Annotated in this window: 100 protein-coding genes, 4 tRNA genes and 1 pseudogene (1 of these 105 only partly in view); 44 read left to right on the top strand and 61 right to left on the bottom strand. The window is 65.6% G+C overall.

Translation table 11 applies throughout. From position 1 onward, the window contains the following. Both QW863_RS07165 and QW863_RS07160 read right to left on the bottom strand, forming a co-directional pair. Window positions 1–348, bottom strand: partial view of a gamma carbonic anhydrase family protein gene (locus tag QW863_RS07165; protein WP_315714687.1) — the 5' portion only. 183 nt of this gene lie to the left of the window's left edge; only the first 348 of its 531 coding nucleotides appear in the window; its start codon is at window positions 346–348; the stop codon falls past the left edge of the window. Window positions 349–431: 83 nt separating this feature from the next. Continuing rightward, a complete protein-coding gene (locus QW863_RS07160; protein ID WP_009027540.1) occupies window positions 432–761 on the bottom strand; it encodes a DUF6949 family protein in 330 nt (109 codons plus the stop codon). A 196-nt stretch (window positions 762–957) separates the two neighbouring features. Between QW863_RS07160 and QW863_RS07155 the strand changes: the two genes are divergently transcribed. Next, complete coding sequence (locus QW863_RS07155; protein ID WP_315714688.1) at window positions 958–1656, top strand: hypothetical protein; 699 nt, start codon at window positions 958–960, stop codon at window positions 1654–1656. 448 nt (window positions 1657–2104) lie between these two features. Here the strand turns inward: QW863_RS07155 and QW863_RS07150 are convergent, their stop codons facing one another. Both QW863_RS07150 and cysE read right to left on the bottom strand, forming a co-directional pair. Further along, a complete protein-coding gene (locus QW863_RS07150) occupies window positions 2105–2317 on the bottom strand; it encodes a DUF3126 family protein (protein WP_006611186.1) in 213 nt (70 codons plus the stop codon). Between the two features lie 266 nt (window positions 2318–2583). Further along, entirely contained in the window at window positions 2584–3414 is an 831-nt protein-coding gene (gene cysE, locus QW863_RS07145) for a serine O-acetyltransferase (RefSeq protein ID WP_315714689.1), read from the bottom strand. A 453-nt stretch (window positions 3415–3867) separates the two neighbouring features. Between cysE and QW863_RS07140 the strand changes: the two genes are divergently transcribed. Next, complete coding sequence (locus tag QW863_RS07140; RefSeq protein ID WP_409977901.1) at window positions 3868–5232, top strand: hypothetical protein; 1365 nt, start codon at window positions 3868–3870, stop codon at window positions 5230–5232. A 121-nt stretch (window positions 5233–5353) separates the two neighbouring features. Here QW863_RS07140 and QW863_RS07135 read toward each other — a convergent pair whose 3' ends face one another. Together QW863_RS07135 and QW863_RS07130 are read right to left on the bottom strand one after the other, a co-directional pair. After that, entirely contained in the window at window positions 5354–6103 is a 750-nt protein-coding gene (locus QW863_RS07135) for an alpha/beta hydrolase (RefSeq protein WP_315714691.1), read from the bottom strand. Window positions 6104–6250: 147 nt separating this feature from the next. After that, window positions 6251–7402, bottom strand: coding sequence for a hypothetical protein (locus QW863_RS07130; RefSeq protein ID WP_409977892.1), 1152 nt, complete (start codon window positions 7400–7402; stop codon window positions 6251–6253). A 292-nt stretch (window positions 7403–7694) separates the two neighbouring features. Here QW863_RS07130 and QW863_RS07125 point away from each other — a divergent pair, with 292 nt between their 5' ends. Further along, complete coding sequence (locus QW863_RS07125; RefSeq protein WP_315714692.1) at window positions 7695–7937, top strand: zinc-finger domain-containing protein; 243 nt, start codon at window positions 7695–7697, stop codon at window positions 7935–7937. Window positions 7938–7947: 10 nt separating this feature from the next. After that, the gene (locus QW863_RS07120) at window positions 7948–9147 is read left to right on the top strand and encodes an FAD-dependent monooxygenase (RefSeq protein WP_315714693.1); all 1200 of its coding nucleotides are present in this window, start codon (window positions 7948–7950) and stop codon (window positions 9145–9147) included. A gap of 16 nt (window positions 9148–9163) precedes the next feature. Here QW863_RS07120 and QW863_RS07115 read toward each other — a convergent pair whose 3' ends face one another. The 4 genes from QW863_RS07115 to QW863_RS07100 form a co-directional block, all read right to left on the bottom strand. Next, on the bottom strand, window positions 9164–9616 hold the full coding sequence (locus QW863_RS07115; RefSeq protein WP_315714694.1) for a hypothetical protein: 453 nt from the start codon (window positions 9614–9616) through the stop codon (window positions 9164–9166). Between the two features lie 568 nt (window positions 9617–10184). Continuing rightward, entirely contained in the window at window positions 10185–10751 is a 567-nt protein-coding gene (locus tag QW863_RS07110) for a hypothetical protein (RefSeq protein WP_315714695.1), read from the bottom strand. Between the two features lie 40 nt (window positions 10752–10791). Then, window positions 10792–11187 carry a hypothetical protein gene (locus QW863_RS07105; RefSeq protein WP_315714696.1) on the bottom strand — a complete coding sequence of 132 codons (396 nt, stop codon included), beginning with the start codon at window positions 11185–11187 and terminating at the stop codon, window positions 10792–10794. Window positions 11188–11709: 522 nt separating this feature from the next. After that, on the bottom strand, window positions 11710–12753 hold the full coding sequence (locus tag QW863_RS07100; RefSeq protein WP_315714978.1) for a transporter: 1044 nt from the start codon (window positions 12751–12753) through the stop codon (window positions 11710–11712). Window positions 12754–13656: 903 nt separating this feature from the next. On the opposite strand from QW863_RS07100, the gene QW863_RS07095 reads away from it, so the two are divergent. The 5 genes from QW863_RS07095 (at window position 13657) to QW863_RS07075 (ending at window position 19423) form a co-directional block, all read left to right on the top strand. Then, on the top strand, window positions 13657–16143 hold the full coding sequence (locus tag QW863_RS07095) for an arylsulfatase (RefSeq protein WP_315714697.1): 2487 nt from the start codon (window positions 13657–13659) through the stop codon (window positions 16141–16143). Window positions 16144–16357: 214 nt separating this feature from the next. After that, window positions 16358–17839 carry a DUF1254 domain-containing protein gene (locus QW863_RS07090; RefSeq protein WP_315714698.1) on the top strand — a complete coding sequence of 494 codons (1482 nt, stop codon included), beginning with the start codon at window positions 16358–16360 and terminating at the stop codon, window positions 17837–17839. A gap of 26 nt (window positions 17840–17865) precedes the next feature. After that, window positions 17866–18318 (top strand): DUF2721 domain-containing protein, encoded by a 453-nt coding sequence (locus tag QW863_RS07085; RefSeq protein WP_315714699.1) that lies wholly within the window; start codon window positions 17866–17868, stop codon window positions 18316–18318. Between the two features lie 107 nt (window positions 18319–18425). Further along, window positions 18426–19358, top strand: a complete 933-nt coding sequence (locus QW863_RS07080) for a hypothetical protein (protein ID WP_315714700.1) — start codon at window positions 18426–18428, stop codon at window positions 19356–19358. After that, window positions 19337–19423: transfer RNA gene (locus tag QW863_RS07075), tRNA-Leu, on the top strand. The genes QW863_RS07080 and QW863_RS07075 overlap by 22 nt, the downstream gene beginning before the upstream one ends. A gap of 36 nt (window positions 19424–19459) precedes the next feature. Here the strand turns inward: QW863_RS07075 and QW863_RS07070 are convergent. The 4 genes from QW863_RS07070 to QW863_RS07055 all read right to left on the bottom strand — a co-directional run bounded on the left by QW863_RS07070 (window position 19460) and on the right by QW863_RS07055 (window position 21949). Further along, window positions 19460–20185: a Crp/Fnr family transcriptional regulator gene (locus tag QW863_RS07070; protein ID WP_315714701.1), complete on the bottom strand. Its 726-nt coding sequence runs from the start codon at window positions 20183–20185 to the stop codon at window positions 19460–19462. 265 nt (window positions 20186–20450) lie between these two features. Next, window positions 20451–21110: a glutathione S-transferase family protein gene (locus QW863_RS07065; protein ID WP_315714702.1), complete on the bottom strand. Its 660-nt coding sequence runs from the start codon at window positions 21108–21110 to the stop codon at window positions 20451–20453. 31 nt (window positions 21111–21141) lie between these two features. After that, entirely contained in the window at window positions 21142–21627 is a 486-nt protein-coding gene (locus QW863_RS07060) for an SRPBCC family protein (RefSeq protein ID WP_315714703.1), read from the bottom strand. After that, window positions 21620–21949 carry a metalloregulator ArsR/SmtB family transcription factor gene (locus QW863_RS07055; RefSeq protein WP_315714704.1) on the bottom strand — a complete coding sequence of 110 codons (330 nt, stop codon included), beginning with the start codon at window positions 21947–21949 and terminating at the stop codon, window positions 21620–21622. The genes QW863_RS07060 and QW863_RS07055 overlap by 8 nt, the downstream gene beginning before the upstream one ends. A 214-nt stretch (window positions 21950–22163) precedes the next feature. Here QW863_RS07055 and QW863_RS07050 point away from each other — a divergent pair, with 214 nt between their 5' ends. Then, window positions 22164–23567: a methyl-accepting chemotaxis protein gene (locus QW863_RS07050; RefSeq protein ID WP_315714705.1), complete on the top strand. Its 1404-nt coding sequence runs from the start codon at window positions 22164–22166 to the stop codon at window positions 23565–23567. A gap of 328 nt (window positions 23568–23895) precedes the next feature. Here QW863_RS07050 and QW863_RS07045 read toward each other — a convergent pair whose 3' ends face one another. After that, entirely contained in the window at window positions 23896–25509 is a 1614-nt protein-coding gene (locus tag QW863_RS07045) for an ABC transporter substrate-binding protein (protein WP_315714706.1), read from the bottom strand. Window positions 25510–25773: 264 nt separating this feature from the next. On the opposite strand from QW863_RS07045, the gene QW863_RS07040 reads away from it, so the two are divergent. Then, window positions 25774–25914: a hypothetical protein gene (locus QW863_RS07040; RefSeq protein ID WP_315714707.1), complete on the top strand. Its 141-nt coding sequence runs from the start codon at window positions 25774–25776 to the stop codon at window positions 25912–25914. Between the two features lie 98 nt (window positions 25915–26012). On the opposite strand, the gene QW863_RS07035 is transcribed toward QW863_RS07040, so the two are convergent. After that, complete coding sequence (locus tag QW863_RS07035) at window positions 26013–27626, bottom strand: ABC transporter substrate-binding protein (protein ID WP_315714708.1); 1614 nt, start codon at window positions 27624–27626, stop codon at window positions 26013–26015. A 269-nt stretch (window positions 27627–27895) separates the two neighbouring features. Here QW863_RS07035 and QW863_RS07030 point away from each other — a divergent pair, with 269 nt between their 5' ends. From QW863_RS07030 to QW863_RS06995, 8 genes are all read left to right on the top strand, one after another. After that, window positions 27896–29026 carry a M20/M25/M40 family metallo-hydrolase gene (locus tag QW863_RS07030; protein ID WP_315714709.1) on the top strand — a complete coding sequence of 377 codons (1131 nt, stop codon included), beginning with the start codon at window positions 27896–27898 and terminating at the stop codon, window positions 29024–29026. Window positions 29027–29433: 407 nt separating this feature from the next. Beyond that, complete coding sequence (locus tag QW863_RS07025) at window positions 29434–30375, top strand: ABC transporter permease (RefSeq protein ID WP_315714710.1); 942 nt, start codon at window positions 29434–29436, stop codon at window positions 30373–30375. A gap of 11 nt (window positions 30376–30386) precedes the next feature. Beyond that, window positions 30387–31277, top strand: a complete 891-nt coding sequence (locus tag QW863_RS07020; RefSeq protein ID WP_315714711.1) for an ABC transporter permease — start codon at window positions 30387–30389, stop codon at window positions 31275–31277. 138 nt (window positions 31278–31415) lie between these two features. Continuing rightward, entirely contained in the window at window positions 31416–33062 is a 1647-nt protein-coding gene (locus tag QW863_RS07015) for an ABC transporter ATP-binding protein (protein ID WP_315714712.1), read from the top strand. Window positions 33063–33357: 295 nt separating this feature from the next. After that, window positions 33358–34857, top strand: coding sequence for a M81 family metallopeptidase (locus tag QW863_RS07010; RefSeq protein ID WP_315714713.1), 1500 nt, complete (start codon window positions 33358–33360; stop codon window positions 34855–34857). Window positions 34858–34877: 20 nt separating this feature from the next. Continuing rightward, complete coding sequence (locus QW863_RS07005) at window positions 34878–36041, top strand: M20 aminoacylase family protein (RefSeq protein ID WP_315714714.1); 1164 nt, start codon at window positions 34878–34880, stop codon at window positions 36039–36041. Window positions 36042–36106: 65 nt separating this feature from the next. Beyond that, a complete protein-coding gene (locus tag QW863_RS07000) occupies window positions 36107–37528 on the top strand; it encodes an amidase (protein WP_315714715.1) in 1422 nt (473 codons plus the stop codon). A 410-nt stretch (window positions 37529–37938) separates the two neighbouring features. Then, window positions 37939–38829: a crotonase/enoyl-CoA hydratase family protein gene (locus QW863_RS06995; RefSeq protein ID WP_315714716.1), complete on the top strand. Its 891-nt coding sequence runs from the start codon at window positions 37939–37941 to the stop codon at window positions 38827–38829. A 195-nt stretch (window positions 38830–39024) separates the two neighbouring features. On the opposite strand, the gene QW863_RS06990 is transcribed toward QW863_RS06995, so the two are convergent. The 4 genes from QW863_RS06990 to QW863_RS06975 form a co-directional block, all read right to left on the bottom strand. After that, window positions 39025–41064 carry a methyl-accepting chemotaxis protein gene (locus QW863_RS06990; protein ID WP_315714717.1) on the bottom strand — a complete coding sequence of 680 codons (2040 nt, stop codon included), beginning with the start codon at window positions 41062–41064 and terminating at the stop codon, window positions 39025–39027. Window positions 41065–41156: 92 nt separating this feature from the next. After that, a complete protein-coding gene (locus tag QW863_RS06985) occupies window positions 41157–42134 on the bottom strand; it encodes an NADPH:quinone oxidoreductase family protein (protein WP_315714718.1) in 978 nt (325 codons plus the stop codon). Then, complete coding sequence (locus QW863_RS06980; protein ID WP_315714719.1) at window positions 42134–42739, bottom strand: 2-hydroxychromene-2-carboxylate isomerase; 606 nt, start codon at window positions 42737–42739, stop codon at window positions 42134–42136. The genes QW863_RS06985 and QW863_RS06980 overlap by 1 nt, the downstream gene beginning before the upstream one ends. A gap of 223 nt (window positions 42740–42962) precedes the next feature. Beyond that, a complete protein-coding gene (locus QW863_RS06975; protein WP_315714720.1) occupies window positions 42963–43667 on the bottom strand; it encodes a glutathione binding-like protein in 705 nt (234 codons plus the stop codon). Between the two features lie 137 nt (window positions 43668–43804). On the opposite strand from QW863_RS06975, the gene QW863_RS06970 reads away from it, so the two are divergent. Together QW863_RS06970 and QW863_RS06965 are read left to right on the top strand one after the other, a co-directional pair. Beyond that, complete coding sequence (locus QW863_RS06970) at window positions 43805–44827, top strand: methionine synthase (RefSeq protein ID WP_315714721.1); 1023 nt, start codon at window positions 43805–43807, stop codon at window positions 44825–44827. A gap of 502 nt (window positions 44828–45329) precedes the next feature. Then, window positions 45330–48536: an autotransporter domain-containing protein gene (locus QW863_RS06965; protein ID WP_315714722.1), complete on the top strand. Its 3207-nt coding sequence runs from the start codon at window positions 45330–45332 to the stop codon at window positions 48534–48536. A gap of 51 nt (window positions 48537–48587) precedes the next feature. Here the strand turns inward: QW863_RS06965 and QW863_RS06960 are convergent, their stop codons facing one another. From QW863_RS06960 to QW863_RS06950, 3 genes are all read right to left on the bottom strand, one after another. Beyond that, window positions 48588–49205 (bottom strand): hypothetical protein, encoded by a 618-nt coding sequence (locus tag QW863_RS06960; protein WP_315714723.1) that lies wholly within the window; start codon window positions 49203–49205, stop codon window positions 48588–48590. A 104-nt stretch (window positions 49206–49309) separates the two neighbouring features. Beyond that, window positions 49310–49831 carry a xanthine phosphoribosyltransferase gene (gpt, locus tag QW863_RS06955; protein ID WP_315714724.1) on the bottom strand — a complete coding sequence of 174 codons (522 nt, stop codon included), beginning with the start codon at window positions 49829–49831 and terminating at the stop codon, window positions 49310–49312. Between the two features lie 38 nt (window positions 49832–49869). Next, on the bottom strand, window positions 49870–50607 hold the full coding sequence (locus tag QW863_RS06950) for a competence/damage-inducible protein A (protein WP_315714725.1): 738 nt from the start codon (window positions 50605–50607) through the stop codon (window positions 49870–49872). Between the two features lie 228 nt (window positions 50608–50835). On the opposite strand from QW863_RS06950, the gene QW863_RS06945 reads away from it, so the two are divergent. From QW863_RS06945 to QW863_RS06925, 5 genes are all read left to right on the top strand, one after another. Next, window positions 50836–52254 carry a circularly permuted type 2 ATP-grasp protein gene (locus QW863_RS06945; RefSeq protein ID WP_315714726.1) on the top strand — a complete coding sequence of 473 codons (1419 nt, stop codon included), beginning with the start codon at window positions 50836–50838 and terminating at the stop codon, window positions 52252–52254. A gap of 89 nt (window positions 52255–52343) precedes the next feature. Next, window positions 52344–53288: an alpha-E domain-containing protein gene (locus QW863_RS06940; protein ID WP_315714727.1), complete on the top strand. Its 945-nt coding sequence runs from the start codon at window positions 52344–52346 to the stop codon at window positions 53286–53288. Window positions 53289–53460: 172 nt separating this feature from the next. Then, window positions 53461–54309 carry a transglutaminase family protein gene (locus QW863_RS06935; protein ID WP_315714728.1) on the top strand — a complete coding sequence of 283 codons (849 nt, stop codon included), beginning with the start codon at window positions 53461–53463 and terminating at the stop codon, window positions 54307–54309. Between the two features lie 234 nt (window positions 54310–54543). Continuing rightward, window positions 54544–55302: a peptidase gene (locus QW863_RS06930; protein ID WP_315714729.1), complete on the top strand. Its 759-nt coding sequence runs from the start codon at window positions 54544–54546 to the stop codon at window positions 55300–55302. Window positions 55303–55336: 34 nt separating this feature from the next. After that, entirely contained in the window at window positions 55337–56092 is a 756-nt protein-coding gene (locus tag QW863_RS06925) for an SDR family oxidoreductase (RefSeq protein ID WP_315714730.1), read from the top strand. 209 nt (window positions 56093–56301) lie between these two features. On the opposite strand, the gene QW863_RS06920 is transcribed toward QW863_RS06925, so the two are convergent. Next, window positions 56302–57528, bottom strand: a complete 1227-nt coding sequence (locus QW863_RS06920; protein WP_315714731.1) for an MFS transporter — start codon at window positions 57526–57528, stop codon at window positions 56302–56304. 117 nt (window positions 57529–57645) lie between these two features. On the opposite strand from QW863_RS06920, the gene QW863_RS06915 reads away from it, so the two are divergent. Continuing rightward, window positions 57646–58896 (top strand): NupC/NupG family nucleoside CNT transporter, encoded by a 1251-nt coding sequence (locus QW863_RS06915; RefSeq protein WP_315767504.1) that lies wholly within the window; start codon window positions 57646–57648, stop codon window positions 58894–58896. Here QW863_RS06915 and QW863_RS06910 read toward each other — a convergent pair. The 3 genes from QW863_RS06910 to QW863_RS06900 all read right to left on the bottom strand — a co-directional run bounded on the left by QW863_RS06910 (window position 58834) and on the right by QW863_RS06900 (window position 62176). Continuing rightward, on the bottom strand, window positions 58834–60918 hold the full coding sequence (locus tag QW863_RS06910) for an acyltransferase family protein (RefSeq protein WP_315767502.1): 2085 nt from the start codon (window positions 60916–60918) through the stop codon (window positions 58834–58836). The two genes, QW863_RS06915 and QW863_RS06910, sit on opposite strands and share 63 nt — an antisense overlap. Window positions 60919–61076: 158 nt before the next feature. Further along, window positions 61077–61682 (bottom strand): cupin, encoded by a 606-nt coding sequence (locus QW863_RS06905; protein WP_315749404.1) that lies wholly within the window; start codon window positions 61680–61682, stop codon window positions 61077–61079. Between the two features lie 209 nt (window positions 61683–61891). After that, on the bottom strand, window positions 61892–62176 hold the full coding sequence (locus QW863_RS06900) for an usg protein (protein ID WP_315714735.1): 285 nt from the start codon (window positions 62174–62176) through the stop codon (window positions 61892–61894). Window positions 62177–62555: 379 nt separating this feature from the next. On the opposite strand from QW863_RS06900, the gene groES reads away from it, so the two are divergent. Next, window positions 62556–62870 carry a co-chaperone GroES gene (gene groES, locus QW863_RS06895; RefSeq protein ID WP_315714736.1) on the top strand — a complete coding sequence of 105 codons (315 nt, stop codon included), beginning with the start codon at window positions 62556–62558 and terminating at the stop codon, window positions 62868–62870. Window positions 62871–62957: 87 nt separating this feature from the next. Then, a complete protein-coding gene (gene groL / locus QW863_RS06890; RefSeq protein WP_315767500.1) occupies window positions 62958–64598 on the top strand; it encodes a chaperonin GroEL in 1641 nt (546 codons plus the stop codon). A gap of 253 nt (window positions 64599–64851) precedes the next feature. Here groL and lepB read toward each other — a convergent pair whose 3' ends face one another. The 9 genes and pseudogenes from lepB to QW863_RS06845 form a co-directional block, all read right to left on the bottom strand. After that, the gene (gene lepB, locus QW863_RS06885) at window positions 64852–65580 is read right to left on the bottom strand and encodes a signal peptidase I (protein ID WP_315767604.1); all 729 of its coding nucleotides are present in this window, start codon (window positions 65578–65580) and stop codon (window positions 64852–64854) included. Window positions 65581–65792: 212 nt separating this feature from the next. Further along, complete coding sequence (locus tag QW863_RS06880) at window positions 65793–67136, bottom strand: RtcB family protein (RefSeq protein ID WP_315767498.1); 1344 nt, start codon at window positions 67134–67136, stop codon at window positions 65793–65795. 318 nt (window positions 67137–67454) lie between these two features. Further along, a pseudogene (locus QW863_RS06875) lies at window positions 67455–67740 on the bottom strand (GIY-YIG nuclease family protein). A 214-nt stretch (window positions 67741–67954) separates the two neighbouring features. Continuing rightward, window positions 67955–69100, bottom strand: coding sequence for a slipin family protein (locus tag QW863_RS06870; protein ID WP_315767496.1), 1146 nt, complete (start codon window positions 69098–69100; stop codon window positions 67955–67957). Window positions 69101–69454: 354 nt separating this feature from the next. After that, window positions 69455–69520, bottom strand: a tRNA-His gene (locus tag QW863_RS06865). 2 nt (window positions 69521–69522) lie between these two features. Next, window positions 69523–69595, bottom strand: a tRNA-Phe gene (locus tag QW863_RS06860). Between the two features lie 300 nt (window positions 69596–69895). Then, window positions 69896–70432 (bottom strand): HNH endonuclease, encoded by a 537-nt coding sequence (locus tag QW863_RS06855; protein ID WP_315714980.1) that lies wholly within the window; start codon window positions 70430–70432, stop codon window positions 69896–69898. Between the two features lie 39 nt (window positions 70433–70471). Continuing rightward, window positions 70472–70546 (bottom strand) — tRNA-Val (locus tag QW863_RS06850). Window position 70547: 1 nt separating this feature from the next. Continuing rightward, a complete protein-coding gene (locus QW863_RS06845) occupies window positions 70548–70724 on the bottom strand; it encodes a hypothetical protein (protein ID WP_315767494.1) in 177 nt (58 codons plus the stop codon). A gap of 905 nt (window positions 70725–71629) precedes the next feature. Between QW863_RS06845 and QW863_RS06840 the strand changes: the two genes are divergently transcribed. Next, window positions 71630–73006: an IS30 family transposase gene (locus QW863_RS06840; protein WP_315712037.1), complete on the top strand. Its 1377-nt coding sequence runs from the start codon at window positions 71630–71632 to the stop codon at window positions 73004–73006. A 545-nt stretch (window positions 73007–73551) separates the two neighbouring features. Here the strand turns inward: QW863_RS06840 and QW863_RS06835 are convergent. After that, complete coding sequence (locus QW863_RS06835) at window positions 73552–74727, bottom strand: tlde1 domain-containing protein (RefSeq protein WP_315714742.1); 1176 nt, start codon at window positions 74725–74727, stop codon at window positions 73552–73554. A gap of 542 nt (window positions 74728–75269) precedes the next feature. Here QW863_RS06835 and QW863_RS06830 point away from each other — a divergent pair. Continuing rightward, window positions 75270–76070 carry an FkbM family methyltransferase gene (locus QW863_RS06830; RefSeq protein ID WP_315714743.1) on the top strand — a complete coding sequence of 267 codons (801 nt, stop codon included), beginning with the start codon at window positions 75270–75272 and terminating at the stop codon, window positions 76068–76070. An 8-nt stretch (window positions 76071–76078) separates the two neighbouring features. On the opposite strand, the gene QW863_RS06825 is transcribed toward QW863_RS06830, so the two are convergent. The 3 genes from QW863_RS06825 to QW863_RS06815 all read right to left on the bottom strand — a co-directional run bounded on the left by QW863_RS06825 (window position 76079) and on the right by QW863_RS06815 (window position 79192). After that, window positions 76079–77596 (bottom strand): glycosyltransferase family 39 protein, encoded by a 1518-nt coding sequence (locus QW863_RS06825; protein ID WP_315714744.1) that lies wholly within the window; start codon window positions 77594–77596, stop codon window positions 76079–76081. Then, window positions 77593–78726, bottom strand: coding sequence for a glycosyltransferase family 2 protein (locus QW863_RS06820; RefSeq protein ID WP_315714745.1), 1134 nt, complete (start codon window positions 78724–78726; stop codon window positions 77593–77595). The genes QW863_RS06825 and QW863_RS06820 overlap by 4 nt, the downstream gene beginning before the upstream one ends. A 265-nt stretch (window positions 78727–78991) precedes the next feature. Next, a complete protein-coding gene (locus QW863_RS06815; RefSeq protein ID WP_315714746.1) occupies window positions 78992–79192 on the bottom strand; it encodes a hypothetical protein in 201 nt (66 codons plus the stop codon). Between the two features lie 158 nt (window positions 79193–79350). On the opposite strand from QW863_RS06815, the gene QW863_RS06810 reads away from it, so the two are divergent. After that, window positions 79351–80175, top strand: coding sequence for a DUF72 domain-containing protein (locus tag QW863_RS06810; RefSeq protein WP_315714748.1), 825 nt, complete (start codon window positions 79351–79353; stop codon window positions 80173–80175). 15 nt (window positions 80176–80190) lie between these two features. Continuing rightward, window positions 80191–80652 carry a DUF488 domain-containing protein gene (locus QW863_RS06805; protein ID WP_315714749.1) on the top strand — a complete coding sequence of 154 codons (462 nt, stop codon included), beginning with the start codon at window positions 80191–80193 and terminating at the stop codon, window positions 80650–80652. 4 nt (window positions 80653–80656) lie between these two features. On the opposite strand, the gene QW863_RS06800 is transcribed toward QW863_RS06805, so the two are convergent. The 18 genes from QW863_RS06800 to QW863_RS06715 all read right to left on the bottom strand — a co-directional run bounded on the left by QW863_RS06800 (window position 80657) and on the right by QW863_RS06715 (window position 98018). Continuing rightward, complete coding sequence (locus tag QW863_RS06800) at window positions 80657–82342, bottom strand: tannase/feruloyl esterase family alpha/beta hydrolase (protein ID WP_315714750.1); 1686 nt, start codon at window positions 82340–82342, stop codon at window positions 80657–80659. 92 nt (window positions 82343–82434) lie between these two features. Beyond that, window positions 82435–83751, bottom strand: a complete 1317-nt coding sequence (locus QW863_RS06795; RefSeq protein WP_315714751.1) for an adenylate/guanylate cyclase domain-containing protein — start codon at window positions 83749–83751, stop codon at window positions 82435–82437. A 39-nt stretch (window positions 83752–83790) separates the two neighbouring features. Further along, window positions 83791–84948 carry an ABC transporter permease gene (locus QW863_RS06790; RefSeq protein ID WP_315714752.1) on the bottom strand — a complete coding sequence of 386 codons (1158 nt, stop codon included), beginning with the start codon at window positions 84946–84948 and terminating at the stop codon, window positions 83791–83793. Further along, window positions 84945–85883 (bottom strand): ABC transporter ATP-binding protein, encoded by a 939-nt coding sequence (locus QW863_RS06785; protein ID WP_315714753.1) that lies wholly within the window; start codon window positions 85881–85883, stop codon window positions 84945–84947. The genes QW863_RS06790 and QW863_RS06785 overlap by 4 nt, the downstream gene beginning before the upstream one ends. Further along, the gene (locus QW863_RS06780) at window positions 85880–86671 is read right to left on the bottom strand and encodes an efflux RND transporter periplasmic adaptor subunit (protein WP_315714754.1); all 792 of its coding nucleotides are present in this window, start codon (window positions 86669–86671) and stop codon (window positions 85880–85882) included. Before QW863_RS06780 ends, QW863_RS06785 begins: the two co-directional genes overlap by 4 nt. Then, entirely contained in the window at window positions 86668–87336 is a 669-nt protein-coding gene (locus tag QW863_RS06775) for a TetR/AcrR family transcriptional regulator (RefSeq protein WP_315714755.1), read from the bottom strand. Before QW863_RS06775 ends, QW863_RS06780 begins: the two co-directional genes overlap by 4 nt. A gap of 116 nt (window positions 87337–87452) precedes the next feature. Then, complete coding sequence (locus QW863_RS06770; protein WP_315714756.1) at window positions 87453–88733, bottom strand: alpha-glucosidase/alpha-galactosidase; 1281 nt, start codon at window positions 88731–88733, stop codon at window positions 87453–87455. A gap of 96 nt (window positions 88734–88829) precedes the next feature. Beyond that, window positions 88830–89855 carry an alcohol dehydrogenase AdhP gene (gene adhP / locus QW863_RS06765; RefSeq protein ID WP_315714757.1) on the bottom strand — a complete coding sequence of 342 codons (1026 nt, stop codon included), beginning with the start codon at window positions 89853–89855 and terminating at the stop codon, window positions 88830–88832. Window positions 89856–89977: 122 nt separating this feature from the next. After that, the gene (locus tag QW863_RS06760) at window positions 89978–90391 is read right to left on the bottom strand and encodes a DUF2000 family protein (protein ID WP_315714758.1); all 414 of its coding nucleotides are present in this window, start codon (window positions 90389–90391) and stop codon (window positions 89978–89980) included. A gap of 124 nt (window positions 90392–90515) precedes the next feature. Beyond that, a complete protein-coding gene (locus tag QW863_RS06755) occupies window positions 90516–90920 on the bottom strand; it encodes a DUF4189 domain-containing protein (protein WP_315714759.1) in 405 nt (134 codons plus the stop codon). Between the two features lie 170 nt (window positions 90921–91090). Beyond that, window positions 91091–92695 (bottom strand): molybdopterin-binding/glycosyltransferase family 2 protein, encoded by a 1605-nt coding sequence (locus tag QW863_RS06750; RefSeq protein ID WP_315714760.1) that lies wholly within the window; start codon window positions 92693–92695, stop codon window positions 91091–91093. Continuing rightward, window positions 92692–93393, bottom strand: a complete 702-nt coding sequence (locus QW863_RS06745) for an XdhC family protein (protein WP_315714761.1) — start codon at window positions 93391–93393, stop codon at window positions 92692–92694. Before QW863_RS06745 ends, QW863_RS06750 begins: the two co-directional genes overlap by 4 nt. A gap of 3 nt (window positions 93394–93396) precedes the next feature. Then, entirely contained in the window at window positions 93397–93720 is a 324-nt protein-coding gene (locus QW863_RS06740; protein WP_231326115.1) for an XdhC family protein, read from the bottom strand. A gap of 13 nt (window positions 93721–93733) precedes the next feature. Beyond that, entirely contained in the window at window positions 93734–94939 is a 1206-nt protein-coding gene (locus QW863_RS06735; RefSeq protein ID WP_315714762.1) for a VWA domain-containing protein, read from the bottom strand. 169 nt (window positions 94940–95108) lie between these two features. Further along, a complete protein-coding gene (locus tag QW863_RS06730) occupies window positions 95109–96017 on the bottom strand; it encodes a MoxR family ATPase (RefSeq protein ID WP_315714763.1) in 909 nt (302 codons plus the stop codon). 31 nt (window positions 96018–96048) lie between these two features. Beyond that, entirely contained in the window at window positions 96049–96906 is an 858-nt protein-coding gene (locus QW863_RS06725) for a xanthine dehydrogenase family protein subunit M (RefSeq protein ID WP_315714764.1), read from the bottom strand. A gap of 48 nt (window positions 96907–96954) precedes the next feature. After that, window positions 96955–97440, bottom strand: a complete 486-nt coding sequence (locus QW863_RS06720) for a (2Fe-2S)-binding protein (RefSeq protein ID WP_172180444.1) — start codon at window positions 97438–97440, stop codon at window positions 96955–96957. 131 nt (window positions 97441–97571) lie between these two features. After that, window positions 97572–98018: a carbon monoxide dehydrogenase subunit G gene (locus tag QW863_RS06715; RefSeq protein WP_315714765.1), complete on the bottom strand. Its 447-nt coding sequence runs from the start codon at window positions 98016–98018 to the stop codon at window positions 97572–97574. A 231-nt stretch (window positions 98019–98249) separates the two neighbouring features. Between QW863_RS06715 and pcaD the strand changes: the two genes are divergently transcribed. Continuing rightward, window positions 98250–99032 carry a 3-oxoadipate enol-lactonase gene (gene pcaD, locus QW863_RS06710; RefSeq protein WP_315714766.1) on the top strand — a complete coding sequence of 261 codons (783 nt, stop codon included), beginning with the start codon at window positions 98250–98252 and terminating at the stop codon, window positions 99030–99032. Window positions 99033–99054: 22 nt separating this feature from the next. On the opposite strand, the gene QW863_RS06705 is transcribed toward pcaD, so the two are convergent. After that, window positions 99055–99600, bottom strand: a complete 546-nt coding sequence (locus QW863_RS06705) for a hypothetical protein (protein WP_315714767.1) — start codon at window positions 99598–99600, stop codon at window positions 99055–99057. A 436-nt stretch (window positions 99601–100036) separates the two neighbouring features. Between QW863_RS06705 and QW863_RS06700 the strand changes: the two genes are divergently transcribed. The 8 genes from QW863_RS06700 (at window position 100037) to QW863_RS06665 (ending at window position 109725) form a co-directional block, all read left to right on the top strand. Next, window positions 100037–101242, top strand: coding sequence for an HlyD family secretion protein (locus QW863_RS06700; RefSeq protein ID WP_315714768.1), 1206 nt, complete (start codon window positions 100037–100039; stop codon window positions 101240–101242). Then, window positions 101242–103212: a glycosyltransferase gene (locus QW863_RS06695; protein WP_315714770.1), complete on the top strand. Its 1971-nt coding sequence runs from the start codon at window positions 101242–101244 to the stop codon at window positions 103210–103212. Before QW863_RS06700 ends, QW863_RS06695 begins: the two co-directional genes overlap by 1 nt. 43 nt (window positions 103213–103255) lie before the next feature. After that, window positions 103256–104335, top strand: coding sequence for a hypothetical protein (locus QW863_RS06690; RefSeq protein WP_315714771.1), 1080 nt, complete (start codon window positions 103256–103258; stop codon window positions 104333–104335). Between the two features lie 297 nt (window positions 104336–104632). Then, window positions 104633–105550 carry an ABC transporter permease subunit gene (locus QW863_RS06685; RefSeq protein ID WP_315714772.1) on the top strand — a complete coding sequence of 306 codons (918 nt, stop codon included), beginning with the start codon at window positions 104633–104635 and terminating at the stop codon, window positions 105548–105550. Between the two features lie 13 nt (window positions 105551–105563). Next, entirely contained in the window at window positions 105564–106892 is a 1329-nt protein-coding gene (gene livM / locus QW863_RS06680; RefSeq protein WP_315714773.1) for a high-affinity branched-chain amino acid ABC transporter permease LivM, read from the top strand. Continuing rightward, window positions 106889–107722, top strand: coding sequence for an ABC transporter ATP-binding protein (locus tag QW863_RS06675; protein WP_315714774.1), 834 nt, complete (start codon window positions 106889–106891; stop codon window positions 107720–107722). Before livM ends, QW863_RS06675 begins: the two co-directional genes overlap by 4 nt. Further along, the gene (locus QW863_RS06670) at window positions 107719–108450 is read left to right on the top strand and encodes an ABC transporter ATP-binding protein (protein WP_315714775.1); all 732 of its coding nucleotides are present in this window, start codon (window positions 107719–107721) and stop codon (window positions 108448–108450) included. The genes QW863_RS06675 and QW863_RS06670 overlap by 4 nt, the downstream gene beginning before the upstream one ends. 156 nt (window positions 108451–108606) lie before the next feature. After that, the gene (locus QW863_RS06665) at window positions 108607–109725 is read left to right on the top strand and encodes a branched-chain amino acid ABC transporter substrate-binding protein (RefSeq protein WP_315714776.1); all 1119 of its coding nucleotides are present in this window, start codon (window positions 108607–108609) and stop codon (window positions 109723–109725) included. A 140-nt stretch (window positions 109726–109865) separates the two neighbouring features. On the opposite strand, the gene QW863_RS06660 is transcribed toward QW863_RS06665, so the two are convergent. Then, window positions 109866–110267: a response regulator gene (locus tag QW863_RS06660; RefSeq protein WP_315714777.1), complete on the bottom strand. Its 402-nt coding sequence runs from the start codon at window positions 110265–110267 to the stop codon at window positions 109866–109868. 237 nt (window positions 110268–110504) lie between these two features. Here QW863_RS06660 and QW863_RS06655 point away from each other — a divergent pair, with 237 nt between their 5' ends. Together QW863_RS06655 and QW863_RS06650 are read left to right on the top strand one after the other, a co-directional pair. Further along, window positions 110505–113279, top strand: a complete 2775-nt coding sequence (locus QW863_RS06655; RefSeq protein ID WP_315714778.1) for a PAS domain S-box protein — start codon at window positions 110505–110507, stop codon at window positions 113277–113279. 199 nt (window positions 113280–113478) lie between these two features. After that, entirely contained in the window at window positions 113479–114477 is a 999-nt protein-coding gene (locus QW863_RS06650) for a P1 family peptidase (protein WP_315714779.1), read from the top strand. A 2-nt stretch (window positions 114478–114479) separates the two neighbouring features. Here the strand turns inward: QW863_RS06650 and QW863_RS06645 are convergent, their stop codons facing one another. Next, entirely contained in the window at window positions 114480–115244 is a 765-nt protein-coding gene (locus QW863_RS06645; RefSeq protein ID WP_315714780.1) for an EF-hand domain-containing protein, read from the bottom strand. Window positions 115245–115343: the final 99 nt, after the last annotated feature.

Here is a 115343-nt window from a genome sequence, read left to right as displayed (position 1 = left end):
GACGCTGCCGCGGCGGATATGCGCGCCATTCATGATGATCGAGCCCATGCCGATCAGGGCATCATCCTCGACGGTGCAGCCGTGCAGGATCACGTTGTGGCCGACGGTGACGTTGCGGCCGACGCGTAGCGGGAAGCCAGGATCGACGTGACAGGTGGCGTTGTCCTGGATGTTGGAGCTCTCGCCGATCTCGATCCAGTCATTGTCGCCGCGGATCACCGCGCCAAACCAGACCGTGACCTCCTTGGCGAGCTTCACCCGGCCGATCACGGTGGCATTGTCGGCGATGTAGTAGTTGCCGTCCGCCGGCAGCTCGGGCGCCTGCCCGTCGAGTTCGTAGATGGCCATCGAGGTCTCCCGTTCGCAGGCGACCTTGGCACAGCCCCCGGAGCGATTTCAAGCAAGCGCCGCTGCGGCGCCCGGCACGGGAACTAGGCCAGCACGCCCGCGGCGCGCAGCGTCATCACCACGAAGGTGCCGCACATCATGCTCCAGAAGCCGGCGATCACGGTCGCCAGCATCACGAACTCGAAGCGACGGCGCTCGATGCGGGCGCCGCGCAGCGTGTTGCGCATGATGATGAAAGGCGCGGCGAACACCAGGAATGGCACCGCGGCGAACCGCCGGGGCGTGACGCCCTCCTGCAGCAGCTCGAATCCCGGCGGACGTTCGGCATAGGCCTGGTAGCCGCTCGCCAAGGCGCCGGCCAAGGCGAAACCGATGAGGAGCGAGAACAGGGAATTGAACGCCTCTGCCGACATCGTACGCACTCACACACTTGCAGAACTGACCGATGCTGGTTTGGCAAAAAGCGACCGCGCCCGCCACATTATCCTTAAGGAAGGGTTAATGGCGGCCGCGGCCGGTGCGCGGCTCCCTGCAGGTAAGTTTCTGCAGAATGCCGCATCGCCATGGCATAGTCGGCGCTGATTCGGTCCTTGAGATCCCCTGCCCGCCATGACGATGTTTTCGGTCCGCAGTGCCCGCCCTTCGAACGGACATGGCCATGCCGTGCCGATCATCCTGGGCTGCGTGCTGGCGGCGGCGGCAATCGCGCTGGTCGCCTACCTGCTCTGGCCGACCTGGCGCGCCGGCACCTTCAAGGGACCCGAGCGCCTGCCGGTCAGCATCGGCGGCACCGTGTTCAACGTGCCGGCGGCCGCCATCCGGGTGAAGATCCAGCGCCATACGGGGCCGCAGGAGCGCGTCGATCTCGGCTTCGAATATCCCTCGCTCACGCCGCCCGAGGCGCCGCATCACGTCAGCGCCGACCAGATCGATCAGGCGCCGCACCCGATCGATCGCATCTTCGTCTCGATATCGGCGCATCACGACGCGATGTCGCCCGAGATGCGACTGAAGACGATCTATCCGCGCTATCTCAATCCGACGGCCGTGCCGGTGCAGGACGGATTGAGCATGCGAAGCTTCCGCGCGGGCACAGCGTACGACATGGAGGATCTGTTCACGGCCGAGCAGCCTTTGCTGGTCGCCCGCTGCACGCGTGATGCCGCCACGCCGGGCATGTGCCTCAGCGAGCGCCGCGTCGAGGGCGCGGATCTCGTGTTTCGCTACCCCCGCAGCTGGCTGTCGCAATGGCAGGACGTGGCGAGCGCGATGGAGCGGCTGACTGCGCAGATGCACGCGGTGAAGTAGGTCGTAGGCAATCGTTGAAATCGTGGCCCGGATGAGCGCAGCCCGCGCACGGACGTCGAATGTGAGAGCTGCCAAACTCTCTCCGATCGTCATTCCGGGGCACGCGAAGCGTGAGCCCGGAATCCATACTCACGAGCGGATGTTGGGGCGACCACATGCGCCACGGCCATCGCGCGTCTCACGCCGTCCTGGGGCTATGGATTCCGGGCTCGCGCTTCGCGCGCCCCGGAATGACGGCGTGGATGGAAGCTGGGCTCATCCGCGGACGGATTGCGTGCTGACAGCGTGTGCGTAAGCACGCTGGAGCCGGTCTGCGGGAGCTGCTCTCTCAACCCGCGCGAGCGCGCCCCTGGGCGCGCCTGCACCACGATTCGTTCTGGCAACGCCGCCATCTTCGCAAGCGTCCCCGCATGCGCTTCGCGCTCATGCGGGCCGCTGCATCCGGCAACTACTCGACCAGATCGTCTTCCAGGATCGCCATCTGGAACTGGAACGAGCGGTCGTCGTCCTCGTCGTCGACGAACAGCACGCCGATGAACTCTTCGCCGATATAGACCTCGGCGGAGTCTTCCTTCTTCGGCCGCGGCACCACACGGATCTTGGGATTGCCGAACACGCGCTTCAGATACGCGTCGAGCTTCCTGACTTCCTGAACGTCCACGGTGATCTCCAATCGACAGCGAGGTTTGCAGATGATGCGGACGTTGCAGCGCGAACGTCCGTGTCCTTATGAGTTCGACATTCCAGCCCATCGATCGAGGCAAGACGAGCCGGCGATGTCGAACGACCTGAAAGGGACGCCGTGGATCTCACATTCACTCCGCCAAGACAAACGGCGGATCGTCAAATCCACGGACGCCAATGTGTTCGCACGAATTTCCCTGGATGAGAAGGTCTTGACTTCGCTGTCGCCGACGCGCTCGCGGCTCAGATCCCGATCGCGTTGATCATCTGATCCATGGTGCGCGACGGCTCCGCACAACCGGCCTCGCCGACGATCTTCGCCGGCACGCCTGCGACGGTGACGTTGTTCGGCACCGGCTTCACGACGACTGAACCGGCGGCAATGCGCGCGCAATGACCGACTTCGATGTTGCCGAGCACCTTGGCGCCGGCGCCGATCAGCACGCCGTGACGAATCTTGGGATGCCGATCCTCGTTCTCCTTGCCTGTGCCGCCGAGCGTCACGCCGTGCAGAATCGAGACGTTGTCCTCGATGATGGCCGTTTCGCCGCAGACGAAGCCGGTGGCGTGATCGAGGAAGATGCCGCGGCCGATGCGCGCCGCCGGATTGATGTCGGTCTGGAACACCGCCGAAGACCGGCTCTGCAGATAGAACGCGAAATCCTTGCGGCTCTTGCGGTACAGCCAATGCGCCAGCCGGTGCGTCTGCAGCGCGTGAAAGCCCTTGAAGTAGAGCAACGGATCGATGAAGCGCGTGGTGGCGGGATCGCGATCGTAGACGGCGACGAGATCGGCGCGAAACGCATGGCCGAGGTCCGGCTCGTCGCGCAGCGCGTCGTCGAAGGTCTGGCGGATCAGGTCGCCCGACAGCGCGGAATGATCGAGACGATCGGCAACCCGGTGCACGACCGAATCCTCGAGACGGCCGTGGTGCAGAACGGTTGAATAGATGAAGGTCGCAAGCTCGGGCTCGCGACGCACGATCTCTTCTGCCTCGTGGCGGATCCGATCCCATATCGGATCAAGCGTCGCCAGCTTGCTGCCCTGCTGCGGATTGGTCTGATGCATAGCCATGGCTGCTTCTCGCAGTTTCAGTGGGCGGGCCTTATAGCACGGCGCATGGAACGATGTCCTCAGCGGGCTGCGCGAGGCCGGGGATCCATTCCAGCCAGCCTGCCTCCCAGAGAACACGGGATTGAGACATTTCCGTTACGCCCCGCCGGTGACGTCCCGGTTGCGCCGCCATGCCATTCGGCACCGCGTCGGCTCAAGGTGGGCAGCAGGAACCCAAAATCAAGACGATCACCGGGGAAGCAATCCGTTCCCGCCCCCTGGAGCACCCTGCGGGAGGGCGGGTGGGGCGGATACCGGTGGCTGCGGCAAAAAGGAACCACCCGGAGGATCGAAGGCCGGCGGCCCCCCGTTCGATCACGGGATCGGCTTTACCATCCATCGCTCTGCGTCTACTAGTGAATATCGCCCTGACCATACTTCGGCCACGGTGCTCCTGATCGGGGGGACACGGGTATCAGTAACACTCAGATCCTGGACGAACGCGCGACCGAGGCCGGATTGGCCTGGCTCCCCGTCATCGTCATCCCGCTCTTCCTGGTCGCGCCGGCGCTGTGGAACGGCTACCCGCTGCTGCAGTGGGACACCGGGGGCTATCTCGCGCGCTGGTACGAAGGCTATCTGGTGCCGAGCCGCTCGACCGTGTTCGGGCTCTATCTGCATTGGGGCGAGGGCTCGAGCTTCTGGCTCAATCTCGGCCTGCAGGCGCTGGCGACGCTGTGGATCCTGCAGCTCACCTTGCGCCTGCTGGGACTGGCCCAACCGCTGCGACTGCTCTGGATCGGCCTGCTGCTGATCCTGACCACCGCCCTGCCCTGGCTCGCCAGCATGCTGCTGACCGACATCTTCGCTGGCCTGTCGGTGCTCGCGCTCTACATCATGGTCACTCAGGCGCGCCGGACCACCGTCCTGGAAAAGTGCGCGCTGTTCGGCTTCGTCGCCTTCGCCTCCGCCACCCACAGCGCTACGCTGGGCGTGCTGTTCGGCCTGTGCTGCGCCGGCTGGATCGCCTATCCCTGGCTGCGCCGGCAGATCGCGCTCTCCGGCCTGGTCCAGGCCAGCATGACGATCGTCGCGGGTGCGGCGATGCTGCTCGCGGCCAACTTTGCCCTGTCCGGCCAGCTCGCGTGGACGCCGGGCGGTACCGGCGTCGCCTTCGGCCGCATGCTCCAGGACGGCATCGTGGCGCAATATCTGAAGGACCATTGCGCCCGCGAGAAGCTGAAGCTCTGCCCCTATCGCAACGAGCTGCCGCCCACCGCCGACGACTTCCTGTGGGGCAACAGCATGTTCAACAAGCTCGGCCGCTTCGAGGGCATGAACGACGAGATGGGCTTCATCGTGAAGCGGTCGCTCGCGGCCTACCCGCTGTGGCAGGCCAGGGCCGCCGCGGTCGCCACCGCCGAGCAGCTGGTGCATGTGGCGACCGGCGAGGGCACCAACGGCTGGCTGCCGCACACCTATGGCATCATCGAGCGCTACGTCCCCTCGCAGGTCAAGAAGATGCGCGCCGCACACCAGCAGCACTGGGAGATCAGTTTCGCCGTCATCAACTGGCTGCACGTGCCGGTCGCGCTGGCCTCGATGCTGGCGGCGGCGGCGATCGCAGCGCACGCGATCTGGCGCCGGCGGCGCGACGACGTGGCCCTGCTCGCCATCACCGTGACCCTGGCGCTGCTCGGCAATGCCGTGATCTGCGGCGTCATCTCCGGCCCGCATGACCGCTACGGCGCCCGGATGGTGTGGATCGCCACCTTCACCGCGCTGATCGCGGCGGCGAGGTGGTTCAGCGGCGAGCGTGTGGACGGCTCCGCCGCATGACGCCCCCGTAGCCCGCATCAGCGACAGCCGGCGCCGCAAGGCGTCGGGATAGCGACATGCGGGGTCTCGCGCGCTGTGCCGGAGACCCCGGGGGGTCGCTGCGCTCGCCCGGGCTACGGCTTCAGCGCCGTGACAGAAAGTCGATCACCCCGGCCTTGTAGACCTTGTCGCCGACCGCGCGCATGTGATCGCGATTGGGGATATCGAGCACTTCGGCACCGGGGATGAGCGCGCCGAGCGCCGGACCGGAGCCCGACACTTCGTCGGCCGTGCCGACCGCGACCAGCACCGGCACGGCGATACGGCGGGCGTCGTCGCGCGAGATCAGGCCGCGCGAGCCGCGCATGCAGGCGGCCAGCGCCAGACGGTCCGAGCGGGTCTGGTCGGCGAAGGCGCGGAAGGTGCGGCCCACGGGATCGGTCACGTTATCGATCGAGGGCGCCTCGAGCGCGGCGGCGACGTTCTCGCCGGGACCGCCGCCTTCGATCATCGCCATGCCGATGCCGCCGAAGATCGCCGAACGCAGCCGCTCTGGCGCGGTCAGCGCGATATGCGCGGCGATGCGGCCGCCGAGCGAGTAGCCCATCACGTCGGCGCTGGCGAGGCCGAGATGATCCATCAGCGCCGTGACGTCGCTCGCCATCTCCGCGATCGAATACAGCGTGGGGTCGTACAGCTTGGCCGAATCGCCATGGCCGCGGTTGTCGAGCGCGATCACCCGGCGGCCATCCTTGCGCAATTCGGAGATCCAGGCCGGATAGACCCAGTTGACGTTCTTGCTCGAGGCAAAGCCATGGACGAGCACGATCGGATCGCCCTCCCCCTCGTCGATGAAGGCAATTTCAACGGCGCCGTTGTGAAAGCTCGGCATCGGTCGCGAATCCCGGAACGCTGGAGTGAAGCTGGTCGGACGAAGTCTAGATCATGATGCGATTCCACGGAATCGCATCATGATCTTATCCCTTTGTTTGAGCATGATCTTTTCGGAAAACCGGCTTCCACTTTTCCGGATCATGCTCTAGCCGCAGGACGCGGTTGCGGCCAGTTCGGGAGCGACGGCCGCGGCCTGCATCCGGCGCAGGCGGCGCCGCCGGCTCCGGTCGAGCCAGGCCTGGGTGGCCCGCTCGGTCATCGCCTTCAGCGATGCGACGAAGCTGAGCAGCGTCATCAGCGCGCCGAACAGCCAGAGCGCGAGATTGAATGCCCCCGCGGTCAGCAGCAGCGCGCCGCGGCCGAGCAGCTTCAGGATCGCCCGCGTCTGCCCGCCCTTGGCCTCCGCCAGGCGGGCCGCGCGGGCGATGTCCTTCGGTCCTTCGGCGAGCTTGAGCGAATCCAGTGCGCCGCGCGTGCCGGCCTTTTCGGTGATGCGGCCGACATCCTTGGCGAGCCGCACCAGCGCGCCGGCCTTCTCGGCGCGGAACGCCGCCCGGATCGCGGTCGCGGTCTGGCCCGGACGAAGCACCGAGCCCGAGGCCACCGCCTGCTGCAACAGCGGCGCATCGACCACCTCGCGCGCGGAGCGTCCCGCCCAGGCGGCGAGCCCCTCGCCGAGCCGGCCAACCTTTCGCGCATCCTTCACCAGCGTCAGCCCGGCCCGCACTGGCGCGGCGGTGCCGGCCGAGGCATAGGTTGCGGCGGTGACGGCAAGACCGGCCGTGGCCAGGCCCAGCACCAGGCGGTCGGTCTCCTCGCCCATCACCAGATGCTTGCCTTCGCGGACCGCGTCGCGGATGTCGCCGAACACGAAGAGATCGCCGGCCACCGTGCCGGACAGGCTCGCGACGTCGTCGGCCTGGCCGGTGACGAGCCCGGTCGCGAACCGCTTGGCAACGCTGGCCGGCGCCTTCTCGGCGGCCACCGCATCGCTCACGCGCTGCACCAGCACCTCGTCGAGCGCGACCTGCTGATCCCGCGCGAGCGCGACGAAGCTCTCCGCGAGATCTGGATCGCCGGCGGCGAGCGCGTCCTCGATATTGCCGATGATCCGCGCCGGATCGTTCTGCAGAACGGACGCGATCTGAAGCTCCGACAGCCTCGCCGGATCGTCCTGCGCCACGACGATGGCTCCGGCCCCATAGGCGTGCGGCCATATCGCAGCGCCGACCGCGGCGCTCACGGCGAGCCCGGCCAGCGCCAGACCGAGTCCCAGCTTGATTCGCTTCGAGATCACGCCGCCTTCACGTTTTCGCGGGAACGATGCGGAGAGACATAGTAATTCCCGTGCCTGGCACAACGGCCCCGACGAAAGAAGGGCTTCTCGGCGGCCCTGAGTTTGTGTCGAATCCACAGGCCACAACATAACGGCGTGCGTTGCACCAAACGCGGGTTCCCAGCACTAGGAATTGGCCTTAAGGCTCAGTATGGTCGCGCCGTTTTCGACGCGCGCGGCCGTGCGACCTCAGTTCCGTCCCGCTCCGTCGTGCTGACCGCATACGCTCCCGTTGCCACGCGAGGTGATACCGATGGCCGATAACATCGTCCCGCATTTCAACAACGATGCCGGAGTCCCCGTCATCGAGATCGGCTCGCATGAGTTCATGTGCGTGGGCGCCAATCCGCCGTTCGATCATCCGCACGTGTTCCTCGATCTCGGCAACGACAAAGAGATCATCTGCCCGTACTGCTCGACGCTGTACCGCTATGCGCCGGACCTCGCCGCCGGCGAGGCGCGGCCGCCGGAATGCGTGCTGAAGGACGTCGCCTGATCGGCGTGTCGTGGCATCGCGTACCGTCTATGTGGCGGGGGCCGGAATTGGCGGCCTGACGGCTGCGCTCGCGCTCGCCACCAAGGGCTTCCGCGTCGTCGTGCTGGAGAAGGCCGAACGGCTCGAGGAGGTCGGCGCCGGCCTGCAGCTCTCGCCCAACGCCAGCCGTATCCTGCTCGATCTCGGCCTGGGGCCGCGGCTGACCGCGCGTGCCGTGGTGCCCGACGCCGTCAGCATCATGAGCGCGCGGGCCGGCGGCGAGATCGCCCGCCTGCCGCTCGGCGAGGCCGCGAGCCAGGCGGCTGGCGCGCCTTATTGGGTGATCCACCGCGCCGATCTGCAGGCGGCGCTGGCCGCGGAGGTGATGGCGCATCCGGACGTCGAACTGCGGCTCGGCTGCCAGTTCGAGGACGTCGCCGCCCACGCTAAGGGCCTGACCGTGGTGCATCGCCGCGGCAATGAGCGCCGCCAGGACGTGGCGCTGGCGCTGATCGGCGCCGACGGCGTGTGGTCGGCGGTCCGGCACCACCTGTTTCCGCAGGTCCGCGCCGAGTTCTCCGGCCTGATCGCCTGGCGTGGCACGCTCGACGCCCGGCAATTGCCACGCGAATTGACGGCAGCGCGGGTGCAGCTCTGGATGGGCCCCGAGGCCCATCTCGTCGCCTATCCGATTTCGGCCGGCCGCCAGGTCAACGTGGTCGCGGTGGTGCCGGGGACCTGGAACCGGCCGGGCTGGAGCACGGAGGGTGATCCGAGCGAGCTCAAGGCGGCGTTCGCGCCGCCGCGCTGGCCCGCGACGGCGCGGCTGCTGCTCAATGCGGTCGACGGCTGGCGCAAATGGGCGCTGTTCGGCGTCCCCGAAGGCATCGAATGGACCGAGGGCAGCGTCGCGCTGCTGGGCGACGCCGCGCACGCCATGCTGCCCTTTGCAGCGCAGGGCGCGGGAATGGCGATCGAGGACGCGGTGGTGCTCGCCAAGTGCCTGAGCGAGGCGCGCCCGGACGGTCCGGGCGCGATCCCGGCTGCGCTGAAACGCTACGCCAAGCTGCGCCGCCCGCGCGTCGGCCAGGTGCAGCGCACCGCACGCAATCAGGGCCGCCTCTATCACATGACCGGACCGCTGGCGCTGGCCCGCGACCTCAGCATCAAGGCGCTCGGCCCGCAGCGCCTGTCGGCGCGGCAGAGCTGGATCTACGACTGGCGGCCGTAGGCGAAGTGGCCCGGTCTCAGTAGACCGAGCCGTCCCGCGGCAGGGTCGACGGCGTACCCGCACCGGAGGCCATCGGCCGCGCGGGACGCGCCGGCTTGACCGGCTTGCCGGATTTCGCAGCAGCCGGCTGCGGCGCCGGGGTCTCCTGGCACTTGTTGCGGCGCCAGGCCTCCTCGGCGAACTGGGTCTGGCCACGGATCGCGATATAGTCGTTGCGATAGGCGACCTCGGCCACCACCGCGCCGCCGGCTCCGGTCTCTGCCTTGGCCATCAGGCCCTGCAGCTCGGCTGCGCGCCCGGCCAGCGCCTTGCGCTCGGCCTCGAGCTGCTTGCAGTCATAGAGCTCATACTTGGCCGGATCCGCGAAGGCGGTCGACACGCTGTCGCTCATGCCGGCGCAGCCCGACAGCAACGATCCCACCCCCAGCAGTCCCGCGGCCAGCGCGACGCGAAGCCGATCGCTGGTCATGCAGCCTCGACCGTGCGGCGGCGTCGAGCCATGGGCTCGATCATGGGCCGATCGGCCGCGGACATCGGCCCGAACGGCGGCAGCATTCGTCTCTGCGATGGTCCTCGGATTCGTCACGCTCACCTCGCCCAACGACCGGCCCGCAAGGGATGCGGATCCGAATCGGATTCTCGTGATGGGTCCGTGCCTTACAACGGCCGCTTCGTCCATGTCTTGCACCACGTGATCCCAGACTTGGCAAAGCGCTTCAACGCGAAGGCATCTCAAAGCAGCTGGTGACGGCCGGATTGAGGCTTTACCAAGGCGCTCGCGCTGGCTTGAGCAGGAGCTTCGTCAGGCACGCCATTGCCGGACGCTTACGGTTTTCACCTTGATCCGGTCCCTTTCATGGTGCGGGCGGTCAATCGGTTTCGACACCATCCCCTCTTATCCCTTGCTGCGGGCGGCGGGACAGGTCGGCCCCGATCTCGCCGCGCCCAAGGGAGCGACGAGGAGGCCGCCCGAGCGAGAGAAACAAGCTTCGGGGCGGGACGGCGGCGCCGGCCACAGAGCGCCGCCGTTGGCGAGATCAGCGATCGGCATCACCGATGCGAATATAGATGCGCGATCCATTGCAGATCTGAGCGTACTGGTTGCCATCGGAACGGCTGACCAATTGGACGATCGGCGCGGGCTGGGCGAATGTGATGGTCCGCGCGCCCTCGCTGATCACCCCAGTCGCATCTGCAACGTCGGCGACTTGCGTCAGCCCGGCGATCGGGCCGGTCAGGATCGTGTGGCTGTACGTGCCCGGCACCGCCTTGAGCAACACCCTCTCATCGGAGGTGATCGTGTAGGTGAACTTGTATGAGGTAACGCCGGTCTCGCCTCCGCCGGTGTCCACCGAGAAGTCCTGGACATCCATCATCCCGGTGCCATCCGCGCGAAGCACCATGACGCCTTCGACGGTGAAGGAAAAGAGCTTCAGCGGGCCGCCCTTTGGCGTGAAGTTCGAATTGAATCCGACAGCGGCCGGATTCCGGATGCACAACGATTTGCCAGCTAACGCATAGGTTCCGCGTAGACTTGCATGATCATTCGCAGACGCGGCCGTGCTTGCCGTCGCAGCGGCGGCCAAAATAAGAAAGCGGTGCATATGGTTTCCTCCCCGATCCGAACAATGGCTCGCCCTTACATCAGCGGTCGTCGTCGCTGAGGCGGGTCATGATGAGAGATCCATTGCAGATCCGGGCAAACTGGGTGCCATTGGAACGACTGACCGTCAGGACGGTCGGCGCGGGCGGAGCGAGGACGATGGCCCGTGCTTCTTCGCCGATGAATCCGCTGGTGTCGGGAACATCGACGACTTGCGTCAACCCGGCGTTCGGTCCGGTCAGGGTCGTGGAGCTGTACGTACCTGGCACCGCCTTGACCGACAGCTTGCCACCGGGGTCGATCGAGTAGGTGATCTGGTACGAGATATCGCTGGTCGTCCCTTCGCCGGCGTCGACCGTGAAGGACCGGTTGTTCACCGTGCCGGTGCCGTCGGCGCGAAACACCATGACGCCGTCGACGGTGGTGGCGAAGAACACGACCGGACCCTTCGGCAAGAAGTTCGAATCGAATCCGATCGACGCCGAGTTCTGGATACAGTCCGATGCGCCCGTCATCGCATAGGTCCCGTGAAGCCGACTGGGGTGATCATGAGCAAACGCCGCCGCGCTTGCAGTGATACCGACGAGGACCAGAATAGAAGAGCGATGCAAAATAGCCTCCCTGATCGAATGATCGCCCTTGCGTGGGCTGGAGGTACCATATGCCGCAAAGATGACGATTAGTCGTTGTTAGTCACAAAGCTGCAAAAATAGCGCCACACCCGCAAGAGTTGAATACTCTGCGGCAATTTCTCATGCGAACAGCTCGACTCCAGCAGGCGCAATCTTCACATCAGTCCCCGCTCCTCGTGCATCCACAACCAGCCGTGCCGGATCCGAGGTCGTGTCACCGGTGGTGGTGTAGCTAGCGGTGGCGCAGCGCGTTCGCCGGGGAGAGCCGGGCAGGTCAGCTGGCGATTGCCGGAGGCGGGAGCTGGGCCGCCACGGCTCATCAAAGCCTTATTTCGTTATCATCCGCCTCGGTGGCGCGGTCGGTGTTGGTGCTGCCGGCGAGATGACAAACGTCACCCAGGCGTTCCAGCCGTCAGGCCGGTTTTCCGCGGCAAATTCCTTGTAGGCCTTGAAGTTGAGGTAGCCTTGCATGTCACCAACCGGGAAGATAAACCCGACCTGCGGGCCGACACCCGCGACCTGCGAGCGGAAGCAGCCGACGCGATCGCCGGAGCCGCTATCGCAGCCAAGTTGCTTGTAGACGTAGCCCACCAGCCCGATCTGGACCTGCTTGCTCAGGAATTGCGAAGCGCCCCAGTCGAAGTGCATGTCGACGCCGCTTTGATACTGCGTGTCAGGATTTGTGAAATTGTAGGTGAAGCCTAGCACGCCGGAGAGCTCATGTCCGCTCTGTGGATTGAAATAGGTGTAGCCGCCGCCCGCATCGATCGTCCCATGCCCGATCCCGATATTGGCGAGGCGCGTGGACTGGTAAGCGCCGACAGGGATGTCACCCATCACATAGGTCATGTAGTTGTTGACGCCCGCGTTCCAGCGCAGTGCGAACTGGGGGATCAAATCGCCGAAGCCAGTGATGGAATCGCTGACGGAATCAAAGCGCGAGAACGGAATTGAGCCGCCCGGTGTTGAAAGCGAGCCCGTCACCAATCCATTGAGCGAGGTTGTATTTGCGCCGTAGATTCCGATCAGGCTTGCAGACGCCTGACCACCGAGAACCGGTGTCGCGAAGACGTAGGTCGCGTTCAGCAGGCCAAGATCGACGTTCGCATTGACGTTTGCGTTCAAGGTAGCTGTCAGATTCGCAGGAATACGGCCGATCTGGATCTCACGAGCGCGCGCCACGTCCCTGCCGGCAGACACTGAGGTATGATAGTAAATTGACGCAGCCGACCAACCGGGCTGCTGAGGCGTGGCGGCAAGGCTACCGAATGTGCCCGGAATCCAAAAGCTGATGCCGCTCTCATCTGCCGAGACAATCGTCGGTACTGATGCAATGGTCGCAAATGCAATAGCGCCAAGCGCCCTCGTCATTCTCATGGCAATCTCCTGCCGAACCACGACCCTCGCTCATAGTGAGTGACGAGCATGATGCTGACAGTATGACAGGCCGTACTGCGCCGGGCGATAGCCGTCACGATGACAGGGAACAATTTGCAACCGGATGTTGCAAGTGGAGCACAGTGTCGCGCTGGTCCGCCGCTTAGCAAAGAATTGCTGTTTGTTCCTAGGGAAATTCACGCGGCTCTCTAAGAGACAGGACAGCCTCGCGCGTGATCATGAGAGAAACCAAGACAAACCTTGTCGCCGTTTGGGAAAGTGCCTTTTGGTTTCTCGTCTTTCAGGAGGCAGTTGCCAGCTACATCCATAGGGCCACGCGGCCTCCGCACAGCCATCTCCCAGGTCAAGACGATTGCCCTACTCGAGACGATCGCTCTTGATCGCAAGCCGATGCTTCGCAGAAAGCTTCTGCCAAGAAACCAACGAAACTGCTGCAACCAAGGTGATCGCGAGCGCGGCGCCGACGACGGGATGATTGAGCTTGTAAGCGAGCATAGCGTATCGCTGTCGATCCAGGAAGACCAGGAAAGCTTGCCCTTGACGGTTCGAGACTCAGAAAATGTTCCCCATTGATTTCGCCCAAGGTCCGTTATTCGACTTGTTCGGTGCAGCACGATGCCGAGCGTGTGCGCGTGTCCTGCTCTTCAATATTTCTTCGATATTTGATGGCTCTTTGCAGATGCCTGACCGGCGTGAGACATCGGCAGGTCCATACAATAGATGAGCGTGCCCCGCTGGTTAGCACAGCCAGGCGATCGCATCTGCCCGTAGGCGCCTTCGCGCGTGGGTTGATCTGCGTCAACGTCGCTCCTTGCGCCGTCCTAGAGGATCACAAGCATCTGCGCGGTTGCGCGCACCTCTTGGGGAGGGCCTGCGATGAATTTTCGTGCGATTGCTTCCATATTGTTTTTGACGTCGGCGATATCCGCCCCCGCGTTTGCACAGCAAGCGCAACCGACTACGCCGCCGCTCGGCTCCCCGGCCGCGACCATCACCATTCCGGGCGACCAGCTTCCACCGCCACCGCCGAAATTCGGCGGCACGATCACGGAGGATGCGAAGACCTCGAAGCCGTGGTGGCCTCCGACGGTCGTGCCGCGTAAAGGTGCGCCGAACGTTCTGCTGATCATGACCGACGATTCCGGTTATGGCGTGCCGAGCACATTCGGCGGGGTGATCCCAACGCCAACGCTCGATCGCATCGCCAAGAATGGCCTGCGCTACACCCAATTCCACTCGACGGCGCTCTGCTCGCCGACGCGAGCGGCTCTGATCACCGGTCGCAACCATCACTCGGTCGGCTTCGGCCAGATCAGTGAACTGGCGACTGGATATCCGGGCTATGACTCGGTCATCGGTCCGGAGAACGCGACTATCGGCCGGATTCTGAGCGACAACGGATATGCCACATCGTGGTTCGGCAAGAACCACAACACGCCGTCCTTCCAATACAGCGCGGCCGGTCCGTTCGACCAATGGCCGAGCGGGATGGGCTTCCAGTACTTCTACGGCTTCATGGGTGGCGAGACCGACCAGTGGACGCCGTACCTGTTCCGCGACCACACCCCCGTTTACCCGTGGGTCGGGAAGAAGGGCTACAACCTGATCACCGACATGGCGGACGACGCGATCCGTTACATGAAGGAACTTGACGCCGCGGCGCCCGAGAAACCGTTCTTCGTCTACTACGTACCTGGCGCGACCCATGACCCGCACCAGCCAACCAAGGAATGGATCGACAAGATCAGCAAGATGCACCTGTTCGACCAGGGCTGGGAGAAGTTGCGAGACCAGATCTTCGCCAACCAGAAGCGATTGGGCGTGATTCCCGCAAACACGCAGCTCACGCCGTGGCCGGACGTCTTGCCGAAGTGGGATTCGCTCTCGGAGGTGAAGAAAAAGATCGTCATTCGCGAGGCCGACGTGTTCGCGGCCTATACCGCCTATGTCGACGATGAGATCGGCCGGGTGATCCAGGCCGTCGAAGACATGGGCAAGCTCGACAACACGCTGATCATCTACATCAACGGCGACAACGGCACGAGTTCGGAAGGCTCGATGATGGGTACGCCAAACTGGCTGACGGTCGCCAATGGCGTGCTCGATTTGCCGGAGGTCGAGTATCTTCGATATTACGAATCCTGGGGTTCGGACCAGACCTATCCGCACATGGCCGTGCCGTGGGCGTGGGCGTTCGACACGCCCTTCAAGTGGACCAAGCAGATCGCGTCGCATTTCGGTGGGACGCGGCAGGGTATGGCTATCTCGTGGCCCGGCCACATCAACGATGTCGGAGGCATTCGCCCCCAGTTTCATCACGTGATCGACATCGTGCCCACAATCCTTGAGGCGGCCGGCATCAAGGCGCCCGACATGGTCGACGGCATCAAGCAGAAGTCCATTGAAGGCGTTAGCATGGCGTACACGTTCGACAAGGCAAATGCCAACGCACCGTCGAAGCGCACGACCCAGTACTTCGAGATGTTCGCCAACCGCGGCATTTACCACGAAGGCTGGTACGCCGCCACCACACCACCCGAGCCGCCGTGGCTTGTCGGCACGAAGGCGCTGCCGCCGGTCGAGCAGTACAAGTGGGAGCTCTACAACCTTGCCGAGGACTTCTCGCAGGCGGACGACCTTGCGGCGACGAATCCCGAGAAGCTCAAGGAACTGCAGGCGGTGTTTGCGGCGGAGGCGAGCAGGTACCAGGTGTTTCCGCTGGATAACTCGGTGCTCCCGCGACTTCTCACGCCGCGGCCGAGTGGGACGGCAGGGCGAACGGAGTTCACCTATGTCGGTGAGAACGCTGACATTCCGATTGCCAATGCTCCCAGCCTCCTGAACAGGGACTACACGATCACAGCCGAGATCACCGTGCCCAGTGGCGGTGCCGAAGGGATGATCGCTACAATGGGCGGGAGGTTCGGTGGCTACGGCCTTTACCTGCTCAAGGGCAAACCGGTCTTCGTCTACAATCTTCTCAATCTCAAACGTTACCGCTGGGAGGGCGGCGTTGGAGCCGATGACTGGCTGGGCCAGGCGCTCAGTCCGGGTAAGCACAAGATCGTCTTCGACTTCAGATACGATGGACCCGGACTCGGCAAAGGCGGCAGCGGTGTCCTTTCGGTTGACGGCCGAGTGCTGTCGCAACAAAAAATGGAACACACGATTCCATTCATGATGGCGATCGATGAATCCATGGACGTTGGGCTCGATACCCGCACCGCGGTCGATGATAGCTATACGCTGCCATTCCGATTCACCGGCAAGATCGACAAACTGACCTACAACATCAAGCCGGAACAGTTGGCTGAGGAAGATCTCAAAGCCATGCAGAAGGCCGCGACCAAAGCAAACGACTAGCCCTGGTCAGCAAAGCAGTGGGGAGCGAAAGCTCCCCACCCTCAGAACCCGAAATGTTCCGGGTCTCGCATCGGGGATAGTCGCTTATATGGACCTGCCATCCGCGTCATCTGGGGTGGCCTCCCTCTTCGACGGCTTGCGACCGAAAGACGGGACGTTCCGAGCTTAGGTCAAACATGGGTCGAGCGGCGCGCTAATGAAAAGGAGATCGCTCATGAATTCTTCTGCTGGACAGGAAGGCATTTCGCTTCATCGCCGCTGCCTGCTCACGACCGCACTCGGTGCCGGGCTGGGCACAGCCTTGTCATCCACAAGAAGCGAGGCGGCCGGCCCGCTGCTGCGCGCACTCGGCGACCTGAAGGGCGATGTCGAGGAAGAACTGGCGTATGTTCTTGCGTTGGAATGCTATGTCTACGGCTTTCCGCTTGTCATGATGGACGCAACCCGAGCGGTGATGACGGCCACGTCGAAGTCCGAACAGTATAAAGCGCCTGTCAACCAGTTCGGCAGGATGCGGACTTATGTCGATCCGGATTTCAAAGACTGCGTCCGCATCAGCGTCAACTCCCTCTGGGCGTTTTCATTCATCGACCTGGACAAGGAGCCGTTCGTCTATTCTCAGCCCGACACTCAGGGGCGATACATCATCATGCAGGCGCTCAACATGTGGACCGACGATTTCGCCTCGGCGGGCAGTCGGACGACCGGAACTGGCGCCGGAAACTTCCTGATCGCCGGCCCCAAATGGAACGGTATTGCGCCCAATGGCATCAAGCAAACGTTCCGATCGACGACGCGCTACGCATCTGTTCTGGTCCAGATCGCATGCGACAGCCCCAAGGAGTTCGTTGCAATCAACAAGCTGCAGGATGAATTGCAACTGACGCCGCTCAGCGCCTGGGGCAAGTCCTACACGCCACCCTCCGATGTGCCGATCGACACCAGTGTCGATACAACGGCGACGCCGTACGATCAGGTGCGGCTCATGACCGGTGAGATGTTCTTCAAGCGCCTCGCCGCTGCGTTGAAGGACAACCCGCCTTACCCTGACGACGCCAAGACTATCGACAAGCTCAAGCGCATCGGGATCGAGGTCGGCAAGGACTTTGAACCGTCCAAGCTCGATCCAGCCGTTCTGCGGGGGATCAACCGGGCGCCGGCCGAGGTCTGGTACAAGCTGGAAACAGGCCCCTACACTGCGCCGACCGTGAACGGCTGGCAGGGCGCGCTGAATATCGGTCGCTTCGGTACCGACTACACCACGCGGGCATTCATCGCCTGGTTTGGATTGGGCGCGCTGACGTCGGACGATGCGGTCTATCCAACCGCCTTTGTCGATGGCGACGGCAACGTGCTGGACGGCGCGGCGAAGTATGTTCTCCATCTGGAGAAGGACGAGATATTCCCCTCCGAAGTTGGGGTCTGGTCGGTCTCGCCCTATCGCGAGAATTTCTATGTTCGGAACGCGATCAACCGCTACGGCATCACTTCGGCGATGCCGATCAAATACAATCCAGACGGCTCGCTCGATATCTACATCCAGGCGCAATCACCAGGCGGCGACAAGGAAACGAATTGGCTTCCGTGTCCGCCGAGCCTGCCATTCAATCTCAGCGTCAGGGTCTATCAGCCCAAGACTGCCCTTAAGGACGGGACGTTCAAGATCCCGCCCGTCCGGCGCGTTCGCGACACCTGAAGAACTTGCAAGGACTGCGCGAGGAGATGGACAGTGTAATCCAGTTGGTGCCGGTAACGCCTTCAATCGACCAACTGGCACGGATCATCGGCAACGTGGCGGCCCCGGCTTTCCTGCTGGGAGCCGTCGCGTCCTTCATCTCGGTTCTTATTTCCCGCATCAACCGTGTGGTCGACCGGGCCCAGTTCCTTCACGGCATCACCGATGATGATGCTTCAAAGGCTTACCTCAAGACGGATATTCCCCGGCTGCGGCACCGGGCTTCGCTCCTGAACAGGTCGCTGTTCTGCTCCATCCTTTCTGCGATCCTCACCGCCCTCATCATCATCGTTGCCTTCATCAGCGCCCTGTTCAATGTTGCCCACGAATATGGCGTGGCGCTGCTATTCATGGCTGCGCTGCTGACGTTCTGCGCTTCTCTCATCGACCTCGCCCGCGAAACCCGAATTGCACTTCACGACAACGACCTGCGCGTGTAAGTCTTCCAGGGCAGTCGAGGGGTGATCGGATGTGACGAAGAGGTCTCGGAAGAACCGCGGGCGTCACAAGCCCGACTCCTGCTCAACGCTCCGCGCCAACATTCCGCTTGCGGACTGCCGCGCTGTTGGCAATCGGGTCGGGTGCGCTGTTTCCTCTGCTTGCAAGCGGGCTGTCCTGGTTCAAGACGCCGGATACCTCGTCTCAGCCGACCAGCGTAGCAGAGCTGAGCTTTGTCGGCAGCCAAGCGTGCAGCGGCTGCCATCAGGCGGAGACAGGGCTATGGCAAAGCTCGCAACATCGCCACGCTATGGATCACGCGAACGACACGTCGGTCCGCGGCGACTTCAACGATACCGCGTTCGAATATGCCGGAACGCGCTCGCGCTCCTTCCGCAAAGACCGGAAATTCTTGGTCGAGAAGGCCCGCAAGGCCGATCCCAACGCTAACCGCGAGTGGGAGCCAGAGGAGTGGCAATTCGCGCGCGAGAACGCTCCGCTCGAGATCAAGATTTGCCTGTTCCTCGCACGTTACAAGACGCGCACGAACGACAAATTCGTGAACCTACCGGTGCTGCCCGAGTTGCAGGCCTTCATGGGCGAGCTGAAGGTGCAGCGGGCGAACAGGCTGATCGCTGTCCGCGACGACGGGACGGTGTGGCCGTCCGAGAAGGAGATGCAGACCCGGGTGAGCCACTGGCTGCGCGACCGGGAGCGCGCCGGCCACAATGGCGCCGGCACCACGCTGCACGGTCCTGCGCGTGTCCTACGCTGCTTGGTGGAGGCGCAACGGCGCCAACACCGGCGAGGTGGCCGATCTGATCGGCGACGAGCCGGAACGCATGGGCGCCCACTATACCCGGCACGTCGAGGCCGAGCAGAACATCATCCGAGCATTCAGCAGGATCAAAGACGGTCAGGACAAGGCGTGAACGGGTTTTGTAACCGAAATGGAAACGCAAGGGTTCGATTGGAAAACATTTGCCGGCCTGGAACGAAAAAGCTATGGAAATCAATAGGGCGGACGTGGCGGAACGGGTAGACGCAAGGGACTTAAAATCCCTCGATGGCAACGTCGTGTGGGTTCGAGTCCCACCGTCCGCACCAGCCCTGTGCACGCCCCGCTCGGCCGCCCTGCCCGGCTCAGTTCAACGCCGCCAGCCGCTCGAGCTCGGCGAGATCGGTGACCTCCAGCCTGCCCTCCGAGATCGTCAGGATCTTGCGATCGCGAAACAGCGCCAGCACGCGGCTGACATGGACCGAGGTCAGGCCGACGGCGTCGGCGATGTGCTGCTGCTTCAAGGGAAACGGATAGCGGTGGTGCTGGACCACACCGTCCACCGCGACGCGCCGCATCAGGCTGAGCAGCAGATGCGCGATCCGACGCTCGGCCGGACGCTGGCCGAGTACGGTGATGAGCTCGTAGGAGGCCCGGCCGTTGTCGCCGAGAGAGCGGAACACCTCCATCATGACCAGCTCGTCGGCGCGGCACTGCTTGCGGACCTCCTCGCCATCCAGCCGGCTGACCTGGACCTGGGTCAATGCCTTGGCCGAGAAGCTCATGCCTTTGGCGAAGATCGCCGCCGGCGAGAAGATGTCGCCCGGCAGCAGGAAGCGCAGGATCTGGCGGCCGCCATCCGACAACTGGATGTAACGGAATGCCCAGCCGCTGCAGAGCACGAGCACATCGTCGCGCGCCTCGCTCTGGCATTTGATCTGCTGGCCGGCCCGGACGGTGAAGAACTGCTGATGGAGCCGCGGCAGGGCCGACTGCTCCCGGCAGGCCTTGAAAAGCGCGGCACAGAATCCGGAATCGACGTGGGTGCAGGAGACGCAGCAGCCGGGGAGATCGGGTTCTGATCGCAGCATCAAGGGGTGCGCGCGCTTGCGTCCAATCCGTCCCGCCGACCCGGCTTCGTCATTCGGTCATCGGGACGCTGTGGCGGTCGATCGGGGGCGGCGGATGCCGAGGCCCTTCGACCTACGTCGCAGCTAAAATGGAACCGGCCCGCCGCGATATAACCTGGATTAATCACGCGGCTGAAAGTCGCGTATCCATGCCGACGGCCGTCGCAGCGCGATCGCTCGCTTGGGCTTTGGATCTCACCCGAAGCATCATTGACGCCGCACGCGCCTACGCCGCCTGCGCTCGCGCCGTCAGCTCCGCCATGGTGGTGGACTTGAAGCTCGGTCGCGCCTCCAGCCGTTCGATCCAGGCGACGAGGTTGGGATGGCCGGCGGTCAGCTCCGCCCATTCCGGCGTCAACGACAGGAAGCTCGCCTGCGGCGCGACCTGCAGATCGGCCAGCGACAGATGATCGCCGACCATGAACGGCTGCTCGCCGAGCAGCCGCGACAACTCGGCGATGACAGTTCTCGCCTGCGGCATCGCGCGTGCGATCGCGACCTCATCGGTGGTCGTGCCGAAGAATTGCGGACCGACGATGCGCTGGAAGAGGATGACGTTGCACACGCCCTGGAACAGGTACCAGTCGCTGATGTTCATCACCTGGTCCATGCGCGCGGCCTGCCTGACATCCGCGGGCGTCAGTGCCGGCTCGGGCAGCACACGATCGAGATAGCGCAGGATCGCCTGGGTCTCGTACAACACGAAGCCGTCATGCGCGAGCACCGGCACGCGCCCGAAGGGATGACGCGCCAGATGCGCCGCGCCCTTGGAGTCGCCCGGCGCCAGCGCCGCGAGCCGATACGGCGCGCCTTTCTCCTCCAGTGCGATCAGCACGCTGCGCCCGAACGGGCTCCCCGGCACGGAATGGACGACGAACTCGGACATCACGATCTCCCCCACGCTGATGATGAACTCCTCACGATGACGCCGGCGGCCGCTCGGCCTCGGCCACGAAGCGCTGCAGCAGCCCCGGCCAGCCGCCGTCGACATCCCGCCGCATCGACGCGCCGGCCTCGCGGCCCATGGTTTCGAACTTGTGGTGCAGCAGCTCGACGCGGGTCACGTCCGGGCCCTCGGCAACGAATTGCACATCGACCTCCGAGCGCATCGCCGCATCCGGCCTCCACTGCGCATCGACCTGCCACAGCATGACGAAGCGACGCGGCGGCTCCCACAGCGTGATGGTCGCGACCGTGGTCGCCGTGCCGTCCTCGGCGATCTCGAGCCAGTGGCCGCCGAGCTTCGGCTCCAGCAGCACCTTCTCGATCGGCTTGCGGCCGACCCCATGCGTATGCGGCCACCAGCGCGTCAGGCCGCGCGTGAACACGTCGAAGGCATGATCGATCGGCGCCCGGACATGGACGAGCTTCCGCACCGGCGCGATCACGACACCCTCACTCATCGATCCCCCCTTTCGTCTGTCGATGCGTGCGCTCCGCCTCGATCTTGAAGGCGAGCAGCGCGTCGTCCCAGAAGCTGTCGAGCCAGTCGCGCAGCTCGGCCAACCCCTCACGGCGCAACGCGTAGATGCGGCGCACGCCTTCGCTGCGTTCCTCGACCAGCCCGGCATCCTTCAGCACCTTCAGATGCTGCGAGACCGCCGGCCGCGACACCGGCATCCCGGCCGCGATCGCATGGACCGGCCGCGGTCCACCGCGCAGCCGTTCGAACACCTCCCGCCGCGTCGGGTCCGCCAGCACATTCAGTGTCGTTCCGTAAGTCATGACTTACTGTGAGCCACTACTTACATAAACGTCAAGGCGGCAGGCCGGAGAACGCGAGAGCCCCGATCCCTGCAGATCTCGCCACCGCCGGTTGCAAGGAGAAACCCGCCATTAACCATAACCGAACCAGGGTGGAACCAACGGTTGCCGGCGTCCGGGCGGGTTGTGCGACGTCGCTCAGGCTGGCCGGGGCTCGCCATCAATGAGAGGCACGATGCTGGGATTCCGCCGAAAGAACGAACCATCGGACGCCCCGCTTGCGTCCGACACCTCCGCACACGACGCCTTCCAGGACGCGCTGGCGCAGTGCCTCGGTGACTGGGCGGACGGCAAGCTCAATCGCGATACCGGAGGCGTCGATGCTGCCGCGCTGCGCGCCCAGCTCAAGCCGCAACTGATCGAGGCCATCCATCGTCTCGGCACCGCGCTCGCGGCCCGCGCGTCCCAGGATCTCGATTCCGTCGTCGACATCTGCATCAACAGCAACGAAGCCTCGATCAGCGCGGCGCGCCTGATCGGCGCCTCCAACAATCAGTCCGAACGCTGTCAGAGTCTCGCTGCCGCATCGGTGGAGATGCAGGCCTCCGTGCACACCATCCGGTCGACGTCGACCGAAGCCGCCGCCGAGGCCGCCGCGACGCGCCAGGCCGTCGAGAACAGCGTGACCGCGGTACAACGGACGTTGCAGACCATGAACGGCATCGCCAGCTCCGTGCGCGACACCTCGGCGAAGATCGCCGATCTCAGCGCCGCCTCCGCCGAGATCGGATCCATCGTCGGCACCATCGACGCGATCGCCAACCAGACCAACCTGCTGGCACTCAATGCCACCATCGAGGCGGCGCGCGCCGGCGAATTCGGCAGGGGCTTCGCGGTGGTCGCCGCGGAGGTCAAGAACCTGTCGCAGCAGACGACCAAGGCGACGGAGGACATCAAGGGTCGTATCGAGCGGCTGCAAGCCGAGATGAGCGGCATCGTCGAGGCCATGGCCGGCGGCGCCAAGGCGGTCGAGGTCGGCATGTCCGAGATGAACGATCTGGCGCAGGCGATCGATCAGGCCGGCACCCGGACCGCGGTGGTCAGCACCAAGATGGACGAGATCTCCGGCATTCTCGCCGAGCAGTCCGCCGCAACCGACGAGGTCGCGCAGGGCATCACCATCATCGCCGATCTCGCGACCGCCAATGCCAACGAGGTGATGTCGCTCGCGGACACCATGGGCAAGACGGACGCGAAGGTCGGCAAGATGCTGGGCGAGATCGCCAAGCTCTCGCTCGACAACCAGGTGGTGAGACTGGCCAAGGCCGACCACGTGATCTGGAAAAAGCGGCTGGTCGACATGTCGGTCGGCCGGCTGCAACTGCGGGCCGACGAGCTCTCCGATCATCACACGTGCCGGCTCGGCAAATGGTACTATGGCGAAGGCGGTCGGCAATTGGCCGGGGATCCGGCATTCCGCAACCTCGAGCGCCCTCACGAGGCGGTGCACCGCCACGGCAAGGAAGCCGCGCGCCTGTTCAGCTCAGGGCGCATCGAGGAAGCGCTCAACGAGATCGGCAGGGTCGAGGTCGCTTCCAGCGAGGTGTTGGCGGCGCTGGACGAGATCAGGGCCTCATAGCTACGAGGCTGCTGCCGACGTCACGTCACTCCATCCTCGCGTCATTCCGGGGCGTGCGCAGCACGAGCCCGGAATCCATAGCCACAGGACAGGGTGTGGTGTGAGATGGCCGTGGCGCTTGTCTTCGCCACATGACGGCGCGTGGATATGGATTCCGGGCTCATCGCTGCGCGATGCCCCGGAATGACGGCGAGAGAGCCGGCCCCGTCGGCAGTCGTGTAGCCCGGATGAGCGATAGCGACATCCGGGTCTCCTCCACAGCGCGTTTGAACCCGGATGTCGCTATCGCTCATCCGGGCTGCGGCTACGGGCCGCGGCCGACATCTCGTCACTCGCTCTTGTCGACGTTCCAGAACACCGGCACGGCCTGCCCTTCCAGGACGCCGGTGATCGATTTGCGCCAGGCGCTCGGCATGAACCATTGGCCGAGCGGCACGTAGATCACCTGGTCGTAGACCTCCTGCTGAATCTGGGCGGCGATCCGCTTCTGGTCCTCCGGCTTCGTGGCCTTGGCGAAGGCGTCGCGCAGCTCCTCCATCTTGGGATCGTCGGGCCAGCCGAACGGGCTCTTCTGGCCGCGTGCGCCGACGAAGGTGCTGCCGATCGGATTGCCGGAGTCGGCGATCACCGAGTTGGTGAAGAACATGTTCCAGCCGCCCTCCTTGGGCGGCTTCTGGCTGGCACGCCGCGTCACCACGGTCTGCCAGTCCGTCGTCTGCAGATCGACCTTGAAGCCGGCCTCGCGCAACAGCTGCGCGGCGACCACCGGCTGCGCCTTCAGGGTGATCGCATCGCCCGGCGCGAGGATCACGACGGGCGTACCGTCATAGCCGGCCTCGGCCAGCAGCTTCTTGGCCTGCTCCATGCCGTTGCCCTTCACCAGCGTCTCCGAGCCGATGTCGGATTCGAGCGGCGTGCCGCAGCCGAACACGGCGCCGCAGATCGTGTAGTACTTGGCGTTACCGACGAGCGCGTCGAGCACATCCTTCTGGTTCAGCGCCAGGAACGCCGCACGGCGGATCTTCACATTGTCGAACGGCGGAAACAGGAAGTTCATGCGTCCCAAGGTCTGGTAGCCGAACTTGTTCAGCACGTTCATCGAAAGATCGGGATTGGCTGATAGCACCGGCTCGAGATCGAGCGGCGGGAATTCCATGAAGTCGATGTCGCCGGCCTGCAGCGCGTTGACGGCCGTCTGCGCATCGGGCATCGAGACCCACTCGACGCGGTCAACCTTCACCACCTTGCCGCCGGCCGTCCAGCTCGGCGGCTCCTTGCGCGGCACGTAGTCGGTGTTCTTCTCATAAACCGCCTTCACGCCCGGCTGGAATTCCGCCTTGACGAACTTGAACGGTCCGGAGCCGATCTGCTCCGAGATCTGCTGGTTCGCGGGCGTCTCGGCCAAACGCTTCGGCATCATGAACGGTACGTAGGAGGACGGCTTGCCGATCGACTCCAGCACCAGGCCGTACGGCTCCTTCAGCTTCAAGGTGATGGTCTTGGCATCGGTGGCCTCGAGCGAGGCCGTGGCCTCCATCAGCTTCTGGCCCATGCTGTCGTTGCGGCTCCAGCGCTTCAGCGAGGCGACGCAATCCTCGGCGGTGACCGGCGTGCCGTCGTGCCACTTCAGGCCGTCGCGCAAGGTGAAGCTGTAGGTCAGTTTGTCGTCCGAGACCGTCCATTCTGCCATCTGCGGCTGGACCTGAAACTTGGCGTCGGTCCCGAGCAGGGTGTCGTACACCATGTAGCCGTGGTCGCGGGTGATGTAGGCCGGCGTGAACACGGGATCGATGACGCGCAGGTCCGAATGCATCACCGCCGTGATCGTCTTCTTGCCGGCGGCGAAGGCCTGGGTCGTCACGCCCGCCATCGACACGGCCATGATCGAGGCGACGAACCATGAAACGAGCGCGGATGCGGTCCGGCGCGGAGTATGTGACATGCGATCTCTCTTGGCGTGAGCATCCATCCGAGGGCCCCGATACCGATCAAGGCCTGACGAGGCGTCCTGCGTCGCGTCTGCAAACGCTCAGCAAACAGTCTCGGCGAGGAAGATTTGCAGCAGTTCCATCGGAGGTCAATCGCCATGGACGCATGGGTCACCGCATCAAGCGGCTGCACACGTCGTGACTGCCGACGATGGCGTCCCGCCATCTGGAACTCGGCTGCGCCTCGTCCGTTATGCGCAGCAGCAAGGAGCCTGATGATGCCGAATGAAGTCACCAAGCCGCGGGACAGCCGACATCCGGCCATGCCGATCCGCACCGATAAGAACCCGTCCCAGGATCAGATCAGCCCACCCTTGATGGTCGAGGGTCTCGAAGCCGTGCGCGATCCGCACTGCTGAAGGGCGCTAACGCACGGGCGAATGCAGGAACAAAAAAGAGACGCGGCGAAGTCTCCACTTCGCCGCGTCTTTGTTTGCGTCACGAGTGCGTCCGCCGCCTACTCGCTCTTGTCGACATTCCAGAACACCGGCGTCGCCGGGCCGTCGAGCACGCCGGTCAGCGATTTGCGCCAGCCACTCGGCAGCAGATATTGTCCGAGCGGGATGTAGATCACCTTCTCGTAGTTCTGCTTCTGGATTTCGGTGGCGATCTTCTTCTGCTCGTCGAGCGAGGACGACCGCGCATAGGCGTCGCGCAGCTTCTCGATCTCGGCATCCTCGGCCCAGCCGAACCAGCCGCCCTTGGTGCCGCGGCCGCCGACCGAGACGTTCGCCACGGGATTGGCGACGTCGGCGCCGACCCAGTTGGTGAAGAACATGTTCCAGCCGCCCTCCTTCACGGGCTTCTGGCTGGCGCGCCGCGTCACCACCGTCTGCCAGTCGGTGGCCTGCAGGTCGACCTTGAAGCCGGCCTCGCGCAACAGCTGCGCCGCCACCACGGGCTGCGCCTTCAAGGTGGTGACGTCGCCCGGCGCCATGATCGCGATCGGCGTGCCGTCATAGCCGGACTCGGCGAGCGCCTTCTTGGCCTCGGCCATGCCGTTGCCCTTGATCAGCGTCTCGGCACCGACGTCGGTCTCGAGCGGCGTGCCGCACACGAACACGGCGCCGCAGACCTTCTGGTACTTCTCGTTGCCGACCAGCGCGTCGAGCACGTCCTTCTGGTTCAGGGCGAGGAAGGCCGCGCGGCGCACCTTCACGTTGTCGAACGGCGGGTTGAGGAAGTTCATGCGGCCGAGCGTCTGGTAGCCGAACTTGTTCAGCACGTCGATCTTGAGCTCGGAGTTCGACTCCAGCACCGGCAGCATGTCGTAGGGAAGGTTCTCCATGAAGTCGATGTCGCCGGACTGCAGCGCGTTCACAGCGGTCTGCGCGTCAGGCATCGTGACCCACTCGACGCGATCGACCTTCACCACCTTGCCGCCGGACGTCCAGCTCGCCGGCTCCTTGCGCGGCACGTAGTCGGTGTTCTTCTCGTACACCGCCTTCACGCCCGGCTGGAATTCCGCCTTGACGAATTTGAACGGGCCCGAGCCGATCTGCTCGGGAATCTGCTGGCCCTGCGGCGTCTCGGCGAGACGCTTCGGCATCATGAACGGCACCAGCGAGGACGGCTTGGCGATCGACTCCAGGACGAGTCCGTAAGGCTCCTTCAACTTGAGCACGATGGTCTTGGCATCCGGCGCCTCCAGGCTCGCCGTGAAGTCCATCAGCTTCTGGCCCATGCCGTCATTGCGGCCCCAGCGCTTCAGCGAGGCGACGCAGTCCTCGGCGGTCACGGGCGTGCCGTCATGCCATTTCAGGCCGTCGCGCAGGGTGAAGGTGTAGGTCAGCTTGTCGTCGGAGACCTTCCAGTCCGCCATCTGCGGCTGGACCTTGAAATTCGAATCGGTCGCCAGCAGCGTGTCATAAACCATGTAGCCATGGTCGCGGGTGATGTAGGCCGTCGTGAATCCGGGATCGATGACGCGCAGATCCGAATGCATCACCGCCGTGATCGTCTTCTTGCCGGCTGCGATGGCCTGGGTGCTCAGCGCCGTCGAGAGCGAAAGCATGGAAACGGCGAGGCTCGTCGCGAGCGTCAGACGTTTCCAGCGCGGGCTGTGGAACATTACGAGGTCTCCTGAGTGGATGGCCTGACCTGAAACTGATCAGATCCAGACCATTCGTTGGGCGTGCAGATCAATCCTTGTGCGAACTAACATGCTGTAAGTCGCAAGCTTTCGACAGTTGCAGAGGTCGCCTTTCGCGTCAATCCGCATTCAGCGCATGCGGCCCGTGGCTGACAATGCCGTTAACGTCTGCATAGCTTTCGCTTTACAAAGCGCGCCCGCCTGCGTCTCGTGTCATGAGATCGCGACAATGCCTTGAGAGAGCACCAATGAATCCAGCCCATCTTCCCTTTGATACCGAAATCATGCTGCGGGGCTTGCGCGGCTGGGTCGAGTGCGAAAGTCCGACCTGGGACGCCGCCGCGGTGGAGCGCATGCTGGATCTTGCCGCGCGCGACATGGCCATCCTGGGTGCGACGATCGAGCGCATCGCCGGGCGCCAGGGTTTCGCCGGCTGCGTGCGCGCCCGCTTCCCGCACCCGCGGCAGGGTGAGCCCGGCATCCTGATCGCCGGCCACATGGATACCGTTCACCCCGTCGGCACGCTGGCCAGACTGCCTTGGCGCCGCGAGGGCAACAAATGCTATGGGCCCGGCATCTGCGACATGAAAGGCGGCAACTATCTCACGCTGGAAGCGATCCGCCAGCTGATCAAGGCTTCCATCGCGACGCCGCTGCCGATCACCATCCTGTTCACGCCGGACGAGGAGGTCGGCACGCCCTCGACCCGCGACATCATCGAAGCCGAGGCGCAGCGCAACAAATACGTGCTGGTGCCCGAGCCGGGCCGTCAGGACAACGGCGTGGTGACCGGCCGCTATGCCATCGCCCGCTTCAATCTCGAGGCGATCGGACGTCCGAGCCATGCCGGCGCGCGGCTCGGCGCGGGCCGTTCCGCGATCCGGGAAATGGCGCGACAGATCCTCGCCATCGACGGCATGACGACGGAGGACTGCACCTTCTCAGTCGGCATCGTGCATGCCGGCCAGTGGGTCAACTGCGTCGCCACCACCGCCACCGGCGAAGCGCTCAGCATGGCGAAGCGGCAGGCCGATCTCGACCGCGGCGTGGAGCGGATGCTGGCGCTGTCCGGCACCACCGACGACGTGACCTTCAAGGTGACGCGCGGCGTGACGCGGCCGGTGTGGGAGCCGGATTCCGGAACCATGGCGCTGTACGACAAGGCGCGCGGCATCGCCGAACAGCTCGGCCTGTCGCTGCCGCACGGCTCGGCAGGCGGCGGCTCGGATGGCAACTTTACCGGCGCGCTCGGCATTCCGACCCTCGACGGCCTCGGGGTGCGCGGCACCGACATGCACACCCTGAACGAGCACATCGAGATCGACAGCCTTGCCGAGCGTGGCCGCCTGATGGCGGGTCTGCTCGCGACCCTGGCGTAGGATTGCCTCCGGGCAAGATCTCGTAGCCCGCATGAGCGCAGCGACATGCGGGGTCATCGCCGCAGCGCGAGACCCCGGGGTCGCTTCGCTCTCCCGGCTACGCACCGCCTGCTGCGCAGCAGCACGGTTTCATTTTCCGGGACCAGGACGGTGAGTAGACAACGGCTCCACGGCGCGCGCATGATGGCATGCGGCTTGCAAAGTTTCGCGCAAGGTTCGCCGCAAAGTGCTGCGACATTGTTCGCAAATGCGACGGTTCGCGCGGATCACGAACGCCGTGTCATCGCGCGTGCACGAGCGGACGAGCGAACACCGGAGACCTTGAAAGCGATGGATATCGGTGACATGCACACTCTCTCACGACGTTGCGCGCGTCGCCCCAGCACCATGAAGGCGGTTCTCTCAAGATGATCGGTTATCTGCTTCGCCGCATCCTCGCATCCATCCCCGTAATGGGCGTGGTGGCGCTGTTCGTCTTTCTGCTGCTGCGGCTGACGCCGGGCGATCCCGCCGCGATTCTCGCCGGCGACAACGCGACCCCTGAGCAGCTCGAGCGCATCCGCACCACGCTCGGACTGAACGAGCCGCTCTACATCCAGTTCATCACCTGGATCAATCAGCTGCTGCATGGCGATCTCGGCGTGTCGCTGATCTCGAAGGTGCCGGTGCTGCAGATGATCGGCCAGCGCATCGAGCCGTCGATCTCGGTCGCGATCTCGACCATCATCCTGTCGATTCTCGTCGCGGTCCCGCTCGGCGTCATCGCGGCCTGGAAGCACGGCACCTGGATCGATCGTTTCGTGATGGCGCTCTCGGTGATCGGCTTCTCGGTGCCGGTGTTCGTCATCGGCTACATCCTGATCCAGCTGTTCGCGATCAACCTGCGCTGGGTCCCCGTCCAGGGCTTCAAGAGTCTCAGCGCCGGCTTCGGCCCGTTCTTCGAGCGCATCATCCTGCCGACCTGCGCATTGTCCTTCATCTACGTCGCGCTGATCGCGCGCATGACGCGCGCCGCGATGCTCGACGTGCTCGGCGAGGACTTCGTGCGCACCGCGCGCGCCAAGGGCGTCAGCGAGATCGCGGTGCTGCTGCGCCACGCGTTGCGCAATGCGGCCGTGCCCGTCATCACGGTGATCGGCTCCGGCTTCGCGCTGTTGATCTCCGGCGTCGTGGTTACCGAGAGCGTGTTCAACCTGCCCGGCATCGGCCGCCTCACCGTCGACGCCGTGCTGGCGCGCGACTATCCGGTCATCCAGGGCATGATCCTTCTGACCTCCTTCATCTATCTCGCGGTCAATCTCCTGATCGACCTCGCCTACACCCTGCTCGATCCACGCATCCGCTACTGAGGCCCTTTCCGATGGCGATCGTCACCACCCCTGAGCCGTCGATCCCGGTCACCACGCGACTGGGGCCCCGGTTCGGCTTTCTCACCTCGACCCCGATCATCGCCGTGGCGACCGTCTGCCTGTCACTCATCGTGCTGATATCGATCCTCGCACCGCTGCTGGCGCCGCACGATCCCGTGCTGCTCGCGCCGGCGCAGCGGCTCAAGCCGTCGAGCGCGCAACACCTGCTCGGCACCGACGCCTATGGCCGCGACCTGCTGTCGCGCACGATCTATGGCGGCCGCATCTCGCTTCTAGTCGGCGTCGGCGCCGCGATCATCTCGATCGCGATCGGGCTCGTGATCGGCCTCGTCTCCGGCTTCTTCCGCTGGGTGGACGCCATCCTGATGCGCGTGATGGACGGCCTGATGGCGATCCCGAGCATCCTGCTCGCCATCGCCGTCGTCTCGCTGTCGGGCGCCAGCGTCGGCACCGTGATGATCGCGATCACCATCGTCGAGATCCCGCGCGTCGCGCGCCTGGTCCGCTCGGTCGTGCTGACGGCACGCGAGGAGCCCTATGTCGAAGCTGCGATTTCGCTGGGGACGTCGATGCCCAAGATCATGTGGCGGCATCTGATGCCGAACACGATCGCGCCGCTGATCGTCCAGGGCACCTACATCTGCGCCGCCGCGATCCTCACCGAGGCGATCCTGTCGTTTCTCGGCGCCGGCATCAGCCCGGAGACGCCGACCTGGGGCAACATCATGGCCGAGGGCCGCTCCTACTTCCAGATCAAGCCGTCGCTGATCTTCTGGCCGGGCCTGCTGCTGTCGATCGCGATCCTCTCGATCAACCTGATCGGCGACGCCGCCCGCGACGCGCTCGACCCGCGCATGAAGCAGCGCGAGGCCGGCAAGTGACGGCCCTTCGTAGCCCGGATGATCATCTCACTTTTCGTCATTGCGAGCGAAGCGAAGCAATCCAATCCAGGGCCACGCCCGGAACTCTGGATTGCTTCGTCGCTTCGCTCCTCGCAATGACGCTGGAGAAATGAACACATGACCGACACCATCCTCGACATCGACAATCTCGTCGTCACCGTCGGCAAGACGAAGAACCCGAACGGCCCGCGCATCATCGACGGCGTCTCGATCAAGGTCGAAAAGGGCGAGACGCTCTGCGTCGTCGGCGAAAGCGGCTCCGGCAAATCGGTGACCTCGCTGACCACGATGGGCCTGCTGCCGAAGAACGCGCTGCATGCCGTCGGCGGCAGCGTCAAGCTGGTCGGCGAAGAGCTGCTCACCGCGAGCGATCGCCGGCTGCGCGAGCTGCGCGCCACCCGGATGGCGATGATCTTCCAGGAGCCGATGACCGCGCTCAATCCGGTCGTGCCGGTGGGCCGCCAGATCGACGAGGTCCTGCGCGCGCATACGTCCCTCGATGCGCGGACGCGGCGCAAGCGCATCCTCGACATGATGGAGCAGGTCCACCTGCCCGACGTCGAGCGCATTTTCGGCTCCTATCCCCATCGCCTGTCCGGCGGCCAGCGCCAGCGCATCATGATCGCGATGGCGCTGGTGCTCGAGCCGAAACTCCTGATCGCCGACGAGCCGACGACCGCACTCGACGTCACCACGCAGAAGCAGATCCTCTCGCTGATCCGCGAGTTGCAGCGCGATCACGGCACCGCCGTGCTGTTCATCACCCACGACATGGGCGTCGTCGCCGAGATCGCCGACCGCGTCTCGGTGATGCGCCAGGGCCGCCTAGTCGAGACCGGCGCGCTCGACAAGATCCTGCGCAGCCCCGAGATGGACTACACGCGCAACCTGCTCGCCTCCGTCCCCAGCCTGATCCCACGCCCGCCGCGGCCCGAGAGCACCGAGCCGGTGGTGCTGGAGACCAACGAACTCGGCAAGGTCTATCGCGAGCGCTCGTTCCTCGGCAAGGCGCGCGAAGTCGTCGCTGCGCAGAACGTCACGCTCACCCTGCGCAAGGGCCGCACGCTCGGCATCGTCGGCGAAAGCGGCTCCGGCAAATCGACCGTGGCCCGCTGCATCGTGCGGCTGATCGATCCGACCTCCGGCGGCGTCCGCCTCGCCGGCCACGAGATCTCGATCCTGACCCGCCGGCTGCTGCAGCCGCACCGCAAGCGCATCCAGATCGTGTTCCAGGATCCCTACCGCTCGCTCAACCCGCGGCTGACCGTCGGCGAGAGCATCGCCGAGGGACCGGTCAACTACGGCACCTCGCATGACAAGGCGATGGCGCGGGCGCGCGAGCTGCTCGAGCTGGTCGGCCTGCCCGCGGACGCGATCTCGCGCTACCCGCACCAGTTCTCCGGCGGCCAGCGCCAGCGCATCGCGATTGCGCGCGCGCTCGCGCTCGATCCCGACGTGCTGGTGGCGGATGAAGCGGTCTCCGCGCTCGACGTCTCGGTGCAGGCGCAGGTGCTGGAGCTGCTCGACGAGATCCAGCGCCGGCTCGGCATCGCCATCCTGTTCATCACGCATGACCTGCGCGTCGCCGCGCAGATCTGCGACGACGTCGTCGTGATGCAGAAGGGCCGCATCGTCGAGCAGGGCCCGGCCGGCGAGATCCTGACGCATCCGAAGGAGGCCTATACCAAGTCCCTGCTCGAGGCCGCGCCGGGACGGAACTGGGATTTCGCGAACTTCCGGCCGGTGGCGGAGGCGGTGGCGTAGCAGCGCCACCCACCGCTGTCATTCCGGGGCGTGCGCAGCACGAACCCGGAATCCATACCCACAGGCGGGTGTGGTGATATCGGGTGGTCGACAGCCTGCTTCCCAACGACCGTCTGTGGGTATGGATTCCGGGCTCATCGCCGCGCCATGCCCCGGAATGACGCGCGGAGAGAGTCCGTGCAGGCCGGCGCGCCGTCATCGTGGCCCGCATGCAAAACGGCATCGCTCCTTCGCTTGCCTGCGCCGCGAGGGCCGGTCTAACGTCATGACACGTTCAACGGCCTGAGGCGAAGTAATGACGCGCGTCGCGATCGGCGGCTTTCTGCACGAGACCAACACATTCGCACCGACGAAAGCGGACTACGACGCGTTCATGCATGGCGGCGGCCGCGCCTCGATCGCCGATGCGGCCTCCGTGCTCACGACGATGCGCGGCATCAATGCCGGCCAGGCCGGCTTCATGGCAGTCGCGGAAGCCAACGGTTGGGACGTCGTGCCCACCATCGCCTGCGCGGCGAGTCCCTCCGCGCATGTCACCAGGGATGCGTTCGAGCGCATCACGGGCGTGATGGTCGACCGCATCGAGGCCGCCGGCCCGCTCGACGGCGTCTATCTCGACCTGCATGGTGCGATGGTGACGGAGCATCTCGACGACGGCGAAGGCGAGATCCTGGCGCGCGTGCGCGAGGTGATCGGCCCGAACGTGCCGCTCGTCGCGAGCCTCGACCTGCATGCCAACGTCACCCCCGAGATGATGGCACATGCCGATGCGCTGATCGCCTACCGGAAATATCCGCACACCGACATGGCCGACACCGGCCGCGCCAGCGCCGAGCACCTCGCGCTGCTGCTGCGCGCAAAGACGCCGCTGGCGAAAGCCTTCCGGCAGTTGCCGTTCCTGATCCCGATCAGCTGGCAGTGCACCAATGACCAGCCGACCAAGGGCATCTACGAGAAGCTTGCGGCGCTGCAGAGCGAGGCGGTGCCGACGCTGTCGTTCGCGCCCGGCTTTCCCGCCGCCGATTTCGCGCATTGCGGCCCGAGCGTGTTCGCCTATGGCCGGACGCAGGCCGACGCGGACGCCGCGGCGGATGCGATCGCGGCGATCGTCGCGGGCCACGAGGATGATTTCGACGGCCGCATCTACACGCCCGATGACGGCGTGCGCCATGCGATGACGCTGGCGAAGACAGCGACGCGTCCGATCGTGATCGCCGACACCCAGGACAATCCCGGCGCGGGCGGCGATTCCGATACGACCGGCATGCTGCGCGCGCTGGTGCGCAATCGCGCCAGCCGCGCCGCGATCGGCATGATCTACGATCCGCAAGCGGCGATCGCCGCGCATGCGGCCGGCGAAGGGGCCACCGTGACGCTGTCGCTCGGCGGCAAGAGCGGCATTCCCGGCGATGCGCCGTTCGAGGAGAGCTTCATCGTCGAGAAGATCTCCGACGGCCGCTTCGTCGCACCCGGACCGTTCTACGGCGGCCGCAAGATGGAAATGGGACCGTCAGCGTGCTTGCGCATTGGCGATGTCCGCGTCGTCGTGGCCTCGCACAAGTCCCAGCTTGCCGACCAGGAGATGTACCGCTTCGTCGGCATCGAGCCGACCGCGCAGGCGATCCTGGTCAACAAGAGCTCGGTGCATTTCCGCGCCGATTTCGAACCGATCGCCGAACATCTCCTGATCTGCGCCGCGCCCGGCGCGATGCCCGCCGATCCCTCCACCCTGCCCTGGACCAGCTTGCGTCCGGGCATCCGCCTCAAGCCGAACGGCCCGGCGTTCGAAGCTTAACCCGACAACGGAAACGCTCCATGCCCACCATCGATCGCATCCAGGCTTACGCCGACGAGCTCACCGCCATCCGCCGCGACCTGCACGCGCATCCGGAGATCGGCTTCGAGGAGACGCGCACCTCCGGCATCGTCGCCGAGAAGCTTGCGCAATGGGGCATCGAGGTGCATCGCGGCCTCGGCGGCACCGGGGTGATCGGCGTGCTCAAGGGTAAGAACGACAGCGGCAGGAAGATCGGCCTGCGCGCCGACATGGATGCGCTGCCGATGGAGGAGAACACGAACCTGCCGTGGCGCTCGACCATCCCCGGCCGTTTCCACGGCTGCGGCCATGACGGCCACACCACGATGCTGCTCGGCACCGCGCGCTATCTCGCCGAGACTCGCAACTTCGACGGCACCGTGCACTTCATCTTCCAGCCGGCGGAGGAAGGCCTCGGCGGCGCACGCGCGATGATCAAGGACGGCCTGTTCCAGAAGTTTCCCTGCGACGAGCTCTACGGCCTGCACAACGCGCCGGACTTGGAGCACGGCGAGATCGCGATCCTGCCCGGTCCGGCAATGGCCGGCGCCGACTTCTTCGACATCCGGATTTCCGGCTACGGCGCTCATGGCGCCATGCCCGAGCGTTCCAAGGATGCGGTGGTGATCGCGACCACCGTGGCGCAGGCGATCCAGACCATCGTCAGCCGCAATGTCGAGCCGCTGCAGGCCGCGGTCGTCTCGATTACGCAGATCCACGCCGGCTCGGCCTACAACGTCATTCCCGGCGATGCCTGGCTGTGCGGCACCGTGCGCGCGTTCTCGGATCCCGTGCGCGCGTTGGTGCGCGAGCGCATGCGCGCGATCTGCGCCGGCATGGCGGCCGCCTTCAATTGCGAGATCGACGTAGACATCCGCGACACGTTCAGCGTGCTGGTGAACCAGGAGGAGCAGTCCAAGGTCGTCGAGCAGGTCGCGCGCACCGTGGTCGAGCCGTCCAAGGTGCTGACCCGCTCGACGCCGAAGATGGGCAGCGAGGATTTCGCCGACATGCTGCAGACGATTCCGGGCGCCTATTTCTGGGTCGGCCATGACGGCTCGGTGCCGGTGCACAATCCCGGCTACGTGCTCGACGACAAGATCCTGCCGATCGGCGCCAGCATGTTCGCCCGCATCATCGAGACGCGGCTGCCGGCGGCCTAGCGCGACTGACATACGTCAATGAGCGGGCGGCGGATCGAGATGAACTTCGGCGTGGGAGTACCAGCATGCACAAGCCCGTCTCGGATGACGTCACCTCGCTTCACGATCTCTCCGCCGTCGACCTGATCGCCGGCTATCGCGCGCGCCAGTTCTCGCCGTCCGAGGTGATGGACGAGGTCCTGGCGCACGTGGCGGCGTGGGAGCCGCACATCAAGGCGCTGTATCTGCTCGACGCCGACGCCGCGCGGGCCGCGGCCGAGGCGTCGACCGCGCGCTGGGCCAATGACGAGCCGGCCGGCGTGCTCGACGGCGTACCGGCGACGGTGAAGGACAATCTCGCCACCAAGGGCCAGCCGATGCCGCTCGGCGCAGCCAGCGTCACGCGCACGCCGCTCGCCGCCGATGCGCCGCCGGTGGCGCGGCTGCGCGAGGCTGGCGCGATCATCTTCGCCAAGACCACGATGCCCGATTACGGCATGCTGTCGTCCGGCCTGTCGAGCTTCCATCCGCTGACGCGCAATCCATGGGATCTCCGCATGAACCCCGGCGGTTCGAGCGCCGGTGCGGGCGCCGCAGCCGCCGCGGGCTACGGTCCGCTGCATGTCGGCACCGACATCGGCGGCTCGATCCGGTTGCCCGCATCGTGGTGCGGCCTCGTCGGATTGAAGCCGAGCTTCGGCCGCGTGCCGATCGACCCGCCTTATGTCGGCCGCGTCGCCGGTCCGATGACGCGCATCGTCGACGATGCCGCGCTGATGATGAGCGTGCTGTCCAAGCCCGACCGCCGCGACGGCACCAGCCTGCCGCCGTCGGACCTGCACTGGAAGGTCACGGAGAAGCCGGTGCGCAAGCTGCGCATCGGCCTGATGCTCGATCTCGGCGGCGTCGGCCAGCCACTGGAGGAGCCGGTGCGCGCGACGACACTGGCTGCGGCGAAAGCCTTCGAGGACGCCGGCGCCGTGATCAGCGAGGTCAAGGGCTTCCTGAAGCGCGAGATGCTCGACGGTCTTGACAATTTCTGGCGTGCACGGCTGTGGGACGATCTGGCGCGGCTGGCGCCCGAGGTGCGCGCGAAGACCCTGCCCTACATCCTGCGCTGGGCCGAACGCGCCGCCGCGCTCTCCGGCGTCGAAGTCGTCAGAGGCTTCAACGTCACGATGGCGCTACGCGCCGCCGCGGCAAGACTGTTCTGCGACTACGACTACATCATCTCGCCGGTCTCGCCCGGCGTGAAATTCCCCGCCGAGTTCGCCTCGCCGGTCAACGATCCCGAGAGGCCGTTCGAGCACATCACCTACACCGTGCCCTGGAACATGTCGGAGAACCCGGCGATCTCCGTCAATGCCGGCTACGACCCCGACGGCTTCCCCATCGGCCTGCAGATCGTCGGCCGCCGCTTCGATGATGTCGGCGTGCTCGGGATGGCCAAGACGTTCGAGGGATTACGCGGCGAGCAGCGGCCATGGCCGATACCGCCGGCCTCCTGATTCGCGTCACCCCACTCCTTCCTCCGTCATTGCGAGCGAAGCGAAGCAATCCAGAGTCCCGCCCACGACTCTGGATTGCTTCGCTTGCGCTCGCAATGACGGGGAAAGAGCGTGGGCCACATCGCTGCCGGATCGCGTGCTGGGAGACCAATGAAAAGCGCGGCTCTTTGCCCGCCATGCGGAATGTCGTCACGATTTGACGCGGCCTCTCGCTGAACTATTGTACTCCCTATCGTCGATCCCAGTCGTCGTCATTCCGGGGCGTGCGAAGCACGGGCCCGGAATCCATACTCACGATGGTGGTTATGGATTCCGGGCCTGCGCCCAAGAGGGCGCATCCCGGAATGACGGCGGAGATTGTGGCACGAGCAAACAACTAATAAGCGCCACGACAACATCAGGAAGCGCCAATGGCTTATCAGACCATCCTCTACGACGTCGCCGACAAGATCCTTACCATCACGCTGAACCGCCCGGAAAAGCTCAACGCCTTCACCGGCACCATGATGGAGGAACTGATCGACGCCTTCGATCGCGCCGACAAGGACGACGGCGTCAGGGCGATCATCGTCACCGGATCGGGCCGCGCGTTCTGCGCGGGTGCTGACCTCTCCTCCGGGGCCGACACGTTCGATCGCGATGCCAAGCGCGGACCGGTGAAGCGCCACGCCGATGGCCGCGTCGACTATTCCGATCCGCAGGTGCGCGATGGCGGTGGCCAGGTCACCTTGCGCATCTTCAAGTCGCTGAAGCCGGTCATCGCCGCGGTCAACGGCCCCGCCGTCGGCATCGGCGTCACCATGCAGCTCGCGATGGACATCCGCATCGCCTCTGACGCGGCGCGGTTCGGCTTCGTGTTCTCCCAGCGCGGCATCGTGCCGGAGGCGGCGTCGAGCTGGTTCCTGCCGCGCATCGTCGGCATCTCGCAGGCGCTGGAATGGTGCTACACCGGCCGCGTGTTTCCGGCGCAGGAGGCGCTCGCCGGCCGCCTCGTCAGCAAGGTCGTGCCGCCGGATGATCTGCTGCCCACCGCCCGTGCGCTGGCCCGCGAGATCGCCGACAAGACCGCGCCGGTGTCGATCGCGCTGATCCGCCAGATGATGTGGCGCATGATGGGCGCCGACGATCCGATGGAGGCGCACAAGGTCGACAGCCGCGGCATCTACGCGCGCGGCCGCTCCGACGACGTCAAGGAAGGCGTGGTGTCGTTCCTGGAGAAGCGCCCTGCGCAATTCAAGAACACGGTGACGGCCGATATGCCCGACTATTTCCCGTGGTGGGATGAGCGGGAGTATAAGTAGCGCCACGGCCCCAGGACACCATTTGGCAAAGAACGGCGTCCAGAGCGCCACGCGATAGATGGCGCGGTATGGGTCCTGGCTCAAGGCCGGGACGACGCCGCGTGGGCGGCAACTGCAACGACTCCATCAGCAGCACCAGGATCGCAATCGACCCCGGCAGCCAATCACCGCGCCAATCACATCGCGTGCGATCGCTCACGCCGCCTTGATGCCGCGAATGAAGTCGTCGACATGGCGGCGCATGCTCTCGGACTGACGCAGCAGCTCCGCCGACGCCCCGAGCACCTGGCTGGCGGTGGCGCCGGATTCGTTTGCGGCGGCCGTGACCTGCTGGATGTTCTGCGAAATTTCGTCGGTCCCCTTGGCTGCGTGCTGGACGTTCCGCGCCATCTCGCGCGTCGCCGCGCCCTGCTCCTCGACGGCATTCGCGATCGACGACGCGATCTCGTTCAGCTCGCCGATGGTCGTGGTGATGCCGCGGATGGCCCGGACGGCCTCGCTCGACACCTCCTGCATTCCGGAGATCTGCGCGCGGATCTCGCCGGTCGCCTTGGCGGTCTGCTCGGCGAGCAGCTTCACCTCGCCGGCGACGACGGCAAAGCCGCGGCCGGCTTCACCCGCCCGCGCGGCCTCGATGGTCGCATTGAGCGCGAGAAGATTGGTCTGGCCGGCAATGTCGCTGATCAGCCGCACGATGTCGCCGATCCGCTCGGCCATGCTGGAAAGGCCCTGCACGGTCTCGTTGGTCCTCTGCCCCTCCGCGGCCGCCTTCTGCGCCATGTCGGCCGACTGCGTCACCTGACCGCCGATGCCCGCGACCGAGCTCGACAGCTGGTCCGTCGCAGCGGCCATCGTCTGCATGTTGCTCGACGCGGCCTCGGTCGCCTGCGCAACGCTGCTCGCTTCACTGCAGGTCCGGCTCGCCGTCCGATTCATCACGGCGGCCGTCGATTCGAGCTGTGCCGAGGCTGAGATCACGCTGTCGATCACGGCCGCGATGTCACCGCTGAAACGGTCGGTCAGTTCGCCGACGCGCTTGGCTTTTTCGGCGCGCTGGCTCATCGCCTCCGCATCCCTGGCAGCGAGCTCGGCGCCATGGATCATGTTCTCCTTGAAGACCTGCACTGCCCTCGCCATCAGGCCGACCTCGTCGCGCCGATCGACCGCGTCGATTGCAGTGCTCACATCGCCCTTCGCCAGCCGCGTCATCGTATCGGCAAGGGCGTTGATCGGCCTGGTGATGCTGCGCGCCAGCGCAACGACGATCGCGAGGCTCAGCGCCAAGGCGACCAGCAGCATCGCGCCGACGGCGGCGAGGCTGGCCGTGGCCGCGGCCTGCTTGCCGGCCATCAGCTCGGACAGCTCGACGGCCAGAGCGTCTTCGACCTGCTTCAGCAGATCGATCCGCAGCGTGGCCGCATCGAACCAGGCCTTGCTCGCGAGCCCTTTGAAATCACCGCTGACGCCGCCCTGCTCCACCACCTTGCGCATGCCAACGACACCGTCGATCGCCGGTCCCGTCATTGCCGCATCGAACGCCGCACGTCCTTTCGCCGAGGCGGCGGCGCGAAAGGCCGCGAAATAGCTGTCCTGCGCCGCAGCCAGCCCTATGGCGCGCGCGTAGGCGGCCTGCTCGAAGCGACCGGCGGCAAGGCCTCCCGCCACGACCGCGCGCTCCAGGCCGGCGCGCTCCTTGCCTTCGGTCAGATTGCCATAGGCAATGATCGCCTTGGAGATATCGTCGTCATCGCTGAGCCTCGATATGCCGCTGATCAGGCTGATCAGCCGGCTGACGATCTCGGTGAGCGAGCTGACCGCTGCCGCCGGCGTGACGGCTTGGGCATCGATGTCGCCGCGGCGGCGATCGAGCTGCGTCAACGCCTGTTCGCTCGCCTGCGCCGCCTCGGCCAGTGCGGCGCTCCGGCGCAGCCCGTCCAGCGCGGCAACCGCGTGCGCGCGCTCGCCATCGGTCAGCTTGCGCTGCTGATCCAGCTCGGCACGCATCTGCGTGCCCTTGCTGCTCAGAAATGCCGACGACATGCCGCGCTCACGCTGCAGCTCATGAACGAAGCGGCTGAGCCTGGCGACGGCGTCCGCCGCCGGCTGCATGCGCGTCATCTCGACACGCACCGCCCATTTCGTGGAAATCTCGTAGGCCGCCAACGCGGCCAGTGTGACGATGGGCAGCAATGCAGACAGGGCTATGCGGTGAAGTATCTTCGACGTCTTCAACATGATCGGCCTCGACCTGTCCGATCACTCTATGAATCCAGTGGTAAAAAAATACACAGCCCCATCCGCCGAATTTTTGGGCAGACGCCTGCCAACTAATCCATCACCAGCGCGACGCGTCCGATGGCCTTGCGATCGATCAAAAGCCGCATCGCCGATGCGTAATTGTCGAACGGCACGCGGTGGGAGACGTTGGGACGCAGCTTGCCTTGCTCGGCGAACGCGAGCAGTGCAGCCATCCGTCGCTCGCCCAGCTCGGGATCCTTCCGCACCGCCTCGCCGGCGCGAACGCCGAGCACGCTTGCGCCCTTCATGAGGATCAGATTGGTGCGTGCGAGCCCGATGCCGCCGGTGAAGCCGATCACCAGCAGCCGCGCGCCCCAGGCGATGCAGCGCACGCTGTTCTCGAACACCTCGCCGCCGACGGGATCGAACACGACGTCGACGCCGCGGCCATCGGTGATGTGTTTGACGGCGTCGCGGAACGGCCCGCGTGAATACAGAATGAGATGATCGGCGCCACGCGCGCGTGCCACCGCGAGCTTCTCCTCCGACGACGCCGCCGCGATCACCGTTGCGCCGAGCAGCTTGCCGATCTCGACGGCGGCGAGGCCGACGCCACCGCCGGCGCCGTGCACCAGCAGCGTCTCGCCGGGCTTGAGCTGGCCGCGATCGACCAGGGCGTGATGAGCGGTGCCGTGGCCGGCGAGATAGGTCGCGCCTTCCGCGTAGTCGAAAGTCGACGGCAGCGGCGTGAGCTGGCTGGCCGCAACCACCGCCTCCTCCGCATAGGCGCCGAAGCGCATGCGGACGATCACCTTGTCGCCGACGGCGCGGCCGGTCACGGCGGCCCCGGTTTCGACGACGTCACCGGCGGCCTCGACGCCGGGCGTGAACGGCAGCTCAGGCTTGAGCTGATACTCGCCGGCCGCCATCAGGATGTCCGGAAAGTTGATGCCGGCAGCGCGGATCTTCACTCGCACCTCGCCGTCACCGAGTGAGCGCGGCGGTAGGGCCTCCAGCCGCAGCGTCTCCGGCGGACCGAGCTCGCGGCAGACGATCGCACGCGGCATCAGGCGCGCCCCTTCGCCCGCGCCAGCGCCTCGCGGATCAGCGGCAGCCGATCATTGCCGAAATACATGTCGGTCACGTCGAGGAAGATGGTCGGCGAGCCGAAGCCGCCGCGCTTGACGACCTCCTCGGTGTTGATGCGCAGCTGGTCCTTGATGCCCTGCTGCGCGATCCCATCGAAGAACGCCTTCGGATCGACGCCGACGCGCCGGCACACCTCGGTCAGCACCGCATCCTGCGAGATGTCCTGGTCCTCCCCCCAATAGATCTCGAACACGGCCCGTGCGAACGGCACCATGTCCTGGCCCAGCCAGATGCAGCCGCGCATCGCCTTGACGCTGTTCACCGGAAACACCGATGGCGGCATCTTGATCTTGAGCCCGGCCGAGCGGGACCAGTCGTCGAGGTCCTTCAGCGTGTAGGCCGCCTTGGCCGGCACCGGCTTCTCGCGCTGCGCATAGACGCTGGGATTGACGGTGTTGAAGATGCCGCCGACCAGGATCGGCCGCCAGACGATGTCGACGCCGAATTCTTGCGCGAGCGGTTGGATGTTGTGGAAGGCAAGATAGGTCCAGGGGCTGGAGCAGTCGAAGAAGAATTCGATCATGTGTGTTTCCTCAAGGTCTCGATAAGTTCGCCTTTGCGCGCGCAAAAATCCGGAGTGTGGTCGTGGCCCTGGATTGCTTCGCTTCGCTCGCAATGACGGAGAGAGTTGGTGCAAACCACTCTTTCCGTCATTGCGAGGAGCGTAGCGACGAAGCAATCCAGGGGCTGCAACATACGGTCTGGATGGCTGATCCCCATGCTCCTCGCGATGCCGCGGAGCTCGCTCACGACCGCCCCGTCATCTCCTTCGCGCGCGCGCCGAACATCACATGACGCGACTGCTCGTTGAACGGCTCCTTGACGAACTTGCCGATCGCCAGCCCCGCCTGCAGCTTGGGCCGCGCGCGCAGGTCCGCGTACCAGCGCTTGATGTCGGGATAGTCGTCGAGCGTGAATCCCTGGGCCTTGTGCGTCATCATCCAGGGAAAGCAGGCGATGTCCGCGATCGAATAGTCGTCGCCGGCGACATAGGCGCCGGTCTTGCCGAGCTGCACGTCGAGCACGTGGAACAGCCTGGCCACCTCGTCGCGGTAGCGCTGGATCGCGTAAGGGATCTTCTCAGCCGCATAGAGCGCGAAATGGCCGTGCTGCCCCATCATCGGTCCCAGTCCGGCCATCTGCCACATCACCCATTGGATGACACGCGAGCGCGCCCGCGTCTCCTGCGGCAGGAAACGGCCGGTCTTGTCGGCGAGATAGATCAGGATGGCACCGGTCTCGAACACCGGGAACGGCGCGCCGCCGTCGGCCGGCGCGTGATCGACGATCGCGGGAATCCGGTTGTTCGGGCTGATCGCCAGGAACTCCGGCTTGAACTGGTCGCCGGCGCGGATGTCGACGGGAATGACGGTACAGGGCAGCCCGAGTTCCTCGAGCATGATCGAGATCTTCCAGCCGTTCGGCGTCGGCGCATAATGGAGATCGATCATCCTTCCACGATTCCTTCCCCGGACCATTATGCCGCGCTGCGGAACACGCGAGGCGGCTTCGTTCTTCTGTACCTGAAGGGTAAGCCATGGCAGACAGGCGCTCAAGCCTGACCGCCTTTATGCTGGAGAGTTCGACCATGCTGTTTCCATCGACCATCGCAGGCTCGCTGCCGAAGCCGGAATGGCTGGCCGAGCCCAACGTGCTGTGGGCTCCGTGGAAGTCGAAGGGCGAGGAGCTGGCGCGTGCCAAGCGCGATGCGACGATCCTGGCGCTGAAGCTGCAGGAGGATTCCGGCATCGACATCCTCACCGAGGGCGAGCAGTCGCGCCAGCATTTCGTGCACGGTTTCCTGGAACGTGTCGAGGGCATCGACTTCGCCCACAAGGTCGAGATGGGCATCCGCAAGGACCGCTACAAGGCGATGGTACCGCAGGTGGTGGCGCCGCTGTCGCTGAAGGGCCGCGTCCATGGCGACGAGGCGCGGATCGCGCGCACGCACACCACGCGCGCGCTGAAGTTCACGCTGCCCGGACCGATGACCATCATCGACACCATCGCCGACAATTACTACGGCGACCGTGTGAAGATGGCGTTCGCCTTCGCCGAGCTGCTGAACCAGGAGGCCAAGGCGCTGCACGACGACGGCATCGACATGATCCAGTTCGACGAGCCCGCTTTCAACGTCTACATGGACGAGGTGCGCGACTGGGGCATCAAGGCGTTGGAGCGCGCCGCCGAAGGGCTGACCTGCCCGACTGCCGTGCACATCTGCTACGGCTACGGCATCAAGGCCAACACCGACTGGAAGGAGACGCTGGGCGGCGAGTGGCGGCAGTATGAGGAGACCTTCCCGGTCATCGACGCCAGCACCATCCAGCAGGTCGCCGTCGAATGCCGCAATTCGAAGGTGCCGATCGAGCTGCTCGGCCTGCTCAAGAACAAGATCGTGCAGGCCGGCGTCATCGACGTCGCCAGCGACGCGATCGAGACCGCCGAGGACGTCTGCAAGACCCTCGAGGACGTCATGAAGGTGGTGCCGAAGGAGAACATCATCGCCACCACCAATTGCGGCATGGCGCCGATGCGGCGCGAGATCGCCGAGGCCAAGCTGATGGCGCTCGGCACCGGCGCAAAGCTGGCACGGCAAAGGTTTGCCTGACTCAGATGTCAGGTCAGACCCGAGGCAAGGGCGTCGACGGCTCGCCGCCCCCCAAGGCATCGCGCTCGGGGCCCTGGCTCAATCGCGATCGCGCCGGGAGGCGACACGCACACGGGCCTGGAATCAAAGTAAGAGCGCATCCGAGGTGAGCACGGCCTCACCACGCGCGATTCGCCGCAACAGCACGGCCGCGCCTTTGCTGCCCCTGCACGACCGCCGCGATGGCCACGTCAGCCTTTCATATGCACTGCTCTGTGTTTTGCGGCAGATCGCAGCGATCATCGATCACGGTCGCCGGATGGGGAAAATCTATCCTTGGTAGCAAAATACCAGACGCACAACATTCCCGACGCTGTGTGTCTTTGCTGCGCTTGACAGTATGTGTCCTAACATTTCATTTCTTGGCCACAAGTGTGGCGTGAATTTTTTGCTGCTTAATCCAATTCGTATCTGACCTCCGCTTTCATTATTGGGGAATGCAATGGCTTGCCTTGCGAGAACGATGTTTGCTGCGCCGAAGTCGCGGCGCTGGCTGACCCTCTCGGTTCTTCTTGCGGGCACCATGTTGAGCACCCAGGCCCTGGCGATCGACGTCGCCAACCAGACCGACTGGAATACGGCGGTGGCAGCGGTCGCGGCCGCCGGCGCCAACTCGACCGTCACCATCAACATCACCAGCGGCTTCACGCTGTCGAGCTCGCTTGCGCAACTGCAGGCCGCCAACAGCAACGTCACGGTGAACATCACCGGCAACGGCCAGACGATCAACGGCGCCTCCTCGTTTCAGGGCATCGTCGTCAACGGTGCCAACGCGCCGACCGTGAACATCTCCAGCCTGGCGATCACCAACACGGCCGCGATCGGCGGCAACGGCCAGAACGGCCAGAACGGCTATTATAGCGGCGGCCTGGCCTATGGCTCCGGCGGCGGCGGCGGTGGCGGTCTCGGTGCCGGCGGCGGCCTGCTGGTCGGCAGCGGCGCCAACGTCACGATCGCCGCGGTGACCTTCACCAGCAACAGCGCCACCGGTGGCGCCGGCGGCAATGGCGGCAGCGCACAGAATGCGGCGGCCGACCCGGTGAATGGCGGCAACGGCGGCGCGGGCGGTGCCGCGAACAACGGCGGTGCCAGCGGCGGCGGCGGCGCGGGCGGCACCGGCGGACATACCGGCACGCAAGGCACGGCCGGCACCGCGGGCGCCGCGCTCGGCGACGGCGGCGGTGGCGGCGGCGGCTCAGGCACCACCAACAGCAACACCTACACCAACAACAATCCGGGCGGCACCGGCAACGCCAATGGCGGCAACGGCGGCACCGGCGGCGACGGCGCGACGAATGCCAGCGGCGCGGGCGGGCCTGGGCCCGGCTCCGACGGCGGCGCCGGCGGCAATGGCGGCGCAGCCAATGGCGGCGCCATCTATGTCGCCACCGGCGGCACGCTGACGATTCTCGACTCGCCGATTTCGGGCAACACCGTCACCGGTGGCGCCGCCGGCACCCCCGGCATCGGCATCGGGCCAAGCGCCATCAACGGGTTTTCGGCAGCGGCCGGTGCAGCGCAGGGCGCCGGCATCTTCCTGAGCGGCGTGACGGCCAATATCAGCGTGTCCGGCGGCACCGTGACCTACGGCGACTCCATCGGCGGCACCGGACTGACGACCGGCGGCGTCAACACGGCGATCAACAAGACCGGCATCGGCACGTTGGTGCTGTCGGCGACCAATACGTTCACCGGCAACGTCAACATCAGCGCCGGCACGCTCTCGGTCGGCGCCACCGCCAATCTCGGCAACGTCGCCAACGACGTGATCATTTCCAATGGCGGCACTTTGGCGGTCACCGGCACGACGACGTTCGCCAACGGCCGCGACTTCAAGATTGCCGGGCTGTCGACGATCGACGTAGCCGGCGCGACCACGACCACGTTGCAAGGCATCGTCGGCGACGGCGCCTCCGCCGGCACCCTGGTGAAGGCGGGCGGCGGCATCCTGCTGCTCTCGGGCACCAACACCTACACCGGCGCGACCAATGTCGACGCCGGTACGCTGCGCGCGGGCTCGGCCGGCGCGTTCGGCGCCAGCACGGTGTTCAGCGTGCTGTCCGGCGCCACGCTGGATCTCAACGGCTTCAACAAGACGTTCGGCACGCTGAGCGGAGATGGCACCGTCACCGGCGCCAACGCGACGATCTCAGGTTCGTTCGCGCCGGGCAACGGCACCCCGGCGTCCTCCATGGCTATCGTCGGCAACCTCGCGTTCCAGTCGGGCGCGCAATACCTGGTGCAGGTGAATCCGAGCACGGCGTCGTTCGCCACCGTCACCGGCACTGCGACGCTCGGGGGCGCCGCCGTCACCGCGACCTTCGCAAACGGCAGCTACATCTCCAAGCAATACACCATTCTCACCGCCACCGGCGGCGTCAGCGGCACCTTCGGCGGCGTCACCAACACCAACCTGCCGGCGGGCTTCAGCGCGACGTTGAGCTACGACGCCAACAACGCCTTCCTCAATCTGACGATGAGCTCGTCGGGGAACATCAACCAGCAGAACGTCAGCAACGCGCTCAGCAACTACTTCAACACGAACGGCAGCATTCCCGTCGTCTTCACCGGGCTGACGCCAGCGGGGCTGACGCAGATCTCGGGCGAGACCGCGACCGGCTCGCAGCAGACGACGTTCAATGCGATGACGCAATTCATGGGCGTCATGACCGATCCGTTCATCGGCGGCCGCGGCGACCAGGGCTCTGCGCCCAGCGGCGCGATCGGCTACGCGGAGGAGACGCTTGCTTTTGCGTCCAAGCGCAATCCGAACGACGCGCTGGCCGCGATCTACACCAAGGCGCCGGCCGCGCCCGTGGTCAGGCCGGGCTGGAGCGTGTGGGCAGCCGGCTTCGGCGGCTCGCAGACCACTGATGGCAACACCGCGCTCGGGTCCAACAATACCACCAGCAACATCTACGGCACGGCCGTCGGCGCCGACTACCGCTTCTCGCCGTCCACGATCGCCGGGTTCTCGATGGCCGGCGGCGGCACCACGTTCAGCGTCGCCAATGGCGGCAGCGGCCGGTCCGACCTGTTCCAGGCCGGCGCCTTCGTCCGGCACACTGTCGGCCCGGCCTATATCTCCGCGGCATTGGCCTATGGCTGGCAGAACATCACCACCAACCGCACCGTGACCGTGGCCGGCGTTGACCAGCTGCGCGCCAACTTCGACGCCAACACCTTTGCCGGCCGGGTCGAGGGCGGCTATCGCTTCGTGTCGCCCTGGATGGGGTTCGGGATCACGCCCTACGCCGCGGCGCAGTTCACGACGTTCAGCCTGCCGGGCTATGCGGAGAATGCGGTCTCCGGCGCCAATACCTTCGCGCTGCGCTTTGGATCGCAGAACGTCACCGATACGCGGTCGGAGCTGGGCCTGCGCACCGACAAGGCCTATGCGCTGGCTGATGGCGTTTTCACGCTGCGCAGCCGCTTCGCCTGGGCCTATGACTTCAACCCCAGCCGGTCGGCCGGGGCCACGTTCCAGACCCTTCCGGGCGCATCCTTCGTCGTCAACGGCGCGCGGCAGGCGCAGAATTCAGCGCTGACCACGGTCTCCGCTGAAATGAAGTGGCGGAATGGCTGGTCGGCCGCCGCGAGCTTCGAGGGCGAGTTCTCGGATGTGACCCGCAGCTACGCCGGCAAGGGCATCGTGCGCTACACGTGGTGACGCGCGGAACTCCGCGCGGCACATCCGCACGGCGCCCCGATCACCCGACGGTCAGGTCATCGCGCTCGGATGCAGCACCGGCGCGTAGCCCGCCTTGATCGCGCGCAGCGTCGAGGGCGGGGTCAGCAGCAACGCGTCGGTGATCCCTGCGCGTGGCGCGTCATAGCCCGCCGCCGACCAGGGCAGCGCCCTGCCTTTTCGGATCAGAAAGCTCTCCTCGCCTGCCTGCACCATGGCCCCGTCAGGCAAGGCGGCGAGCGGCGTCGGCAGCGGATGCAGGCGCTTGCGACCGCGATCGAGGCGCTCGCGATGGAGCACGCGATCAATCTCGGAGATGCGCAGTGCCCCGACGCCGTTGCCCTCCTCCCACGCCGCACGAAACCTCTTGGCGTCGTCGCGGCGGCAGTAGAAGCAGGGGCGATGACCGGCGGCGAGCGCGGTCGCCTCGTCAAGGAAGAACAGCTCGGTCCAGCTTTGCGTTGCCATGACCTTGCGGCGCTTGCCGCGAAACTCGCACAGGCAGACCAGCCAGGCGGGACTCGACCAGCGCCGGTTCAGCAGCGTCTTCGTCGCGGGGTCGTGGATGATGCCGCGATTTCCGGTGAAGAGGCCGCGATGCGGCGCGGCGACGATATCGCCCATCGGCGTGACGCGGTTCTGCAGCGGCATGGCGAGCCTTCGGCTGGCGAATAGCGAATGGGGAGTAGCGAATAGCGAACGCCTCGCCCACCCGAATTCCCTATTCGCTACTCCCTATTCGCCACTCTCCGGGCTTACGCCGCCCCGTCGCGCAGCGGCGGCGCGAACGACAGCGCGGTGTCCCAGGGGAAGAAGATCCAGGTGTCCTGCGACACCTCGGTGATGAAGGTGTCGACCAGCGGCCGGCCCTTCGGCTTGGCGTAGACGGTGGCGAAATGGGCGTCGGGGAGGATCTCGCGGACCATGCGTCCGGTCTTGCCGGTATCGACGAGATCATCGACGATCAGGAGCCCCTTGCCGGTGCCGCCGCCGAGTTGCGCCGTGTCGGCCGAGATGCCCTTCAGGACCTGCAGCTCGCCCTGCTTGGTGTGGTCATAGCTCGCGATGCAGATCGTATCGATGACGCGCACGCCAAGCTCGCGCGCCACGATCGCCGCCGGCACCAGTCCGCCGCGGGTGATGGCCACGACGGCATGAAACGGCCCGATCTCGTTCAGCCGCCAGGTCAGCGCCCGGCAATCGCGATGAAACTGGTCCCAGGACACCGGGAAGGCCCGGCCTGCGCGCTCCTCTGCACTCAAAGTCTTGTCTGGCATCTCATCTCGTCCGTGAGTTCTCGAAAGCTGCACCTGCTTTAGCGCGTCACATTCAGCCCGGCGAGCATCTCCTTCACGGCCGCCATCGCGGCCGACAGCTTGTCCTGGTCGCGCGAGCGCACCACCAGATGCGTGTTCGGCTTCTGGTCCTCGTCGATGAAGGGATAGCTGCCGATGATGGTCTCGGGGTGCGCCTTGGCGATCTCGCGCAGGGGGCCGCCGATATCGCCCTCGCGGGCATTGGCGCGCACGGTCTCCGACAGCATGCGCACGCCCGATTTCAGCTTCGGCGCGACGATGTCCATCATCGCCTGCATGATCGACGGCACGCCGGCCATGACGATGACGTTGCCGAGCTTGAAGCCGGGCGCCAGGATGGTGGCGCTCTGGATCAGCTCGGCGCCGTCGGGGATGCGCGCCATGCGCAGCCGCGCCTCGTTGAGCTCCTGCTCGCTCCAGCGCTCGCGGAAGCGCGCCACCACCTCGGGATGGTGGTCGATGCCGACGCCGAACGCCTTGGCGATCGCATCCGCGGTGATGTCGTCATGGGTCGGACCGATGCCGCCGGTCGTGAACACATAGGTGTAGCGGTGCCGCAGCGCATCGAGCGCCGCGATGATGTCCGGCTCGTCGTCCGAGACCACCCGGACCTCCTTGAGGTCGATGCCCAGATTGGTCAGGTATTCGGCGATGAAGCCGATGTTCTTGTCCTTGGTGCGGCCGGACAGGATCTCGTCGCCGATGACCAGCAACCCCGCGGTGACGATCTCGCTCATGGTTTCTCCTCGCATCTGTCGTCTCTTTTGGCCCGCCACGGCGCCAATGTCATCCGGAACGTCGCAGTCTATGCCGCGGATTTGAGCACCACGCAGCCGGTTTTTCGGGCACGGCCTTCGCACCCCCCACGAAATGCCGCAGGAGAATGCATATCGCGCTGGCCCGCCCCTTGCTACCATCCCGAGGAGTCATGCAGTGTATGGCGAGGCTGGGACACACGGGCATCTATGGCAGTTGCGTTCGACGAAATGAACGGGCCGGGCGGCGAGGTCCGTCAGGCTTATCAGGAGCTGTCGCGGTGGCTGAAGGAAACGCCGCCGGAGGCGCTGGAGTATCGCCGCCACGAGGCGGAGCTGCTGTTCCGGCGAATCGGCATCACCTTCGCGGTCTACGGCGAGGCGGAGGCGCAGGAGCGGCTGATCCCGTTCGACGTCATTCCGCGCATCCTCTCGGGCAAGGAATGGACCCTGCTGGAGAAGGGGCTGAAGCAGCGCGTCAAGGCGCTGAACATGTTCCTGCGCGACATCTATCATGGCCGGGACATCCTCCGCGCCAACGTCATCCCGGATGACTTGATCTTCCAGAACCCGGTGTTCCGCCCGGAGATGAACGGCCAGGACGTGCCGCACGACGTCTACGTCCATATCGCCGGCATCGACATCGTCCGCGTCGACGCCAACGACTTCATCGTGCTCGAGGACAACGCGCGCACGCCGTCGGGCGTGTCCTACATGCTGGAAAACCGCGAGATCATGATGCGGCTGTTTCCGGACCTGTTCGCGCGCCACCGCGTCGCGCCGGTCGAGCGCTATCCGGACGAATTGCTGTCGGCGTTGCGCTCGGTGGCGCCGCTCAGCGCCTCGGCCGAGCCGACGGTGGCGCTGATGACACCGGGCATCTACAACTCCGCCTATTACGAGCACTCGTTCCTGGCCGACAAGCTCGGCATCGAGCTGGTCGAGGGCCGCGACCTCATCGTCAAGAACGACGAGGTGTTCATGCGCACCACCGAGGGGCTGAAGCGGGTCGACGTGATCTACCGCCGCGTCGACGACGACTTCCTCGACCCCCTCACCTTCCGCCCGGATTCGGCGCTCGGCGTGCCCGGCCTGATGTCGGCCTATGTCGCCGGCAACGTGACGCTCGCCAACGCGGTCGGCACCGGCATCGCCGACGACAAGGCGATCTACTCCTACATGCCCGATGTCGTGAAGTTCTATCTCGGCGAGGAGCCGATCCTGAAGAACGTGCAGACCTGGCGCTGCCGCGAGCCGCAGGATCTGTCCTACGTGCTCGACCATCTCGGCGAGCTCGTCGTCAAGGAGGTGCACGGCTCGGGCGGCTACGGCATGCTGATCGGCCCGGCCGCGACCAAGGCGACCATCGAGGCGTTCCGCGACAAGCTGAAGCGCGAGCCGGAGGGCTTCATCGCGCAGCCGACGCTGGCGCTCTCGACCTGCCCCACCTGCGTCGCGTCTGGCCTGGCGCCGCGCCATGTCGATTTGCGCCCGTTCGTGCTGACGGGACGCGACCGCACCACCATCGTGCCCGGCGGCCTCACCCGCGTGGCGCTGAAGGAAGGCTCGCTGGTGGTGAATTCCAGCCAGGGCGGCGGCACCAAGGACACATGGGTGCTGGATGAGTAAGCCTCGCCGCCCTCGCTTCACGCGCTTCGTTCCCGTGCATGCCTTCCCCCTCGCCGGGGCGGGTTCACATCGCACCTCATAGATTGCCCATGCTGTCGCGCACCGCCGAAAACCTGTACTGGCTGGCCCGCTACGTCGAGCGCGCCGAGTACCTCGCCCGCACCATCGACGCCACCCTGCGCGTCACGGCGCTTCCCGCGGCCTATATCGGCAAGACCAATGAGTGGGAATCGGCGCTGATGACCGCCGGCGTCAATGTCAGCTTCTACGAGCATTACTCCGAGGCCAACGAGCAGAACGTCGTCGAATATCTCTCGTTCAACCAGTCGAACCCGTCCTCGATCAAGAACTGCATCGAGGCCGCCCGCCTCAACGCCCGCTCGGTGCGGACGGCGCTGACGTCGGAGATGTGGGACACCCTCAACGGCTCCTGGATCGAGCTCCAGGAGGTCTGGAGCAAGGGCACCAAGACGCGCGAGGAGCTGGCGCGCTTCCTGCGCTTCGTGCAGGAGACCTCGCTGCGCTTCGACGGCTCGGCCTACCGGACCATGCTGCGCAACGACGCCTATTGGTTCTCGCGGCTCGGCCTGCATCTGGAGCGCGCCGACAACACCGCCCGCATCCTCGACGTCAAATATCACGTGCTGCTGCCCGAGGAGGAGCATGTCGGCGGCCCGCTGGACTATTATCAGTGGACCTCGATCCTGCGTTCGGTCTCGGCGCTCACGGCCTATCACTGGGTCTATCGCGAGACGCTGAAGCCCTGGCTGATCGCGGACCTGCTAATCCTCAACGACACGCTGCCGCGCTCGCTGGCAAGCTGCTACGGCAACCTCGTCCGCAATCTCGACCAGATCGGCGTCGCCTATGGCCGCCAGGGGGCCGCGCAGCGCCATGCCCGCGGCGTCCGCAACCGGCTCGACCACTCCAACATGGACGACATCTTCCAGCGCGGCGTGCACGAGTTCATCCAGGAGTTCATCGCCGACAATTCACGGCTCGGAGAGATCATCACCAAGCAGTATCTGATCTGAGCGCCTGGAGCGCGGCGAATACGGCGATGGGCGGCCGTCGGACTGTGACTGCGAGACCACGTCCGGCACCCGGCCCCCTGCCCTCCGCCCGAGGGATCCTCCTTCCCCCTTTCAGGGAGAGGTGAAACGAGCTACCGCGGACAGTACATCTGACGAAGACTGGTCGACCGCCATGCGCCTGCGTATCTCCCATTCCACCACCTACCGCTACGAGCCGGCGGCGACCGGCGCGATCCAGATCATCCGCATGACGCCCGGCAGCAATGACGGCCAATATGTGGCGGAGTGGCAGATCGACGTGTCGACCGATTCCCGCCTCGACATGCACGAGGACGCATTCGGCAACGTCACCCATGTGATCACCCACGGCGCGCTCGAGGACCTCACGATCACGGCCGAAGGCCTGGTCGAGACCCACGACACCGGCGGCGTGCTGAAGGGAGCGGACGAGCGCTTCCCGCCCAGCTTCTTCCTCCGGCAGACGCCGCTCACGGCCGCAAATGCGGCCATGGCTGCTGTCGTGCGCGATCTGCGCGCCGAGTCGGAGAGCGACGTACTCGGCCTCCTGCACACGCTGATGATGCAGGTCTACGAGCACATGACCTTCGACGAGGATCCGACCCACAGCGGCACCTCGGCGGCGGAAGCCTTTGTGCTGAAGCGCGGCGTCTGCCAGGACTATGCGCATATCTTCATCGCCTGCGCGCGCGCCGCCGGCATCCCCGCGCGTTTCGTATCCGGCCACTTCCTGCGTTCCGATGGTGCAGTGCACCAGGAGGCCGGCCATGCCTGGGCGGAAGTCTATGTACCGGATCTCGGCTGGGTCGGTTTCGACGCCGCCAACTGCATCTGCACCACCGACGCTCATGTCCGGGTCGCGATCGGGCTCGATTATCTCGGTGCGGCGCCGGTGCGCGGCACACGCTATGGCGGCGGCACCGAGACGCTCACCGTGAAAGTGAAGGTCGAGCAGGTCGGCCGCGGCGGTCCGTCGCAATCCCAGTCGCAGCGGCAGTCCTGAATTCTGGAACGCGCGCTCCACCCATGGTGTCATTCCGGGGCGCGCGAAGCGCGAGCCCGGAATCCATCGGGCGGCAGAATGCACGGAGGGATGGATTCCGGGCTCGTCGCTTCGCTCCGCCCCGGAATGACGACCTTTTGTGGAGCGACCACTCATCCCGGCTTCGACATTGGCGGGGGTGGACGGGAGGCCGATTTTCGCTAGTAATTCGCGCAATGGCTCGAGGGGACTGAGATGACCTATTGCTGCGGAATTCTGGTGCGTGACGGCCTCGTCATGATCGCGGACACCCGAACCAATGCCGGTCTCGACAACGTCTCGACCTTCCGCAAGCTGCACATCTTCTCCAACCCGGGCGAGCGCATCGTGGCGGTCGCCAGCGCCGGCAATCTCGCCATCAGCCAGTCCGTCCTATCGACCTTGACCGAAGGGATGGAAGACCCCGACACCGGCGAGGTGGAGACGCTGATGAATGCGCCGACCATGTTCCAGGCAGCGCAGCGTATCGGCAAGGCGATCCGCATGGTGCACGCCACCGAAGGGCCGGCCCTGAAGGCCGAGGACATCTCGTTCGACGTCTCGTTCCTGTTCGGCGGCCAGATCAAGGGCTCGCGGATGCGGCTGTTCATGGTCTACACCGCCGGCAACTTCATCGAATGCACCACCGACACGCCCTATCTGCAGATCGGCGAGCACAAATACGGCAAGCCGGTGCTCGACCGCGCCATGCATTACGACGTCGAGCTCTACGAGGCGCTGAAGACGGGCCTGATCTCGATGGACTCGACGATGCGCTCCAATCTCGGCGTCGGCCTGCCGATCGACGTCCTGGTGGTGCGCGCGGAGGCCTGCGAGGCCGACCTCAATCATCGCATCGAGGCCGGCGAGCCCTATTTCCACGATCTCCGCTCGCGCTGGTCGGCGGCCCTGCGCGCTGCGCATAACAACATTCCAAGGCCGCCCTATAAGACTCAGAGCGAGTCAAAACACTGAAACTGCAAAACACTTGAACTGAAGGTGAGGAAACATGGCTGAAGCGGCAAAGAAGATCGCGCTGGTGACAGGCGCAGGCACGGGGGTCGGCCGCGCCGCATCGCTCGCGTTGATGAACTCCGGCTTCACCGTGGTGCTGGCCGGCCGCCGCAAGGAGATGCTGGAGGAGACCGCCAAGCTCGGCCCAGCCGGCATGAGCCTCCCCGTCTCCGCCGATATGATGGACCCCGCCTCGATCGCGGCGCTGTTCGACACCGTAAAGTCGACCTACGGCCGGCTCGACGTGCTGTTCAACAATGCCGGCATGGGCGCGCCACCGGTGCCATTCGAGGACCTCACCCTGCAGCAATGGCAGTCGGTGGTGGCGACCAACCTCACTGCGCCGTTCCTGTGCACGCAGCACGCCTTCCGCATCATGAAGGATCAATCGCCGCGCGGCGGCCGCATCATCAACAACGGCTCGATCTCGGCGCACGCGCCGCGGCCGTTCTCCTCGCCCTACACCTCGACGAAGCACGCGATCACGGGTCTGACGAAAGCGTCGAACCTCGACGGCCGCGCCTATGACATCGCGGTCGGCCAGATCGACATCGGCAACGCCGAGACGCCGATGACCGAGCGCATGGTCGGCGGCGTGCTGCAGCCCGACGGCCGCATGATGCCGGAGCCGCGCATGGACGTGAAGGCCGTCGGCGACGCCGTCGCCTACATGGCCTCGCTGCCGCTCGACGCCAACGTCCTGTTCATCACGGTGATGGCGACGAAGATGCCGTTCGTGGGACGGGGGTGATCACTTCTTTCAGATCCCGCTCCCTGCTCTCTCCACTCGTCATTCCGGGGCGCGCGAAGCGCGAGCCCGGAATCCATAGCCACACGCGGTGGTGTGGCGCGAGATGGATGTGGCATTTATCTTCGTCACACGACGTCTCATGGTGATGGATTCCGGGCTCATCGCTGCGCGATGCCCCGGAATGACGGAGAGAGCGCGGCCGGCTCGCCCTACTCCAACCGCTCCACCTTCCGCAGCTCCGGAAACAGCTTCATCCACGCCAGCGCGATCGCGATGGTGCCGACGCCGCCGAGGATGGCGGCAGGCATGGCCCCTAGCAGCGCGGCGGTGACGCCGCTCTCGAACTGGCCGAGCTGGTTGGAGGCGTTGATGAACAGGAAGTTCACCGCGCCGACGCGGCCGCGCATCTCGTTGGGCGTGGCGAGCTGAACGAGCGAAAAGCGGATCACGACGCTGACGGTGTCGGCGGCGCCGAGAACGGCGAGCGCAGCGACCGAGATCCACATCGCATGCGAGACGGCGAACACGACCGTCGCCGCACCGAACACGATGACCGCCTGGAACATGCGCAGGCCGACGCACCGCCGAATGGTGTAGCGCGCCAGCACCGCCGTCATCGCCAGCGCGCCGACCGCGGGCGCGGCGCGCAGCACGCCGAGCCCGAACGGCCCGGTGTCGAGGATATCGCGCGCGTAGATCGGCAGCAGCGCAGTGACGCCGCCGAGCAGCACCGCGAACAGATCGAGCGAGATGGTGCCAAGGATCGCCGGATTGGCGCGGATGAAGCGGACGCCGGCGAACAGATCGTCCTTGCTGCCCTCGAGCCGCTCGGCCGGCACGTCATCAGGCACCTGCATCAGGCCGGTCAGGGCCATGCCTCCGATCCAGAACAGCATCATGATGCCGTAGGGCACACCGGGCGCGACCGCATAGGCGAAGCCGCCGATCGCAGGCCCCGCGATGGTCGCGAGCTGCGCTGCACCGCTGGACAGCGCGCTGGCCCGCTGCAAGGTGCCGGACGGCGCGATCAGCGGCAGCAGCGCCGCCGTGGCCGGGCTTTCGAAGGCGCCGGCAATGCCGAGCACGAAGACGGCCGCGAATAGCTGGAATTCGCCGAGCTGACCGGCGTAAGCGCCCCAGCACAGATAGAGCGCCGTCAGCGCCTCGACGAGCTGACAGAGCTGCACGACGCGCTTGCGCTGGAATCGGTCGGCGGCGCTGCCGGCGACGAACACCAGCAGTGCCGTTGGCAGGAACTGGATCAGCCCGACCATGCCGAGATCGAAGGCGCGCCCGGTCAGATCGTAGATCTGCCAGCCGATCGCCACCGCCGCGATCTGGCTCGCAAAGCGCGACAGGCTGCGGGACGACAGGAAGAACAGGAACGCGCTTTGCTTCAAGAGATCGCGCGCGCCGATCGGGACGGTGGACGACATGATGGCGCCTGCGTGACGCAGCCCTCACTGCTTGTCAATCGCGGGCCCCGCATGGCCGCGCGGCATTGCACGCGGCAGTTCCCTGCGCCCATAATGAAACGGGGTTCGGGGGATCTGATGCTTCAGCTGCAATCGGCGTTCGGGATAATCGCACTGCTCGCGATCGCATGGGCGCTCGGTGAAAACCGGCGCGCGGTGTCGTTGAAGCAGGCCGGGCTCGGGCTGGTGGTGACGCTCGTGACGGCCATCGTCCTGCTCAAGGTGCCTGCGGTCGCCCGCGCGTTCGGCGCCATCAACGACGTCGTGGGCGCCATCTCGTCGGCCTCCCGGGCCGGCACCTCCTTCGTCTTCGGCTTTGTCGGCGGCGGCGCCCTGCCCTTCGAGCTGAAGGCGCCCGGCGCCGATTTCGTGCTCGCCTTCCAGGCGCTGCCGATCGTGCTGGTCATGAGCGTGCTCACGACGCTGTTGTTCTACTGGCGCGTGCTGCCGCCCTTGGTGCGCGGCATGGCCTGGCTGCTGGAGCGCACCCTCGGCGTCGGCGGCGCGGTCGGCCTGTCGACCGCCGCGAATGTCTTCCTCGGCATGGTCGAAGCGCCGCTGTTCATCCGGCCGTATCTGGCGCAGATGACGCGCAGCGAATTGTTTCTCGTCATGACCGGCGGCATGGCCGGCATCGCCGGCACCGTGCTGGTGCTCTACGCCACGCTGCTGGCGCCACTGATCCCGGATGCCGCCGCGCATTTCGTCATCGCCTCGGTGCTCGGCGCGCCGGCGTCGATCCTGGTCAGCCTGATCATGGTGCCGGAGACGTCGAAGCAGCTCACCGGCGGCGCGCTCGGCGATCCCGGGACTCAGGCCACCTCGACCATGGACGCGATCGTCAAGGGCACCAGCGCCGGGCTCGAACTCTTGATGAACATCGTGGCGCTGCTGCTGGTGCTGGTCGCGCTGGTGCATCTCGCCAACGCGATCCTGTCGCTCTTGCCCGCCATCGGCGGCGCCGACATCTCGCTGCAGCGGCTGCTCGGCCTCGTGATGGCGCCGGTGTGCTGGCTGATGGGCCTGCCGTGGTCGGAGGCCGTCACCGCCGGCAGCCTGATGGGCACCAAGACGGTGCTGAACGAGCTGATCGCCTATGTCGAGCTGGCCAAGCTCGATGCAGGCGCGCTCGATCCGCGCGCGCGGCTGATCATGCTGTACGCGATGTGCGGCTTCGCCAACTTCGCCAGCCTCGGCATCATGATCGGCGGCCTCGGCACCATGGCGCCGACCCGGCGCGACGAGATCAACGCGCTCGGCCTGAAATCAATCGTCTCGGGCACCCTCACCACCTGCCTGATGGGCGCGATCGTCGGCCTGCTGACGTGAGCTGAGCTCGGTCGTCTTCGGGAGAAGCAGCGGCGCGATCCGGGCCATCACGAGCTGCGAGCCCGCCGCCGTGAGATGCGCGTGGTCGAACGACAGCGGGACGTCGCCGACCGTGAGCGGACAGCGTCCGCTCTCGCAGACCGCCGACAGGATCGAAACGTAGGAAAAGCCCTCACCACTCGGCAGCCCCGCCTGCATGGCCGAATCCAGCGCGAAGATGTCCGAGCGGACGAAAGCCACGGGATCCGGCGCCATGCCGCGCAAGGTGGCGCGCGCCAGCATCGACGGCAGTCGCGCGCGGAATTGCACGGACGGGCCGAGCAGCACCACCGGAATGCCGGCATCACTGAGCCGAGACAGGGTCGACCTGAGGTCGCGCACCATTCCGGCAAAGCGCGGCGATCGGGCATCTTCGAGCCAATCTGCTGACATCACCACCAGATCGGGCCGGTGCGCCGCGAAGTAGTCGCGCATCTGGGCCGCCAGCGCGCGGCAGGCGGCCACACCCTGCGTCTCCGCGTTGAAGGTCGGCATGCAGGTGGGCTGGCTCGCCTGCATGATGTTGACGGTGTCCGGATCGAGCTCGGCCTTGAGGCCGTGATAGTAGTGCGCGGCAAAGCTGTCGCCCCACAGCAGCAAATTGGTCTTGCCAGGCACTGGACGGAGACAATCCTCGGGCACGCGCCCGTCCGGCGTCGTGAAGCAGGTGCCGTAGCGATAGACCGGCTTCATGTCGTAGGCGTTGTAGGCATCCAGCCGCTGCGCCGCGCGGTCGGCGTCCGACACGGCGCCGGCGCGCAACAGACCCACGCCGCTGCCGGCCATCAGCAGCAGGCTTGCCAGCGCCGCAAGACCGAAGGCCGCGCGCGGGGTCGCTGCGAGTTTGCGATGGCGGAACGGCTGCTCGATGAAGCGCCAGGACAGCGTGGCGACTGCGACCGTGAGCGCGAACAACGCCACCCGCTCCCCGCCGTCGAGTGCGAGGCCGGGCTTGGCGAAGCGCGCGAAGGCGAACAACGGCCAGTGCCACAGATACAGCGAATAGGAAATGCGGCCGAAGAACGCCGCCACGCCGAGCGGCGATAGCGGGCTACGCGGCACGTTGGCCACGCCGGCGCCGCTCCACAGGAACAGCGCGGCACCGAGGCATGGCGCCAGCGCGTCGACGCCGGGGAAACCCGGTCCGGGGCGCAGCGCCAGAATCGGCACGGCCATCAGCAGCAGCGACAGCGCGCGGGCGCCGCGCCGGGCGAGACCAGGCCGCGGTGCGGGAAGGCCGGATATCGCGACCAGGCTGCCGAGCAGGAATTCCCAGGCGCGCGGCGGGCTGAGGAAGAATGCGCTCGCGGACGCGCCCTCGCGCATCAGCAGCAAACAGAGCGCGAACGAGCCGGCAGCCAGCAGCGCCAGCGTGAAAGTCAGCGCCAGCCTGCGGCCGCGCGCTATCAGCAACACGGCCCAGACCACGATCGGCAGCACCAGATAGAACTGCTCCTCGACCGCGAGCGACCAGGCGTGCAGCAGCGGCTTCTCCACCGCGGCGTGGTCGAAATAGCCCGACTGCTGCCAGAAGAAGACGTTCGAGGTGAAGGTGACGACGGCGGCCGCGGAACGGAAGAATTCGGCGCGCTCGGAGCCCAGCATGTCCTGCGACGCCGGAAGCGCCGCGAACGCCACCATGGCGTAGAGCGCCGGCAGCAGCCGCCGCACCCTCCGCTCGTAGAATTGCACGAACGAGAAGCGGCCCGCCGCGATCTCCGCGGCGATGATGCCGGTGATCAGGTAGCCGGAGATGACGAAGAAGATGTCGACGCCGACGAAGCCGCCGAAGATCGCCGGCGCCTCGAAATGGAATGCGACGACGGAGAGCACCGCGATGGCGCGCAGCCAGTCGATGTCCTCGCGATGTCCTACACCTGAAGCCGAGCCGGCGCCCGCGCTGGCGAAGCGGGGCTGCGTCGATGCGCGCGTGCGAGGCGCGCGCGGGATCGTGGGAGCGAACTGGACGACGAAGCGCGGCAACGGAACGGGTACGCCTTTACGCAAGCCCGCGGCGAACACGTCTTACGGATTCGTCGCCGGCCCATCCGTCCCAATGACGCGAGACCGGATGTCAACACACACGCGCGATGGGACCGCCGTCCATCGCACGCGAATGTTTCCATCCATTTCTGTCGGCTTTACGTCGACAGTTCGACGGTTTTGAAGTCGGCCGGCAGGATCACTTCCAGCAGCTCGACGTCGTCGGAATAGTCGAGGATCATGTGCCGGATCTTCGGCGGCTGGGTCCAGCAGCTGCCCTCCTGCATCAGCGTCTCGCCGACGCCTTCGAGGTAGCTCTTCACCCAGCCCTTGAGCACATAGACCATCTGGAAGTCGACCGCATGGGTGTGCAGCTTGGAGACTTCCTGCGGATTGCACGGCGGCAGCATGCGGATGACATGCGCGCGCGCCAAACCGTGCGTCGCGTCGGCGATGCCGAGGTCGCGGTAATGGGCATAAGCGCGCAGGCCGTCGGCCTTGAAGTCCTCCTCGCGGTGATGGCTGATCGCGACCTTCTGTTTGCGGCGGCGCGGCGCCGGCGCTGGTCGCCCCTTGCTCGCCAGCGCCTTGCGCGCCGAGGGCGCAGCCGCCCGGCCCGGCTTGGCGGGCGTCTTCGCCAGCGGCTTGGCGCTAGTTCTCGTAACGGCCTTCGCCGTCGCCTTGCTGCTCTTGCCGGTCTTCAGCGCCGCTGACTTGGCGGCGGCGCGTGATGCGGGCTTGGTCGTCCGGCTCTTGGTGGCCATGGTGCTCTCCCTGCGTATCCTCGTCGCGAGGGTAGCACATATTGGAGAGTCCCAGCAGCCGCTCCAACAAAGGTCGTCATTCCGGGGCGTGCGAAGCACGAGCCCGGAATCCATTCCTCCGCGCGTTCTGCCGCCCGATGGATTCCGGGCTCGCACTTCGCGCGCCCCGGAATGACACCGGTCATGAGGCGGCAGCGGTGGCTGTCAGCTCAATGCAGCCGGAACACGCCGTCGACAGCGCGCAGCTCGGCCGGCTTGATCAGCTTGGAATGCGCCACCGTGACCGAATACAGCGGCCCCTCGATCTTCTCCTGCCAGAACGCCAGGAAGTCCTGCAGCGCAGGGAATTTCGGAAACAGGTCGTAGTTCTGCCAGACATAGGTCTGCAGCAGCGAGCGATGGTCCGGCATCCGATACAGGATCTGCGCCGTCGTCAGCCCGTAACCCAGCACCTGTTTCCGAAAGTCCTCGGAAACCTCAACCTTCGACACCATGCCAACCTCCGTTTCTGGAGCGCATGTCCGTGTGGCCATCCGGGATGGAGCCACCCGGCAAAGATGCGCTCACTGCCTAGAAATGTGACGCATGTCCTCAACCCATCTCAAGCTTAAATGTTTAACGACATGTTGAAAAATGCTGCATTAGCAGCCACTTAGCCCAGGTGCTAATACGGGGTTTCATGGTTCGTTCCGCTTCCGTTAACGCTATCGGAACGCTTTGGCAGAGCCCGCAGTTGACTGCTAATTTTTCTGCTACAAGCCCTTGCCCGGCTGAATGCTCTCCCCTAAATCCAGCCTGCGTGCTGGCACTCGCCGGCGCCGACTGCCAAATTCCCAGAAACTGACAATCGCCTCAATAGCTTAGGAGGACTGTATGGCTTTCCGTCCGCTTCACGACCGCGTCGTGGTCAAGCGCATCGACGCCGAAGAGAAGACCGCTGGCGGCATCATCATCCCCGACTCGGCCAAGGAGAAGCCCTCGCAGGGTGAAGTGATCGCGGTGGGCCCGGGCGCCCGCGACGAGAGCGGCAAGCTGGTCCCGCTCGACGTCCAGGTCGGTGACCGCGTGCTGTTCGGCAAGTGGTCGGGCACCGAGGTCAAGATCGACGGCCACGAGCTGCTGATCATGAAGGAAAGCGACATCATGGGCGTGCTCACCGACACCGCGTCGAAGAAGAAGGCCGCCTAAGCCAACCCGCTCAACGCTCACCCTGAGGAGCGCCTGCGGGCGCCCTGCCCAGGGTGAGACGACCAATTCAACTCAGGGAAACCCAATATGTCAGCAAAAGACGTAAAGTTCGGCGTCGACGCTCGCGACCGCATGCTGCGCGGCGTGGACATCCTCGCCAATGCCGTCAAGGTCACGCTCGGTCCGAAGGGCCGCAACGTCGTCCTCGACAAGTCGTTCGGCGCGCCGCGCATCACCAAGGACGGCGTCACCGTCGCCAAGGAGATCGAGCTCGACGACAAGTTCGAGAACATGGGCGCGCAGATGGTGCGCGAGGTCGCCTCGAAGTCCGCTGATGCGGCCGGCGACGGCACCACCACCGCGACCGTGCTGGCCCAGGCCATCGTGCGTGAAGGCGCCAAGGCGGTTGCCGCCGGCATGAACCCGATGGATCTGAAGCGCGGCATCGACCTCGCGGTCGAGGCGGTCGTTGCCGACCTCGTCAAGAACTCCAAGAAGGTCACGTCGAACGACGAGATCGCCCAGGTCGGCACCATCTCCGCCAACGGCGACGCCGAGATCGGCAAGTTCCTCGCCGACGCCATGAAGAAGGTCGGCAACGAGGGTGTCATCACCGTCGAGGAAGCCAAGTCGCTCGAGACCGAGCTCGACGTCGTCGAGGGCATGCAGTTCGACCGCGGCTACATCTCGCCCTACTTCGTCACCAACGCCGACAAGATGCGCGTCGAGATGGATGACGCCTACATCCTGATCAACGAGAAGAAGCTGTCGTCGCTGAACGAGCTGCTGCCGCTGCTCGAGGCCGTGGTGCAGACCGGCAAGCCGCTGGTCATCGTCGCCGAGGACGTCGAGGGCGAGGCGCTCGCCACCCTGGTCGTCAACCGCCTGCGTGGCGGCCTGAAGGTCGCGGCCGTCAAGGCGCCGGGCTTCGGCGATCGCCGCAAGGCCATGCTGCAGGACATCGCGATCCTGACCGGCGGCCAGGCGATCTCGGAGGATCTCGGCATCAAGCTCGAGAACGTCAACCTCTCGATGCTCGGCCGCGCCAAGAAGGTGATGATCGACAAGGAGAACACCACGATCGTCAACGGCGCCGGCAAGAAGGCCGACATCGAGGCGCGCGTGCACCAGATCAAGGCGCAGATCGAGGAGACCACCTCGGACTACGACCGTGAGAAGCTGCAGGAGCGTCTGGCCAAGCTCGCGGGCGGCGTCGCGGTGATCCGCGTCGGCGGCGCGACCGAGGTCGAGGTCAAGGAGCGCAAGGATCGCGTGGATGACGCGATGCATGCGACCCGCGCGGCTGTCGAGGAAGGCATCCTGCCGGGCGGCGGCGTCGCCCTGCTCCGGGCGTCCGAGCAGCTCAAGGGCCTGCGCACCAAGAACGACGACCAGAAGACCGGCATCGAGATCGTCCGCAAGGCGCTCTCCGCCCCGGCCCGCCAGATCGCGATCAACGCGGGCGAGGACGGCTCGGTCATCGTCGGCAAGATCCTGGAGAAGGACCAGTACGCCTATGGCTTCGACAGCCAGACCGGCGAGTACGGCAACCTGGTCTCCAAGGGCATCATCGACCCGACCAAGGTGGTTCGCGCCGCGATCCAGAACGCCGCCTCCGTGGCTGCGCTGCTGATCACGACCGAAGCCATGGTCGCCGAGCTGCCGAAGAAGAACGCCGGCGGCCCCGCGATGCCTCCGGGCGGCGGCATGGGCGGCATGGACTTCTAAGTCCGACGCTTCGTCGCAGACGACAATTGCAAAACCCCGGCAGCGATGCCGGGGTTTTCGTTTGTGCTGGAATTGTCGAATCGCCAGCCTCGGTTTCGGGCTCATGCCCCCCCGATGCATTCAATGCGTAGTTCAGATGAGCGCACGCCGCATCCCGAAGGGCGCAGGCGGGAGCGACATCCGGAGTGTCACGAACCGAGCAGGTGATCCCGCATGTCGCTTCGCTCATGCGGGCTACGGGCTCCGCGCCGCCCTACTTCACCATCGTCCCAATCCGCTCGAAACGGATCCGGCCCGGCTTGCCTTTCTCGGCGCTGGTGGCCGAGAAGAAGATCATCGCGGCGCGGCCGATGACATTCTCGATCGGCACATAGCCGATGGTGCCAAGCACACGGCTGTCGGTCGAGTTGTCGCGGTTGTCGCCGAGCATGAACAGCCGCCCGGGCGGCACGACGAAGACGTTGGTATTGTCGAAGAAGCCGTGGCTGACGCAATCCAGCGTCTGGTAGCTCACGCCATTCGGCAAGGTCTCGCGCCAGCGCGTGACGCGCTCGTTCGCACCGCCCCCGCAGGCCGCCTCTCCGGTCAGATCCTCGACGCGCTCCCGCTCGACGGCCGTATCGTTGATGTAGAGCACTCCCTCCTTCATCTGGACGCGGTCGCCGGGCAGTCCGACGACGCGCTTGATGTAGACGGTCGCATTGTCTTTCGGCAGGAAGAACGCGACCACATCACCGCGCGCAGGTGTCGCGCCCCAGATGCGCGCCGACGGCGGCAACGAGGAAGGCCAAGACAACGGCCAAGTGAAACGGCTGTAGCCGTAGGGATATTTCGACACGAAGAAGACATCGCCGACGAGAAGCGTTGGAATGTTCGAGGATGAAGGGATGTTGAACTGCTGATACAGGAAGGAGCGGATCAGTACCGGCGAGGCCAGCAGCAGGCACAGCAGCGCAAAGCCCGCGATGAAGATCCCCGCGATCGCCCACTACGGCTCGCGCTTCGGCCCGATGGCACCCGCATCCAGGCTCGTCATCGCGTCTCCCCCCTTCTTCACAGCCTGAGGATGATGGAAGGCCCGACCATGCGCAATCGCCAAATGAACCGGCGGCCACGCGGCCGCTGATCACCTCCGGCGCCTGCCGCCCCGTCAACAGGAGGCCGCCCGTGGGCGACCTCACCGATTTGGAGTCTTCATCGCCCCTTCCGCCACGGCGCGTCGGCTTCCCAGTCACCGGCCATGATCGAGCCGTAAGGGATCACCTCGTCGGTCACCTCGCCGAGGCCGTAGCGTGCGATCTGCGCCCGTACCGACGCCGCGTTCTTGTAGGCCTGCGGCAGCTCCGACAAATCAGGCTTGCCGCAATAGAACCGCGCATCGATGCCCTCAGGCATCTCCGGGCGATGCGCGCGCAAAAACGCCTTCCGCCCGAGATTGCGGCCAGCGCCGTGCGGCGCGAAGCCGAGCGCATCCTTGTTGTCGCGATGCTTCAGGATCAGCACCGGCTCGGCCATGTTGAGCGGCACGATCGTGCGTCCGTCATCGTCAGCCGAGAAGCCGGACCAGTTCGGCGTCGCGCCCTTGCCGTGGTAGTACAGGCCGTCGCTCTTCTGGAAGACGAAGTTGTGCTCGTTCCAGAACCGGTCCGCGACGGCGTTGCCGAGCTTCGCCGCCGCGAGATCGTGAATCGCGTGGTGATTGGCCCTGGTCCACAGCCGCGCGACCTGCAACGCCTCCCAATAGGCCCGGCCGTCGTCGCTCGACGCCTTGATCCAGGCGCTGTGCTCCGGGACCTTCGGCGCGTGGATCGCGGTGTGCCGTTTCGCCACGCTCATGCCGCGCTTGTAAAGCTGGGCACCGAAGCCGCGCGAGCCGTGATGCGTCACCAGCGCCACCTGCCCGGTCGATCTGAGATGGCCGACATAGGCGAAGTGGTTGCCGTCGCCCTGCGTGGCGAAGTGGCCGATCGCGAAGCGCTCGAGCCCCTTCAGGAAGGGGTTGGCCTCGAACCCTGCCATCACCTCGTCGGGCGGCTGATGCAGCCGGTCGCGGCCGCCGGGACCGAAATGGGTCACGGCGTGAACCGCATCGAGAATGCGCTTGGGATCGTCCTTGCGCGCGAACACCGTCACCGCCACCGAGCAGCAGATGTCGGAGGAATGGAAGCCCGGATGGATCGCGTCCTCACAGGCGACCACGCCGCCGACCGGGATGGTGCCGAGCGCCGTTCCCGACGGACAGGCGTCCGGCATCACGGCGCCGGCTACGATGGTCGGCACCCGCATCAACGCATCCATGTGCTGGGTCACCGCCGCGACATTGGCGCGCTCCAGCTCGTTGTCGGCTTCGATCAGCATCGCGAACGGCACGCCGTTGGTGCGCATCAGCGTCTCCGCCGGCTGCAGTTCCTGCAGCGCGGCGAAGATCGCGTCATCATCGGCGCCATCGGCCCGCATCGCATTGGCCGTCGCCAGTCCCTCCTTGAACCAGCGACCGGGCTTGAAGCCCCAGGCGATCAGGGTGTTTCCGTCGATCATGGCTCGCCTCATTCCAATCAGGTCAGTTTGTAACATCCAGCGGCGGCTGCGTTCATTCGCCGCTCGTTGCGCGATCAGTGGTGCCTGTGCGTGCGCAGTTCGTGACACCAAGATGTTGCGCTCATCGCCGGCCAAGCAATGGCATCCGTCGATGATCTATGCCCCCGACACTGTGCTGGCCCAGAATGGCGGAGGAAAGAGCGCGTGATCTCTCGATGCGTCATTCCGGGGCGCGTCGGCAAGCAAATGGCAAAGCCATTTGCGCAGACGGCGCGAGCCCGGAATCCATACTCCCGACGATCAGTGTGAGGCACCGTCTCACCCACAAATCCCCAGATACAGATCGTCCCAATTCGGGTTGTTCTCCTCGATCAGCCTGATTTTCCAGTCGCGCCGCCACTTCTTCAGCTCTTTCTCGCGCGATGGCCGTGATCGCGTTGTCGTAGATCTCGAACCAGACGAGCTTGCCGATGTCGTAGCGCGAGGTGAAGCCCGGTGCCGCCTTGGTTCGGTGTTCGTAGTCGCGTCGAATGAGATCATTCGTGACGCCCAGATAGAGCGTCCCGTGTTTTTTGCTCGCCAGTAGATAGACATAGTATGCCATCGAGAGCCGTGGTTATGGATTCCGGGCTCAGCCGCTACGCGGCTGCCCCGGAATGACGCGTGGAGAGAGGTGTGATCTCTCCTCCCGTCATTCCGGGGCTCGCGCAGCGAGAGCCCGGAATCCATACTCACGAAACCCAGCAGCTTTTTCAATTCTGTCCCACGCTCCCTCTATCGCAAGCGAGAAGCCGCCCGTGGGCGGCCTCTCTTATCGATCACGCCGTCTCCGGCGCCTTCAGCCGGACCAGCCGCGTCAGCAGCGCATCGAGGCCGTCGCCGGCATGCAGGTCGATGCGGCCGACCTTCTCGACCAGGCGCTCGAGCGACTCCAGCTCCTTGAGCCGCAGCAGCAGCGGGTTCTCCTCCATCAGCCTGGCGGTGTTCAGGAGCGAGCGCGTCGCCGCGGTCTCCTCCTGGCGACGGATCAGGTTGGCCTTGGCCAGCCGCTCCGCCTCCACCACCTTGTTGACGAGCTCGCGGATCTCGCCGGGCAGGATCACGTCCTTCACGCCGAGCTCCGTCACCTCGACACCCGAGCCGCCGAGCCGCGCACGCACGTAGTCGCGCAGCTCGGCATCGAGCGAGGCCTTGGCCGCCAGCACCTCGTCGAGCGTGCGTGACGCCACCGCCTCGCGGATCGCGAACTGCACCAGCCGGTACAGCCACGCATCCACGTCGGGCGTGGTCGCGACAGCCGCCTCCGCGTCGGCAATCCGCCGGAACGCCGTGAGCGTCACCCGCAGCGCGATGCGATCCTTGGTCAGCATCTCCTGCGCGGTGATCTCCAGCACTGTGGGCCGCATATCCAGGCGCTTGACCTCGATCTTGCGGCCGACCGCCCAGAAGGCGTGCCGGCCCGGCGCCAGCCGCTCCGTCAGCTTGCCGTCGACATGGAGCAGACCGGCCTCGTGGTTCTCGACCACGACCTCGGTCACAACGCTCGGCCGGTTACGCTCGATCATCGCCAGATGCCGCGCGCTCACACGCACGTCGCTTGCGATGCCGATACGCTCGACCTCGACCTGCGTCGCCACCTTCCAGTAGACACGTGTCTGCCACGGCGTGAGCAGATGCGTCGGCCGGCCGTCGAGGCTGACGATCGCGATCTCGTCCGCGCCGGTCTCCACGGCCTCGAAGAGTTCGGCGGCAAGATCGGGCCGCGCGGCCTTCAGCACCGCGTAGCGCTCGGCCGGGTATTCGGCCCTGACCACGTCGTACACTTGCACCAACAGCCGGTGCAGCGGATCGAGCAGCGCATGACGGCCGGGACCGAGCACGCGCACGAGCTGGCCGTCACGCCACACCAGCGCCCGCTCGCCATCCGCCACCGTCACGGTCTTCGTCACCAGATGCCAAGTCACAACACACTCCCACAGCTTGCGTCCGGCCCATCGGCCGAAACGCGATTCATTGATCAAAGGACGTGAGGACCGGACGACGCTTCCTGCGTGAACCGAGCGGACCGAGGCTTGAGCATCTGACGATGCCGGGCGCACGCGCGCGGTCACACGAGCTATCAGCCCGAGCGTCCTTGCGCAGCCTTCCCGGCATCTTCAGACGCGATATCCACCGCGGCACAGAGCCGGTTCTGCAGTGTCTTGATCTGGTCGAAATGCCCTAGAACTTTCTTCCTGGGCAAAACGGCCGGACCGCGACTGAAGCGCGCGTCCGGTCCTCGTCAGAGGCGATTAGCTTTTCAGGCTAAACCGAAGCGCTGGAGCGGGAGTCGAACCCGCGACCCGATGATTCACAGTCATCTGCTCTACCTAACTGAGCTATCCTTTGGTGGTGTCGATCGGAATCGAACCGATGCCTTCGGGCCTTCAACCCGACGCTCTCCATGAGCTACAGACTCCTTGTTCTTTGCGACGACGGAACACGGGACCGGACACCGGCCGCGCCAGTCGGGATTTCAGCGAGCCCGAACCAAAGTCATCACGAAGGACCGTGCTACTACACACAATCAACGGCACGCGCAAGACGTATACATCGATTATTTTCGAACGATCTCATTCCGTAACTAATCGTCTACATATCGATCTACTCATAACGACGTCGCTCGCATGCAAATGCGGGCGACGCAATTTCGTAGCCCGGATGTCGCTTACGCCGAGGCCCGCTGGACCTCGGCGCACGCTCATCTGGGCCACCTCTCCTCACCGCTCCAGCTCCACGTCCCAATAGAGATAATCCTGCCACGTCTCGTGCAGGAATCTCGGCGGAAACAGGCGCTGCGCGGCCATCAGCTCGTGCCGCGTCGGCTCGAAGGGCGGCCGTCGCGGCTTGAGATAGCGCCGGTCCTTGCGCGCGTTGCATGGACTGCAAGCGGCGACGATGTTGGTCCACGACGTCTCGCCGCCATCGGCCCGCGGTACCACGTGGTCGAACGTCAACTCGCCGTGCAGATAACGGCCGCCGCAGTACTGACATTCGAAGCGATCGCGCAGGAACACGTTGAACCGCGTGAAAGGCACGCGCATCGCGGGCCTGACGTAGTCGCGCAGCGCGATCACCGCCGGCAGCCGCATGGTGACGCTCGGGCTACGAACCACCCGGTCGTACTCCGCGACGACGACGTGAGAGCCGCTGACGACTGCCCTAATCGCATCCTCCCAGCTGACCACTGACAGCGGGAAGTAGCTCAGCGGCTGGAAGTCGGCGTTGAGAACCAGCGCCGGATTTGTTGCTGACATCATCGACCTCCTCTCTTCGCTTCAACCGCCTGGTCGTTCTGGCGCCCATGGCGGGAATCGAACCCGCCTTCCCGGATCGTCGGTCCGGTCCCTTCGCCAGATGGGGACATGGGCCTCATGGTCTACCCGGCGCACCGCTCGACGCTCGCCGGCCATCGCGCCCGCCGTCCGCCGAGTGCGGATGAAACGCGTCCGGATCGGTGCGATTGAGGTAGTCGAGATAGAGCTGCCGCGCGCGCGCCTCGGTCACGCCTCGGCACGTCATGACGATGCGCACGAAAGCTGCTGCCACCGGTGAATCCAGTGCGCGCGCAATGTCGCAAGTCTCGGGATCTTCGCCTGACGTCCGGGTCATCCAACCCTCCGCTTGGTGCGCGGAGGGTGCAGTCCCGCCGCTGTTATGCTCTTGCTGAAATCTGGAGTCCCGGTCGGGCCAGGATTATCACGAGATCGCTTGGACCCTGACAGGCGACGCGCAGACCCGACCAATCGCTCGACCGATTAAAGGGTCGTTCGTTGGTGGCGGCGTTCGCGAGATGTGAGCGTAGGCTCAACACGGTCGTAGTCCTCAAGAGCGCGCCGGTGATGATCGGCGGCCGATTGCGATGGGGCAGAGCTATGCGCAGAATTTTCCGAAACCGTCAAGACCAAAGCGTGATGCGATGACGTTGCCGGCTTCCGCAATGCGACGGATCTGCAACAGCCGGACTGCTCGTCGGGCAAATCAGTTGCGCATTTTCGCGCACGACAAGAGCACTGTCGCCCGCTCGAACGATCGAAGACGCGCGCGCGCGAAAGCTGATTTGTTGAGCCGGGTCAATCAGATCGCCCCGCTCGCCTCCTGTGCCTCGCATTTTCTTGTTTCCAAAAATCGGAAATCATGCATTCTATGCCGGTCCCGCCCTCATGAGAGGGGCGCTTCGCGATCGTCATGAACGTGGAGGGCGGGATGCGGTGGGCGCGTCGGGTTGCAGCGTGATCTGATCACGCGGACGAACGATCCGGTGCGCACGGCGAAGTCGTGATGTCCTGACACCCCGATGCTGGTGTCAAGGTCGAGAGAGACGAATGCTCCGACCGATGGTGGCCAGAAAGCCCGGCGCACCAGGGAGACCACGTATAAGCCGTAGTCCATCGCGCGGGGAATGCCGGAGGCGGATTCAATTGGTCGTCGCAACACTCGATGAGGAGGTTGCGATGGGCATTCGAAAGAAACGGTCAACGCGGGGCAAGCTGGGATCATTGGGGCGCCCACCAGTTGCGGGGCGTGCGGAACAGCAGAAATTTTGGCGTGGGATTGCCGCTGGGTTGAACAGCGAGAATGCTGCGCTGGCTGCTGGATTATCGGATGCTGTCGGCCCCCGATTATTTCGAAAAGCGGGCGGCGTGGCACCGGCAATGTTCCGACCTTCAGCGAAGCCGCTCTCCGGACGGCACCTCTCTTTTTCTGAGCGCGAAGAGATTGCGCTGCTGAATGCGCAGCGCCATTCTGTACGAGAGATAGCGCGGCGTCTCAATCGATCTCCCTCGACCATCTCCCGTGAACTCGATCGCAATGCGGCCACGCACGGCGGCAAGATGGCCTATCGGGCGACGGCCGCCCAGTGGCATGCAGATCGATCGGCCCGGCGTCCTAAGCCGAGCAAGCTTGCAAGCAACGCCGCCTTGCGCGCTTATGTTGAAGAGCGGCTTGCAGGGTTTGTCGCACCTCCAGGCGGCGTTCGGCGGAAGGCCGGTCGTGCGGGCTCTAGCCAGGATCAGGGGTGGACGAAAGCGTGGAGTCCCGAGCAGATTGCCCGGCGCTTACCGATCGACTTCCCGGATGACGAGGCGATGCGCATCAGCCACGAAGCCATTTACCAGGCGCTTTTTGTTCAGGGCCGAGGAGCGCTGAAACGCGAGTTGTCGTCCTGTTTGCGAACGGGACGTGCGCTGCGCGTGCCCCGAGCGCGTACGCGGAAGCGCAGCAAAGGCTTCATATCGCCAGAGATCATGATCAGTGAGCGTCCGGCCGAAGTCGCGGATCGAGCTGTGCCGGGACATTGGGAAGGAGATCTGATCGTCGGCTCCGCCAGCTCGGCAATCGGCACGCTGGTCGAACGCAGCACGCGGTTTACAATGCTCCTGCACCTTCCACGGCTGCCGGGGTTTGACGATGGCCCACGTACGAAGGATGGGCCTGCGCTCTCCGGACACGGAGCTGAAGCGGTACGCGATGCGATCACGCGCACCATCGTCACCTTGCCCAAAGAACTCCGCCGCTCGCTAACCTGGGATCAGGGGACCGAAATGGCTCAACACAGTGACCTCAAGATCGATACAGACCTTCAGATCTACTTCTGCGATCCAAGAAGCCCCTGGCAACGTGGCACGAACGAGAACACGAATGGCCTGCTGCGGCAGTACTTCCCGAAAGGTACCGATCTGAGCGTCTACGATGCTGACGAGATCGCCGCCGTGGCCGCAGCGCTCAATTCCCGACCGAGAAAGACGCTAGGATGGAAAACTCCAGCAGAAGCGCTTGACGAGCTGCTGTCACGAATGAAAACACTTGGTGTTGCGACCACCGATTGAGCCCGCCGGATGATGCGGCTGAACCTGTGGTGACTGCCGCCTGCTTTCTTTGTTGCAGGCGGGCCATGGGTGAGGCCCTCACCCGGCATTCCCCGCGCCCTCTCCTGATTTACGAGGGCGATGTCGCTGGCAAGCCTCGGGCGTCATTCGCCGCGAGAATGCGATGTCGTGTCCAGGAGTGTTCGAGCTGTGTATCCGTTTTTCCTTCTTCCAGTGCGATCGCATGAAGCGGTCGCCCGGAGCGACGCCGATCCCGAAGCCGCATCAGAAATCGTGCGCTCGTGACTGCACGGCAGCCAACGGATTCTCGATCTTGTGGCTCTGAAAGTGCGTGCTCTAGGAGATTGGGAGATCGGACGAGCGCTGCAAGTGAATGCGCCCTCTCCCACAAGGGAAGAGGGCGCTGTATCGCGCAGCGTAGTAGTTGGCGATATAGCACTCGTGCGACGGGATTCACGGCGCACCTTTGCACGCCCTACAGTTCGGAACTACTGCTGAGTGTGAGGGCGACCATGCAGATCCCACCTCAACGCCGCCTGTCCGGCTCACTCGATGCGGGCGAGCACGGCGAGCTTGCGGATGCCCTTGTTCTTGTAGGCATCGAGGAACGCATAGTAGTCGCGGAACGAGACGCAGCCGTTGGAGTCGCCGTTCGGGCCGAGCATGAAGGTGTGCGCGAGCAGGCCGTTGCGACCGTGGATGGCGTCCTCGCCGCCGATCGGGTTCAGCCGCAGCGCCGGCACGCCATGGAACAGCGCCTCGCGCGGCTTCAGCTCGTAGATGTGCGGCGGGGTGACGCCGCGCATCTTGATCTTCTCCGAGCTCGGCTTGTCGAGGTTGTCGCCGAGGCCGGAATGCGCCTCGAGCTTGGTGCCGTCGGGCAGATACACCGCCTTGGCCGAGATGTCGTACACGGCCGTGCTCAAATCGTACGGCGGCCGGCCGCCGCGGGTCGGATCCTTGGCGATGCTGGCGGTGATGTTGGAATCAGCCGAGGCATAGGCCAGGAGCCCGCCATCCTGGTTCTCCGGCTTGCCCCAGAGCTTTTCCTGGATCGAGTGGCGCTCACCCGCGATCGACAGCACCGCCGCCTTGGCACGCTCGGTCATCGCGCGCAGCGAGAAGCCGCTGCTCTTCGGCGCATTGGCTTCGGCAGCCTGCGCCGGCGTCGCGGGCTGCGCGGCCGGCCTGGTGTTGGCGAGCGCCAGCTGCATCGGCGGCCGGGCATCCTTCTTCGACGCCTCGGCGACCTTCGCAGGCTCGGCCGGCTTGGCCTCGGCCGACTTGGTCTCGATCTGCCTGGTCTCGATCTGCTTGGGCGCGGCTTCGGCGAGCTTGGGCAGCGGCGGCGCGCCGTTCGCGGCGTTGGAGGCGACGCCCTGCGGCACGGCCGCGCCGAAGCGGTCGTTGAACATCTGCGGCGTGATGGCGGCGGCCGTGGTGACGGGCGGAGATTCCGGGAATGCCGAGAAGGCCTCACCCACAGCATCGGCGGCGCTGCGCGTTGCAAGCCGCGGCGCCGGGCGCACGACGGGCTCATCCTGCTCGATGCTGCCCAGGGGCGGATAAGCGTCGGCCGCGATGATCTTGGTATAGACCGTTACGGCGCAGCCCCCGATCAGGCATGCGATTGCCGCGCCACCGATCAATTTGTGAGAGAACGCGATCAGGGAGGACTTCCTGCGATTTCGTGCGGCCAACGCAGCTCGACTGTTACTCATTCACTCACGCCCGAACGAATACTCGACAACTCTCGCTCGATGCGCCACGGACACCCGCTTTGCATCTCGCAGAAGCACAGAGCTTCATTAAGGCGGCTTTTAGTTAAATGCTGATTAAGTTTTGGCGGATTAGAGGCGGGTTAACCATCAGGGCCTGTTTTGCCGGCAAACAGGGCAGAAACAGGGCAAAACTGCAGCCGGAGGCAATATTGCCGTACCGGAAAAATCGGGAGAGGCAGCATCCGTCGGTCGCGCCGATCCGTAAAACAGCGCACGCCGCGTTAACGATTGGGCCGGGGCGGCGGCGAGCGATCGATGATCTCTCGTATGCGTGCGCTGACGAGGTAAAGGCCGCAGGTCTCGCCGGTCGAAAGCCCCTGCTCCGGCAGGCCGGGTGCGCGACAAGCGCATCCGTAGCAACCCGGAGTTACAGGCGCTGTGGCCGCCGGCGACAGTATGGTACGGGACGATTCTCTGCGACACTCCGTCGGCGAATCGTACCGCGTCCGCTCCCTGCCGAGACGACACGAGAGGACCTCTCCATGCAGATTCCCGGCCGGAAGCTGGCCTTCGTGCTGGCCTCGACCAATCAAGGTACGATGATCGTCAACCGGCTCGACTATCGCATGATCGACGCCAACCGCGGCTACGGCGTCGGCTTCCAGATCCTCAACACCGGCGCCTTCGATCCGGGAGAGGTGCAGCTGGCCGTCCGCCTGCTCGGCGTGCGCCGCAGGCACCATGGGGACGGCGCGGTCGCGATCGACTGCGGCGCCAATATCGGCGTCCACACGATCGAATGGGCGAAGGCGATGACCGGCTGGGGATCCGTGCTCTCGATCGAGGCGCAGGAGCGGATCTACTACGCGCTCGCCGGCAATATCGCGATCAACAACTGCTTCAACGCGATTGCGATCCATGCCGCGGTATCCTCCGAGCGCGGCGTGCTCAACATCCCGAGCCCGAACTATCTGACCCCGTCGAGCTTCGGCAGCCTCGAGCTGCGCCAGCGTCCCAACACCGAGTTCATTGGCCAGGCCATCGACTATGCGAACGACACGGTCGAGGTGCGCAAGCTTCCGCTGGACGATTTCAACCTGCCGCGTTGCGACCTGATCAAGCTCGACGTCGAGGGCATGGAGCTCGAGGCGCTCGAAGGTGCGGCGGCGACGATCGAACGCTGCACGCCGATCATGCTGGTCGAGAAGATCAAGACCGATGCCGACCAGTTGCGGCAATGGTTCGATCGCCGCGGCTACAAGACCATCGACGCCGACATCAACATGGTCGCGATCCACGGCGGGGACAAGGCGCTGGCGGACATCATTCCGCAGCAGGCCTGAGGCGCGTGTCAGCGCTGCAGCTCCGGCGGCGGCGTGCGGTCGAGGAGATCGCCCTTCGGCTCGCTGAGCGCGTAGAAGGCGTAGGTCTCGATGGTCAAGGACCCGCGCTTGCGCGCGGCCTCGCCGACCTTCTCGATGCGGCCGAACGTGTTGCTGACGTAGACCCGCGTCGCGATCTGGGCCTCGTCGACGAAAAGCTGCGTGCCCGCGAGCTTGGCCGGATCCGGCTCCGGGAAATTGACCCAGCGGATGCGCTGGATCGGCTGCAGCACGCAGGTCCCCGGCGGCAGATAGAACGACAGCCAGGCGGTGGTGCCATAATCCATCGCCAGCACGCAGGAGGCGTCGGCGCGCACCCGCGCCGCCTCGATCTCGGCAGCCAGCGGCCGCCAGCCGACGCCGACGCTGCGCACCGTGGCATCGCGCCGGTAGCCGGACAGCAGGCCCGTGTTGGCCTGCACGATCAGCGCGACGAACATCACGACGCCGGCGGGCACGGCCCAGCGCAGACAGAACGTCGCGGTGCGCTGCTCGCGCGCCGACCAGGCGACGAGATGGGCCGCTGCCGCGGCAGCCACCACGAACGCCGGATAGACCGGCGCGAACCAGTTGGCCTCGACCCGGGCATGCAGCGAATGCCAGACGAAATAGGCGACGATGACCCAGACCATCGCCTCGATCAGGACGCGCGCCGCCGCATCCCCTGCCCTGCGCCGGGCCAGGCCGTAGAGGCCCATCAGGCCGAGGATGAAGACCAGCGGCGTCGCGAAGGCGAACTGCGTCGGGATGATCTCGGCGATGTAGACAGGCCTGACCGCCTCGACCCTGGCACGGCCGAGCTGCTTGATGAACGACACCCATTGGTGATCGGCATTCCACAGGATCACCGGCGCGAACAGCGCGAACGCCACGAGGCCGCCGAGATAGGGCCAGGGCGAGGCCAGCCAACGGCGCAATTTCGGCACGGCGACGAGCCAGATCAGGATCGCCGCGCCGAAGAACATCGCGGTGTATTTCGACAGCAGCGCCGCACCGACGGCTGCGCCGACCGCGAGCCACCACGCGCCCCTCCCCGTCTCCAGCACCTTGGCGCAGAAGAACAGCACGAAGCTGGAGGCGACCAGCAGCGGCGCGTCGGGGGTCACGATCAGTGTGCCGACCGCCGCCATCAGGGTGACGTTGAGCAGCAGCGCCGCGGTCGCCGCCACGCGCACGCCGCCGAACAGGATCTCGGCCGTGCGATACACCGCATAGCTCATCGGCAGGCCGAGCAGGATCGAGACGAGGCGCACGCCGAGCTCGCTGTCGCCGGCGATCAGCGTGCCCAGCCGGATCACGACCGCAACCATCGGCGGGTGGTCGTAATAGCCGCCCGCGAGATGCTTCGACCACATCCAGTAATAGGCTTCGTCGAAGGTGATCGGCGTGACCGCGGCCGCGATCAGCCTGACAACGACGAGGCCTGCGATGGTCAGCCAGACATTGCGGACCAGCCGGGCGTCCTCGGCACCTGCCGCAGATGTCATCGCTTGCGCCAGACGAACAATCCGGAGATCGCGTAATTCCACACCACGCCCATCAGCGCGCCGGCGGCGCCCGCCAGCCACCAGATCGGCTCTTGGTCATAGACCGAGAAGGCGACGCCGACATTGGCCAGCAGGCCGACCGAGCAGACCAGATAGAAGACGAGCAGGCCACGCAGGATGGCAAAGCCCTTCAGCCGCTGGTCGCGATAGGTGAGAAAGTTGTTGAGGATGAAGTTCGAGGTCATCGCGACGAAGGCGCCGAGCGCCTGCGACTCCGCGAACGGAAGGTCGAACAAATTGAGACCGAGGAACAGCGTGGCGAGATGGACCACCAGGCCGGTGCCGCCGACCATCGCGAACAACAGGAAGCGCAGCGACACCACGTCGTTGGTCATCTTGGCCAGCACGAGGCCGAGGAAGTCGAGCGCGACCATCGAGTCGAGCTTGCTCTCGCCGTGCAGGCGCGAGCCGAACGTATAGGGCACCTCGACCGTCTTCAGACCACCCTCGGCGCTGGCGATGATGTCGAGCAGGATCTTGAAGCCCTGCGTGGAGAGCTTCGGCGCGATCGCCTCGAAGCGGTCGCGGCGGATCATGAAGAAGCCGCTCATGGGATCGTTGACCTCGACCTTGAGCGCGCGGCGCGCGATCTCGGTGGCGAAGGCGCTGGCCCCCGCCCGCTTGCTGTCGAAGCTCGCGGCGCTGCCGCCCTCGATGTAGCGGCTGCCGACGACGAGCTCGGCCGCACCGCTCTGCAGCAGCGACAGCATCTTCGGCAGCTGGGTCTCGTCATGCTGCAGATCGGCGTCGATCACGGCGGCAAAGGGCGCGCTGGCGGCCAGGATGCCCTCGATGCAGGCGCCGGACAGGCCGCGCCGGCCGATCCGGCGGACGCAGCGGACGCGTTTGTCGCTGCGCGACAATTCGCGCACCACCTGCCAGGTGCCGTCTGGGGAGTTGTCGTCGACGAACACCACCTCCCACGGCACATCCTTGAACGCCGCCTCCAGCCGCCGGTACAGCGTGGTGACATTGTCGCGCTCGTTGAAGGTCGGAACGACCACCGAAACGATCGGAATATCAGCGGTTTGCGGCGGCGCGGGCATGGCCGGTCGGAGGACATCGTTCATGGTGCGGATGCGTATATCTGCCGCGTTCCACACTGCCAAGCGCAACGGCTGAAGGAAGGCGCAAAAAGCCCGGACTGTGGTGCCGGCGTGCACCGCTGCCGAATGAGCGGCCCAAAATGCCAACGACCACAAACAAAGGGCGCGCGTACATCCGGCGCAACCGCTCTGCCGTGGTCGTCTCGGTGCCGGAGCCGTTACAGCTCGACGTCACCGTCCCGACCAAAATGGGGTGCCTCGGCAGGATTGCAAGGGGTCCCTGGCCGGCCTAGTTCGGAACCTCCCGGACCACCGGTCCGCGTACGGCCGGAGCCACCGGAACCGTCTGCACCGGCGTGGGCGGCACCTCGACCTTGGCCGGCTGCATCTGACGGGCCATCGGCCCGACGGGAACATAGTAGAAGGCTGCCGCAAGCACGACAGCGGCGACGATTGCCCCCAGCAGGCCGCCGACCGATTCCGCTCTCATTGTCATATCTCCCCTTCCCGGCCCCGGCTCTGGATACACGAGGCTCCGGAGCACGGGAAGAGCGACGGCGCGACCGCGCCGAACTGGTCAGAACCGGCCCGGTTGACTATCGTCTCCCCTACCGCAACACCCTCGGCAATCAGCATCGGAATTGGTCCGTGAGCAAAGCCCCCGCACGCGCCTCGCAATCCAAGAGCCACATCTACATCGGCATCGGCGGCTGGACCTTCGCGCCGTGGCGCGGTGTGTTCTATCCGGACAAGCTGCCGCAATCGAAGGAACTCGAATACGCCGCCTCGAAGCTGACCTCGATCGAGATCAACGGCACCTATTATGGCTCGCAGAAGCCGGAGAGCTTCCGCAAATGGGCGCGCGAGGTGCCGGACGGTTTCATCTTCTCGCTGAAGGGGCCGCGCTTCGCGACCAACCGCCGCGTGCTCGCCGAGGCCGGTGATTCCGTGAAGCGCTTTTACGACACCGGCGTGCTCGAGCTCGGCGACCGGCTCGGGCCGGTGCTGTGGCAGTTCGCGCCGACCAAGAAGTTCGACGAGGCCGATTTCGGCAAGTTCCTCGAGCTGTTGCCGCGCGAGCTCGACGGCCGCAAGCTGCGTCACGTCGTCGAGGTCCGCCATGACAGTTTCTGCGTCCCCGGCTTCGTGGCGCTGCTGCGCGAGTTTGCAACGCCGGTCGTGTTCGCCGAGCACGGCAAATATCCGGCGATTGCCGATGTCGTTGGCGATTTCGTCTATGCCCGGCTGCAGAAGGGCAATGACGAGCTTGCGACCTGCTATCCGCCGAAGCAGCTCGACGCCTGGGCGAAGCGATTGCAGCTGTGGGCTGGCGGCGGCGAACCGGACGACCTGCCACGGGTTGACGACAAGCCGGCGAAGAAGATGCCGCGCGACGTGTTCGCCTATGTCATCCACGAGGGCAAGGTGCGCGCGCCGGCTGGCGCGATGGAGCTCATCGAGCGCGTGAGTTGACGCAGGAGGCGCATGATGGCCAAGAGCAAGACCCTGTTCACCATCGGCTATGAGCACACGCCGGCCAAGGCCGTGCTCGATGAGTTGCAGGCCGCCGGCGTCAAGCTGCTGGTCGATGTGCGCGCGGTGGCGGCCTCGCGCCGACCGGGCTTCTCCAAGAGCCAGCTTGCGGCCGGGCTCGACGAGCGAGGCATCGGCTATGTGCACCTGCGCGGGCTCGGCACGCCGAAGGAGGGCCGCGAGGCCGCCCGCAGCGGTCATTACGACACGCTGCACAAGATCTACAGCGCCCATCTGAAGACGCCGCAGGCGAAGGAGCAGATGGACGAGCTGGCCTCGCTGGTGAAGAGCGCCGGTCCCGTTTGCCTGCTCTGCTACGAGCGCGACCACGCTCATTGCCACCGGCAATGGATCGCGGAGATCATCGAGGAGCGCGACCAGGTCCGAGTCGAGAATCTGATCGCGCCGCAGGTCTGACGTTTCACTCCGCCGCGCAGGTGAAGGATGACGCCTGCTCGACGTCGCCGCCGACATACTTGGCGAATTTCGGCCACGGGCACAGCGGCCGCGTCCGCTGCGGGCTCCATGTCGATGGGAGCTCCTTGTTGGCCGCATTGACCGAGGCCGTGATCGCCTCCGGCGCCTTGCCCTTCTCGACCCAGTCCATCAGCGCGCCCAGCGCATCGAATTTCTCCAGCGTGACGCCGCCGCCGCAATGCGTCTCGCCGGGCAGCGCAAACAGCCGCGCGAAACCGTCGGCCTTGCCCTGGACGTTGGCGTTGAGCTTCTCATACCAGCGGATCGTGTCGTTGATTGAGAACACCGGATCAGCCTGGCCGTGGTAGATCAGCATCTTGCGGGCACCGTTCTGGAACGCCGGCAAGGTTGGGTTATCGACCGCGGGCGGGGCCATGAAGTCCATCGCCGACTCCGTGAAGGGGCCTTCCTTGGCGTAGATCTTCGGCGCGTCCTTGTCGAAGTCGTAGGTCTGCAGCTTCTCGACGAGCTTGTCGGGCGAGCCTTCGATCTCGACCGGCGGCGTCGAGAAGATGTAGTTGAGCGAGGCGCCGCCCATGGTGGCAATGATCGGAAGGTTGTTCCACGGCGCCACCGGGCTTTCGACCTTCCAGGCGCGCCAGTTGCCGGTGCCGACGCCACCATCCACCGGCCAGTCGGAATACAGCGGCTCGCCCTTGGAATTGTGGGGGCCCGCGAAGACTTTCTTCAAGGCATCGACCTTGGCGGCCGGCAGACAGGCTTCGGTTGCCCCAGCGGCGCAGCGCAGGCTGTCGAAATCGAACGCCTTCTGGCAGGCTTTCAGGTTGGCCGTGAGGCCGTCCTTGGCGCCGTCGAGCCCGTCGCAGACCTCCGTGATCTTGGAAGCGATCAGCTTGGCATCCTCCCGCGTGATCGACTTGCGGATGTCGACGTCGGCCTTGGTCAGCGCCTGCACGTCCCAGGCGTGCTGCACGGCAGCGCGCGGCAGGTTGAAGCCGGGATTGCCGACCAGGAAGCCGTCATACTGCTCGGGCATGCGCTCGGCAGCCACCATGGTGTGGCGGCCGCCATTGGAACAGCCGGCGATGTAGGAATAGTCCGGCTTCCTGCCGTAATGCGCCGAGATGATCGCCTTCGCGATCGGCGCCAGCGTGATGTCGGCCGAATAGCCGTAGTCGCGGCGCGCCTGCGGATCGAGCCCGAAGGCTGAGCCGGACGCAAGCCCGCGCGGCTTGTTGGCGGGATCGTTGCCGGAGTGGCCACTGTCCGACGACAGCACGGCAAAGCCGCGGCCGAGCGGCGTCACACCGCCACCGACGAGACCGTCGGCCTTGTCGCCGAGCGCCGGCACCACCACGCCGTCATTGCCGCCATTGACCTGATGCAGGAAGCGGCCGTTCCAGGTCTCCGGCAGCCTGATCTCGAACTGGATCGCATAGGCATGGCCATCGACGCCGGTGCGCTCATTGACCTTGCCGGAGAGAATGCAATGCCGCGGCAGCCCGTCGGCGGCCTCCTGCAGCTTCGATCCCGTCAAGGTCAGCCCGGGGACCTTCAACGCCTCGGCCGTCACCTTGCTGCAGGCAACATCCTCAGCCCGCACCGCCTCCATCCCGGTTACGCACAAGATCCCTGCTGCGGCCAAAAACGACGCCCCGGTTCGGATCATGCATTCCCCCTGATGATGCTTCTCGTTGGGGGCAGTTAAACGCGGAGGCCAGCCAATGTAAATCTCCGACATCGCGCGCCGTATCGCCTGCGTCAGTGCAATTGCCAGATCTCGAACGGCCGGTCGTAGCCGCGCACCGACACCGCGCCGTGGAAGACGGCGTCGCGCGCCCCGTCGCCGGCCGCCTGCCGCACCTCGCTCGAGATCAGGAGTTGCGAATCGAACTCCTTGTTCAGCGCCTCGAGCCGCGAGGCGAAGTTCACGGTGTCACCGATGACGGTATACTCTTTGCGCCGCGGCGAGCCGATGCTGCCGGCGACCACCTCGCCCAGATGTATGCCGATCCCGATCCTGAGCTGCCAGGATGACGATGCGTTGACGCGCTCCATCGCTGCCACCATCTCGCGCGCAGCCATGACCGCCTGCACGGCGGCATCGCGCGACTCGAACGGCGCGCCGAACAGCGCCAGGAAACCATCGCCGAGGAATTTGTTGACGATGCCGCCATGACGCTCGAGGATCTCCACCAGCACCGCGAACGCTCCGTCGAGACGATCGACAACCTGCTGCGGCGTCTTCGACCGCGCCGCCGCGGTGAAGCCGCGGAAGTCGACGAACATCACCGCGACCTCGTGGATGTCGCGCGCCTCTGCCGTCCCCTCCTTCATCAGGCGCTCGACGACCTGGGGCGAGACGTGCTGGCCAAACAAATCCGTGACGCGGTCGCGCGCCGACGCGGCCTCGATGCTCGCCGCGAACTGGCGTCGCAGCTGCACGCTGACGGCACCGGCGAGCATCCCGCACAACAGGATGATGAAGCTGCGCTCACCGTGATAGTAGACCTCCGGATTCTGGCTGAGATCGATCGAAGGCCGGTCGAACAGCGCCACCACCAGCAGCTCCACCGCGGCAACCAGACCGGTGAAGCTCGACAGCCAGAAATCGAGACGAAGCGTCGAGAGAACGATGAAGATGAAATAGACCAGCGGCGCGCCGAAGCCCAGCGCCTTGTCGTGGCCGATGCCCTCGATCTGCAGGATGAGGACGAACGTTGGCAGCGAGGTCTCGACCAGGGCGCTGACATAGCGCCAGATCACCGGCACGTCCCGGCCGTGGCGGATGTCCGCCTTGATCCTGAACAGGATGAGAGTCTCGAAGCTGATGAATGCGACGATGATCGCGTAGACGTAGAGGACCCCGATCCGGCTCGGCCAGATCCACTCCGAGATCCTGGGCTCGAAGATTTCGACCAGCACCGATATCACGAGAAACAGAGCCGCAGTGGCGATCAGCGCCCTCACCCGCAGCAGCTCGGTGTTCAACGTCTGACGCATCAGCGCCTGGTCGAACTCGGCCGGCGCTCCCGCCGGCGCTTCGTTCGCCTGTCCTGCTCCTCCCACGATCTGCATCTTGCCTCAGCCGTTCCTGCTCCCGGCCGCCATTGTGCCTCAATCGAGGGTGCGGCGGAAGCGCAGGACGGCGACCGTCATGGCGAACAGCATGAGGCCGAACAGGGCGATCGTATCATGCTGCAGGTTCTGGAGCGTCGAGCCCTTCAGCATGATGGCGCGGACGATCCGCAGATAGTGCGTCAGCGGCAGGCATTCACCGAGCACTTGCGCCCATTGCGGCATGCCGAGAAAGGGAAACATGAATCCGGACAACAGGATGCTCGGCAGGAAGAACATCATCGAGAGCTGCATTGCCTGCAGCTGGTTCTGCGCCAGGGTCGAGAAGGTGTAGCCGATCGAGAGGTTGGTCGCGATGAATAGCGTCGACAGCAGCGCCAAGAGCAGCAGGTTGCCCATGATCGGAACGCCGAACAGCAGGACGCCGATGCCGATGATGATCGTCGCCTGCAGGAAGCCGACCATCACATAGGGGATGATCTTGCCGAGCATGACCTCGACCGGCTTGATCGGCATCGACAGCAGGCTCTCCATCGTGCCGCGCTCGATCTCGCGCGTCACCGAGAGCGCGGTGAAGATCAGCATGGTCATGGTCAGGATGGTGCCGACGAGGCCCGGCACGATGTTGAGCCGCGACGAGGCCGCCGGGTTATAGCGCGCGTGGGCCCTGATCTCGAACGGCGTCGTGACGGGATTGCCGGTGTAGAGATCGTGCGCGAGCGCGGTCTGCACGATCATGCCGAGCGAGGACAGCGCCGATGACGCCGCGACCGGATCGGTCGCGTCGGCCGCAACGAGCAAGGCCGGCCGGTCGCCGCGGCGGACCGCGCGCTCGAAGCCGCGCGGGATCTCGACGCCGAACAGGACCTTGCCGGACAGCAGGAGATCGTCGAACTCGGCAACGCTGCTGACCTCCCGGGTGAAGCGGAAATACGCGGTGTTCTCCATCGCCTTCAGGATCGAGCGGCCGAGATCGCTGTCCTCCTGCAGCAGCACCGCCGCCGGCAGATGATGCGGCGTGGTGTTGATCGCGTAGCCGAACAGCATCAGTTGCATCACCGGGATCATCACGATCATCGCAAACGAGACCCGGTCGCGCTTGAGCTGGATGAACTCCTTGACCAGCATCGCGTAGGTGCGCCGCCAGAAGCCGAAGCGCGGCTCGGAAGACGCGTGATGGACGGCTGCGTCGCTCATTGGAAATTGTCCCGTGAACGGTTCATCAGGTCGATGAAGACGTCCTCAAGCGAGGGCGCGGCGGGCTGCCAGTGCAGATCAGCCTTGTCGCGCCAGGGCGCGATCGCAGCGTCCAGCGCGTTGCGATCGCGGCCGGACACGTGCAGGCTGGTGCCGAACGGCGCCACCATGTCGACCCCCGGCTTGCCGGTGAGGTCCGCCGCGAGCTCGCGCAGATCGTCGCCGCTCACCGTATACGTGGTGAGCGCCGATTGCGCGATCACCTCCGAGACGGTGCCGTGCACCAGCAGATGACCATAGGCGATATAGGCGATCTCGTGACAGCGCTCGGCCTCGTCCATGTAGTGGGTCGAGACCAGCACGGTCAGCCCTTCGCCGGCGAGCGCATGGATCTCGTTCCAGAAGTCGCGCCGCGCCTTGGGATCGACGCCGGCGGTGGGCTCGTCGAGCAGCAGCAGTTGCGGATTCGGCAGGGTGCAGGCCCCGAGCGCCAGCCGCTGCTTCCAGCCGCCCGACAACTCGCCGGCGAGCTGCCGCTCGCGGCCGGCAAGCCCGAGCCGCTGCACCATGTCGCGCGCGGCCCGGCGCGGATCGGACATGCCATAGAGGCGCGCCACGAATTCGAGGTTCTCCCGCACCGAGAGGTCCTGATAGAGGCTGAAGCGCTGCGTCATGTAGCCCACCCGGCGCTTGATCTTGTCGGCGTCGCGACGGATGTCGAAACCGAGGCAGGTGCCCTCGCCGCCGTCGGGTGTCAGCAGGCCGCACAGCATCCGGATGGTCGTGGTCTTGCCCGAGCCGTTCGGGCCGAGAAAGCCGTAGATCGAGCCGCGCTTCACCTGCATCGACAGATCATGCACGACCTCGCGGCCGTCGAAGGACTTGGTCAATCCCTGGACGTCGATCGCGATCTCGGCGGGACCCGTTCCGTTCATTGCTTGTCCGCCACCGGGGTCTTCGGATCAGGCGTCCTGGAATGCGGATAGATGCTCACCGGCTGGCCGACGCGCAGCGCATCCGGCCGCGACGGCCGCGCCTGGATCAGATAGACGAGCTTGTTGCGCTCATCGAGGCTGTAGATCACCGGCGGCGTGTATTCCGCCGAGGTCGCGAGGAAATAGATTCTGGCCGTCAGATCATCAGCACAGTTGTCGCAGGTGACGCGGACCTCGTCACCGATCGCGAGCTTCGGCAGATCAGGCTCGGGCACGTAGAAGCGCAGCTTCATGTTGCCCGGCGGCATGATCGACAGCACTGGCCGTTGCGCCGCGACCATCTCGCCCTCGCGGAAGTAGATCTGCTGGATAGTGCCCGCGACCGGTGCCACGCCCTTGCGCCGTGCCAGCCGCGTCTGCGAGGTCACGAGATGGGCCTCGGCGACGCGCAGCGCCGAAACGGCGGAGTCGAGCGTCGCCTGTGTCCCCGCGCCCGTCTTGCTCAGGGCCGCGGCGCGGTCATAGGTCTGCTGCGCGTTGGCCAGCGTCGCCTTGGTCTGGTTGAGATCGGCCTGCTGCAGATCGTCGTCGACCGAATAGAGCGGATCGCCGACCTTGACCACGTCGCCCTCATGCACGTTCAGCTTCGTGATCCGACCCGCTTCGTCCGGGCTGACGAAGATCATGTCGGCCTCGACCCAGCCTTGATAGCCGGGATCGCGCGTCTCCTTGCAGGCGTTGAACGTGAAGGCCGTGACCAGCACGGCGAGGCAATGCAGCAGGCTCATGTCGGCCTCCTCGTGCCAAAGATCAGATCGAGATGGGTCTGCAGCATCGCTTCGGCGTCGAGCGGCGCATGTCGCTCGAACAGGCTCTTCCACAGCACCGCGACCATCATTGGCGCGATCATCAATTGCGGGTGTTGCACCAGCTTGGGCTCGCGGATCTCGCCGCGCGTGATCGCCAACTGGATCAGCGCGCGCATGGCCGCGAGACCGCGGGAGACGACCTCGCGATAATAGAAATCGGCAATGGCCGGAAAGCGCGGCCCTTCCGCGATGATGAGCCGGACGAGATCGGCCCGCCGGGTGCCGGCGACCTCCTGCAGGAACATGCGCGCCAACGCCTCGACCATGTCGCGCACCGAGCCGCCGGCAGGCGGCGGTGCGGCAAGACGGCCGACGAAGGGCACGATCGCGGTCCGGATCAATTCCTCGAACATCGATTCCTTGTCCTTGAAGTGCAGATAGATCGTCCCCTTGGCGACCCCGGCCCGCTTGGCGACGTCGTCCAGCCGGGTCGCCGCGAAGCCTCGGGCGATGAACTCGTCCATCGCCGCCTGCACGATCGCCGCGCGGCGCTCGGCGGAGCGATCCGCCCGGCGCGACGCGCCAGCTCCCGCTGGCTTGGCGGCCTGAACTCTGCGCTCGGACAATTTCGACGGCTTCGACATGGAACAATTATGACTGACTAGTCAGTCATTGTAAAGAGGCCTCGCAGATCTATCGGCGCGGGTCAGGAGCCCTACCCGACCGCGCGCGGCCCCCTCGTCAGACGAAGTCGGCGCGATCACGCACAGGACCTGATGTAAGGCCGATTGACCTCCCAGAGCTCGTCCACGATCTGGCGCGCGGCGGCCGCCGAGTTGACGACGGGATCGATGAGCAGCGCCTGCAGCGCGAGATCCTTGGAGGCGGTCATGGCCGCCTGCACCGCCAGTTGCTGAACCTGAACCTGGACCGACATCAGCTTGGCGACGGCATCTGGAAGCGGGCCCAGCGACACCGGATGGATACCGACGCGATCGGCGACAACGGGCACTTCGACCGCGGCCTCGGCAGCCAGGTTGGGAATGACGTGACGGTTCAGAACGACGCCGGACTCGATGACCTGCTTCCGATCGTGCAGCACCGAGCCGATCACGGTGACCGCGCGCTCTCCGGACGGCATTCGCCACCAGTCCGGCATGCCGGATTTGCCTGCCAGGACCTCGTCGATCTGCCGGATCAGCTTGGCCCGTTCCGCCTCGTCCCAGGCGAAGTCGTACCCGCTCTCGCCCGCTTCCCAGCCATAGGCGAGATATTCGCCGACATGGCTGTCGCCGCAGCCCAGCCAGAAGCCGAAGTCGCGCAACAGCGCCCGCGTCAGCGGCGCGACCTTGGGGTCGTGGCTCCCAGCCTTTTCGCGGAGCAGTGGATAGAGATCGGCCCCGGTGTCGCGATCCCGGATCTGCATGAGACATTGGAAATGGTTGAGCCCGGCGCCCCACACGTCCACGCGCTCCTCGGCCAGTTCCAGAATGGAAGCCACCTGGCTGCGCGCGATGAAGATGCCGTGGCACAGGCCGATATGCGCGAGGCGGCTGTGAAGCCCCAGCGCGAGGATGATGCGGCTCTCAGGATTGGAGAAGTTGATGAACAGCGCGTCCGGACAGCGCCGCTCCATCTCGCGCACGAAGTCGAATACGACCGGCAAGGTGCGGAGCGTGAAGAACAATGCGCCCGGCCCGCCATTCTCGCCCAGCGTGTGCCGGATGCCGTATTTGCGCGGCACCTCGAAATCGAGCTTCCACAAGCGGTTGCGGTCGATCGCGGTGGCATGGATCACGAAGCCGGCGCCGTCGAGCGCCGCGCGCCAATCCGTGGTCGCCTCGATCTTAAGGCCGGCGCCGGAGAGGTCGTTGAGCAGCCGGGCCAGTGCTTCCGACCGGGCAAGCCGGATCGGGTCGCGGCCGACCAGCACGAGCGTCGAACCCGCGAGATCATGCGTCGAGAACAGGTCCCGGAACACGCTGAGTCCGAAGGACGCGCTGCTCGCGCCGAGGAAGACGATCTTGGTGACGGCTGCCATGAGCAATTTGTGCCAGCGCCGCGCGTCCCCATTCCTGATCCAGATCAAACCGCCGCCCCAATGTACGGCACGGCGGCGCGTCGATCGGTCTTGCGATCAGCCGAAGTCGAGCACCACGCGACCGTCGATCTTGCCGGCCTTCATGCGGTCGAAGACGGTGTTGATCTCCGACAATGGCGCTGTGGTCACCTCGGCCGTCACCTTGCCGTCCGCGGCGAACGCGATGGCTTCGTCGAGATCACGCCTGGTGCCGACGATCGAGCCGCGCACGGTGATGCGCTTCAGCACGACATCGAAGATCGGTGTCGGGAATTCGCCCGGCGGCAAGCCGACGAGGCTGACCGTCCCCTTGCGGCGGACCATGTGCAGCGCCTGGGCAAAAGCCGGCGTCGACACCGCAGTGACCAGCACGCCATGCGCGCCGCCGCCGGTGATTGCGATCACCTGCGCCACGGCATCCTTGTCGAGCGCGTTGACGGCATGTTCGGCGCCGGCCTCCAGCGCGAGTTTCAGCTTGTCCTCGGCGATGTCGAGACCGATCGCCTTCAGCCCCATCGCCTTCGCATACTGGATTGCAACATGACCGAGGCCGCCGACGCCGGAGACCACCACCCACTCGCCCGGCCGCGCGTCGGTCTCCTTCAAACCCTTGTAGGTGGTGACGCCGGCGCAGAGGATCGGGGCGATCCTGGCGAAATCCACATTGGCCGGCAGACGCGCAGCGAACGCCGCGGATGCGATCACGTATTCGGCAAAGCCGCCATTCACGCTGTAGCCGGTGTTGTGCTGGTGCTCGCACAAGGTCTCCCAGCCGGTCTCGCAATACTCGCAGCGCAGGCAGGCATCGTGCAGCCACGCCACGCCCACGGCGTCGCCGACCTTGAAGTCGGTGACCCCGGGCCCGAGCGCCGCGACGATCCCGGCCGCCTCGTGTCCTGGGATGAATGGCGGCACCGGCTTCACCGGCCAATCGCCGGAGGCGGCATGAAGGTCGGTGTGGCAGACGCCGCAGGCCTTGACCTTGACCAGAAGCTCACCGGGTCCCGGCACAGGAATCGGAACGTCCTCGATGTCGAGCGGCTTGCCGAAGGCTTTGACGACGGCGGCTTTCATGGTCTGCATCTGTCTGCTCCTCATGTCGCGGCGCAAACTAACGACGTCGGCGTATTCCGGGCTTGATCGGCATCAAGCCGCGCCGCTGCATGAAGTAACAGTTTGATGACAGCGCAATGTGCCCGTGGCTGTCAGGCGTGAAATTTGAGTCCGTCGACGACCTTGTCGACCACCTTGCGCTCCGCACGAAACGCCAATCCCACCAGATTGAGATCGGTGCGCGCCACCGCCTTCACGGCATCACGGTTGGCCTCGTCATGCGTGGTCTTGAACATGTCCTCGGTGTAGAGCGCCGGCTTCACGCTGCGCGACAGCGCGCGATCCAGAGCACGCGCCAGCGCGGCACGATCCGGCGCGCCGTAGATCAGGATCGGCTGCCCGATCAACGCGTGATACAGGGGCGCCGAGCCGTCCTCATAAGGTGCGCCGATGCATTCGGGAAATGCCGCGGCGATGCCGCTGGAAAGAAACGCCGCGACGTTGAGCTTCTGCCAGGCCTCGAGATCGTTGCGGATGATCAGCGCGATCTTGGTGTCGAATTGCATGCCACTTCCAGAGTTCGATGTCATCGAACCCCGAGAATAGCCGAGCCGTTCTCAGGGCGAAGCATCGAAATAAAAGCGGACGTGGAACCCCGGCAGCCGAGCCGCTGAGATCATCAGACTTGAATCAACCCTTGGCGTCGCATACCCAGGCGCGGATGACGCATTCCTTGCCGCCATATTTGTAGCATTCCCGGGTCGCCTCGTTGAGCGAGGTCGAGATCGTCGGCCGAACAGCATAGCCGTGGGCGCCGCAGGGATTGGTGAGATCGACCGCGAACGCGGCGCAGGCCTTCTTCATCGTCACCGCGGTGCAGTCGCCCTTGCACTGCTTCAGCGCGGCGGCCTTGGCGAGATGCTCCGCCGGATAGTCGAACGCCTGGCCGTAGGCGGCGCACTGGCCCATGGCGAACGCGCCGGCCGCATGCGCCGGACTGATGGCGCTGGTGCTCGCGATGCGCGCAACGCCGACGAGAACGGTCAAGCCAAATGCAAACAGCGCGAAACGTCGCGCGGCGGTCGAAATGATCACTCTCTCCTCCCCCGAGGCCCAATGTCGGCAAATCTAGCCGGGGGTCGTTGAAACTTGGTGAATGAGAGGTTGAGTCGGAGGGAAGTCGTAGCCCGCATGAGCGTAGTCGACATGCGGGCTCTCACGCACGGCGTCCCGCATGTCGCTTACGCTCATGCGGGCTACGGACTTCAACCGCGCCGCGCGGCTTCCAGCGCCTGCGGCGTGTCGATGTCGAGAAACGCACTGTCACCGTCGACCGGCACCTCGGCCACGGCCTCGGTGTGCTTGGCGATCAGGTGCCGCGCGCCGACGTCGCCGTCCAGCGTCATCAGCTCGGCGAAGAAGCGGCGCGACCACAGCACGGGGTTGCCGCGACGTCCCTCGGACACAGGCACCACGATCAAATTGCCGCGATCGGGCGCGAACGCGCCGATCAGGCGGTCGAGCAGATCCGAGGACACCATCGGCATGTCACCCAGGCACACCACTGCGCCATCGATGCCCTCAGGCACCGCGGCAATGCCCGATTTCACCGAGCTGGCGAGGCCGCCGGCGAAATCCGGGTTGCGGACGAAGCGGACGTTGAGGTCGGACAGCGCCTGTTCGACCAGCTCGGCCTGATGACCGGTGACGACGATGACCTCACCGGCCTTGGAGGCCAGCGCCTGCTCGGTCACGATGCGCACCAGCTTCTTGCCGTCGAGCTCGGCCAGCAGCTTGTTCGGTCCACCCATGCGGGTCGAGCGTCCGGCGGCGAGCACGACCGCGGCGACCTTGCGTTCGCCCTCGACCTCCGGCTTGGCGCGCGGCTGCGGCCGCGTCACGATCTCCATGAGGAGGCCACCCACGCCCATGGCCGTGAGCTCGGCACGGCTGACCTTGATGCCGGCGAGCAGCCGCATCAGCACCCAGTCAAAACCGTTCTCCGCCGGCGAACGGGCGCAGCCGGGCGCGCCGAGCACCGGCACACCGCCGGCATTGCCGATCAAGAGCAGATTGCCGGGATCGACCGGCATGCCGAAATGCTCGATGGCACCGCCGATGCCGGTGATTGCGGCTGGAATGACGTCGCGGCGGTCGGCGATGGCGGACGCGCCGAACACGATGACGAGCTCGGCGTCCAGCGCCAGCAGCTCCCTGATCGCAGCAGCCAGCGCGGCCTGCTCATGCGGCACGCGGCGCTCGGCGATGATGGTGGCGCCGGCCGGTGCGAGCCGCTCTGCGGTGACGCGCAGCGTCTTGTCGATGACCTTGGGTGCGAGTCCCGGAAGAAGCGTCGAGACCACGCCGACGCGCTTGATCACATAGGAGGCGATGCTGAGCGCGCCCCTGCCCGCCGCGGCGACGGCGGCATCGCGCAGGCGGCCTTCGACGCCGAACGGGATCAGCTTGACGGTGCCGACCATCTCGCCTTCGACCACCGGCTTGAACGCCGGCAGGGTCGCAAAGGTGATGGCCTCGTCGACGCCGTTGATGCGCTCGACCGCGGCGCGGTCGATCATCAGCACGCCGGCCTGCGCCGCGAACAGATTGGCGCGCCCGGTGAAGGCGCGATCGACGTGAATGCCCGCGCCGGCGACGACCTTGGCGACGTCGGCGGCCGCCTCGTCCTCGGAGACGTCGCCGGCCTCGAGTCGGACGACGACGATCTCCTTGACGCCTTCCCGGACCAGCGCCTCGACCTCCGCGGGACCGATCAGCGTGCCCTTCTTCAGCACCAATGATCCTTTGCGCAGGGTGTGCACCGTCACCCCGCCGATCGCCTCGGCTGGACTGGCAGGACCGAACTTCATGCCGCCTGCTCTTTCTCCTTGGCCGGCAGCCGCAACGTCGCGGTGATCTCGGCCATGATCGAGACCGCGATCTCCGACGGCGACACCGCGCCGATGGCGAGCCCGATCGGCGCATGGATGCGGGCAATGTCGGCATCGCTGGCGCCCTGCGCGCGCAGCCGGTCACCGCGCTTGGCGTGCGTCTTCCGCGAGCCGAGCGCGCCGATATAGAAGCAGTCGCGCGAGAAGGCGTGCAGCAGCGCCGGATCGTCGATCTTCGGATCATGCGTCAGCGCGACAAAGGCGGTGTAGTGATCGACGTTGAGCGGCGGCAGCGCCACGTCGGGCCATTCGGCGATCAGCGGCACGTCAGGGAAGCGCTCGGGGCTGGCGAAAGCCGTGCGCGGATCGACGACGGTGACGTCATAACCCAGCGACTTGGCGATCGGCGCCAACGCCTGGCTGATATGGACGGCGCCAACGATCACGAGCTTGGCCGTCGGCGCGTAGACGTTCAGGAACAGCCGCTTGCCGTCCACCTCGACCATGCCGCTCTTGCCCATACGCAGATGGGTCGACAGCTCGTTGCGCAGCGGATCGTTGGCGATGGCGGCGGCCCTTACCAGGCGCTGCGCGCCGGAGCCGACGTCGGTGACGAGAATCGCCGGGCGGCGCGCGGCACGCTCGGCGTTCAGTTCGGCCAGCGTTGCAGGCTGCATGGATCAACCCACCTTCTCGACGAACACGCGGATGGTGCCGCCGCAGGACAGCCCAACATTCCAGGCCGTCTCGTCGGCGACGCCGAACTCCAGCATCTTCGGCTGGCCGCTGGAGATGACGTCCAGCGCCTCGGTGACGACGGCGCCCTCGACACAGCCGCCGGACACCGAGCCCAGGAAGGTGCCTTCATCGTTGATCACGAGGTTGGACCCGACCGGGCGCGGCGCCGAGCCCCAGGTCTCGACCACGGTGGCGAGGGCCACGCCGTGACCGGATTTGTGCCAATCCTCGGCGGCCTTGAGGATGTCTTCGTCGCGGTTGAGCATGACTATCTCCTTCTCAGGCGGCGGGCCGGATCGCGCTGCGCTGATGCGGCGGCAGCGGCGACGACAGCGCCGAGATCAGCGTCTCTATCGAAGTCAAGTTATGTACCGGGCGGAATTCGTCAACGTGGGGCAGCATGGTTTTGATGCCCTGCGCCTTCGCCTCGAAGCCGGAATAGCGCAGCAGCGGATTGAGCCAGATCAGCCGCCGGCAGGAGCGGTGCAGCCGGTCCATCTCGAAGGCAAGCTTGCTGTCGGCCTCGCGCTCCAGCCCGTCGGAGATCAACAGCACGATCGCGCCCTGCCCGAGCACGCGGCGCGCCCACTGCTTGTTGAAGGTCTGCAGCGAGGTGGCGATCCGGGTCCCGCCGGCCCAGTCCTCGACATTGGCCGAGCAGCTCGCCAGCGCCTCGTCGGGATCGCGCTGGCGCAGCGCCCGGGTCACGTTGGTCAGTCTCGTGCCGAACAGGAACACCGAGACCCGCTTGCGCGCATCGGTGATGGCGTGGAGGAAGTGCAGGAACAGGCGGGTGTACTCGCTCATCGACCCGGAGATGTCGAGCAAGGCCACGATCGGCGCCGGCTTCTCGATTCTCCCCAAGCGATGAAAGTTGATGATCTCGCCCTCGGTGCGCAGCGCCTGGCGCAGCGTCTTGCGCATGTCGATGCGATGGCCGCGCGGATCGGCGGTGGTGCGGCGGGTCTTCAGCTCGGCCTGCGGCAGCCGCATCTTGGCGATGGCGCGCGCGACCTCGGCGATCTCCGCCGCGCTCATCTGCGCAAAGTCCTTCTTCTGCAGCACCTCGCGGTCGGACACCGCGAGCCGCAGGTCCTGCTCCTGCGCCTTCGGCTCCTCATGGGTCTGCGGCTGCGACATCGCCTCCTGGACCCGGCGCGAGGCCGGCGGCGGCTTCTTTTTGGCGTGATCCGGCAGCGGCACCGAATCGAGCATCGACTTCCACTCCTCGGCGGGGCGGAAGAACAGGTCGAAGGCCTGAGAGAAGATCAGCGCATGCTCGTGGCGCTTGACGAAGATCGATTCAAGCGTGGTGAAGACGTCCGCACGCTTGCCGATGTCGATGACCTCGAGCGCGGTCATCGCGTCGATCACGGCACCGGGACCGACCGGCAGGCCGGCGGCACGCAGCGCCCGCGCAAAGCCCGCGATGTTGTCGGCAATGCCGCCGGTCGGCGGCGCGAGGTGATTGATGCTTGTGGGCACGTTCTGATCCCTCGTCCGCTTCGCACACGCCTCAAATTGAGCTCGTCATTCCGGGGCGCCCGGAGGGCGAGCCCGGAATCCATACTGACGATCGCGGTTATGGATTCCGGGCCTGCGTGCTGCGCACGCATCCCGGAATGACGACCTTTATTGTGGGCACCGGCGTGAACTACGTCTCGTTGGTCGCGTCCTTGATCGCCTTCTGCAACGCATCGCCCTGCATGCGGGCGATGTCGTCCTGATATTTCAACAGCGCGCCCAGCGTGTCGCCGACGACCTCGGCGTTCAGCGAGCGCGCATCGAGCTCCGTCAGCGCCGTGGCCCAGTCGAGCGTCTCGGCGACCCCCGGCGACTTGTAGAAGTCCTGGTCGCGCAGCGCCTGGACGAAGCGCACGATCTGCTGCGACAGCCGCTGCGAGATGCCGGGCAGCCGGGTTTTGACGATGGCAAGCTCGCGCTCGGCGGAGGGATAATCGACCCAGTGATACAGGCAGCGCCGCTTCAGCGCGTCATGGATCTCGCGGGTCCGGTTCGAGGTGATGATGACGATCGGCGGATGCGGCGCCTTGACGGTACCGAACTCCGGGATCGTGACCTGGAAGTCGGAGAGGATCTCGAGCAGATAGGCCTCGAACGCCTCGTCCGCGCGGTCGAGCTCGTCAATGAGCAGAACCGGCGCGCCGGCGACATCCGGCTCCAGCGCCTGCAGCAGCGGGCGCTTGATCAGGTAGCGGTCGGCGAAGATGTCCGACGTCAATTGATCGCGGTCGACCTCGCCGCCCGCTTCCGCCAGCCGGATCGCGATCATCTGCGCCGCTGAATTCCATTCGTAGACGGCGGAGGCGACGTCGAGACCCTCGTAGCACTGCAGCCGGATCAGCTTGCGGCCGAGCGCCGCCGACAGGACCTTGGCGATCTCGGTCTTGCCGACGCCGGCCTCGCCTTCGAGGAACAGCGGCCGGCCCATGCGCAGCGACAGATAGGTCACCGTCGCCAGCGATCGCTCGGCCAGATAGCCGCGCGAGGACAACAATTCGAGCATCGCGTCGACCGATGCTGGCAGGGCCGGAGCACTCATGGGCGAGACCGCTTCCTTCTTCACGCGTCCGTCACGAAGCCGGAGCCTCGGGTTCGGCGGCTCCCTCCGACGCGGTTGAGGCCTTGGCGCCGGCATTGGCCGCATCGACCGCACGGCGCGCCAGCACGCCGATCAGATGGGCACGATATTCGGCGCTGCCGTGAATATCGCTGTTGAGGCCTTCAGCCGAGACCGGAATGCCCTCCAGCACCTTCGGCGAGAAGCGCTTCTGCAGCGCCTCCTCGAAGGCGGTGACGCGGAACACGCCATTGCCGCCGGCCCCGGTCACCGCAACGCGCACGTCGGACGGACGGCGGGCGACGAACACGCCGACCAGCGCGTAGCGGGAGGCCTGGTTGCGGAACTTGACGTAGGCCGCCTTCTTGGCCAGCGGGAAGCTCACCTTGGTGATGATCTCGTCCGGCTCCAGCGCGGTCGTGAACAGCCCGAGGAAGAACTCCTCGGCCTTCAGCTTGCGCTTGTTGGTGACGATGGTGGCGCCGAGCGCAAGGCACGCGGCTGGATAGTCCGCGGTCGGATCGTTGTTGGCGATCGAGCCGCCGATGGTGCCGCGATGGCGCACCGCGGGATCGCCGATCAGGCTCGCCAGATGGGCGAGCGCCGGAATCGCCTCGCCGACGGTTGCGGAGTTGGCGACGTCGGCATGACGCGCCATCGCGCCGATCACGAGGTTTCGGCCCTTCACCTCGATCGTATCGAGCCCCTCGACATGGGAGAGATCGACCAGATGCGGCGGGCTCGCGAGCCGCTGCTTCATGACCGGCACCAGCGTGTGGCCGCCAGCGACCAGCTTGGCGTCTTCGTTCTTGGTGAGGAGATTTGCGGCCTGGCGCACGGTCGCCGGCCGATGATATTTGAATTCGTACATGGGGGAATGTCCTGTGCGCAGCGGGCCGACTAAGGCAAGGTCAGACGTTTAGGCGAGGTCCGATTTGGCCATCGCCTTGGCGCCGGCGGCGATCGATTGCACGATGTTCTGATAGCCCGTGCAGCGGCAGAGATTGCCCTCGAGCTCCTCGCGAATGGTCTCGTCGCTGAGCTCATGTCCCTTACGGTGGACGAGGTCGACCGCGGTCATGATCATGCCCGGCGTGCAGAAACCGCATTGCAGGCCATGATGCTCGCGAAACGCCTCCTGCATCGGATGCAGCGGCGCGCCGTCGGCAGCGAGTCCCTCGATCGTCCTGACCTCATGACCGTCGGCCATCACGGCCAAGGTCGTGCAGGACTTCACTGCCTTGCCATCGAGATGGACGACGCAGGCGCCGCATTGCGACGTGTCGCAGCCGACATGGGTGCCGGTGAGGCGCAGATTCTCGCGCAGGAACTGCACCAGCAGCGTCCGCGGGTCGACGTTCGCCGTGACGGGATTACCGTTCACAATCATGGAAATCTTGGCCATTCAGGACTCTCTATTATCCGCGCGACAGCGTTGCACTGCAGCGCAGCCCAGCAAAATCAGTCGAAAACCATCATATGGGCGCTCCCGGCGGCGGGCAACCTCGCCCCCGGCCGCGCATGGGTCGGTTGCGGTCAGCCTTGAACGGCTTTGGCGAAGTTGGCGAAGAATTCGTCGGCGAGCTTCTTTGCGGTGCCGTTGATCAACCGCTGGCCAAGCTGCGCCAGCTTGCCGCCGATCTGCGCTTCGACATTGTAGGTCAGCAGCGTGCCGCCGTCCTTGTCCGCCAGCGCGACGACCGCGCCACCCTTGGCGAATCCGGCGACACCGCCCTCGCCTTCGCCTGAAATCTTGTAGCCGTTCGGCGGATCGAGATCGCTCAAGGTCACCTTGCCTTTGAAGCGCGCAGAGACCGGTCCGACCTTCATCTTGGCAACGGCGCGGAGGCCGCCATCCTCGGTCCTCTCCAGCTCCTCGCAGCCGGGAATGCAGGCCTTGAGCACCTCCGGATCATTCAGCTTGTCCCAGACCTGCTCTCGCGGAGCGGCCAGCTGGACTTCGCCCGTCATCGTCATAGCCATGTGCATCTCCCCCCGATTGGCGCGGTTAGAGGCATTCAAGTAAAGCACCGAACGCCCAAAAGGAAGGGCGAGCAGCGCCCGGAAGCGTTGCAGAAAAGCCGGGCACCGCAGCATTCCGGACCTCGCCGCCGTCGGGTTTTGATTGGCAGACGGCGGCGGCGGTGGTTAGTTCGCCATCAAATCTGCACGATTCCTCCGGCGGCGCGGCCGCCTGCGACAAGGATTCCGCCCATGCCGATGATCGATGCCGACGGCTGTCTGTTGAATGTCACCGTCGAGGGCCGCGACGGCGGGCCGACCCTGATGCTCTCGAACTCGCTCGGCTCGACCCTGCAGATGTGGGAGCCGCAGATGCGTGCCTTCACGCAGGTGTTCCGCGTGATCCGCTATGACCGGCGCGGTCATGGCAAATCGCAAGTGCCGCCCGGGCCCTACTCGATCGAGCGATTCGGCCGCGATGCGCTGGCGATTCTCGATGACCTCAACATCGAGAAGGTGCACTGGTGCGGCGTGTCGATGGGCGGCATGGTCGGGCAGTGGCTCGCCGCCCATGCTCCTGAACGCATCGGCAAGCTCGTGCTCGCCAACACCACCTGCTACTACCCCGATCCGGCAATCTGGGACGCCCGCATCGAGGCGGTCGAGGACAGCGGACTCGCTGGAATCGCCGACACGGTCATCGCTGGCTGGCTGACGCAGGAGTTTCGTGATCACAATCCTGATGTCGCCGACCGGATGAAGGCAATGCTCGTGGCCACCCCTGTCGGCGGCTATCTTGCCTGCTGCGCGGCGCTGCGTGCCCTGGACCTGCGTGAGGATCTGCCGGCCATCAAGAGCCCGACCCTCGTCGTGGCCGGCCGCTACGACAAATCGACGCCGATCGCGATGGCGGAAGCAATCCGCAGCCGCATCCCCGGCGCCAGCATGACCATCGTCGATGCCGCGCACATCTCGAATGTCGAAGCGGCGGGCCAGTTCAACGATGCGGTGCTGGGCTTTCTGACCCAGCACTGATGCACCGCGATGGATCGGGGCGTCATGCCTGCTGCGGCGACGGCGTCGCCGTGGGCTCCATCTTCGGCGAAGCGGATGCGGAAGACGGCGAGGCTTGCGTCGTCGGCTTCTCCACCAGCATGACGATGGCCGTGCCGAGCAGCATCAGGAGTTCCGTGGCATGCAGACGCAACGCCTGGGGCTCCCCGACTTTGGCAGCCATGATCATGCTGAAGAAGGCAAGCATGCTGCCGAAGCCGAGCCCGATCGACAGCGCCTCGACATAGCCGGCCACCTTTCGCACCCGCGGAACCAGGATCAGCACCAGGAACATCGCGAAGAAGCCTGCGACCGTCAGTCGCGCCAGCGCAAGCAGCCAGGCGGCGCGAACCGTCTCGATGCCCGACAGCTGCAGGTGGTCGCTGATGAACAAGGCCACCGCGATATTTGGCCGCGCGAACAACCCCTGGATCGGCGACACCATGATCTGAAACGCGATGATGGTCCAGGCGGGCACGAAATAGAGCGCCAGCAGCACACCGTTGACGCAGCTGAGCCGCCAATTCCTGATCACGCAATCCTTGATCATGTCACGCCCACCTTTGCATCCCACAAACCGCCCGTCCGGCCGATTTCCAGACGAGCTAACGCCCGGCAAACGCGCCCGGCAATTTAAACCATTCGTTTACCTTAACGGGGGGCGACGGGCGCGAGAGCCCACCGTCCAATCGCCGCAGAGACCGTGCTGATGACCTCGCCGATCAGGCCCCGAATTCCCGCGTGATAGCGGCCTTTCCGGGCCTCATCGACGCCTCCTCGAACATCTGCATCGCATCCGACATTGCGTCCGTCGGCGGCCGCTGATTCACGTCCATGCGCCTCGCAACTCTGTGCGCCACGCCATCGGTGTTCTTGACTAGCGTCAAAGTAGTCTGAAACAGATATACTACCTTAGAGGCGAACGCCGCTGCGTTTCGCACAGCGGGATCGTGATGCGGCAGGCAGCTGCCGAGCGGGAGTACCGCATGAGAGTAGCTCGGATCTTCATCGGCATCCTCCTGCTGGCCGGCGGCCTCTACATCCTGGTCGGCGAGCATTTCGCCGGAACTTCGGGAGACGCGACCGTCAATGCCCGGCTTTACGTCGTGCGCGCGCCGATCGAAGGCCGCGTGACGCTGGGGGTGAGCAATATCGGCGCCAGGGTCAATGCCGGGGAACTCATGGCCGAGATCGTCGACGACCGGTTCGACACCACGCGCCTGCTCAATCTCGAGCGCGACCGTGACGAGCAGAAGATCGCGCTCAAGCGGGTTCCGGCGCAGCGTTCGGCGCTCGAGCAGGCGCGGGCCGCCTTCGCGGCCCAGTCGGCCAACTACAAGACCGGCCGCGTCCGCCAGATCGCGGCGCGCATCGCCGAGGCCAAGGCGGCGGAGGATGCCGCGGCCGCCCGGCTGAAGCTCGCGGATCTCACCTTCACGCGAGCCAACGAGCTGAAGGAACGCGGGGTCCAGACGGTCGCCGGCCTCGACCAGGCCAGCGCCTCGCTCGATATCGCCAAGCAGGATTTGGAAAGCGCGAAACAGCGCACCAACTATGTCGAGACCGAGCTCGGCTCCGCGCAATCGGGGGTCTTCATCGGCGACTCCTACAACGACGTGCCGTTCTCGATGCAGCGCATTCACGAGCTCGACCTGCGCCTCGCCGAACTTGCCGTGGACGAGCAGCAGATCCAATCCCGCCTGGTCCAATACGAGCAGCAGATCAACGCCGAACGCGTCCGGATCAACCGGCTGACCTCGGCGACGCTGAGGGCCCGCGTCCTGGGCATGGCCTGGGATTTCCTCGTCGACGATGGCGAATATGCCCGTCGCGGTCAGGATCTCGTCAAGCTGGTGGACTGCAACAGTCTCGTGGTGACCGCGAGCGTTCCCGAAAGTCTCTACGCCCGCCTGTCGATCGGCGCCCCGGTGCAGTTCCGTCTGTTCGGAGACGACCGGATATTCGATGGGACGGTGACACGTCTCGGCGGCTCGGGCGCCTCGCAACTCTACGCCAATCTCGCCGTCGGCCCGACGCCGCAGCACTTGCAGCGCTTCGACGTCACCGTTGCGGTGCCAGATCTCGCCAAGCAGCCGGATCTGTCCTGCGCCATCGGGCGCACCGGCCGGGTGATCTTCACCAGCGGACCGATCGCGGCATTGCGCGGCTTCGTCGCCCGGTACGGCTACTGATGCCGACGCTGTCACCATTCCTGTCCGCGTTCGCAGTCGTTGCGATCATCGTAGGGCTGCGCGTCCTGGCGTTGCCCCTCCTAGACCCGAAGATATGGTACTGGCGGACCCTGCTCCTCAGCGGCTCGATCCTGCTGGCCTGGCGCTATGTCGTCTGGCGCTTCACCGAGACCCTTGCTCCGCCCGGCCTCACGCCGGATGGAATCCTCAGCTGGGGCTTCGCCATTCTCGAAGCGCTCACCGTTGTTTCGTCGTCCTTCGCCTTCCTGATCCTGACCAGGACCAAGGAGCGGACGACGGAGGCTGATCGCCATGCCGGCTGGTGGCTTCCGACGCCGCCGCCTCGGGTCGACATCTTCATCACGACCTACAACGAGCAGCTCGAGGTGCTGGAGCGAACCATCGTCGGCGCCAAGGCGATCACCTATGCGGCGTTGCGCGTCTTCGTCCTCGACGACGGCAGCCGGGCCTGGCTCCGGGATTACTGCACCGAGCACGGCATCGGCTATGTCGCCCGTACCGACAAGTCACACGCCAAGGCCGGCAACATCAACAATGCCTTGCGGCTGCGCGCGGCGGATGCGGACCGGCCGGATTTCGTCGCCGTTCTCGACGCCGATTTCGTGCCTCATCTCGACTTCGTCGAGCGGACGCTGGCGTTGTTCCACGATCCGGCTGTCGGCCTCGTACAGACGCCCCAGCACTTCTTCAACCCGGACCCGATCCAGCACAATCTCGGCATCGGCGCGTCCTATCCCGACGAGCAGCGCCACTTCTTCGACAACGTCGAGCCGGCGCGCGACGCCTGGGGCATCGCAATGTGCTGCGGCACCTCCTCGATATTCCGCGTCTCCGCCGTGGAGATGATCGGCGGCGTGCCGACCGAGAGCGTCACCGAGGATTTCCTGCTCACGCTGCGCCTGTCCGCGCACGGCTACCAGACCGTGTACCTGAACGAGGCGTTGTCGGAGGGATTGGCGCCGGAAGGCCTTGCGGAATACGTCACGCAGCGCGGTCGCTGGTGCCTCGGCCTCATGCAGATCGTGCGCAACGTCTACAATCCATTCGGCTCCCATGGTCTCGATTTCTTCCACCGGCTCAGCGTGCTCGACTCGCTGCTCTACTGGACGTCGACCTATCCGTTCCGCCTCGCCGCGCTGATCTGTCCACTGCTCTACTGGTGGGGCGGGGTGACGGTGGTGAACGCCTCGATCGCCGACATCATCCGGTATTACGGCCCCTATTATCTCTCGATCATGTACACGCTGAACTGGCTGTCCAAGGGACTGTTCATTCCGATCGTCAACGATGTCTCGCAGATCGTCGCCGCCTGGCCCGTGCTCCGCGCCGCCGCTCTCGGCCTGCTCTCCCCCGGTCCGCACAAATTCTCGGTGACCGCCAAGGGCGGCGATCGCGCCAAGATCATTGTCCAATGGCCGCTGATGCGGCCCTTCCTGATCCTGATGGCGCTGACGATCGGTGGCATGATCGTGTCGCTGACGTCCGATTTCGTCTTCAATACCACGGGGACCGCGGGAGACGGCGTCATCGTCGTGATGTTCTGGACGATCTACAACATTCTGGTGCTGTCGGTGGCGATCGCCGTGTGCATCGACCGTCCACGCTACAACCGGCCGCAACGCCAGATCGTCGAGCCGATAACCCTGACGGTCGACGGCGAGCCGCAACGCGGTTGGATCGTCAATCTCGGCCCCGGCGGCGCACGCGTCAGCGGTCCGGTCGGCCTTGCGACCGGCGCCATCGGCACGCTCACCCTGCCCCTGATCGGCGATATCCCAACCAAGGTCGCGGCTCCGACGAACGACGGCTACCGGCTCATATTTGCGGTGACGCCGCAGCAGCGCGCCCAGATCATCGAGCGGCTGCACACCGCGAGTGGAGTGCCCGGCGCCGACAGCGGCGATCTCGGCCGCATGCTGAAAGAAATCGCGCGAGCCGTGGCCGATTGAGGAGAAGACAATGACGAGGCGACGGTGGAGCTTACAGACAGCGGTGTTCCTCGGCGGCACGACACTGATCGTCGTGACGGCGCTGGCCGTTGCCATCCTCTATTCGGCGTCGCTGCAGCGGCGCGGCGAGGAGCTCGCGATCGAGCAGCTGAGGACGCGCGGTGAGCTCAGCGCAAACCTGCTGGCGCGACAGTTGTACGGCACGTGGAGCGACGTGTCGCGGCTCGCCGCGATCATCGACCCCGCCGACGTCGCCGAGGCGCGCCGGCAGATCCAGTTCGTGAGCCAGTTCCAGCCGCGCTATGCCTGGCTCGGCATCGCCGACTCCGGCGGCAAGGTCATCGCGAGCAAGGACCGGATGCTGGAAGGACAAAACGTCGCCGACCTGCGCTGGTTCCGGCATGGACTCGGGGTGCCGACGGCGGTCGATGATCGCGAATCAGAGGCCCTGGGCCGGATGTTGCAGGCCGCTTCGGGACCGGACCGCTTGATCGCCATGTCGGCTCCGCTCGTGCACGACGGCGCCCCCGCCGGCGTCATCGGGGCCCAGATCGATTGGAAATGGGTGATCGAATCCGTCGCGGCGCTGGCGTCGCGCGACATCGATCTGGTGTTGCTGTCGCGCGAGAGCATCGTGCTGTTCGGCCCGCCGGATCTCGTCGGCAAGCAACTGACGATCGGCTCGGCGCAGGCCGCAAGCCGCGGGGCCTCGGTCGCGCTCATCGAGCGATGGCCCGACGGCAAGGATTATTTCACCCTCACGTTCCCCACCGTGAAGTACGCCGATCTGCCGAGCTTCGGCTGGTCCCTTCTGATCCGGCAGGACGCCGTTGCCGCGATGGTGCCGACCCGCCAGCTTGTGCGCTCGTTTTGGTTCAACGTTGCCGGTGGCGTGTTCTCGATCCTGGTGCTGCTCAATTTCGCCGCGAAATGGGTGGTGACGCCGATGCGCCGTCTTGCCCAGGCCGCCGAGACCATGGTGAAAGATCCGTTTTCTGGCATGGTGGCTCGGGAAACCCGGTACGATGAGGCGACGCGGCTGCGCGACGCCTTGGTCAGGCTCCAGTCGAAGCTGATGGCAAAAGTGCCTGGTTCGACGGAAGACAGCGGTAGCGGCATATAGCGGCGCCAGCAACCGGTGCGAGAACCCTCCTTTTCGGCGCTACGTGCTGGGTTCCCAAGCGGTCATTTGATGGCGACGGCCGGCCCCGAGGAAGGCAGGGGAACCGCGCCATCAAAGGAGGCGGGATAAGCCCGCAATTGTGGCACTGCACGCTGTTGCGGCACCCGGTTCCAAACTGTTAGTACTGCCGCACGCGTCGCCTTGGGCGCGGGTGCGTCTCCAGGCATACCGGCACCCGCTCTACAAGGCCCCCGCCGCGTTGCGAACCGGTATCGGCAGTCTCACTCACGGCAGTTCATGGATTATTTCGCGCAACAGCTCATCAACGGCCTCGTCCTTGGCTCGATCTACGGCCTGATCGCCATCGGCTACACCATGGTCTACGGCATCGTCGGCATGATCAATTTCGCCCATGGCGACATCTTCATGATCGGCGGCTTCATCGCGCTGATCTGCTTCCTGGTCCTGGTGTCGCTGGGCCTGACCGCGGTTCCGGTGATCCTGCTGATCGTGCTGCTGGTGTCGATGGCCATCACGGCGCTCTATGGCTGGACCATCGAACGCATCGCCTATCGCCCGCTGCGGCACTCGTTCCGCCTGGCGCCGATGCTGTCCGCCATCGGCATGTCGTTCGTGCTCACCAACTATTCGCAGGTGTCGCAGGGCGCGCGCGTCAAGCCGGTGCCGCCGATCATCACCGGCGGCTACACGCTGCACGAGGGCGCGGGCGGCTTCGTCGTCCAGCTCTCCAACATCCAGATCGTGGTGGTCATCACCACCATCGTTCTGCTCGCGCTGTTCACCTGGCTGGTATCCCGCACGCGGCTCGGCCGCGACATGCGCGCCTGCGAGCAGGATCAGACCATGGCGGCACTGCTTGGCGTCGACGTCGACCGCACCATCTCGATGACCTTCGTGATCGGCGCGGCGCTCGCGGCCGTCGCCGGCATGATGTACCTGCTGTATTACGGCCTGGTCGATTTCTTCATGGGCTTCGTCGCCGGCATCAAGGCGTTCACGGCGGCGGTGCTCGGCGGCATTGGCTCGCTGCCGGGCGCGATGCTCGGAGGCCTCGCGATCGGACTGATCGAGACGTTCTGGTCGGCCTATTTTTCGGTGGAGTACAAGGACGTCGCGGCATTCTCGATCCTGATCGTGGTGCTGATCTTCCTGCCAACCGGCCTGCTCGGCCGGCCCGAAGTCGAAAAAGTCTGAAGATGGAGTCCGCGTGAGCGCGTCCCTTCCCGCCTCGTCGAAAGGCTCCGAACCGGTCGGAGCCGCCTTCATCCTCAAGAAGGCCTTTCTCAGCGCACTGGTCGCTCTCGGTCTGTTCTCTCTGATGGTCGGCATCCGCACCGAAGCGGGTCAGAGCGGCCAGCTCGTATACTGGACCCGCTTCGGCGACCTCGCCAGCCTGGTTGTGGCGGTGTTCGTCGGCTCGATCGCGGTCGAGCTGCTGCGGCTGTGGCTCGGACCGCGCGGCGGCCTCGGCAGCTTCGTGCCGCCGTCCGTGCGGAGCGGCATGTCCGTAGCCGGCCGCTATCTCGCGCCGGCGCTGCTGATCTTCACCTTGCTGGTGCCGGTGATCTTCTACAATCAGCGTTACATTCTCGACCTCGGCATTTTGGTCCTCACCTACGTCATGCTGGGTTGGGGCCTCAACGTCGTGGTCGGTCTCGCCGGCCTGCTCGACCTCGGCTACGTCGCGTTCTACGCCGTCGGCGCCTATTCCTACGGCCTGCTCTCGACCACCTTCGGCCTGTCGTTCTGGGTCTGCCTGCCGCTCGCCGGCATTCTCGCCGCCTTCTGGGGCGTGCTGCTCGGCTTTCCGGTGCTGCGGCTGCGCGGCGACTACCTCGCCATCGTCACCCTGGCCTTTGGCGAGATCATCCGCCTCGTCCTCATCAACTGGCAGGACGTGACCGGCGGTCCCAACGGCGTCTCCGGGATTCCGCGACCGACGTTGTTCGGCATTCCGCTCGCACCGGGCGAAGGCGGCCTTGCATCGATGCTCGGCATCCCGTTCTCGCCGACGCACCGGATCGTTTTTCTGTTCTATCTGATCCTGGCGCTGGCACTCCTGACCAACTGGGTCACCATCCGGCTGCGCCGGCTGCCGATCGGCCGGGCCTGGGAAGCGCTGCGCGAGGACGAGGTCGCCTGCCGCGCGCTCGGCATCAACATCACCACCACCAAGCTGACCGCATTTGCGACCGGCGCGATGTTCGGCGGTTTCGCCGGCGCCTTCTTCGCCACGCGCCAGGGCTTCATCAGCCCGGAATCCTTCACCTTCCAGGAATCGGCGCTGGTGCTCGCCATCGTCGTGCTCGGCGGCATGGGGTCGCAGCTCGGCGTCGCGCTGGCGGCGCTCGCCATGATCGGCGGCTTCGAGCTGTTCAGAAGCCTCGAGGGCTACCGCATGCTGGTGTTCGGTCTCGCCATGGTGCTGGTGATGATCTGGCGGCCGCGCGGCATTGTCGGCCATCGCGCGCCGACCGTATTCCTGGAAAAATCCAAGAGCATCTCTTCGGACCTCGTCAAGGAAGGCCACGGATGAGCTCCGCTCCCATTCTCGCACTCGAAAACCTCACCATGCGCTTCGGCGGCATCGTCGCCGTCAATGCGCTGTCGTTCACCGCGCAACGCACGCAGATCACGGCCCTGATCGGCCCCAACGGCGCCGGCAAGACCACCGTGTTCAACTGCATCACCGGCTTCTACAAGCCGACCTCCGGCGTCATCCGCCTGACCCATGATGACGGCGCGCAGTTCGAGATGCAGAAGCTGAAGGACTTCAACATCTCCAAGCAGGCCAAGGTGGCGCGGACGTTCCAGAACATCCGGCTGTTTCCGGGCATGACGGCGCTCGAGAACCTGATGGTCGCGCAGCACAACGCGCTGATGCGCGCGTCCGGCATGACGGTGCTCGGGCTGCTCGGCGTGCCCTCGTGGCGCGCGGCCGAGCGGAACGCGATCGATGCGGCCGTGTTCTGGCTGAAGCGCGTCGGGCTGATCGACCGCGCCGACGACGCGGCCGGCAATCTCGCCTATGGCGACCAGCGTCGGCTGGAGATCGCGCGCGCGATGTGCACCTCGCCGGCCCTGCTCTGCCTCGACGAACCGGCCGCCGGCCTCAACGCGCGCGAGAGTGCGGCCCTCAGCGAGTTGCTGCTGTCGATCCGGGCCGATCACGCCACGTCGATCCTGCTGATCGAGCACGACATGAGCGTCGTGATGGAAATCTCCGACCGCGTCGTCGTGATGGACTACGGCGTCAAGATCGCCGAGGGCACGCCGCGCGAGATCCGCGACGATCCGAAGGTCATCGCCGCCTATCTCGGCACCGACGAGGAAGAGGCCGCAGCCGTGATGGAGGCCGAGGCGTGAGTGCGTCCCTGCTCGCGATCCGCAATCTGCGCGCGTCCTACGGCAAGATCGAAGCGCTGAAGGGCGTCGATCTCGACATCAAGCCGGGCGAGATCGTCGCGCTGATCGGCGCCAACGGCGCCGGCAAGTCGACGCTGATGATGTCGATCTTCGGCCGCCCGCGCGCAAGCTCCGGCAACATCGTCTACGACGGCAACGACATCACACAGGTGCCGACGCATCAGCTCGCGCGGCTGCGCATCGCGCAGTCGCCGGAGGGACGCCGCATCTTTCCGCGCATGAGCGTGGCGGAAAACCTGCAGATGGGCGCCGACGCCGGCGAGACGACCGACGCGGAGCGGGCCAGCACGCTGGAGCGCGTCTTCGCCCTGTTTCCGCGCCTGAAGGAGCGCGTCGACCAGCGCGGCGGCACGCTATCCGGTGGCGAGCAGCAGATGCTGGCGATCGGACGCGCGCTGATGAGCCGGCCGCGCCTGCTGCTTCTGGATGAGCCCTCGCTCGGCTTGGCGCCGCTGATCGCCCGCCAGATTTTCGACGCCATTCGGACACTCAACCGCCAGGACGGTCTGACCGTGCTGATCGTCGAGCAGAACGCCAATCACGCGCTGAAGCTCGCCCATCGCGGCTATGTGCTGGTCAACGGCCTGATTACGCTGTCGGGCACCGGCACCGAGCTGCTGCAGCGACCGGAGATCCGCGCTGCCTATCTGGAGGGCGGCCGCCACTGAGGCGGGCCCTCAAAACGCGGCCAGAATGGCCTTAGTCCTTCGTAGGTGTGGTCAAAAATTGCCGGTGACTTCGCCGGAAAATCAGCCACAATGCGCGCGGTCTGCGGCCCGCCGTTCGGGCCGTTCCGTGTCGACCTACCCCCGCGAGGATTTCTCATGAAACCACTCAAACTCATCGGCTTGGCTCTGGGCGCATCGCTGGCGCTCTCGACTGCTGCCTTCGCCGAAGACATCAACATTGCCGTGGCCGGCCCGATGACCGGCAGTGAATCGGCCTTCGGCCGCCAGATGCAGAACGGCGCCGAGATGGCGGTCGCCGACCTCAATGCCGCCGGTGGCGTGCTCGGCAAGAAGCTCGCACTGCAGGTCGGTGACGATGCCTGCGATCCGAAGCAGGCGCGTTCGGTTGCCGAAAAGCTCGCCGGCTCCGGCATTCCGTTCGTCGCCGGCCATTTCTGCTCGTCGTCGTCGATCCCGGCCTCCGAGGCCTATGCCGACAGCAACGTGCTGCAGATCACGCCGGCCTCGACCAACCCGCTGTTCACCGAGCGCAAGCTGTGGAACGTGGCGCGCGTCTGCGGCCGTGACGACCAGCAGGGTCTCGTTGCCGCCAACTACATCGCGAAGAACTTCAAGGGCAAGAACATCGCGATCCTCAACGACAAGACCACCTACGGCAAGGGTCTCGCCGACGAGACCAAGAAGGCGCTGAACAAGGCCGGCGTCACCGAGAAGATGTTCGAGTCCTACAACAAGGGCGACAAGGACTTCAACGCCATCGTCTCCCGCTTGAAGCGTGACAACATCGATCTCGTCTATGTCGGCGGCTATCATCAGGAAGCCGGCCTCATCCTGCGCCAGATGCGCGACCAGGGCCTCAAGACCATCCTGATGGCGGGCGACGCGATGAACGACAAGGAGTTCGCTTCGATCACCGGTCCGGCCGCGGAAGGCACGCTGTTCACCTTCGGCCCCGAGCCGCGCAACAAGCCGAGCGCGAAGGCGATCGTGGACAAGTTCAAGGCCAAGAACATCGATCCCGAGGGCTATACGCTCTACACCTACGCCGCGATCCAGGTCTGGTCGCAGGCCGTCAAGAAGGCCAACACCACCGACGCCAAGAAGGTGATGGACACCATCAAGGCCGGCGAGTGGGACACGGTGCTGGGCAAGCTCGGCTTCGACGCCAAGGGCGACATCAAGCAGATCGACTACGTCGTCTACAAGTGGGACGCCAAGGGCGGCTACGCCGAGCTCGGCGGCAAGGGCTCCTGATAGAACTCCTGACCGTCTCGATCATCATCAGCAAAATACAAACGCCCCGGTCCTGGACCGGGGCGTTCTGCTGAGCGCTTGGTTCGTCGTTGAGGCCCCCCGACCGTGGGGAACCACGTCGTACGGAGCAACAGACCGGCTCAGCCGGCACAGGCCGAAAGCGATGGGGTCCCCTTGGCCGCCACCGCCGCACGGGCCGTTTCGACGGCACGCATCAGCTCGGCCGGGCGGAACGGTTTCTGCAGGTAAACGACACGGGTCAGCTCGTCCGACATCGACGCGCCATCGAAGGCAGTCATGCCGGAGACGGCGACCACCGGAACGTCGGGAACCAGCGCGCGCATACTGCTGACCAGATCGAGCCCGTTGGAATCATCGAGATAGATGTCGACGATGACGGCATCGAATGCCTGGTCGCGGAACAACTGCAGTCCGGACGCAGCGGTTCCCGCTTCGACCACGTCGAACTGATTGACGCGCAGCACCATACAGATCATGGCGCGCACATCCTTCTGATCGTCGACCACCAGAATCCGTGGCATCAACTTCTCCAGAATTTTTCCGTTGGACAGCCTACAACGTAGAAAGAAATCGGACACAACTATGAGTATATTTATCTCATTTGCGGTAAAGGTGCGGTTACTCCAACTATTGACTCATTCTACAGAACGATCCGATCTGGTACCATACAACCTTCATTAGAGCAGTGATTTTCTTCGCGCACCAGCTGTAAAGCCTCCCCTCTTGCACGTCGGCTCTGTTGCGCAGGACCCTTGGAGATGCAGAGCATCAAGGATCATCGCGAAGTCCTCCTGTCGACGTCCACCGCGACGCGCCGAGACCAAATCGCAGCACTCGCCGCGGTTGCGATCTCGACCTTGCTGTTTGCCGCCGCCGCTCCCTTTGCCAAGGTGCAGTTGCCGCCGGTGCCTGCGTTCGTCGCGAGCTACCAGTCGGCGCTGGCGCTGAACGATCTCATCACCGCGTTCCTGCTGTTCTCCCAGTTCGTGCTGCTTCGCTCGCGACCGTTGCTGTGGTTGGCCTCCGGTTACCTGTTTACCGCGCCAGCCTCGCTGCTGCACACGCTGGTGTTCCCAGGCCTGTATTCTCAGACCGGCCTGCTCGATGCAGGGCCGCAGACCGCAGCCTGGATCTACATGATCTGGCACGGCGCGTTCCCCTTGTTCGTTCTGGTCTATGCGCTGCACGACCGTCTCCGTCCGGCGCCCGTTGGGTCGGTTGCGCTGTCTCTCTCGGTCGCCGTGCTCGGCGTGGCGATTGCACTTGCGGCACTCACCTGGGCGGTGATCGCCCATGATACGGCGCTGCCTGCGCTCGTCCGCGATGACGCTGCCACTCCGGCTTTGAAGATCGTGGTCGGCGCCATCTGGTGCGTAACATCGGCTGCCCTGCTCGTCCTGGCGTTGCGCAGGCCGCACAGCATTCTCGACCTCTGGGTCATGGTGGCGCTGTGCGCCTGGCTGTTCGATCTCTCGATCTCCTCGCTGCTCAACGCCGCCCGGTTCGACCTCGGCTACTATGCGGGCCGCATCTATGGCTTGCTGGCAGCGAGCTTCGTCCTCGGCGTCCTGCTCGCCGACAATGTCAGGCTGCAGACGAGGCTCATGCGGCTGCTGCAGCAGCAGCGCCGGCAGAGCGAAAGCGAGCGGGCCCGTTTCATCGCGCGGGAGCGGCTGTTCAGCGCTGTGGTGGAATCCTCCAACGACGCCATCATCACGCTGACGCTGCAGGGCAAGATCACGTCCTGGAATCGCGCCGCCGAACACCTGTTCGGATACGGCGCAGACGAGGCGCTTGGCAACGACATCGGCCTGATCGTGCCCGCCGAACGGCGCAGCGAAGTCGATCGCATCCTGAGCCGGATCGGCGACGGCGAGAAGATCGAGCATCACGAGACGATCCGCCGCCACAAGGACGGCCGCGAGATCGAAGTATCGCTCGGCGTGTCGCCGATCCTCGACGCGCATGGTGTGATCATCGGCGCCTCGAAGGTGGCGCACGACATCACCGAGAGCAAGCGCACCCGAACCGCCCTGACCCGTGAGACCGAGGAGCGCCGCCGCATCTTCGAGACCTCGCAGGACCTGATCCTGGTTGCCAACTCCTACGGACAATTGATGCAGGTCAGCCCGAGCGCGCTGGACGTGCTCGGCTACCGGCCGGAGGAGATGGTCGGCCGCAATGCCAGCGACTTCGTCTATCCGCCCGAGCTCGAGGCGGTCCGTAGCCAGATGCGCGCCTGCCGCCGCGGCCGCGACGTCCGTAATTTCGAAGCGCAGCTCATGCACAAGGAAGGCCGCGGCGTCGTCCTGAACTGGATGGCGAGCTGGTCGGAGCCGGTGCAGCGCCACTTCTTCGTCGGCCGCGACCTCACCGAGAAGCGCGCGGCCGAGGCGCAGTTCCGCCAGGCGCAGAAGATGGAGGCGGTCGGTCAGCTCACCGGCGGCGTCGCCCACGACTTCAACAACATCCTCACCGTCATCACCGGCAGCATCGGCATTCTTGCCGACGCCGTGTCCGACCGGCCGGAGCTCGCCTCCGTCGCCAAGCTGATCGACGACTCCGCCGACCGCGGCGCGCAGCTCACGCGGCAGTTGCTGGCCTTCGCCCGCAAGCAGCCGCTGCAGCCGACGGATCTCGACGTCAACGCCCTGTTGAACGAGACCGCAGCCTTGCTGCAGCCGACGCTCGGCGCGCAGATCGAGATCGAGCGTATCCTTGACGCCGATCCCTGCACTGCGCTCGCCGATCCGAACCAGCTCGCCACCGCGGTCATCAATCTCGCGCTCAATGCGCGTGATGCGATGCCGCAGGGCGGCAAGCTCACGCTGGAGACAGCGAACGTCACGCTCGACCGGGACTATGCCGACGTCCATAGCGAGGTCATCGTCGGTGACTACGTGATGATCGCCGTGAGCGACACCGGCTGTGGCATTCCGCCGGCCTATCTCGAGAAGGTGTTCGATCCGTTCTTCTCGACCAAGGGCTCCGGCAAGGGCACGGGGCTCGGCCTCAGCATGGTGTTCGGTTTCGTCAAGCAGTCCGGCGGCCACATCAAGATCTACAGCGAGGTCGGCCACGGCACCTCGATCAAGCTGTATCTGCCGCGCTCGGCGTCCGCTCCGGCGGCCAGCGCGGGCTTGCAGGCGCCAGACGCGCGCGGCGGCAATGAGACGATCCTGATCGTGGAGGACGATCCGCTGGTACGCCAGCACGTGATCGCCCAGGTCGGCAGCCTCGGCTACACCACCCTGGCTGCAGCCAATGCCGCCGAGGCGCTCGACGTGCTCGATCGCCATCCGGAGATCGACCTGCTGTTCACCGACGTCATCATGCCCGGCGCCATGAACGGCCGCCAGCTCGCCGACGCCGCGCGGGTGCGGCGGCCGGCGCTGCGGACGCTGTTCACCTCGGGCTACACCGAGAACGCGATCGTGCACCACGGCCGCCTCGACGCCGGCGTGCTGCTGCTGCCCAAGCCTTACCGGAAGCCAGAGCTGGCCCGCATGATCCGTATCGCGCTGGAGCGCTGAAGCACGCGCCCGGATCGGCGTAAGCGACATCCGGGCCCACCGGCGCGGCACTTGAGACCCGGATGTCGCCTGCCCCTTCGCGCCCGCTGGACGCAAGCGGGGCGCTCATACCAGCGCCGAGGCGCGTGCCCTCCTGCATTGAGGCCTCGCGCCGGCCGCGCTATCCATCCGGCATCATCATCTGCAGCGAGGGACGATCGTGCAGAACCTCCTCACCGACATCCCCGGCGTACGCGTAGGCCATGCCCATGACGCCGCGCTCGCTTCCGGCGTGACCGCGATCCTGTTCGATCAGCCGGCGGTCGCCGCGATCGACATCCGTGGCGGCGGACCCGGGGTGCGCGAGGATGCGCTGCTCGATCCTGCGAATACGGTGGAACGGGTCGACGGCATTGCCCTGTCGGGAGGCTCGGCGTTCGGGCTCGAGGCCGCGAGCGGCATTCAGGCCTGGCTGGCGGAACAGGGGCGCGGCTTTGCCGTGCGCGACGCGCTGATCCCGATCGTCCCCGGCGCGATCGTGTTCGACCTCTTGAACGGCGGCAACAAGGCCTGGGGCCGCTACGCGCCGTATCGCGAGCTCGGCTACGCGGCGGCGGCGGCGGCCAGCACGACCTTCGCGCTCGGCAGCGTCGGTGCCGGGCTCGGCGCCACCACGGCCAACCTGCAGGGCGGGCTCGGCTCGGCGTCGGCGACGACGACAGGCGGCATCAAGGTTGCGGCCATTGTTGTGGTGAATGCGGTCGGCAGCGTCACTGTCGGCGACGGTCCCTGGTTCTGGGCGGCACCGTACGAGATCGACGGCGAGTTCGGCGGCCGCGGCCTGCCGGCCGCCTTCACGCCGGACATGCTGGCGATGCGCATCAAGGGCGGCCCGGCAGCATCGGCCTCCGAGAACACGACGATCAGCCTCGTCGTGACCGATGCCATCCTGACTAAGGCGCAGGCCAAGCGGCTCGCGATGATGGCGCAGACCGGCATGGCGCGCGCGATCTATCCGGTGCATCTGCCGCTCGACGGCGACATCGTGTTCGCGGCCGCGGCCTGCACCAGGCCGATCGAGCCGCTGGTCGAGCTGAGTGAGCTCGGCATGGTCGCGGCCAACGTCCTGGCGCGCGCGATCGCCCGCGGCGTCTATCACGCGAGCCCGCTGCCGTTCGCCGGCGCGCTGCCGTCCTGGCAAGGCCGCTTCGGCAGTTGAGCTTACGCGCTGACCGCGGTCGTTGAAGACGTCGAGGCCGACAGCATGTTGGACTGCCGCTGGATCAGCTTCTCGATCATGTTGTAGGACGAGGTCGCAGCGTTGGACGCGGTTGTGGCTGCCGGCGTCGTCAGCGTCACCTTGGAGCCGTCGGCATAGGTGATGGTGGTCGTGGTCGAGCCGTCGCTGTTGGTGGACGAGGAGCTCGACGCGCCCGACAGCGCCTGCATCAGCGCATCTGCGCCCGCGCTGGATGAGGTGCCCGAGCCGCCGCTCCCGCCCGCCACCTGGTGATGATGGTGGCCACGTCGCCCCTTGGCGCCCTGCAGCGCCGAGGACAGCTCGTCGAGGCTGACATTGCCGTCGCCGTTCGTATCCAGCTTGCCGAACACCTTGTCGGCATTGGCGACGTTGGTGCCGCCGGCGCCGAGCGCGCTCTCGAACTCCGATTTGCTGATCTGACCATCGCCATCGCCGTCGATCTGCGAGAACAGGTCCTGCAGCGGATTGGTCGATGAGCTTGCGCTCGACGACGCGCCCGACTGGCTCTGCGCTGCGAGCAGCGCGCTCATGGTCTCCGGCGCGATCTGCCCCGAGCTGCTGCTGCCGCCCGCGCTCGACCACGGGCTGAAATTGCCGGAGCCGCTCGCCCCCTTGGTGTCGAGGCTGAACGGACCGCCGCCCGACTTGCCGGAGCCCGACTTGGTCGAGCCGAGCGACTGCAGGCTGTCCAGGACCGACGAGGCAGCCCCCAGTGCAAACCACATGGCGAAACTCCCGCAAGGCCGCCCACGCGGCGGCAGAACATCTTCCCACCGCCGTCGCAATCCCCATGCCAGCGCCAAACCGCTGATATGTCCGGATAT

This window comes from Bradyrhizobium sp. SZCCHNR1017 (assembly GCF_032381375.1).
Classification (GTDB): Bacteria; Pseudomonadota; Alphaproteobacteria; order Rhizobiales; family Xanthobacteraceae; genus Bradyrhizobium.
This window is presented reverse-complemented; position numbering and strand designations above follow the sequence as displayed.

Excerpts from the sequence above, each read along its gene's own strand:
- QW863_RS06785 (WP_315714753.1), bottom strand. The coding sequence starts at position 85,883 with ATGAACGGAACGGGTCCCGCCGAGATCGCGATCGACGTCCAGGGATTG.
- QW863_RS06925 (WP_315714730.1), top strand. The coding sequence starts at position 55,337 with ATGGCTGAAGCGGCAAAGAAGATCGCGCTGGTGACAGGCGCAGGCACG.
- QW863_RS06975 (WP_315714720.1), bottom strand. The coding sequence starts at position 43,667 with ATGATCGATCTCCATTATGCGCCGACGCCGAACGGCTGGAAGATCTCG.
- QW863_RS06855 (WP_315714980.1), bottom strand. The coding sequence starts at position 70,432 with ATGTCAGCAACAAATCCGGCGCTGGTTCTCAACGCCGACTTCCAGCCG.
- QW863_RS06900 (WP_315714735.1), bottom strand. The coding sequence starts at position 62,176 with ATGGTGTCGAAGGTTGAGGTTTCCGAGGACTTTCGGAAACAGGTGCTG.
- QW863_RS07025 (WP_315714710.1), top strand. The coding sequence starts at position 29,434 with ATGATCGGTTATCTGCTTCGCCGCATCCTCGCATCCATCCCCGTAATG.
- QW863_RS07035 (WP_315714708.1), bottom strand. The coding sequence starts at position 27,626 with ATGTTCCACAGCCCGCGCTGGAAACGTCTGACGCTCGCGACGAGCCTC.
- QW863_RS06750 (WP_315714760.1), bottom strand. The coding sequence starts at position 92,695 with ATGAAGTTCGGTCCTGCCAGTCCAGCCGAGGCGATCGGCGGGGTGACG.
- QW863_RS06840 (WP_315712037.1), top strand. The coding sequence starts at position 71,630 with ATGGGCATTCGAAAGAAACGGTCAACGCGGGGCAAGCTGGGATCATTG.
- QW863_RS06945 (WP_315714726.1), top strand. The coding sequence starts at position 50,836 with ATGGCAGTTGCGTTCGACGAAATGAACGGGCCGGGCGGCGAGGTCCGT.
- QW863_RS06880 (WP_315767498.1), bottom strand. The coding sequence starts at position 67,136 with ATGATCGACGGAAACACCCTGATCGCCTGGGGCTTCAAGCCCGGTCGC.
- QW863_RS06770 (WP_315714756.1), bottom strand. The coding sequence starts at position 88,733 with ATGGCAGCCGTCACCAAGATCGTCTTCCTCGGCGCGAGCAGCGCGTCC.
- QW863_RS06940 (WP_315714727.1), top strand. The coding sequence starts at position 52,344 with ATGCTGTCGCGCACCGCCGAAAACCTGTACTGGCTGGCCCGCTACGTC.
- QW863_RS07005 (WP_315714714.1), top strand. The coding sequence starts at position 34,878 with ATGCCCACCATCGATCGCATCCAGGCTTACGCCGACGAGCTCACCGCC.
- QW863_RS06815 (WP_315714746.1), bottom strand. The coding sequence starts at position 79,192 with ATGAGAGCGGAATCGGTCGGCGGCCTGCTGGGGGCAATCGTCGCCGCT.
- QW863_RS06950 (WP_315714725.1), bottom strand. The coding sequence starts at position 50,607 with ATGAGCGAGATCGTCACCGCGGGGTTGCTGGTCATCGGCGACGAGATC.
- QW863_RS06985 (WP_315714718.1), bottom strand. The coding sequence starts at position 42,134 with ATGCCGCGTGCGATCGTCTGCCGCGAGCTCGGTCCGCCGGAGACGCTG.
- QW863_RS06830 (WP_315714743.1), top strand. The coding sequence starts at position 75,270 with ATGCAGATTCCCGGCCGGAAGCTGGCCTTCGTGCTGGCCTCGACCAAT.
- QW863_RS06920 (WP_315714731.1), bottom strand. The coding sequence starts at position 57,528 with ATGTCGTCCACCGTCCCGATCGGCGCGCGCGATCTCTTGAAGCAAAGC.
- QW863_RS06715 (WP_315714765.1), bottom strand. The coding sequence starts at position 98,018 with ATGGCTATGACGATGACGGGCGAAGTCCAGCTGGCCGCTCCGCGAGAG.
- QW863_RS07015 (WP_315714712.1), top strand. The coding sequence starts at position 31,416 with ATGACCGACACCATCCTCGACATCGACAATCTCGTCGTCACCGTCGGC.
- QW863_RS07160 (WP_009027540.1), bottom strand. The coding sequence starts at position 761 with ATGTCGGCAGAGGCGTTCAATTCCCTGTTCTCGCTCCTCATCGGTTTC.
- QW863_RS07030 (WP_315714709.1), top strand. The coding sequence starts at position 27,896 with ATGAATCCAGCCCATCTTCCCTTTGATACCGAAATCATGCTGCGGGGC.
- QW863_RS06730 (WP_315714763.1), bottom strand. The coding sequence starts at position 96,017 with ATGAGTGCTCCGGCCCTGCCAGCATCGGTCGACGCGATGCTCGAATTG.
- QW863_RS07125 (WP_315714692.1), top strand. The coding sequence starts at position 7,695 with ATGGCCGATAACATCGTCCCGCATTTCAACAACGATGCCGGAGTCCCC.
- cysE (WP_315714689.1), bottom strand. The coding sequence starts at position 3,414 with ATGGCTATGCATCAGACCAATCCGCAGCAGGGCAGCAAGCTGGCGACG.
- QW863_RS07000 (WP_315714715.1), top strand. The coding sequence starts at position 36,107 with ATGCACAAGCCCGTCTCGGATGACGTCACCTCGCTTCACGATCTCTCC.
- QW863_RS07050 (WP_315714705.1), top strand. The coding sequence starts at position 22,164 with ATGCTGGGATTCCGCCGAAAGAACGAACCATCGGACGCCCCGCTTGCG.
- QW863_RS06645 (WP_315714780.1), bottom strand. The coding sequence starts at position 115,244 with ATGTGGTTTGCACTGGGGGCTGCCTCGTCGGTCCTGGACAGCCTGCAG.
- QW863_RS07135 (WP_315714691.1), bottom strand. The coding sequence starts at position 6,103 with ATGCCGAGCTTTCACAACGGCGCCGTTGAAATTGCCTTCATCGACGAG.
- QW863_RS06795 (WP_315714751.1), bottom strand. The coding sequence starts at position 83,751 with ATGCAGATCGTGGGAGGAGCAGGACAGGCGAACGAAGCGCCGGCGGGA.
- QW863_RS06905 (WP_315749404.1), bottom strand. The coding sequence starts at position 61,682 with ATGGCCACCAAGAGCCGGACGACCAAGCCCGCATCACGCGCCGCCGCC.
- QW863_RS06720 (WP_172180444.1), bottom strand. The coding sequence starts at position 97,440 with ATGGCCAAGATTTCCATGATTGTGAACGGTAATCCCGTCACGGCGAAC.
- QW863_RS06825 (WP_315714744.1), bottom strand. The coding sequence starts at position 77,596 with ATGACATCTGCGGCAGGTGCCGAGGACGCCCGGCTGGTCCGCAATGTC.
- gpt (WP_315714724.1), bottom strand. The coding sequence starts at position 49,831 with ATGCCAGACAAGACTTTGAGTGCAGAGGAGCGCGCAGGCCGGGCCTTC.
- QW863_RS06740 (WP_231326115.1), bottom strand. The coding sequence starts at position 93,720 with ATGCTCAACCGCGACGAAGACATCCTCAAGGCCGCCGAGGATTGGCAC.
- QW863_RS06745 (WP_315714761.1), bottom strand. The coding sequence starts at position 93,393 with ATGCAGCCTGCAACGCTGGCCGAACTGAACGCCGAGCGTGCCGCGCGC.
- groES (WP_315714736.1), top strand. The coding sequence starts at position 62,556 with ATGGCTTTCCGTCCGCTTCACGACCGCGTCGTGGTCAAGCGCATCGAC.
- QW863_RS06930 (WP_315714729.1), top strand. The coding sequence starts at position 54,544 with ATGACCTATTGCTGCGGAATTCTGGTGCGTGACGGCCTCGTCATGATC.
- QW863_RS07095 (WP_315714697.1), top strand. The coding sequence starts at position 13,657 with ATGAATTTTCGTGCGATTGCTTCCATATTGTTTTTGACGTCGGCGATA.
- QW863_RS07010 (WP_315714713.1), top strand. The coding sequence starts at position 33,358 with ATGACGCGCGTCGCGATCGGCGGCTTTCTGCACGAGACCAACACATTC.
- QW863_RS07110 (WP_315714695.1), bottom strand. The coding sequence starts at position 10,751 with ATGCACCGCTTTCTTATTTTGGCCGCCGCTGCGACGGCAAGCACGGCC.
- QW863_RS07090 (WP_315714698.1), top strand. The coding sequence starts at position 16,358 with ATGAATTCTTCTGCTGGACAGGAAGGCATTTCGCTTCATCGCCGCTGC.
- QW863_RS06775 (WP_315714755.1), bottom strand. The coding sequence starts at position 87,336 with ATGTCGAAGCCGTCGAAATTGTCCGAGCGCAGAGTTCAGGCCGCCAAG.
- QW863_RS06980 (WP_315714719.1), bottom strand. The coding sequence starts at position 42,739 with ATGATCGAATTCTTCTTCGACTGCTCCAGCCCCTGGACCTATCTTGCC.
- QW863_RS06705 (WP_315714767.1), bottom strand. The coding sequence starts at position 99,600 with ATGATCAAGGATTGCGTGATCAGGAATTGGCGGCTCAGCTGCGTCAAC.
- QW863_RS06780 (WP_315714754.1), bottom strand. The coding sequence starts at position 86,671 with ATGAGCCTGCTGCATTGCCTCGCCGTGCTGGTCACGGCCTTCACGTTC.
- QW863_RS06995 (WP_315714716.1), top strand. The coding sequence starts at position 37,939 with ATGGCTTATCAGACCATCCTCTACGACGTCGCCGACAAGATCCTTACC.
- QW863_RS06665 (WP_315714776.1), top strand. The coding sequence starts at position 108,607 with ATGAAACCACTCAAACTCATCGGCTTGGCTCTGGGCGCATCGCTGGCG.
- QW863_RS07060 (WP_315714703.1), bottom strand. The coding sequence starts at position 21,627 with ATGAGTGAGGGTGTCGTGATCGCGCCGGTGCGGAAGCTCGTCCATGTC.
- QW863_RS07045 (WP_315714706.1), bottom strand. The coding sequence starts at position 25,509 with ATGTCACATACTCCGCGCCGGACCGCATCCGCGCTCGTTTCATGGTTC.
- QW863_RS06760 (WP_315714758.1), bottom strand. The coding sequence starts at position 90,391 with ATGCAATTCGACACCAAGATCGCGCTGATCATCCGCAACGATCTCGAG.
- QW863_RS07070 (WP_315714701.1), bottom strand. The coding sequence starts at position 20,185 with ATGCTGCGATCAGAACCCGATCTCCCCGGCTGCTGCGTCTCCTGCACC.
- QW863_RS07155 (WP_315714688.1), top strand. The coding sequence starts at position 958 with ATGACGATGTTTTCGGTCCGCAGTGCCCGCCCTTCGAACGGACATGGC.
- QW863_RS06965 (WP_315714722.1), top strand. The coding sequence starts at position 45,330 with ATGTTTGCTGCGCCGAAGTCGCGGCGCTGGCTGACCCTCTCGGTTCTT.
- QW863_RS06685 (WP_315714772.1), top strand. The coding sequence starts at position 104,633 with ATGGATTATTTCGCGCAACAGCTCATCAACGGCCTCGTCCTTGGCTCG.
- adhP (WP_315714757.1), bottom strand. The coding sequence starts at position 89,855 with ATGCAGACCATGAAAGCCGCCGTCGTCAAAGCCTTCGGCAAGCCGCTC.
- QW863_RS06700 (WP_315714768.1), top strand. The coding sequence starts at position 100,037 with ATGAGAGTAGCTCGGATCTTCATCGGCATCCTCCTGCTGGCCGGCGGC.
- QW863_RS06675 (WP_315714774.1), top strand. The coding sequence starts at position 106,889 with ATGAGCTCCGCTCCCATTCTCGCACTCGAAAACCTCACCATGCGCTTC.
- QW863_RS06655 (WP_315714778.1), top strand. The coding sequence starts at position 110,505 with ATGCAGAGCATCAAGGATCATCGCGAAGTCCTCCTGTCGACGTCCACC.
- QW863_RS07020 (WP_315714711.1), top strand. The coding sequence starts at position 30,387 with ATGGCGATCGTCACCACCCCTGAGCCGTCGATCCCGGTCACCACGCGA.
- QW863_RS07115 (WP_315714694.1), bottom strand. The coding sequence starts at position 9,616 with ATGACCAGCGATCGGCTTCGCGTCGCGCTGGCCGCGGGACTGCTGGGG.
- QW863_RS06835 (WP_315714742.1), bottom strand. The coding sequence starts at position 74,727 with ATGAGTAACAGTCGAGCTGCGTTGGCCGCACGAAATCGCAGGAAGTCC.
- QW863_RS06820 (WP_315714745.1), bottom strand. The coding sequence starts at position 78,726 with ATGAACGATGTCCTCCGACCGGCCATGCCCGCGCCGCCGCAAACCGCT.
- QW863_RS07040 (WP_315714707.1), top strand. The coding sequence starts at position 25,774 with ATGCCGAATGAAGTCACCAAGCCGCGGGACAGCCGACATCCGGCCATG.
- QW863_RS06915 (WP_315767504.1), top strand. The coding sequence starts at position 57,646 with ATGCTTCAGCTGCAATCGGCGTTCGGGATAATCGCACTGCTCGCGATC.
- groL (WP_315767500.1), top strand. The coding sequence starts at position 62,958 with ATGTCAGCAAAAGACGTAAAGTTCGGCGTCGACGCTCGCGACCGCATG.
- QW863_RS06960 (WP_315714723.1), bottom strand. The coding sequence starts at position 49,205 with ATGCCGCTGCAGAACCGCGTCACGCCGATGGGCGATATCGTCGCCGCG.
- QW863_RS06805 (WP_315714749.1), top strand. The coding sequence starts at position 80,191 with ATGGCCAAGAGCAAGACCCTGTTCACCATCGGCTATGAGCACACGCCG.
- QW863_RS06970 (WP_315714721.1), top strand. The coding sequence starts at position 43,805 with ATGCTGTTTCCATCGACCATCGCAGGCTCGCTGCCGAAGCCGGAATGG.
- QW863_RS06725 (WP_315714764.1), bottom strand. The coding sequence starts at position 96,906 with ATGTACGAATTCAAATATCATCGGCCGGCGACCGTGCGCCAGGCCGCA.
- QW863_RS06935 (WP_315714728.1), top strand. The coding sequence starts at position 53,461 with ATGCGCCTGCGTATCTCCCATTCCACCACCTACCGCTACGAGCCGGCG.
- QW863_RS07085 (WP_315714699.1), top strand. The coding sequence starts at position 17,866 with ATGGACAGTGTAATCCAGTTGGTGCCGGTAACGCCTTCAATCGACCAA.
- QW863_RS06990 (WP_315714717.1), bottom strand. The coding sequence starts at position 41,064 with ATGTTGAAGACGTCGAAGATACTTCACCGCATAGCCCTGTCTGCATTG.
- QW863_RS06800 (WP_315714750.1), bottom strand. The coding sequence starts at position 82,342 with ATGATCCGAACCGGGGCGTCGTTTTTGGCCGCAGCAGGGATCTTGTGC.
- QW863_RS06695 (WP_315714770.1), top strand. The coding sequence starts at position 101,242 with ATGCCGACGCTGTCACCATTCCTGTCCGCGTTCGCAGTCGTTGCGATC.
- QW863_RS07055 (WP_315714704.1), bottom strand. The coding sequence starts at position 21,949 with ATGACTTACGGAACGACACTGAATGTGCTGGCGGACCCGACGCGGCGG.
- pcaD (WP_315714766.1), top strand. The coding sequence starts at position 98,250 with ATGCCGATGATCGATGCCGACGGCTGTCTGTTGAATGTCACCGTCGAG.
- QW863_RS06660 (WP_315714777.1), bottom strand. The coding sequence starts at position 110,267 with ATGCCACGGATTCTGGTGGTCGACGATCAGAAGGATGTGCGCGCCATG.
- QW863_RS07100 (WP_315714978.1), bottom strand. The coding sequence starts at position 12,753 with ATGACGAGGGCGCTTGGCGCTATTGCATTTGCGACCATTGCATCAGTA.
- QW863_RS07065 (WP_315714702.1), bottom strand. The coding sequence starts at position 21,110 with ATGTCCGAGTTCGTCGTCCATTCCGTGCCGGGGAGCCCGTTCGGGCGC.
- QW863_RS06790 (WP_315714752.1), bottom strand. The coding sequence starts at position 84,948 with ATGAGCGACGCAGCCGTCCATCACGCGTCTTCCGAGCCGCGCTTCGGC.